Here is a 92035-nt window from a genome sequence, read left to right as displayed (position 1 = left end):
GCAGTGTGCGTGAACAGATGCCGATCAGATCAGCAACAGCCTTGATGGAAGCTCCTGCATTGAGGCCTTCATAGAGAAACTCCATGGCCTTATTTCTCTGCTCTGGCGGAATCAGGACTCCTCTTCTCGCAGCCAAAGCTGATCGAGCTTTTTTGAGAGCAACCGCTTCGCGGAAGCGTTCCGCTACAGCAATGTTGCTGCCTCCGAAAGAGCTTTTTCTTTCTTCTGCAACTCACGTTCCAGGCGCCGGATCTGGCGGGCCTGCTCCTGGTTTTTGCGCTGTAGATCCCTGTGGTCGGTCATGGTCGGTGCGCTGGGACCATTCGCATCCTCTGCCGCCTGGCGCCAGCGGGCAAGCTGCTTGGGATAGAGCCCACGCTCGCGGCAGTAGGCGCCGAGATCGGGGCCATTGAGGCCTGCGGCCTGGATCACAGCGGCCAGCTTGTCCGATGCTCCCCACTGCTCCGGCGGCTTGCTGGTGGCCGGCACCAGCTGGCCCTCTTTCTGCCACTGACTGCGCCAGTTGTAGAGGGTCCGGGCGGTGATGCCGGTGGAGCGAGCGATCTCGGCCACGCTCTCCCGGTTGGGCGGGCTCATGCGATTGCGGATCTCGGCCCGCATGGCCTGGTCATAGATCGGTTTCATGGTCCTCGGTTTGGCCCCCTGGTGGATGGGTCAGACCGAGCGGACTTCTTTCCTGACGCAGGGGGGCGCCAGCACGATCATCTGGCCCAAGCAACAAGAGATCGAAGTCGCTGGGGTCCCCCAAACCTGAGTGGCTGGCGATCACCTGTCGACCCCAAAAATCTGGCAGCGCATCGCGCAGAGCCCCGAAGAAGCCGCCCATGCGACCGGTTTCGAACGGGCGTGCGCCCAGCCTCAACTCCACCGGGTCGAGCTCCACGGCATCGGGGCGCTCCCGGTAGCGGCGGCCATACACGAACGCACCGACCGGACGTCCCTGGCGATCCTTCTTGAGCTTGAACCCCCCGGCCGTGACGAATTCCGTTGCTCCCGGCGGCACCACATAGACGAAGCACTCCTGCTCAGCAGTCATGGTCAGAAGTCGTCATCCATTCGGAGACCACGGGGGGCCCGTTTTGGGCTGCGGACACCCTCCAGCGCCTTGCCCTCCTCATCCCGATCCGGATCAGCCAACTCGGACATCTGATCGAGCAGACCGAGAGCCCAGAGCGCCCCGAGATAGGCAGCCACGGAGGTGCCTGCCTTGCCCTTCTCGACGTCGGACACCGTGTAGCGCGTCACCCCCATGCGTTTGGCCACATCCTCCAGGCGCCAACCACGCCGCAACCTGGCCGTGCGGATGTTGCGACCCAGGCGCTCCAGGCTCTGCTCCAGGGCCGCAGGGGGATGACGCACGATGGAACTGGCTTGGGCCATGGGAGACGCGGGACGAACAAGAAGTTGTCTGAAGGCATCCTAAAGGCATTTTCTGGTGCTTTGCAGCCACACGGTTTGCTCGCAATGGCCCAACCCTGGGACAGCGGCCGGAAGCACGTGCCCGCCCGAGGTCCTCGATCGGCTCCGGAGGGGCACGACCACCCCTGAACGCGAGGGGGCTTCCTTGATGAAGCCACCAAGTGCGACGTCTTGTTCATCACCCTCAAGTAGTCCGAGCGCCTGTTCTCCCCCACCACCCGCTACAACGACTACGCCATCTCTCCGTGAGAGTTCCGCTGGGAGAGCCAGACCCCACGCGGGAAGCCTCATCCACCGGGCAGCGCACCATCCACCACGAGGCGCTGGGGTCGCGGGTGCTGCTGTTTGTGCGGGAACAGCGCCGGCAGGGCACGGTCACCGAGCCGTTTGTTTGCCTGGGGTTTGCGAGGTACGAGAGCCACGAAGGGGAGCGACCGATGGCGATTCGCTGGCGGCTGGAGCGGGAGATTCCGGCGGCTTGGCTGCCGGTCATGGCGTTGGCGGTTTGAAGGAAACCCGGGCCCCGTTAGCCTGACCCCATGGACACGGTTGCCCCGCTGCTGCCCTTGCTGGCCGATCGGCTGGAGCCGCTCAGGCACCTGTGCAACCGCTACGGCGTGGATCGTCTCGAAGTGTTCGGCTCGGCGGCAAAGGGCCTGTTTGACCCTGCCAGCAGTGACCTGGATTTCATCGTGACTATGACGGGCCAAAGGGAACCGGGCTACGCCCGACGCTTCTGTTCCTTCGCCGATGAATTAGAAGTCCTCTTCGGCCGTCCGGTGGATCTCCTCACGGAATCCATGATCCACAATCCCTATTTCCGCAAAGACGTGGACGCCTCACGCCGGCTTCTCCTGGAACTCTGAAATGCGAAGGGAGGCGCTGAAACGCCTGCTTGACGCCTTTGAGGCCATGGAGGCAAAGCGATCGCGGAGCGCACATCCTCCAGCGCTTCGTCATAAGTGTCACCCTGGCCCACAGCCACTCCGTGGATGCCCAAGGGGTATGCCACATACCCATCGGCGTGGCGGGCCGCAGCACCACCACCGCCGCCGCCTCCACCGGGCAGCGCAGCATCCACCCCACCGCGCGAGGCTCGCGGGTGCTGCCGTCCACGTCTCGGATTTCCGCGGACCGAGAGCTGCGTTCTGGGATGGGTTCAGCGGTTCATCGGCTCACGACGAACAGCTGTAGTGGGACACACCTCCGGCGTTGAAGAATTCCCTGGGCTTCAGGCGGTCGTACGTCGCCTTCACCTCCGCTGATGGCTCGTCGTAGGGATGGCTGAACACTTCCTGCAGCTCCTGGATCAGGCTGAAATCACCCTCCGCCGCCTGTTCATAAGCCGGTGCGATCAGCCATTCGCGCCAGGTCACGGCCGGGTTCAACCGTCGCATCGCGGCGGATGTCTCGCCGAGGTCGCCGTTGGCCGTGATCTGATCACGCCAGCGCTTCAGCCAGCGGGTCCATTGCGCATCAAGTTCTTCAGAACTCGGCAGATAGAAGCTCTCCTTCAGAGCTGAGAGTTGCTCGGGGATGTCAGAGAGCCGGCGGAAGAAGATCGTGTAATCCACCTTGGAGAGCACCATCAGCTCCAGCAGCTCGTTCACCAGCGCGGCGTCATAACTGCTCAGGCCGAGCTTCCTGGCCCACATGACCTCAAGCTCCTGCTGCATCGCTTCGGCGAAGCCCTCCCGGATCTGATCCAGCCGCGCCAGGGCCTGCGTGTTCTCTGCGAGCAGCGGCCTGATGGCGGCCCAGAACATCTGGTAGTTGGCTTCGGCCGCCACCGGTTGGTTGAAGAAGCTGAAATGCTCACCGCCGCCGGTCCAGGGCTGAAATCTGGGATCGAACAGTTCGCAGAATCCGAAGGGGCCGTAGTCGAGGGTGTAGCCACCGGCGGCGCAGTTGTCGCTGTTGAAATTGCCCTGGCAGTAGCCCACGCGGATCCAGTGGGCCACCAGGGCGGTGAGCCGTGAGCGGAACAACCGCGCCAGCTCAACCACCTGATCGCTGAACTCCAGACCCGGATCGATCTCCGGCCGGTAGTTCCGCTCGATCAGGTGCATCACGATCATCCGCAGCTCGTTCAGAGCCTCCGGATGCGCACCGCTGCGTACGCGACGGGCGAACAGCTCCAGTTGGCCCACCCGCAGAAACGATGGCGCCACGCGGGTGGTGATCGCCGCCGGGTTGTCCACCAGGATGTCGGGATCGAGGGACCTGGAGTTCGGGGAGTACCAGGGCCTGCGCACCGTTTCGGATCGGGACGCATAAAGCGTCAGGGAGCGTGAGGTGGGAACCCCCAGGGCGTGCATGAACTCCTGCGCCAGAAACTCGCGCACGCTGGAGCGGAGCACGGCGCGTCCATCGGCGCCACGGCAGTACGGCGTCGGACCTCCACCTTTCAGTTGCATCTCCCAGCGCCGGCCGTTGAAGACGCCCTCGAACACGGAAATGGCCCGGCCATCGCCGTAGCCGTTACCGGTGCCGAACGGGCACTGCTGGATGTATTCGGTGCCGTAGATCGAGAGGGCATAACCGGTCGCCCAGCCAACCGGTCGCATCGGCTCCCGCGCCACGGTGATGTCGCCGGAGAACAGACGGCGGAAGTGTTCGTCGTGGGCCAGCTCATCGCTCAGGCCCAGTTCGTTGAAGAGGGTTCTGCTGTGCGCCACGTACTCCGGCGCTGGAATCGGGGTTGGCGTCACCGGCACGTAATGACCGGAGAACACCTGGCGGGGCCGGTGATCGTGGCCATCGCCGGTGGCCTGAGGATCCGCCTGCAGGGAATCCATCAGCGAATAATCAGCCCGTTGGGCAAACTCTGCGAACGTGGTTGTCGCCGTTGTGATCGGCGCTGCTGTCGGCACTGCTGATGGGACTGTTGTCGGCACGGGTCTCTCGGGTGTGGCGCGGCCTGGGCATGGCCCTGACGTTGAGGTCCTCATCCTGGCGAGCCTGCCGCCATCGGTGGCACGGCGGTTGAGGATGGGTTCGAGCTTGAACTCTGCCGGCGCCGGGCGGGAGATTCCGGCGGCCTGGATGCCGGGCTGTGGCTTGGCCTGGCAGCGGGGTTCTGGGCTGATCAAGGCTCCAGCATGGACATCGGTCTCAGGCAGCCCAGAGATCATGGGCGCCGATGGGCGTGGCCCGTCGTTTCAGGGCCGTGGCCTGAATGGCGTAGTGCTCGCAAATGCCTGGACCCTGGGGATAGAGAACCGGTCCCTGCCGGGCCAGGGTCTGCAGGAGCCGCGGGGTGGCGTTCCGGTGCAGGCTGCCTTCCGCTCCGCGCAACAGTTCGGCCCAGGTGATGAACGACATGGCCAGCGTGTCGTTCTCACTGAGGGCGTCGATGTGCTCGGCAACCTGGGGCGGAGGATTCTTGCTCAGGTAGATGAGGATGTTGGTGTGGAGGAGGTGGATCACAACGCCTCGCGCTCCTGCACCGGCAGCTTTTCGGCCTGCTGCTGCTCCAGAGCCTCCACGACCTCGGCATCAAAGCCGCTGAGTGCCTGAAGCAGGGCCTGGCTGTTGCCGTTCATGAACACGCGGCTTGGCAGCGCTTCCACAGGACCAGCCCCGACGTGTGTACGGGGGTGTCTCCGATCTGCTGGAGCGACGGCGTTCTGCTTTCCGCGCGATGACGCACCCAGCCACACAATTCGCTCGTGATGGGGTTGGCATGACCGCGGGGTTGGCGGTTGAGCGGTGAGATCTGGATCGTCACCGCCCAGCTGCGGGAAGCCGCTCGAAGGCGCCGAACTTGCCGATCACCTGGCCACTGGCGTCGTAGGTCACCACCTCCAGGGCGCTGGAGCCATCCAGTGGCATCGCCAGCTGGATCACCGCATCCCCCGTGCTGCAGGGTCCGGGCCTGAGCGTGAGCCGGGCCACTCCGAACACCAGATCCGTCGGCTGGCTGGGCGGCACCAACTGATCGGGATAGCGGCCATTGCGGCCCCAGGGGAGGTTCTCCACGCTGTAGTCGCTGTCGCAGATGCCGTTGGCCTTGTTACCCCAACGGATCCGGTTCGGCTCCACCGTGAGCACATCGATCACCGCCCGGCCGGCCGTGCTTTGCCCCTGCCAGCGGCCCAGGAAGAAATTGTCGCCCTCCCAGCCCTTCGGTTTGGGGGTCGCCGCCGGGGCCGTGGGCCACACCACCTGCAGCGTGTACTGCCCCTCCCGCTGGAAGCGGAGACCCGTGCCGGTGGCTCGGCGCTGGTAGGTGCGGCCCTGTTCGGCGCTGGGGAAGCTGAAGGCCCAGGATCCGAAGCGCACGTTCACATTGCCCTGCCGCTGGCTGAACGTGCACGGCCCCTCCTCCACCGGCACGGTGTGATCGTGACGGCTGAGGATGCAGGTGGCCTCCGTGCTGTCGGCCTGCGCCGGTGGCGCGGCGACAGCAGCGGCGAGCAACAGGGCCAGCGGCAGCAGACGCACCGGGCAGATCCGCTCAGCCCCAACTCTCGACATCCCCGCCGGCCTCGTCAGACCCCAGTCAACGACGGCCAGCGCCAGGCGCCCCGCTCCAGGGTGGTCTGACCCTCCACCACCGTGGCCCCCAGCTCCCGTTGCAGCACCACATGACGGCAGAGCTCCGACGCGGCAAGCTCCTGGATCAGCTGTGGCGCATGGGCGATCACCCACACCTGGGTGCGCTGCGCCGCTGCCTCGATCAGCCGCGCCAGCGGTGCCAGCAGGTCGGGGTGGAGGCTGGCCTCCGGTTCGTTGAGCACCAGCAGCGGCGGCAGCCGGGGGCTGAAGAGCGACGCGGTGAGCAGCAGGTAGCGCAGCGTGCCGTCCGACAGTTCGGCGGCCTCCAGCGGACGCAGCAGGCCCGGCTGATGGAAGCGCAGCCGGAACAGTCCCGCCTCGGTGCCCACACTGAGATGGCAACCCGGGAAGGCATCGGCGACCGCCTGCTGCAGGCCGCTGCCGTCGCCGTTTTCCAGGATCGTCTGCACCGCCGCCGGCAGGTCGCCGCCGTCGCCGGCCAGGGCGAAGCAGCGGGTGCCCACGCGCGGCTGCCGGGCGGGCGCGCCGGCATCGGTGCGGAAGCTGTCGTAGAAGCGCCAGCTGAGGATCTGCTCGCGCAGCACGTGCAGCTCGGGCTGCTCCTGCGGGTCGGCGCCGCTCTGGAACAGGCTGCGGTCGGGGTGCTGCTGGCCGCCGCCGCGGCTGAGCACCGCGCGGGGGTGGAAGCTGGCGCCGGCCCAGATCCATTCCCCCTTCAGGGCCGGATCCAGGGCGAAGGCCGTGTGCCGCTCCTGTGGATAGCCCAGTTCGATCGCATAGGAGAAGGGATCGGCTGAGAAACCCAGCCGCAGGCGCACCGCCTGCTTGCGCGGGCCGCCCTGCACGGGCTGCTCGCCGCGGCGCATCGCCCGGCTCAGGCGTTCCGGTCCTGCCCACAGCGCCGCCGGCAGGCCCCCCTCCCGGGCCAGGGCCCCCACCAGCTCGCCGCGGGCGGCGGCCACGATCAGCCCCAGGGCCCGGTGAAGGTTGCTCTTGCCGCTGCCGTTGGCTCCGCTCACCAGCGTCAGCCGATCCAGCGGCAGCACCACGTTCTGCAGGGAGCGATAGCCGCTCACGGCGAGCTGGCCGATCGTCACTCTCCGTCGCCGAGGAAGATCAGCGACCCGCTGGGCGCCCAGAGCACACGGCCGCTCTGGCCGGGATAGCCCACCCTGCACCAGGTGCCCTGGCTGTTGGAGGTGCACTCGAGTTTGTCGAGCGTTTCGCCCGACACGCCCATGCCGGCAATCGCTGAGCCGTAGTTCGGCTTGGCATAGAGGGTCACGGTGGGCTGGCCGTGGCCGCTGAGCTTCACCTTGCTGTGGGCCTGGTGATTCACCGCCGGGGCGGCCTTGCTGCGCAGGCTCGACACCGAGATCCGGTTGCCATCCCCACCCTGTTCGATCAGCTCGAAGCTGTGGTGGCCGCTCATCAGCCAGAGGCGGCCCTGCTCATCGCGCATCGGGCGCCTGTCGGTGGTGGGAGGGCCGGCCGGTACGAAGCGAAAGATCGCACCACGGCTGAAGGTGATCTCGAAGCCCCCCCTGCCCCAGGGTTTGGTCGTGCAGGTCTGCTGGGTTGTGTTCATCCAGCAGTCCACGCTCTGGTCAGCGGCGACCGGGTTCTGGAGAGCGAGGGCTCCGGCGATGCAGCCGGCGCCGAGGGCAGCGAGGCTGAGGGCGCGACGGAGTGGCATGAGGGGAAAGAACTTGGCTCGGGCATTCTGCGACCGCTGGTGCAGCACACCGTTCTGCATCCAGCCCTGGTCACCACCAACCCAGCGGCTCCCAGCTAGCCAGACAACCCACCGGGCCCCACGCCGCCGTCCTGACCATCCGCAAGCCATGAGCATCGAACTGGCGGAGTGCAGCATCGCCGAGCTCCAGGCCACCTTCGCGCAGGGCTCATGCAGTGCCCTGGAAGTGTGTCAGGACTGTCTCGAGCGCATCGGGGCGATCGATGCCACGGGGACCACGCTGCGCTCGGTGATCGAGATCAATCCCGACGCCGAGGCGATCGCCAGAGCCCTTGATGTGGAGCACCCCGTGCTCGTGAAGGACAGCCTCGACACTGCCGACCGGATGATGACCACCGCCGGCTCCCTGGCCCTGGTGGGGAACATTTCCGGCCGCGATGCCTTCGTGGTGCAGCGGCTGCGGCAGGCGGGTGCCGTGCTGCTCAATGTGCTGGCGGGCCGCGACCCGGACGACCCCGCCACTGAGCCCGCCGACGACCACCGCCCGCCGGACTACCTCGCTTTCCTCGATCCGGCGGCGCTGCAAGGTGCCCGTCAGGGCGTGGCGCGGGAATGCTTCGGGCAGCACGAAGCCACCGATGCGGTGATCGAGCAGGCGCAGGCCAAGAGCGATCCGGGGGAGCAGGCCTGCCGGCAGGTGATGGCGGAGCCCTGCGTGATCGATTCGCTGGTGGGCGATCACATCCTTCCGGGTGGCTGCTCCACGCCGCCGGCTGTGGCGGGCTATCCCCAGATCTCCGTGCCCGCCGGTTCTGTGCACGGCCTGCCCGTGGGGCTGTCGTTCTTCGCCGGCGCCTGGCAGGACAGCAAGCTGCTGGGCTACGCCCATGCCTTCGAGCAGGCCACCCGTAACCGGCGGCCGCCGCGGTTCCTGCCCACCCTGGGGGCCGATCGACCTCAGCCAGGATCCTTGTAGGCCACCACGGCGCTGGAGGGTCCCTCCAGCGGGATCGTCTCGAAGCGGCTGAAGCCGGCATTAGAGCACCACTGGCGGAACTCAGCCGCGGTGAAGTCGAAGGCGTCGCCGAACTCGATCAGCATCATCAGGGACATGAACAGCCCGAAGCTGTTGCGGCGGCGGGCGTCGTCGATGAACGCCTCGATCGCGATCAGCGCGCCCCCTGCCGGCAACGCCTCGAAGGCCCTGCGGATGAGGGTCTGTTTCCGCTCAAGGTTCCAGTCGTGCAGGATCATCCCCATCGTGATCAGCTGCGCCGGCGGCCAGGGATCCACGAAGAAATCGCCGGACACGGCGCGGATCCGCTCCTCCAGGCCGGCTGTAGCGATCCGGCGCTCGGCGATCCGCGTCACGGGGGGCAGATCAAAGCTCACGCAGCGGATGCTGGGGTGCACGGCGGCCACCTCACGGCAGAGCAGCGCATCGGCTCCGCCGATGTCGGTCAGCGTGTCGTAGGAGCTGAAGGGGAACGCCCTCGCCAGGGCCTGGAAGTTGCAGAGCGAGGAGCCGTTCATGGCGTTCATGAAGGCCTCGAGCCGCTCCGGATCGGCGTTCATCGCCTCGAAGAACGGTGTGCCGGCATGCTTCGCCTCGTTCTGTGGCAGGCCGGTGCGCAGGGCTTCGGTGAGGTCGGCCCAGAAGCGGTAGTCGCGCAGCTCCCAGATCTCCGGCAGCCCGCCGATGTACTCCGGCTGGCCGCGATCCAGAAATCTTGCGGTGGCTGGCGTATTGCCGTAGAGCGCCTGGGGCCCGTCGCCCTCGCGGGCCAGCATGTCCACCGACACCAGCAGATCGAGGAAGTCGCGGGCTGGCCGGGGCTGCAGTTCGAAGGCGTCGGCGATCTCTTCGCACGTCATCGGCCCGGCCGCCAGCCGCGTGTGCAGCCCGAGCCCCACGGCCGTGAGCAGCGCCTTGGACACGCCATAACCGCTGGCGATGGCCAGGATGGCCGAGGGGTCAGGTTCGCTCACGGGCACGCAGGGGAGACGCCACACCAGGCCGACCGGATGGCGATCGCATCCCTTCACCGTATCCACGGCGCGCCGGTGCGGCACCCCGCCCAAAGCACTTCCCCGCTCGATGCCGGGTCCACGGCCGTTGCCACGATGCAACCAACCCACCCCCCATCGTGGGCATGAGCGACGCCGCCATCCCCAGGCCCTCGAACCCGTCACTCAGGCTCGCCGTGCCTGCCCTGATGGTGGTGTGCATCGTGGATGTGATGGGCCAGGGGCCGGCCTTCCCGATCTTCGACACGCTGCTCCTCAAGGCCGGCTCAGGTTTCCTGCCGGAGGCAACCTCCCGATCCCCTTGCGGAGCTTCCCGTTGCTGGTGGCATCGCGGGCCATCAACGGCTTCACGTCCGGCACCCAGCCGATCGCCGCGGCAGCGATGATCGATCCGGCTCGCAACGAGGCGGAGAGCACCCGCAACCTCGGCCTGGCCAACGTGGGCGATAGCCGCCGAACTCTTCTCCGGCCATCACCGGTTCCACGGCAAGAATCCTGTCCTTGCCGACCCTGGACACCACCAGCATCCGGAAGCGCTGCACAAGCTCGGGTGTGTTGTAGGTGGCGGGAGTGGAGTCCTTCGTGATCGTGACCTCCGGCATCCGATCCTCGGCAACGCCGGCGGCGATGGCTTCGCCTCTGGCAATGCGGGCAATGCCCTCCAGCAGCTGCTGCCGGATCTCCGGCCGTGAAGCTGCCCACGCTCACCACCGCGGACTCCAGGGGATTGATCTCCCGGCTCACCAGGGTCTGCAGCGCCAGCACCACATCCGGCTTCGGAAAGCGCCGGAAGAGGCCGTCGTCAAGCATCATCCCCGCCCCGCGCCCGAGTTCCTCGGCCGGCTGAGCGATCATCATCAGCGTGCCCGACCAATCACGCCTCACCGAGGCAAGACGGCGCAGCGTGGCCACCCAGGCCGCCATGTGGGTGTCTTGCCCGCAGGCATGCATCACTCCGACAGGCTGGCCGTCCTGGTTGGTGGATCGGATCCGGGAGGCGAACGGCCAGCCAGTGGCCTCGCTGACCGGAAGGGCATCCATGTCGGGGGCGAAGGGTTGAAGGCACGGCTGTGCATGTGCATCCCGTTGCTCGGATCATCGGCCCAGCACCAGCTGCCGGTACTGTCCCAGCGCCTCGCGGTGGTCGGTGTCGGCCCTCAGGCCGATGAAGCCGTCGGGCCGCACCGCCAGCAGGGTGAGGGGGCCGAGGCCCAGCCCGGAACTCTCCTCCAGCCGTATGGACTCCACGGCCTCCACCAGCCGTGAAGCCGCCGTGTCGGCCTCTTTCAGCTGGGCCCGCAGTTCCGCGAGTGCCTCCGGATCGGCCTCGGGGCCGGCGAGCAGCAGCAGCGTGTGGCCGCGCCGGTGGGTGAGCTGGTGCAGATGGGCGGCACCGGCCCCGGGCGGCAGGGCGATCGTGGTGGGCAGCCGCTGTCCGGCGCCGAGGGGTGGTTTCTCGCTGCCGGCGGTGATCGCCGAGCCTGCGTAGTTCACGTTCAGCTCCGCTTCCGCCACCGCCTCCTGCGCGCGGGACGCCGGATCGGCCAGCATCGCGGCGATCACCCGGTCGCGCGCGGCTCGCTCGCCGCTCCTCTCGAGCAGCTGGGCCTGGTCAGCGGCATCGCTGGAGCGGGTGACCTGCTCGGCCACCGGCCTGCGCTCCTGCTCGTAGCTGTCGAGCAGGGCCGGGCCCGCCACACCGTGATGCACCAGGGCCAGCTTCCAGGCCAGGTTGGCGGCATCCTGCAGGCCGCAGTTCAGGCCGTGGCCCTTGGCGGGGGAGCACACGTGGGCGGCATCGCCGGCCACGAACACCGGCCCGGCCCGGAAGACGCTGGCCACGCGGGTGTGGCAGTGGAAGCGGCTGGGGTTCTCCACGTCGTGGAAGCGGGCTGAAGGCAGGTAGCGCCTCAGCGCAGCGGTGGCCTCCGACACCAGATCGCTCTGCTCGGTAGCGGGCCGCATGTACACCCGCCAGCGCTGCCCGGGCAGGGCCGTGAGGATCAGCGGCGAGGTGTCGAGGTAGGCCGCGTTGGCCTCGTAGGTATCGGCCCAGCCCTCCACCACGGCATCGAACACGGCCCAGGCTCGTGGGATGGCATGACCCTCGAAGCCGATGCCGCTCAGCTCGCGGGTGGTGCTGCGCAGGCCGTCACAGCCCACCAGCCAGCGGGCCTCCACGGTCTGTTCCTGCTCGCCGCAGGCGATCGTGGCGGTCACGCCGCCGTCATGGGGCTGGAGGCCCTGCAGCCTGCAGGAGCGCTGCACGCTGCCGCCGTGGCGCTCGAGATGGCCCGTGAGGATTGACTCGGTCACCTCCTCGGAGAGGCCGAGGTTGAAGCCGTAGCGGCTGCCGCTGCCGGCCAGGTCCACCTCCCCCAGCCGGCGGCCTTCGGCATGGATCAGGAGGCGGCGCTGGCGGCAGCCGGCCGCCAGGAAGGCCTCCTCCAGCCCCAGCGCCTCGAACAGCTCCAGCGACAGCGCATGGATCACCGTGGCGCGGTCCCAGTGCAGCGCCTGGGCCCGGGCATCGATCAGCAGGGTGGGCACGCCCCGGCGCTGCAGCTCCGCCGCCAGCAGCAGGCCGGTGGGGCCGGCACCCACCACGAGCACGGAGGTCCGGGGGGGAAGCTGCGACAACATGAATCAGCGGCGATGCGGTTCAGGCCAGCCCTGCAGGCATGTTCGGGGAGGTGCGCAGCACCTCGAACACCTCCGCATAGGTGCCTGAAAAGCTCATCACGCCGCGGTAGCGCGCCAGCCCGAGAAAGGCTTCGTCGTAGTGGGTGGGCTCGATCTGGGACCGGTGGCAGCGCAGGGCGTCCAGCTTCCGCTCCACCGTGGCAGTGATGTCCACCGCCAGCTGATGGCTGCTGAGGGGATGCCACACCTCGTAACCGAGGATCGTGGGCGGCATGTGCGGCTCTCCGCTGGCTTCCTGATACCAGGGCCCCGCGGCGCCGGCCACGGCGGCCATCACCAGCTCGTGGACCACGCGGTGATCCGGGAAGGCGTCGCTGCTGGCATGCACGAACAGGATCTCCGGGCGCACCGCGCGGATCAGATCGATCACGGCGATCTTCTGCTCCCGCGAGTACTGCGTCAGCCCATCGGGCGCGCGCAGGAACTCCACACGCTCGGAACCCAGCACCGCCGCGGCGCGGCGCGCTTCCTGCTCGCGGGTGGCCGCCAGTGTGGCCCGATCGATGGTGCTGCTGCCGGCCTCCCCGGAGGTGACGCACACGTGCACGGCACGCCAGCCCTGCTCGATCAGTTTGCGCACGGTGCCGCCGCAACCGATCTCGATGTCATCGGGGTGAGCGCCGAAGGCGAGAAGGGTGGGCATCGGCTGGTTGGGGGGGAAAACAATCGGTTGCGACGTCTAAGGGAAGGGCAACCCCTGGGCTTCCACGTACACGGCATAGATGGACTGGCCAGCCGTGATGAACAGGCGGTTGCGGCGGCGTCCGCCAAAGCAGAGATTGGAGGCCACCTCCGGCAGGTGGATCCGGCCGATCAGCTCTCCCCCGGGAGAGAACACGGCCACCCCATCGAGGCTGGGATCGGCCCAGCCCGAACTCGCCCACACATTGCCGTCCAGATCGCAGGTGAGGCCGTCGGCCATGGCGGGCCCCATGTCGCAGAACACCCGTCCATCGGCCAGCCGCGACCCGTCGATCACGTCGTACACGAGGATCCGGCGCGGGTGGCCCGGCTTGTGCGAGGCACCCGTATCGGTGATGTACAGCCGGCTGTAGTCCGGCGAGAAGCAGAGCCCGTTGGGTTTCTCGATCGCGTCGGCCACCACGCTCGCCTCACCGGTGTCCTGATCGAGGCGGTAGACGTTGGCGGGCAGCTCGAACGCCGCCCGCCCGCCCTCGTAGTTCACGAGGATTCCATAGCCCGGATCACTGAACCAGATGGGGCCATCGGGGTGCACCACCACGTCGTTGGGGGCGTTCAGCCGCCGGCCCTGGTAGCGGTCGATCAGCACGGTGATGGATCCGTCGTGCTCGGTGCGGGTCACGCGCCGGGTGGCGTGTTCGCAGCTGATCAGCCGGCCCTGGCGGTCGCGGGTGTGGCCGTTGGCGTAGTCCGACGGACTGCGGAAGACACTCACGCTCTCCGTGTCCTCGCACCAGCGCAGCATCCGGTTGTTGGGGATGTCGCTCCAGAGCAGGTAACGGCCATCGCCGAACCACACCGGACCCTCCGTCCAGCGGGCGCCGGTGTGGATCCGCTCCACGGCGGCATTGGGGAGCACGTACCGCTGGAACGCCGGCGCGATCACCTCGATGGCCGGGTCCGGGTAGGGCACCGGGCCGCCCTGCCAGTCTCTGTGCATCGCCGCCGCCATCGCTGCCGTGCGCCTGCTGAGCATGGACGCAGCTCAGGAGGGTTCCCTTTCGTTGTAGCCAGGCGCCGCTGCGAAACTGACCTCTGTGCGCTGAGCCGGGCCCATGGCCGCTGATACCTACATCCTCGGCACCGATGCCCAGGAGCGGGAGCGCCTGCGGCGGCAGCATGAGCTCTGGCTGCCGTCGGCCCGGTCGGCCTGGCATCGCGCCGGACTGAGGGATGGCTGGCGAGTGCTCGACCTGGGGGCCGGCGCGGGCGACTGCAGCCTCGAGCTGGCCCGTGTGGTGGGACCCCGCGGCCGTGTGCTGGCCCTGGAGCAGAGCCCTGCCTATGTGGAGGAGGCGCGAGCCGCCGCCGGGGGGGAGCAGCTGCCCTGGCTCGAGGTGCGCCGGCACGACCTGGCCAGTGACTCCCTGGCCCCCACCGGTTTCGATCTGGCCTGGTGCCGCTGGCTGGCGATGTTTCTGCCGGTGCTGGATCCGCTGCTCGATCTGCTCAGCCGGAGCCTCCGACCCGGTGGCCGGTTCGTGGCCCATGAATACGTGCACTGGGAGACCTTCGCGCTGCATCCCCACGGCGATGCCATCGGCCGCTTCGCCGAGGCCGCCATGGCCAGCTTCCGCGCAGCGGGGGGTGACCCGAACGTGAACCGGCGGCTGCCGGCCCTGCTGGCCGAGCGCGGCTTCTGTATCGATGGGCTCCAGCCGCTGCCGGTGCTCGGCCGCGCCGGCGACCCCTGGGCCCAGTGGCTGGAACGGTTCGTGCGGATCTACGGCAGGGAACTGATCCGTCAGGGCCGCTGGAGCGAGGAGCAGGCCGCCCGGGCGGAGGCTGAGATGAGCGCCGCCCGCTCAGCCCCCGGCAGCTACTGGGTGGGGCCCACGGTGCTGGAAGTCCAGGCCAGCGCGCCGGCGTGAGCGCCTGAACCGGTCACCAGTCCCAGATGCGATTTCCTCGAATCCTGAGCTTCGGCCGCACCGGGGATGAATTGCTGGATGTCTTCGCGCTCCGGCCCGCCTCACTCAAGGGCCTCCGCGTTCTCGATTGCCCCGGAGGCCCCGGCTATGCCCTGACCAGCGGATCACCAGCGACGCCGAACTGTGTGAGGAGTGCAAATGGCTGGCGTTGCTGCCGCTGGAGGCCAAGTTGGTGCTGGCGAAGTGAGCGACGCCTCCGCCACGCTCAGCGTCCCACTGGCCAAGCTCAGACCGCCTTGCTCCCGGCCCGGCAGCGTCTCGGTGTGGGCTGTATTGGTGGGCAGGGGAGAGATCCAAGGCACACCGTTGTCACAGCAGTTGGAAGAACTGGAGGACTGCAGCCCGAACCTGCGGGCAGCGAGCACATCGATGAGTCTCGGCCGTCTGCCCGATGCGCTGGAGCGGACCCCAGAAACCACAGAGCTGGGTGATCCGGTGGACCTGCAGCTGGTCGATCTGTTCGTGCTGGCCCGGTTAACGCTGCAGCGGCAGCGTTGAGCGAGGTTTCACCATGACGATCGCGAAAATAGTCGGCAAAGGACACATTGTATTGATCGACAAAAACACAATAAACTTCGTTCAGTACGGCGTTCTGGAAAACGGCTCCGCCGCGATTTTTTCCGAAAATCTGACAAGAGTGAATGAAATACCCGTTTGCTGATATTCCACTCCAAAAATAGAAAGACGCAGAAGATCAAGCAGGGCTAGATGTTCTGTCTCAGCAGGTTGATCAGTGGCCAATGAAGTGTGAGGCCGCTATGGGTTGAGGTGCGACCCACCAACCCCGACCTGACGCCTCCATGCATAGCCATCCAGTGTTGGCTCCACGCCCAAATGCCCTTCGATCTTGCTCCGAAAGCCCCATTGCACGCAGCCATTGGTCACTTCCACCGCAAGCAGCTGGGCGAAGGCCGTCAGGCCGGGCACCTCGCTCAGGCGTGCCCAGTCGATTTGGGCAGTGGCATCGACATCTGAGGGCGGCAGGGCCATCGCAGTCAGTTGTTCAGATGTTGTTTCTTTCAAGGACTGGATCAGGTTATAAACCATGAGTCAGCCACGGATGATTGAAATCCTGGAGGCAAAGCATGCCTCCGATAACCACAGCCATGACGACAGCCATGACGACAGCCACGGTGAGTGGCCATGCTGCCGGAAGAGCAACTCGGGGTCGTGCCAGAGGTGCCAAAATAGTTCCGCAATCTACGGAGCATCAACAAAGACCGCCAGATCCTGGGGAACGGCTGTCAAAGGGAGAAACGACTAGCCACTCGAAATCCACTCACCATCCGCCGCTGCCCATCTCAGCAGGCAGCCGAATTGTAAACGAACATTCACCCATTCTGACCTCAACACGGCGCTGGAATCCCTGATCTTAGGAGCGCTTCAAGTCACCTACCCAGCAGCGCTGCCCTGGCGTGGTCGATCCGAGGCGAGCGGGCGGAGCTTCCCACGATGGCCACCAACTCTCCGTAACGCATGCGTGCCAGCGCCTTGTTGCCCTGCTCCTCCGCTGCCCGCCCGGCTCCATACAGGCTGTTGAGGCGTCCTGGGCTTCGCGCCAGAACGGCCGCGTAGGCCTGGTAGGCCTCAGCGGGCCTGGCCAGCTCCATCAGCATGTCGCCCAGCAGTTCCTGCGCCGGCAGCACCTCTCCAGGTGTCACCGCATGTTTCTCGGTGGTTGCCTCCAGGGCCGCCGCCGCCTGCATCGCCACCAGGGCCTCCTCCTGATCGCCCTGGCTGAACAACAACCAGGCCAGGGCTGACTGCCGCATGATCGCCACCTGTTTCCCCCAGTACGCCGACGTCTCCTTGGCAGCCACCTCCAGTTGCTCCAGGCGTCGCAGCTCAGCCTCGGCTCGGGCGGTCTGACCACTGCGGGCAGCGCCGAGGGAGCGGCTGAACCGGCTGATCGCCTCCATGGCGGGGAACTTCTGCCAGGGGAAGCGCTCCGGACTCCCCACCGCCACATCGGCCGCCGACTCCCAGCGCTGCTGCTCCAGGGCGATGCGCGCCGGCACCGCCGCCAGGGTGTACCCCGAGGCCAGGTGGGTCTGCAGGGGTTCCTCGAGGCCTTCCATCACCGCAGCCACCTCTGCGGCGGCATCAGGATTGCCCTGCTGGAGGTAGGCATAGGCCAGGTAATCGAGGGCATGCAGGTAGTGCAGCGACACGGCATCCCCGGCCGGATGCTGCAGCGCTGCCTGGGCAGAGCGGCTGTTCATCTCGACCGATTCCTCCCACAACCCCAGCCGGGTGAAGATGTGCGAGGGCATGTGGAGCGCGTGGGGAACGCTGGGGGCAATGCGTCCGTAGTTACGGGCCACCTCCAGGGCCTGATCGGCCAGGGTGGGCAGATCGTGGGCGTGGATGGTGTAGTGGTGCGCCCCGGGGTGGTCGGGAACCTGCTTGAGGACCGGCGCCGCAGTGGCGGAGGCCTGCTTCTGCACCCGATAGCTCTTGTCGCCGGGATCTGCCGTGGCCAGCACGGCCAGCGCCGTGAAGCTGCGGATCTCGGGATCGCCTGGATACCTCTGCAGGGCCTGGTTCCAGCCCTCGGCGAAGGCCTCCAGATTGGGGCGCTCATCGCTGCTGCGGCCCACCGCCCAATAGCGCTGGACCGCTGACACCATGACCCTCTCCCGATCTGTCAGGCCCGGCTGCAGGGCCGCCTTCTCGGCCATGCGGCGGCCCTGCTCGAAGCTCTCCTCACTGGGGGGATCCGACCAGAGCGGGTGGATGTGCGTCATCGACTGCCCCCAGTAGGCCATGGCGCAGTCCGGGTCCTTGTCAGCCACGGCCTCGAACGTGGCGCGGGCGCCCCGATAGGTCATGTGATGCAGCAAGGCAAGGCCGCGCTCAAGTTGAGGCTGCACCGCGGAGGCGCAGGACGTGGGCCACTGCACTGTCCCCAGCTGGCCGCCGTAGGGATCGTTGCCGGCTTCCGCACCGGCGGTCAGGGGCTGAAGCAACCCGCCACACAGCAGGCCACCCAGACAGGTCAGGGACAGTCGGTTCATCACGGTGCTCATGCTGCCCTTCTCTGTAGCCATGGCTGCAACAGAAGGCCGCAGATGCTGCGGATGGCGCCGCTGCCCGCGCTGCAATGGCCTGGTGGAGCCGGTGCAGAAGACGGTGGTGACAGAGCTACGGCTGTCAGGTGTCAATCAGGTTGATGGGAGCTTTGCATCAACAACTTGTTACCCATCTCAATTGACGCCTGGTAACACGGGCTGCTTCTCGTTTTGGGCATCCTGCAGGCTTGGATGCTCGACCGCAGCCAGGCCGGCCATCTCGTTTTCGATCCATTGCGGCCGGTAATCGCGCAGACGCCGCTGCAGGGGCGTTCGCGGTGGGTGGTGCTGGCGATTGATCCAGCCGCTGGTAGCCCACCACCCGGCGCACCAGCATCCCGTTCTTCTGCTCCACCCAGGCCTGGTCGTTGCTCTGGTAGGCCGGGGATCGGGTGCGCACGATTTGGGAGCCCTGCCAGCACCTCAGCCATCGCTGTCGGGGTCAGCGCCTGCCACCGGCGAGCTGCGCCTCGATCGCCGCGACAGTGCAGGCCACCCCGTCTTCGCGGGCTAGGCACTGCTGGAGCTCCCGCGCTCGTTGGCCAAAGCGTGGCTCGCTTGCCAGCGCCCGGATACTCGCGGCCAGGTCCTCGGCGCTGAGATTCTTCCGCCGGTGGGTGGCGGGACTGACGCCGAGCCGCTCAAGCATGCGCCCCCAGGCGGGCTGATCCGCAAAGAACGCCACCACTGTCGAGGGGATGCCGTAGCGCAGGGTGGAGGCTGTTGTGCCGGCACCACCGTGGTGAATGGCGGCCTGCACCCTGGGGAACAGCCAGCTGTGTGGGCACTCCTCCAGCAGAAACACATCGGTTGGCAGGGCGGCGCTGGGCAGCACCCGTCCCCAGCCAGGTGAGAGGAGCAGGCGCACTCCGGCCTGCCGCGCCGCTTCCACCACGACAGACGCCAGCGCCTCGGGGTCGGGGGTGATCATGCTGCCGAACCCGGCGTAGAAGGGGGCAGGGCCGTTCTCCAGAAAGTCGGCCAGATCCTGATCAGGGCTGTAGGGAGTGGACAGGATCGCCCCCTCGGGCGAGCGGGGCTCGAGGAAGCAGAAGCCGGTGAGCGCGGCGCTCGCTTTCCAGTCAGCCGGGCGCGGCAACATCTGGGGGCTGATCAGATGCAGGACCGGCGGATCCACCAGGTGAGCGGGCGGAGTGCGGCGGCTCTGGGCACCGCCCCAGGGGAGGGGCTTCAGCCCCAGACGTTCGCGGCGAAAGGCCTGAATCACCCGGGCGTCCTGACGCCACTTGAGCAGGCTCACCAGTCGGTAGCTGCTGCGATTCAGGCGCCGGCGCAGCCGTCGACGCAGCCCGCCGCCGGTCTCGCTGGTGGGTGATGCGGGGAAGCCCAGGAAGGGGAAATCGCCGGTGGCCATGATCGGCACGGGACTCAGCACCACCAGGCGGCAGCCGGTGGCCTCGGCCAGGTGGTACCCCCAGAGGCAGAGCGGCGAGACCAGCAGCAGATCCGTGCCCTCCATCGCGGGATGGGCCGTCTCCAGCAGTTCGCTCAGCAGTGCATCGGAGATCAGCCGCACGGGCTTGCCCTGCATCAGCTTCAGGCCCTGGTCCGATCGCAGCAGCTTGGTGAAGTCGCCTGGCAGCGGCACGAAGGGCACCGCCTGGGCCTCGGCCACCGCCTGAAAATTGACGCTGCCGATCATGGTCACCTGATGACCGCGGCGCTGGAGTTCCAGCAGGATCGCCAGGTAGGGCTGCAGATCTCCTCGGGACCCCACGGAGATCAACCGGATCCTGGCCATGGTGAGAAACCTGCAGCTGCGTGATGCTGCACGATTTCGCAGTGCGCTGAGGCCAGCCAGCTGATGGTTCAGCCTCCCAGCGGCTTGCCGCCCCGCAAGCTCGTTCTGATCGGGACAGCCGACGAGCAGAAGTGAGCGCAGGTACACACCGACCGGCACAAAAACCGTTCGGTTTGCCCCACTGATTGATCCCCATGGCCAGCGAGCTTGTCGCCAACCGACTTCATTGTCGGCGAACGTACCAGGGCCTGGCAGGACGAACAACCCCGCACCCTCTCCGATTGGCTGGAGCTGCTTGACGCAGCCAGTGCATCGCCTCGGCTCGCAGGGCTTCAGCCTCGCCCAGATCGAGAATCAGATGCTGCGGCAGCACAGCGAAGACCCTCGCATCCACGTCGCGATCGTCTGCGCCTCGCTCGGCGCTCCGCTGCTTCGCGCTGAGGCCTATTCCCCGGAGCGTGTGGAGCAGCAGCTCCAGGACGACCTGATCCGCTTCGTGAACAATCCCGGGAAGATGCGCCTCGATGCGGAAGCCGGCATTCTCCACGGCAGCCGAATCTTCCAGTGGTACAGGGCCGACTTTCTGGCGGCATCCCCCTCGATCGCGGCCTGGATCCTTCCCCATCTGCAGGGCATCAGCGCATGCAACAGGCCGCCACGGCTGGCCTTCCTCCCCTACGACTGGAGCCTCAATCAACGGATGTCCCCGTAGCACCGCTTCAGGCGGCTCGGCGGTACTCCGAGGCCCCAGATAATGCCGATCGCGAGATAGATCAGCACGATGCGCCCCAGGCGCCCCAGGCGCAGACAGAGGTCGCCGGCTTCCATGATCGGCAGGCTCGGGTCGAATCCTCCGCACAACCAGAAATCGCGACGGCGGCAATCGAGGACTCCGCGAATGTGCGCTCGGCCACGCTGACCAGATCATCGGGAGTCAGGGTGTCCGCATGCAGGAAACGGGGCAGATCGCCCGTGGCCTGCCGCGCGCCCCGGTTCATCTGAATGGCCCGGCCCGCAGCGTGCGCGCCGGCGTGGTGGCTTCATTCAGGGCGGGAATGATGATTGAGAGCCGTGCCATGGCCAGCGTCCTGACGCTGCGTCAGGACGTTATGGAGGCCAGCACTCAACAGCAGCGAAGCCAGGGCGATCAGCACGAACTTCACACCCAGGGCCACGGGCAGAGGCACCACAAAGAAGGCGATCACCACGATCAGGGGCTGGTGAAAGAGAACGATCGAAAAGCCCACCCGGTTGCCATAGCGCAGGATCGGATGGCTGCTGGCGCGATAGGGCCGGGCCAGGGCCAGCAGGGCCAGCACCCAGCACCAGCTGTTGAAGCCTCGGAAGGCCTGATGGAGCATGGAGGGCACTGAGTAGGCACGCTCCGGCACCGTGTCGCTGAGGCTGAGCGCCAGCAGCAGCACCATGCTCAGGCCGGCCGTGGCCAGCAGCAGCGCGCGGTTCCGCTCCAGCGCACACCACAGCCCGCTGCGGTTGCAGAAGAGCGCGCCATACACGAAGTACAGCAGATAGAGCACCAGATTGGCCCAGTCGTCGTAGAGGTTCTGAAAGCCTGCCCAGTGGGGGCGCAACAGAGCCTCGCTCAGCATCAGGGGCCCCGCCAGAACGATCAACTCGCCCAGGCCGTGCGTCACCGGACGAGCCCGGATTCCATCACGCCCGCTGGCCTTCCGGCTGAGCCTCACCATCACGGGAAGGCAGGCGATGGAGATCACCAGCAGATAGGCCAGAAACCAGAGATGGGCCCATTCGAAATGACCGGCCGGGCGGATTCCGTCGAAGAAGCGGGGGTAGAACTGCAGGAAAGACCCCTTCACCTGGCCCGCCTGCAGCTCGTGGATGTAAACCTGGGGCGGTACAAGCAGCGGGATTCCGATCAGCAGGGGCACCAGGAGCCGCCGCAGACGTTGACGCAGATAGTCCACCGCGGAGCGTGTCTGCAGCGAATACCAGCTGGCCGCACCGGCCAGAAAGAAGAACAGAGGCATGTGCCACTGGTGCACGAACTCGATGAACACGCTCAGGCCGGCGCTGCTCTGGGCATCGGCGACATAGAAGCGGCCCAGCTCACCCTCGTAGAAGACAGCGGCCGAGTGAAAGGGGATCAGCAGCAGGACAGCCAGCAGCCGCAGCCAATCCAGATCAAGCGAACGGGGTGGATGGATGCCGGCCACCATCAGCTTTCCCCGCCCCGGCTGTGCGCTGGCAGCAACCAGCCCCATCCCGGGCGGTAGGGATGCACCAGCAGGGTGGGCTCTCCCTGCCGGATCAGGCTGCGGCCTTCCAGGGCCCACTGAAACAGGCCACCCTCGAGATTGACGACCCGCGTGAACCCGGCTCGCCGCAGCTCCTCCACCCGTGCGGCGCTGCGCACCCCCACCGAGCAGCAGACGACGATCGGCCTGTCCCTGGCCAGCGCCGCCATCGTTCCCACGCCCACAATCCGGCCACCGGCCCCGATCAGCGCGGCCCCGGGCAGGTGGCTGCACGCGAATTCAGCCGGGCTGCGGGCATCGAGGATCAGCCAGTCGACGCGCTCCTCTCCAGCCAGGATCCGCTGGAGCTGCTCCGCTGTGATCGAGGTGACGGCCGGATGGCGCAGCCGGATCCAGCGCTTCAGGCAGAAGAACACGACACGCCGAACGGCGCCTGCGGGGTTGACCATCAGCGCATCCTTCCACCTCCGGCGACGCCGTGGGCTCACGCACCGATCCGCAGCACCTTCGCCCCGCGCACCGCGCCGGAGCGCAGTTGCTGCAGAGCCGTGTTGGCCTCCGCCAGGGGGAAGGCCTGCACCGTGGGACGGATCCTGGCGACGGCGGCCAGCGCCAGGAACTCCCGCACATCCTCACGCGTCACGTTGGCCACCGATCGGATCTCCTTCTCCATCCACAGGTCGCGGGGATAGTCGAGCCGCAGCAGGGCCGCCTTGTCGGCCTCCTGTTTGCCGATCGCATTGATCACCAGCCGGCCTCCCGGGTGCAGGCACTTCAGCGCGGCCACCACCGGCGTCCAGGCCGGCGTGGTGTCGATCACGGCATGGAGCTTCACGGGCGACTCCGCCTCGGTGGCACCGGCCCAGGCGGCCCCCAGCTCCAGGGCGAAGGCCCGCTCCCGTTCGCTGCGGGCGAACACGAACACCCGCGAGGCCGGGAACCGCTGACGCACCATCGGCAGCACCAGGTGGGCCGACGCACCGAAGCCGGTGAGCCCCAGATCCTGGCCGTCCTTCAGGCCGCTCAGCCGCAGCGACCTGTAGCCGATCGCGCCGGCGCAGAGCATCGGCGCGATCGCCTCCGCCTCCAGATCCCCAGGCAGGGCATGGGCGAAGGCCTCCGGCACGGTCACATAGTCGGCGTAGCCGCCGTTCGCGTCACGGCCCGTGGCCACGAAGGCCCGGCAGAGATTCTCCCGGCCGGAGCGGCAGAAGCCACAGCTGCCGCAGGCCTGGAAGATCCAGGCGATGCCCACCGCATCCCCAGGGCGGAAGAGTCCGCACTCCGGGCCTGTGTCCACCACCCTGCCCACGATCTGATGCCCCGGAATCACGGGAAACCGAGGGGGTGGCGTGCGCCCCTCGATCTCATCGAGTTCGGTGTGGCACACCCCGCAGACCGATACCTTCACCAGCAATTCGCCCGTCCCCGGCACCGGCCGTGGAAGGTCCATCAGCACGAGCGGCGATGGATTGCGCTCCATGTCGCAGCAGTTCTCGAGCACCATCGCCTTCATCTCGCCCCCCCTGCGGCCGGGGATGGACCCGGGCGCGCGTTCGCTTATGTCAGTCTGCCGCTGCCTGTCGTCTTGGGCCCGCATCGGTGATGGCGATCGAGACCGGAATCCCTCCTCAGCCCTGCACCTTCAGGAAGTGCCCCCGGGCGAACCTGGCCATCAAGCTTGGTGCGACCATGGACTCAGTGGTTCATCTGTGCTGATCCTCAGCGCCAACCAGCCAACAAACTGAACGTTCTGCTCGTTTATCCAGAATTTCCAAAAACATTCTGGAGCTATGAAAAGATCCTGGAGCTGGTCAACCGAAAGGCGCTCCTCCCCCGCCTGGGCTGATCACCGTCGCGGCCATTCTGCCTCAGGAATGGAAGTGGGCTGATCCTGTGATCATGTCAGCGATGATCGTCCATAAGGACGACATCTTCAGTGCGAGTTCTGCGACATCATCGTACTCTAGGGCCGCAAGCCCCGCACCAAGACACCGGAACAGCTGATCGCTGAACTGAACCGCCCCTACACCATCGGCTGGCGGGGCGGGGTGTTCAGGGTCGACGACAACTTCATCGGCGGCAAGCGCAACGTCAAGCTGATGCTCGCGCAGCTTCAGCGCTGGCAAGAACAGCATGGTTATCCCTTCCGTCTCGACACGGAAGCCTCCCTGGACCTGGCTGACGATCAGGAGCTCATCGATCAGAGGCTGGCCTGCAACTTCGCCGCCGTGTTCATGGGAATCGAAACGCCCGACACCGACAGCCTCGCGGCTTCGATGGCGAAAAGGCAGGTGCTGGCCAGAGGATCGTGGCCTTCTCAGAAGCAGCAGGCATTCCCACCACCACCTTCGCCATGCTCCAGGCTCTGCCCCATACAGCGCTCTGATGAACGTCGTGCCGACCCGGCCGGCGGAAGACTACGAACCTCACAAGTATCTCGACCGCGTGCCTCGCCACTTCCTCAAACTCGGACCCGCCAGAGTCCGGGGGCTGCTGATCGTCTGCTGGCGCCAGGGAATCAAACGCTCCACCCCTGTGGCCGTCTGGCACCATCTGCTTCACATTCTCTGGGCCAATCCAAAGGTGGCGGAGCAACACCTTGCCGTCTGCGCGCACAACGAGCATTTGATGGAATATCGGGACATCCTGCGCCTGCAGATCGAAAATCAGCTGGCGGCCCACCACCATCAACAGACCCGGAAGCCCGAAGCTGAACTGGTGGCGGCCCCATGAACCCCGCGATCTAGGAGAAGCTGTGGAACAGCTACTGCAGCAATCCGAAGCCGGTCAGGCAGGTGGCCGCCAGGAGGGGAAGGGTGCGGAGGGGCAGATGTTCAATCCTGGAGATACATTCCAAGATGAAGCATGATGAAGGCCCCTTGCCTGATGAACAGCCATGAATGTGCCACGAATCTGAGTGTTTGAAATCCTGGGATTCCGACCTTCGGATTCCCTGCGATCACGCCCCATCCATCGGCCAGATGTTGCCCTGCAGCTGCCGGGTCTGAGGTGGTCAGGCGCCTGCAGACATCCTGACCCAGTCGAACACCCGCCTGAAATCAGTGGGAATCGACAGAAACTGCTGGGATTGCTCCCCATGGCAGTCAGTTCCCGCTAAGGCGAAGGCACGAGCGGAGCCTCCATGAGCTGGCTGGAGCCCACCAATCTGCTGCTGCTCGCCTGCGCCCTGATCTACGGCCTGATCGGGGAATGGGTCGATGGCGGCATCCTGATGGTGTTCGTGGCGGGCATCAGCCTGCTCGATGCCGTCCAGCAGCAGCGCAGCAACCGTGCCCTGGCCGAGCTGGCCCGTCTTTCGGCGCCCCGCGCCCACGTGCGGCGCGATGGCCAGGAGCTCGACCTGCCCGCCGAGCAGGTGCGTGTGGGTGATCGGCTCCGGCTGGAGGAAGGCGATCGGGTGGCGGCCGATGCCGCCATCAGCGAGGCGGTGGGGCTGTGGCTGGATGAGTCCCTGCTCACCGGTGAATCGCTGCCGGTCGACCGCTCCATGCCGGGAGAGCGGGTCCTGGCGGGTTCACTGGTGGCCGGTGGCCGCGGCTGGGCCGAGGTGGAGGCCGTGGCCGATGCCACCGAACTGGGCCGGCTCGGCAGCAGCCTGGCCACGGTGCAGCCGCCACCCACCCGGCTGCAGCGCCAGACCCGTCGCCTCACCGGGCGCCTCACCGTGCTGGCGCTGGGGCTCTGCGCGGCCCTGGCGGTGATCCAGGGAACGCTCAGCGGCGACTGGCCCCAGGCCCTGCTCGCCGCCCTGGCCCTGGCCCTGGCGGTGCTGCCCAACGAGATTCCCGTGGTGCTGGCCCTGTTCCTGGCCCTCGGCGCCCTGCGCCTGGCCCGGATCGGGGTGCTGGCCCGCTGGCCCGCGGCGGTGGAGAGCCTCGGCAGCGCCACCGTGCTTGCCGTCGACAAGACCGGCACGCTCACCGAGAACCGCATGGGGGTGCAGCAACTGCTCACCTGGCCGCAGCTGGAGGGTTGGCAGGCGGGGGAGACCCTGGAGGAACCGGTTCATCAGCTGCTCGAGCTGGCGGTGCTCGCCAGCCGCGGTGATCCGGTGGATGCCATGGAACGGGCGATCCAGCGGCTGGCCGCCGACCATCTCGGCGGCACCGAACACCCGCATCCCGCCTGGCCCCCGGGGCGCAAATCCCCCCTGCAGAGCGACCTGCTGGTGTTCTCCCGCCTCTGGCACGACGGTGACGGGGGCCTGCAGCTGGCCGCCAAGGGGGCGCCCGAGGCGATCGCCGATCTGTGTCACCTCGACGCCGGGCAGACCACCGCCCTGCTGGCCGCCGCCGATGGGCTCGCCGCCAGGGGGCTGCGGGTCCTGGCGGTGGCGCGCGGGCTCGATGGCGTGCCGGTGCACGAGGGTCAGCCGTCCGCAGGCGGCGGCGCTCTGCCGGATCACGTGCACGGCTACCTGTTCGAACCGGTGGGGTTCGTGGCCCTGGCGGATCCGCTGCGCCCGGATGTGCCGGCGGCGATCGCCACGGCGCGGGGTGCGGGCGTTCGTGTGGTGATGATCACCGGTGACAGCCCGGTGACGGCCCGCTCGATCGCCGATCAGGCGGGGCTGCCGCCCGGTCCGGTGCTCTCCGGCCCCGAGCTGGACACCCTCTCAGCTCAGGAACTGGCTGTCACGATCCGCGAGGTGGGGGTCTTTGCCCGGGTGATGCCCCAGCAGAAGCTGCAGCTGGTGCGTGCGCTGCAGGCCGCCGGTGAGGTGGTGGCGATGACCGGCGATGGCGTCAATGACGCCCCGGCCCTCAAGGCCGCCGACATCGGCGTGGCGATGGGCCAACGGGGCACCGCCGTGGCCCGTGAATCCGCCGATCTGGTGCTGCTCGACGACACCTTCAGCGATCTGGTGGCCGCCCTGGAACTGGGCCGGCGAGTCGACGCCAACCTGCACCGGGCGCTGGGCTACACCCTGGCGATCCACCTGCCGATCGCGGCGCTCGGGCTGGTGCCGCTGCTGCTGAGCGGCCAGGCGCTGATCCTGCTGCCGGTGCACATCGCTCTGCTGCACCTGGTGATCGATCCGGCCTGCACGGTGGTGTTCGAGGCGCTTCCCGCCACACCGGGCCTGATGCGGCAGCCACCCCGCCCGCCGGAGTCGCCCCTGTTCGGGCCCGACACCTGGCGCCATTCGCTCAGCCAGGGTGCCGTGGTGATGGTGGCCGCCCTGGTGCTGGTCTTCTGGCCCGAAACCAACGCCGCCACCCACCGCAGCCTGGTGTTCTCGCTGCTGCTGCTCGCCGGCGGTGGGCTGGTGTGGCTGAACGGGGATCCCCGCAGCCCCATCACCGCCGCCGGTGCCGGCATCGGCCTTGGGCTCTGGCTGCTGCTGCTGGCCATTCCCGGGTTGCAGCAGCTGCTCAGCCTCGACCCGCTGCAACCATCCGGGATCCTCACCGTGCTGATCACCACGGCGCTCGCCCTGCTGCTGGCGGGCCTGCTCAACCGCCGACTCGCCTGAAGCCGCCATCGGACTGCACGCGATCGTGCGGTACGCAAGGTGTCGTCGCTCAGGCCGCCAGGAAGCCGAAGTGCTGCGCCAGGAAACCGCGCAGGCCGCTCTGGGCCTGGAGGTCGAGTTCAGCGGACCATTCGGCCTCGGTGATGTCGGCCTCACCCAGGCCCAGACCCTCCACCAGGCGCCGGTAAGCCACCTTCTCGAGGGGGTTGATGCTCGAGGTGTCGCCGGGCCGTCGGCCGACGCGGATGGTCATGTAGGCCAGCTTCAGGGCCAGCTGCCGGTCTTCCTCTGAGCGCAGTCGGGGGATCAGAACGTCGAGCGCCTCGGGTTGCAGGGTGCGATCAGCCAGCACCTCCGCCGCCTCGGCGGGCAGCGGTGCACCCCCATCGGCCACGATGTAGCGCTCCACCAGACGGGCCAGCAGCTCCCTCTCCTCCTCCGAGAACTCTCCATCCGACCAGGCCACACAGCAGAGGATGCGCAGCAGGTCGAGGTTGCCGGCAGACGGGGTGTCGGTGCTGGGCGCCATGAACAGGATCCGGTGGGCATCGCAACAGCCATTGTGACGGCTCGTCCTGATTCCCCTCGGCCTGGATGTCCTCCGGGCCGAACCCCTGACAGGTTCCGTGCGCGTGGCTACAGCAGGAGCAGAAGAGTCCACCCCATGCCTGCCAACACCACCAACGCGCCTGCCAGCCACCAACCCCGCCATGACGGGATGGAGAGTGGGCATCACAGCGATCCCTATCAACAGCGCCACAAACCGTCCCAGCCCAGCACCTGTCCGGATTGCCAGGCCACCTTTCACCAGGGGCGCTGGACCTGGGAAGCCCCGGAGGCCGGTGCCGCCAGCCACCGCTGCCCGGCCTGTGAACGGATCCGGGATGGGGTTCCCGCAGGCGAGCTGCGCCTCTCGGGCCGTTTCCTGACCGAACACGCCGAGGAGGTGATGCAGCTGGTGAGCAACACAGAGGACCACATCCGGCAGGAGCATGCGCTTGAGCGCCTGATCGACAGCAGCGGCGATGCCGCCAGCGGGGAGGTGCTGCTGCGCTTCACCGGCATCCACGCCACCCATGGCCTGGGTGAGGCCCTGGTGCATGCCTTCGGAGGAACGCTGGAAGCGCCCTTTGCTGACGCCGGCTCACCCATGCGCGCCAGCTGGCAGCGGGATTGAGCGATCCCTCAGGGCCTGCGGAACCGTCGCAGCTCCCAGGCCGTGAGCCGCTGCTTGGTGTCGTACGTCAGGCTCACCTGCTGGAAGTGGTCGGCATCGAGGCGGCAGCCCACCTGCAGGGCAAAGGCCCCCTCCGGCAGCTGCTCCGGCAGGGAACAGAGCAGGCCATCAGCGAAGCCGGCGGTGAGGTCGTTGCTGCTGAACTGGCTGCCGTGGAAGGGCTCGCACGGCTGCGGCTCCCCATCCGCGGCGGGCCAGCGGTGGGGCTCCAGGCGCTCCAGCTCGCCGGGCCAGCCCTCCTGCTCCGCCAGCAGGGCCCGCCAGTCGCTGGCCGCAGGGCGGGGTGGGTCGGGCTCAGGGGCCAGGCCGCAGCGGAAGGGAACCACCCCCAGGCTCTGCAGGCGCCAGCCGGGGGGATCGCCCGGGGCTGCTGCCAGAGGCGCGTAGAGCAGCACCAGCATCGAGCGGGAGCGGCCCCGGAACAGGTTCACTTCGTGGCCGAATCGCGGCTGCTGCCCGTCCACCGCGAGGCTCGACTGGCCGGCAGCGCCGCGGAACTGCCAGCACTGTCCGCCGCCGTTGTAGGTGGAGCGCGAGAGGGGCAGCTGGCGGCGGCCGTCCGGAGCGAAGCGCAGACCGCTGCCATCCCACAGACCCGTGTCGGGGTCAGACAAGCTGATGGCGTAGGAGGTGCCCTCGATCTCCGCGCTGGGGCAGGTGAGGTCCAGCACACCGGTGGAGCTGCGCTCATACCAGCGGCGCGTACCACACCAGCGGCCCTCGAAGTTGAGCCTGTTGAGCTCCCACTGGCGGTCGTGGCCGGTCATGACGACTGGAGCGGTGGTGCTGACGTCAGTGTGGTGGCGGCGCCCTAGCTTTTCGCCAGCCAGCTCAGCCTTGATGCGGATCACGATCGTTGGCTGCGGCTATGTGGGCTCCGCCCTGGCGAGCCACTGGCATCAGCAGGCCAGGCACTGGCTGCGGGTCACCACCACCCGCGAGGAGCGCCTGGGGGAGCTGGCCCCCCTGGCCGATGCGGTGCAGCGGCTGGATGCCGCCGACCCCGATCAGCTGCGCCAGGCCCTCGAGACCACCGAGGCGGCGGTGTTCTGCCTGGCACCCGGCGGCAGCCGCCAGGTGGATGCCGCCGGCTATGAGGCCACCTACCTGCGCACGATGGAGGCCGTGGCGGCCGTGGTGCCCCGGCTCCCCGAGCTCCAGCAGCTTGTGTACACCAGCAGCTGCTCGGTCTACGGCGAGGCCACGGGCCTGTTGGAGGAAGACACACACCCCAAGCCCCGGGAGCCCCACGCTCAGATCCTGCGTGACGCCGAAGCTCTGCTGCTCGCCTGCCGCAGCCCCCACCGCCGCGTCGCGATCGCGCGGCTGGGGGCGATCTATGGCCCCGGGCGCGAGCTGGAACCCCGCTTCCGCTCCCTGGCGGGCAGCCGCCGCAAGGGGGATGGGTCGTCCTTGATCAGCTGGATCCACCGCGACGATGTGGTGGCGACCCTGGCCTGGGCGGTGGAGCAGGGCTTCGATGGATTGCTCAACCTGGTGGACGACGAACCCATCAGCGTGCGCGAGCTGATCGACCGCAGCTGCCACGCCGCCGGCCTCGAGCCGGTGATCTGGGATGGCGACAACGAGCGCGTGGCCAACCCAACCGCCGAACGGCGAATCTCGAACCGCCGCCTGCGGGAGCTGGGCCTGAGCCTGCAGCACCCTCGCCTGCCGATCCTCGCGGCCTAATCTTGCCGCGCCCATCTGCCCCGCCAGCGATGCGTTCCGTGCCGCTCCACCTCGAGCCCGGCAGCGACCTGCGCCAGGCGCTGGAGCAGCTGGCCGTGGAACAGAACGCCTCCGGCTTCGTGCTCGGCGTGGTGGGCAACCTGGCCCAGGCCGCCTTCCAGTGCCCCGGCAAGAGCATCCCCACAGTGCTGCGCGGCGAGCTCGAGATCATCACCCTGCAGGGCACCATCGCCCCCGAAGGGGTGCACCTGCACCTGAGCCTCTCCGATGGGGAGTGCCGGGTCTGGGGCGGCCACCTCGAACCCGGCTCCCGGGTGCTCAAGGGCGCCGACCTGCTGGTGGGCCTGCTCGACACGGCGGCGCAGGCCCCGGCTCGCACCACGGCGGCGCCGGAGCCCCGGGTGGCAATCGCCGTGCGCTCCGGTTGCCCCTTCTCCCGGCGGGCCCTGCGCATGCTGCGAACCCTCGGCATTCCCTACCGGCTGATCGAGCCCAGCGCCGATGGCTCCGTGCCCCAGGTCTTCCTCGATGGGCAGCTGATCGGCGGCTACGACGAGCTGGCCCAGCGCCACGGCAGGGGTGAGCTGGAAGCCCTGCGCCAGGGATGAGCGTGCCGCCGGCCGCCGCACTGCAGCTCGGCACCCTGGCGGACTGTGGCCTGGCCATCGCCGGCTACCCCCGCTTCCGCTACGACGCGCGGGGGGGTGGTGGCAGCGCTCAGCTTGGGCCGCCACGCAGCGACGGCCTCCGGCCGCTGAGCTTCCCCCCGGCAGGGCTGCGCATTCCCCCGCTCGACTGGCGCAGCACCCGTGTCCTGGGGCTGCCCCTGCCGCCGGGGCTGAGCATCGCCATCGAGCCGGAGGAACTGGAGGGGATCATCGATCCCGCCAGCGGCTCCCTGGCCCTGAATTTCAGGGCACGCTTCCTCTTTCGCGTGGGGTCTCTCTACCGCGCACCGGCCCTGCTCGTGGCCACCCAGCTGGTCACCGGAGAGGTCAGCAGCCGGCGGCACCAGCGCTGGGGCCAGCGGCTGAGCGCCGATGGCATGGCCCTGCTGGTGGGGGTGGCCACGATTCAGCCCAGCGGCGAGGCCTGGCTGGATCGGTTCCTGGGATTGCCCGATGAGGCCCTGGCGCTGCTGCGGTGCCGCTTCACTCCGGAAGCCGGGGTCGGGTTCCCGTGGGCACCACCTGCAGACCGATCGGCGCCAGGGCAATGAGTGCCAGCTTGACGTGCTGGATCCCGAAGGGGATGCCGATGATCGTCACGAAGCAGGCCAGGGCGGAGCTGAGGTGGCCGATCGCCAGCCACCAGCCCGCCAGCAGAAACCAGATCACGTTGCCCACCAGGCCCAGGGGGCCGGTACCGAAATCGTTGCGGCCGGTGAGCTCGCGGCGGCTGATCGCCTCCTGGCCGAACGGCCAGAAGGAGAAGTTGCCGATCACGAAGCAGGCCCGCGCCCAGGGGAGGCCCACGATCGTGATCGCGGCCACCAGGCCGGCCAGCCACCAGCCCAGGCCCATCACGAGGCCACCGAGCACGAACCAGAGGACGTTAAGAACGAAGCGGAGCATCCCTCCAGCTTGGCGTAGATCCGAAAATTGGCAGGCACGTCTCTGGCCAGTCAGCCCTGCCAGCTCGGTTCAGCCTCACCAGAACCACAGCAAAAGCGGGGCAGTTCATTACCAGCCTCAGGGGTCATCGGCTAGAGTCTGTAAATCTCCTTAATAAAAAGCAGCAAACCCAGATGTACACGCTTGAGAAGGCCACCCAGATCTTCCCCGACACGCTCTCGGCGGACGTGGTCCCCGCGATCACGGCCCGCTACAAGCTGCTCAGCGCCGAAGACCAGCTGGCGCTGATCTGGTACGCCTACCTCGAGATGGGCAAAACCATCACGATCGCCGCCCCCGGCGCCGCCCGCATGCAGTTCGCCGAGGGGGTGCTCAGCCAGATCAAAGGCATGAGTTTTGCCCAGCAGAGCCAGGTGATGTGCGATCTGGCCAACAGCACCGACACAGCCATCGGCCGCACCTACTCCGGATGGTCGGTGAACATCAAGCTCGGCTTCTGGTATCAGCTCGGCGAGTGGATGGCCGCCGGAATCGTGGCTCCGATCCCCCAGGGCTACCAGCTCTCCGCCAACGCCGCCTCCGTGCTCAGCTCGCTCAAGAGCGTGGAGCAGGGCCAGCAGATCACCCTGCTGCGCAACTTCGTGGTCGACATGGGCTACGACCCCGCCAAGGGCGAGGCGCAGCGCGTCAGTGAGCCCGTGGTGGCTCCCACCCCAGAGTCCCAGCGTCAGAAGGTGTCGATCGCCGGAATCGACAACACCACGGTGAGCGCCTACATGGATCAGCTCAACGCCAATGATTTCGACAACCTGATTGAGCTGTTCCTGCCGGATGGGGCCCTGCAACCTCCCTTCCAGAAGCCGATCGTGGGCAAGGAATCCATCCTGCGTTTCTTCCGCGAAGACTGCCAGAACCTCAAGCTTCTTCCCGAATCCGGTGTTGCCGAACCCGCCGACGGCGAATTCACCCAGATCAAGGTCACCGGCAAGGTGCAGACACCCTGGTTCGGAGCCGGCGTGGGCATGAACGTGGCCTGGCGCTTCCTGCTCAATCCCGAAGGAAAGATCTACTTCGTGGCCATCGACCTGCTGGCCTCCCCCGCCGAGCTTCTCAAGTTCGCCCCTTGACCCTCGCTACAGCCACGGCCCCTGCCTCCTCCGGCAAGGGCCTTGCGCTGGCGGCACTGATCCTGCTGGCCTGGATCGTGAGTCTGGCGGTGTTGCTGCCGGCTGATTCAGGCCATCTGCCCCTGCCCCTGCTGCTGCTCGCGGTTCTTCTCCGCTCAGTACTGCACACCGGGCTGTTCATCGTCGGGCACGACGCCATGCACGGCCTGCTCCTCCCGGGCCGGCCCCGGGCCAACCACGGCCTGGGTCAGCTGGCGCTCGGGCTCTACGCCGGTCTTCCCTACCGGGCGTGCCGCGCCAACCATCTGCGCCACCACCGTGCCCCGGGCAGCGCGAGTGACCCCGACCACCATCCCCAGCATGGTCCTGGAATCCTGCGTTGGTACGTTCACTTCATGGCCGGCTATCTGGGAGTCGCCCAGATGCTCCTGCTGCTGACAGGCTGGACCCTGCTGGCTCTGATCACGGCACAGTTCAGTCACGGGGCACTGCAGAACGTGCTGCTGTTCTGCACCCTTCCGCTGTTGATCAGCTCCCTGCAGCTGTTCGTCTTCGGCACCTATCTGCCCCACCGGGAACGGCCCGGCGAGACCAACAGCCACCAGGCCCGCAGCCTTGAGCTGCCGGTGTGGCTTTCTCTGTTGGCTTGTTTTCACTTCGGCTATCACTGGGAACACCACGAGTTCCCCACCAAAGCCTGGTTTCAGTTGCCCGGCATGCGGCGCCTTCGCTTCTCGGCCCGGCGGCAATCCCTGCGGCTCGCGCACGAAGCCCTGCCGCGATAAACTCCTGTATCAAAGACGACATCATGGCTGACCCGGCACTGATCACCTGGACGGACGAAGAGCAGGCCATCGCTGAACAGGCGTTCAGTTGTGCCTATGGCCGTGCCGTTCAGTCGGTGATCAGCACCGTGCGCCGCGAGGCCGATTCGATCACATCAGCGCAGGCCCTCTGGCAACTGCACGATTATCTCAGCACCCAGCGCCATGTGATGGAAGGACGCTTCGATTTCCGTCTCGACGGCATCCTGTTCGTGTTCGCCAGCCTGGTCAAGGAGGATCTGCTCCGGCTCGACGAACTCAACGGCCTCGACGGCGACAAGCTGGCCAAGATCAAGGCGATGTCGCGGTTCTAGCCCTGTCGCTCCATCGGCCAGACTGAGCAATCCTTTCGAGGCCTCCGCCCCCCATGGTCGTCAGCGGGTCTGCAGCCTCCCCAGCGGCCGCCAGCGTGGCGGGCTCCAGCTCCTTCCCCCTGGCGGCCATCACCGGCCACGGCACCCTCAAGCTGGCCCTGCTGCTGGCGGCGGTGGATCCCGGCCTCGGCGGTGTGGTGATCGCCGGGGGGCGCGGCACAGGCAAATCAGTGCTGGCCCGGGGGCTGCATGCCCTGCTGCCGCCGATCGACGTGCTCGCCCTCGGTGACGCCTGCCGCCGCCTCAACGTCGATCCCCAGCGGCCGGACGACTGGGACGCCACCATTCGCAGCCGCATCACCCAGCTGGGCGGTGATCCCACCGGATCCGACCCCACGGCGCTGCTGCCCACCGCGGTGATCCCCGCCCCCTTCATCCAGGTGCCTCTCGGTGTCACCGAAGACCGCCTGGTGGGTTCGGTGGATGTGGCCGCCTCCCTGGCCGCCGGGGCACCCGTCTTCCAGCCCGGTCTGCTGGCCGAAGCCCACCGGGGCGTGCTCTATGTCGATGAGCTCAACCTGCTCGATGACGGCATCACCAACCTGCTGCTGGCGGCGGTGGGGAGCGGCGAAAACCGGATCGAGCGCGAGGGGCTCAGCCTCTCCCACCCCTGCCGCTGCCTGCTGATCGCCACCTACAACCCGGAGGAGGGGGCGATACGCGACCACCTGCTGGATCGCTTCGCCATCGCGCTCTCGGCCAACCAGGTGCTGGGGGTGGAGCAGCGGGTGGCCATCACCAGCTCCGCCCTCGACCACGGCGCCTCCAGCGCATCCTTCCGCGCCCGCTGGCAGGAGGAGAGCGACGCCCTGGCCACCCAGCTGCTGCTGGCCCGTCAGTGGCTGCCCGATGTCACGATCACCCGTGAGCAGATCACCTACCTGGTCAACGAGGCCCTCCGGGGCGGGGTGGAAGGCCACCGCTCCGAGCTCTACGCCGTGCGGGTGGCGCGGGCCCATGCGGCCCTGAGCGGCCGTGACAGCGTCGACGCCGACGACCTGCAGGTGGCGGTGCGGCTGGTGATCGCGCCGAGGGCCCTGCAGCTGCCCCCGCCCGATCCGCAGCAGCCCATGGAGCCGCCGCCGCCCCCTCCCCAGGGGGAGCAGCCGCCCGAGCCCGACACCCCTGACGAGCAGGAGCCCCCGGAGCAGGACCCGCCCGACCAGGAGGAGGCCGACGACGATCCCGAGGACGACAGCCCCGAGGACCAGGCGCCGCCCCAGGTGCCCGAGGAGTTTCTGCTCGACCCCGAGGCGATCGCCATCGATCCCGATCTGCTGCTCTTCGCCGCCGCCAGGTCGCGCAGCGGCGGCAGCGGCAAGCGCTCGGTGGTGCTCTCCGACTCCCGCGGCCGCTACGTCAAGCCGATGCTGCCCCGCGGACCCGTGCGCCGCATCGCCGTGGATGCCACCCTGCGGGCCGCCGCTCCCTACCAGAAGGCCCGCCGCGCCCGCGAGCCCCACCGCGCCGTGATCGTGGAGGAGGGGGACCTGCGCGCCAAGCAGCTGCAGCGCAAGGCCGGCTCCCTGGTCATCTTCCTGGTGGATGCCAGCGGCTCGATGGCTCTCAACCGCATGCAGAGCGCCAAGGGGGCCGTGATCCGCCTGCTCACCGAGGCCTACGAGAACCGCGACGAAGTCGCCCTGATCCCCTTCCGCGGCGAGCAGGCCGAGGTGCTGCTGCCTCCCACCCGCTCGATCACCGCCGCGCGCCGCCGGCTGGAGCAGATGCCCTGCGGCGGTGGCTCACCCCTGGCCCATGGCCTGACCCAGGCGGCCCGGGTGGCCGCCAACGCCCTGGCCACCGGTGATCTCGGCCAGGTGGTGGTGGTGGCGATCACCGATGGCCGCGGCAACGTGCCCCTCTCCCGCTCCCTCGGCCAGCCGGAGCTCGAGGGCGAGGAGCCCGTCGACCTCAAGGAGGAGGTGAAACAGGTGGCCGGCCGTTACCAGGCCCTGGGCATCAAACTGCTGGTGATCGACACCGAGCGCAAATTCATCGGCAGCGGCATGGGCAAGGACCTGGCCCAGGCGGCCGGTGGCAGGTACGTGCAGCTGCCCAAGGCCAGCGATCAGGCCATCGCCGCCATCGCCCTCGACGCCCTCAATGGGGCTTAGAGGCCCTTGATCGTCTGGGGCTGGGGCGCCGCCTTCTTCTGGCTCTCCTTCTTCTGGGCTTTCTTCTGGGCCTCCTTCTCGGCCTTCTCCCTGGCCAGCCCGGTCTGGGCCGGGTAGAGCTCATCAAAGAGCTGGCCCAGGCCGATCGCCACGCTGCGCACGCCGTCCATGAACTCCGCGTCGGCGGTGAGCTTGTTCACATCACCGCCCACGGCATCGATGCGGGCGGTGAGCCGCTCCGCATTGCCCACGGTGGTCTTGAGCTGGGCCAGGGTCTTGGGGTTGTCGAGCGAGGCGGTGACGTTGCGCACGTGGCGGCTCGCCGCCACCGCCTCGGCCGTGGCCGTGTTGAGGTTGGCCAGGATCGGATCGGCCTTGCCCACCGAGCGCTTCAGCTCAGCCACCAGAACCTGAGCCCGCTTGAGGAACAGGGTGGCCTCCTTGGAGGTGGCATCGAAGCTGCGGGTGGTGCGGGCCATCTCCGCCACGATCTGCTCCTCATCCACCTGGGCCAGCAGGCGCTGCATCAGCTCGGTCACGCTGTTGAGGCTGGCCGCGGTGACGCCCTTGAGCTCACTGCCCGCGCAGACCATCACTGTGTTGTCGCAGTCCCTGGCCCGGGGCAGTGGGGCATTCTCCGGCAGGGGGTTGCCGGTGCTGATCAGGGCCACCTGGGCGTCGCCGCCCAGCAGGGAACCGGTCTGCACCTGGGCCGTGGTGGGGCGTGACAGCTGCAGGGTGGGATCGCTGATCTCCAGCTCGGCCAGCACCGCCGAGGAGGTGGTCTTGATCCTGCGCACGCTGCCCACCTGCACGCCGCGGAAGATCACCGCCGATCGGTCGGCCAGGCCAGCGGCATCGGCGAAGCTCACCGTCAGGGTCCAGTTGTTCTGGCTGAGGGAGATTCCCCGCAGCCAGATCCAGAAACCGGCTCCCCCCACCACGGCAGCAAGCAGCGAAAATCCAACGATGGCTTCTCGCACGCTGCGACGCATGGGGCTCTAAATCTCCGCCGGTTGCATCGGTCCGCTCAGGCTACCGGTTCGAAACTGAACCACGTAGGGATTGTCGGTGCGGCTGAAATCCTGCACGGGACCGTGCCACTGCAGCTTGCCTTCGTAGAGCATCGCCACCTGCTCCGCCGAGCGCACGATGGTGCTCATCACGTGGCTGACCACCACCGAGCAGCCCGCCGCCAGGCGGGTGCTGGTGACGATCAGGTCCTCGATGCGGGTGCAGGCCACCGGATCCAGTCCCGCCGTGGGTTCATCGAACAGCAGGATCGGATGCAGCCCGGCCGGTTGGGCGGGGTCCTCGATCAGGGCCCGCGCAAAGCTCACCCGTTTCTGCATGCCGCCGCTGAGCTCCCCCGGGAGGCGTTCCTCAATCCCGAAGAGGCCCACGGCCTCCAGGGCCCGATGAACCCGCTCGCGGATTTCGGCCTCCGGCAGCTTGCTGTGGCGGTAGAGCAGGAAGCCCACGTTCTCGCGCACGGTCAGCGAGCCCAGCAGGGCAGGGTTCTGAAACACCAGGCGCACATCCGGCGGCCGGCGCTGGTCCAGCCGCAGGTAGCGCTGAGGGGCGCCATGCACCCTCAGCTCTCCCGTCGTGGGCAGCAGCAACCCGGCCAGGATGCGCAGCACCGTTGATTTGCCCGTGCCCGAGGGTCCCACCACCGCCAGACGCTCCCCCCGACGCAGGTTGAGGCTGAGGCCATCGAGCACCGTGTTGGCCCCCCAGCGCATGCCCACGCCATCGAGCTCAAGCACCGGCCCGTCGGGGTCGCTCTGGAGGGCTCGGTTCATCCTGGCGTTTCCTCCGTACAGTTCATGGTGCTCTGTGCTGTGGCATAACGCCCCATCGGCTTGACCTCCCAGCGCCCCACCCAGCCCCGCCGCCGCCCCCGCCGGCAGGTCCGCCGTCCCGGTTGGATGGGTCGTGGCGACCTCCGCCAGCAGGACCTCGTCAGCCGCTCGAAGCGGGCGGTGCGCTGGCTGCAACCAGGGCTGGTGGTGAAGCGCTGGGTGCTCACATCGGGCCTCGGGCTGGTGCTGGCGCTGCTGGGCGCCGCCATCCTCGCGGATCTCACGCCCATCTACTGGATGCTCGAGTCGCTCACCTGGCTGATCACCAACGTGGCGCGGGTGCTGCCGCGGGGCTTCACCGGGCCGCTGGTGCTGATCGCCGGTGCGGCACTGGTGATCTGGGGCCAGAGCCGCAGCTTCGGCTCGATCCAGCAGGCCCTGGCCCCCGAGAAGGACACGGTGCTGGTGGATGCCCTGCTGGCCCAGCGGCGGCTCAACCGCGGCCCCAACGTCGTGGCGATCGGCGGCGGCACCGGCCTCTCCACCCTGCTCAGCGGCCTCAAGCGCTACAGCAGCAACATCACGGCCATCGTCACCGTCGCCGATGACGGCGGCAGCAGTGGTGTGCTCCGCCGCGAACTGGGGGTGCAGCCGCCGGGCGACATCCGCAACTGCCTGGCCGCTCTGGCCCGGGAGGAACCGCTGCTCACCCGCCTGTTCCAGTACCGCTTCAAGGCAGGCAACGGCCTGGAGGGCCACAGCTTCGGCAACCTGTTCATCTCCGCGCTCACCGCCATCACCGGCAGCCTGGAATCGGCGATCACCGCCAGCAGCCGGGTGCTGGCGGTGCAGGGCCAGGTGGTTCCCGCCACCACTGCCGATGTGCGCCTCTGGGCTGAGCTGGCGAGCGGCGAGCGCATCGAGGGTGAATCGAAGATCGGCCACTCACCCAGTCCGATCGTGCGCCTGGGCTGCATCCCCGAGCGGCCTCCGGCCCTGCCCCGGGCGATCGAGGCCATCGCCAACGCCGAGCTGATCATCCTCGGGCCCGGCAGCCTCTACACCTCCCTGCTGCCCAACCTGCTGGTGCCGGAGCTGGTGCAGGCGATCATCCAGTCCAAGGCGCCGAAGCTCTACATCTGCAACCTGATGACCCAGCCCGGCGAAACCGACCGGCTGGATGTGACCGGTCACCTGCGGGCGATCGAAGCCCAGCTGGCCAGCCTCGGCGTGAACCAGCGTCTGTTCCCGGCAGTGCTCGCCCAGGAACCGCTGCGGGACCTTTCTCTGCTCGAGCACTACCGCGCCAGGGGCGCCGAGCCCGTGCTCTGTGATCAACGGCAGCTGCGCGCGGCCGGCTACGACGTGATGCTGGCGCCGCTGCAGGGCTCCAGGCCGAGCCCCACCCTTCGCCACGACTCACGCAGCCTGGCCCATGCCGTGATGCGCTTCTACCGCAAGCACAAGGGCCACAAGCCCGGCAGCGATCTCGACTGGCTGGCCAGCCGGGCTCAGTAGGCGTCCTGCATCTCGTAGAAATCGGGCTGGACGTAATCCTTGCGCAGGGGGTAACCCTTCCAGTCTTCCGGCATCAGCAGCCGCTTGGGATGGGGATGGCCCTCGTAGCGGATGCCGAACATGTCGAAGGTTTCCCGCTCCTGCCAGTCGGCCCCTCGGAACAGGCCATAAAGGGTGGGGATGGTGAGGTCGCCGGTCCGCTCCAGGAACACCTTCAGGCGCACCTCCTGGGGGGCCTCAGCGGAGGAGCCCTGCTCGAGAGCCGCCGCCAGCTTCACCAGGTGGTAGAAGCTCACCAGCCGGCCGCCCGGGCCCTCGTCGTAACCGCCCTGGCACTGCAGGTAGTCGAAACCCCAGGCCTTGAGGGCCGCGGCCACCACCGGCAGGAACATCGGCTCCACCCCGATGATCTCCACGCCCAGGTGGTCGGCCGGCAGGGGCTGGTGGTCGAAGCCCTGCTCGCTCAGCCACTGGCTGACGGCGCCGATCGGGGCGGAGCTGAGCTCGGTGCTGGGATCAGGCATCGCTGGAGGAGCGGGTGGCTTCGAGGGCTTCGGGTTCAGGGCTGGCCAGGGGCAGCCCGGCCCCGGCGGCAAAGGCGGCCTGCTGGGTGTCGGCCTTCAGGTAGGCGCCGGTGACGATCGGCTCCACCGCCTTCATGGCGTGCTCGATCGTGAGGTAGCGGTGTGTGGGTTGCATCTGCCCCCGCTCAGCGAAGGACTCGTTGCCCACTTTCTTGCGAAGCTTGATCACCGCATCGAAGATGGCCTCAGGACGCGGCGGGCAGCCGGGGATGTAGAGGTCCACCGGGATCAGCTTGTCGACACCGCGGACGGCCGTGGTGGAGTCGGCGGAGAACATGCCGCCGGTGATCGTGCAGGCGCCCATGGCGATCACGTACTTCGGCTCGGGCATCTGCTCGTAGAGCCGCACCAGGGCAGGAGCCATCTTCATCGTCACGGTGCCGGCCGTGATCAGCAGATCCGCCTGGCGCGGGCTGGAGCGGGGCACCAGGCCGAAGCGGTCGAAGTCGAAGCGGGAGCCGATCAGCGCCGCGAACTCGATGAAGCAGCAGGCCGTGCCGTAGAGCAGAGGCCAGAGACTGCTGAGCCGGGCCCAGTTGTGCAGGTCATCGAGGCTGGTGAGAATCACGTTCTCGGAGAGGTCCGAGGTGACCGTGGGCGCACCCACCGGGTTGCACGTGGCGGCACGCAGGTCGCGCAGGGCCTCGATCGAGGGGGCTTCGCTGGTTCCGGGGCTTGACGGGGTGAGGGTCATCGGTCGGCTGGTCGGGATTCCGGGTGGCGGGGGATCAGCTCCACTCGAGGGCGCCCTTGCGCCAGGCGTAGGCGAGGGCCACCACGAGGATCGAGATGAAGATGAGGGCTTCGATGAAGGCCAGCAGGCCCAGGCGATGGAACGCCACGGCCCAGGGATAGAGGAAAACGGTCTCGACGTCGAAGATGACGAAGACCAGGGCGAACATGTAATAACGGATGTTGAACTGGATCCAGGCACCGCCGATCGGCTCCATCCCCGATTCGTAGGTGAGGCGGCGTTCGCCATCACGCGACCTGGGGGCCACAAGTTTGTTGGTGACCAGAGCCAGCACAGGAACGGCCGCTGCGATCAGCAGAAAGCCCAGAAAGGCGTCGTAGCCGGGAAGCACGAACATGAAAGGGCCCAACCTGGGGCGCAGTCTGGCATCCGTGGGCAGGGATCGCCTGGATAGAGTCCGATCTGACGGCAGTGGGGCCAGCGCCATGGTCAACGGGCACGACGGCGACGAGGAACGAGCTCCGGAGCAGACAAGCGATCCCGACACCCACCGCTTCGAGTGCCGAAGCTGCGGCTTCGTCTACGACCCCGAGGAGGGCATCCGCAAACTGGCGATCGCCCCCGGCACCCCGTTCGGCTCACTGGATCCGATCGGCTTCCGCTGCCCGGTCTGCCGCAGCCGCGCGGGCGCCTTCCGCGACATCGGACCGCGCAACAAGCCCAGCGGCTTCGAGGAAAACCTCAACTTCGGCCTCGGCGTGAACAAGCTCACCCCCGGCCAGAAGAACGTGCTGATCTTCGGGGGCTTCGCCCTGGCGTTCGCCTTCTTCCTCTCTCTCTATTCCCTGCGCTGAGTCCTGTGAAACGCCTGTTTTCCTCCTTGCTCGGCCTGGTGCTGGCCGTCGGTCTGGTCTTCAGCCTCGGCGGCTGCGTCACCACCGGCCTGCCCGTGGCCGCCAGCAGCCCCTGGCAGCCCGTGGCCCTCGACACCCGCTCCAACCCCCTCGACCTGGCCTTCACCGACGACAGCCACGGCTTCCTGGTGGGCAGCAACCGCCTGATCCTCGAAACCGACGATGGAGGAGCCAGCTGGGAGGCCCGTGCCCTCGCCCTGCCTGAGGACGAGAACTTCCGCCTGCTCAGCATCGACTTCTCCGGAGAGGAGGGCTGGATCGCCGGCCAGCCTGGCCTGCTGCTGCACAGCACCGATGGGGGCCAGAACTGGGAGCGCCTGCTGCTCGACACCAAGCTGCCCGGAGACCCCTACCTGATCACGGCCCTGGCCCGGGGCAAGGCCGAGCTGGCCACCACCGTGGGCGCCATCTACCGCACCAGTGATGGCGGCGGCAGCTGGCAGGCCGAGGTGAGCGATGCCGCCGGCGCCGTGCGCGACCTGCGACGCGCCCCCGACGGCCGTTACGTGAGTGTCTCGAGCCTGGGCAATTTCTTCGCCACCTGGGCGCCGGGGCAGGCCACCTGGGAGCCCCACCAGCGCATCAGCAGCCAACGGCTGCAGAGCATGGGCTTCCAGCCCGACGGCAACCTCTGGATGGTCACCCGCGGCGCCCAGCTGCGCTTCAACCCCGACGCCGCCGATGTGGAGGCCTGGAGCAAGCCGGTGATCCCGATCACCAATGGCTACGGCTACCTCGACATGGCCTGGGACCCCAACGGCGCCATCTGGGCCGGCGGCGGCAGCGGCACCCTGCTGGTGAGCCAGGACGGCGGCTCCAGCTGGGAGCGCGACCCCATGGGGGGCTCCCAGCCCACCAACTTCACCCGGATCGTCTTCGAGGGCAACGGCAAGGGCTTCCTGCTGGGCGAGCGGGGCAACCTGCTGCGCTGGGTGGGCTGACTGCATCCCTCTGTAACCAACAGGGGGATGCGCTCGCTCCGGCGAACCGCCAAGGCCTAGGATCTCTGAGCTGAATTGCCCGCTGCTATGGCTGCCGGCTCCACCGGAGAACGTCCGTTCTTCGAGATTATTACGAGCATCCGTTACTGGGTGATCCACGCCGTCACCTTGCCGGCGATCTTTCTGGCGGGCTTTCTGTTCGTCTCCACCGGCCTGGCTTACGACGCCTTCGGCACGCCTCGCCCCGATGCCTACTTCCAGGCCCAGGAAGCCAAGGCACCGGTGGTGAGCCAGCGCTACGAAGGCAAGAGCCAGCTCGATCTGCGCTTGCAATAAGCCATGACCCAGTCACCGAGCACCACGCCCCGCAACTATCCGATCTTCACGGTCCGCTGGTTGTCCTTGCATGCGCTGGGGATCCCCACGGTCTTTTTCCTGGGTGCCTTGGCGGCCATGCAGTTCGTCCGTCGCTGAATTCCGCCATGCAGCGCAATCCCAACCCGAACAATCTTCCGGTCGAGCTCAACCGCACGAGCCTTTATCTGGGCCTCCTGCTGGTGTTCGTCACCGGAGTGCTTTTCTCCAGCTACTTCTTCAACTGATCGGGAGATCCAGCCATGAGCGGCAAGAAAATGACCATGCCCGACGGTCGGCTTCCCGACCGTCTTCCCGATGGCCGCCCAGCGGTGGCCTGGCGCAGCCGCTGGACCGAAGGGGTGCTGCCCCTCTGGCTGGTGGCCACCGCCGGCGGCATCGCCGTGATCTTCGTGGTGGGCCTGTTCTTCTACGGCTCCTACGTGGGCGTTGGTTCGGCCTGATCTTCAGCTCAGCGTTCCTCTGATGCCAGGGCCCCGACGGGGCCCTTTTTTGATGGGGATCCGTTGAACCAGAGGGGTGGCCTGGCCCCTGCGCTCAGACGCCGTGGTACTCGCGATACCAGCGGGCAAAATGGCCGATGCCCACCTCCAGCGGTGTGTGGGGCGCAAATCCGATCCAGGCCTCCAGGGCCGAGGTGTCGGCGGCGGTGGCGGCCACATCGCCGGGCTGCATCGGCTCGAACTGGGGGATGGCCTTCACACCGAGCGCGTCTTCGAGCACCTCGATGAAACGCAGCAGGGGGGTGGGCTGGCTGTTGCCGATGTTGAACAGCCGGTGGGGAGCCGCCGCCGTGGCCGGATTCGGCTCCAGTGGATCGAAATCCGGATCAGGGGTCGCCGGCTTGTCGAGGCAGCGGATCACTCCCTCCACGATGTCGTCGATGTAGGTGAAATCACGCTGCATGCGACCGTGGTTGAACACCCGGATCGGCTCACCGGCGAGGATCGCTTTGGCGAACAGCATCGGGGCCATATCCGGACGACCCCAGGGGCCATAGACGGTGAAGAAGCGCAGACCCGTGGCCGGCAGCCCGTAGAGGTGACTGTAGGTGTGGGCCATCAGTTCATTGGCCTTCTTGGTGGCCGCATAAAGGCTCACCGGATGATTCACCGGATGCTGCTCCGAAAAAGGCATGAGCCTGTTGCCGCCGTACACCGAGCTGCTGGAGGCATACACCAGGTGCTCCACACCGTGATGGCGGCAACCCTCGAGGATGTTCCCGAAGCCCACCAGGTTGCTCTGGATGTAGGCCGCCGGGTTCTCGAGCGAGTAGCGGACGCCGGCCTGGGCGGCGAGGTGGATCACGGCGCGGGGGCGGCTTTCGGCAAAGAGGGTTGAGATTGCATCGCCACTGTCCACATCAAGGTGGTGGAAGCTGAAATGTCCCTGGCTTGATCTGGCAACGATCTCGATCCGCTCCAGCCGAGCCTGCTTGAGGGCCGGGTCGTAATAGGGATTGAGGTTGTCAAGACCCACCACACGCTCACCGCGTTCCAGAAGCTTCTGACACACGGCGGCACCGATGAAGCCTGGAGCCCCGGTGACGACAACAGCACGATCCATCTTCAGACTGACCCCGTTTGGTACTGGCCGAGATGGTGATAAGGCCTTGCGGCGCTCATTCCTGGCTGATTTGTCTCCCCAAAGCGCAGGTGAGAACTCACCAGGGGCTTGTGGGCAACCCATCTCGAAAGGTGATCGTTCATCAGCGACTTCACGCCCAGAGCTTCAGCGACATCGCCGTCTTCGATGAGCATGGCGTTCAAGAGATTGACCACTGCAAACAATGCCACTGCCAGGCATGGGTGATGATCTGCTCCAGATCGGGGAACCTTGGGGTCCAACCAAGCTCCTGCCGGGCCTTTGAAGCACTGGCCACCAAAACAGGAGGATCACCAGGGCGCCGAAGGGAAGCAGTAGCCTCCAGATGCCGCGGGATGATCTGTCGAGCCTGATCGATGACCTGCTGAACGGAATAGCCCGAGCCATTGCCAAGATTGTAGATTCTCGGCAGCCACGATGGACTTGACTCAGACCCAAGAATCTGCTTCAGGCCAAGAACGTGGGCATCCGCCAGATCGCAAACGTGGATGTAATCGCGGATGCAGGTGCCATCCGGAGTGGGGTAGTCGTTGCCATACACCTCAACACCTGAGCGCAGCCCGGCCATCGCCGCCAGCACCAGGGGAATCAGATGGGTTTCCGGCGTGTGATCCTCCCCCAGATCACCGGCAGGATCAGCACCGGCGGCATTGAAGTAGCGGAAGATCACACTGCGCAACCCATAGGCGGCGCCGAAATCCTTGAGCAACTGCTCCACCATCCACTTGCTGCGTCCGTAGGGGTTGATCGGCAGCTGGGGGGCGTCTTCGGTGATCGGAACGGTGTCCGGTATCCCGTAAGTGGCACAGCTGGAGGAGAACACGATCGGGATCGCGGGCCCCGTGCCTGTCCGTACCGGCTCCACCAGGGATTCCAGGAGCGCGAGGGAATCGGCCAGGTTGTTGCGGTAATACTTGGCTGGGTCCTGGACGGATTCACCCACGTAGGCATAGGCCGCAAAGTGCAGCACCGCATGCACGGGCTCACCTCCGCAGGCGGGATGGCAGCCGCTCAGCACCTGCTCCAGCAGGGCCCGATCACCCACCTGCCCCACCACCAGCGGCACAGTCAGCACCTCCTCAACGAGGCGACGGTGTCCATGGACCAGATTGTCGAGGACGACCAGCCTGAAACCGGCCTGCTGCAGGGCACGGACGGTGTGGCTGCCGATGTAGCCCGCACCACCGGTGACGAGCAGGGTCAACGGCCTTGCTCCAGGCAGTTGCGGAAGTAAGCGATGGTGGGACCCAGTCCCTCCTCCAGTGAAACCGTGGGTTCCCAGCCCAGCTCACGCCTGGCCAGATCGATCACCGGCTGGCGTTGCAGAGGATCATCCTGAGGCAGTGGCAGGTAGGTGAGGGAGAGACCGGGGTCGATCCGCTCCAGCACCAGCTCCGCCAGCTGCCGGATCGTGAATTCGCCGGGATTGCCGATGTTGATCGGTCCGGTGTGGTTGCCGTTCATCAGCCGGATGAGCCCCTCTACCAGATCGTCCACATAGCAGAAGCTGCGGGTCTGGCTTCCATCCCCATAGAGGGTCAACGGCTGGCCCCGCAAGGCCTGCACGATGAAGTTGCTCACAACCCGGCCGTCGTCCGGGAACATGCGTGGGCCATAGGTGTTGAAGATCCTGGCCACACGGATCTCCGTGCCGTGCATGCGCATGTAATCGAAGCAGAGGGCTTCGGCAATGCGCTTCCCTTCGTCGTAGCAGGAGCGGATTCCGATCGGATTGACGCTGCCGCGGTAACTCTCCGGCTGGGGATGCACCTCGGGATCGCCGTACACCTCGCTGGTGCTCGCCAGCAGCAGCCGCGCTCCGACCCGACTGGCCAGGCCAAGCATGTTGTAAGTGCCAAGAAAGCTGGTCTTGGCCGTCTTGATCGGATTCGACTGGTAATGCCTGGGTGAAGCCGGACAAGCCAGATGCCAGATCCGATCCACCTCGAGCCGGATCGGTTCAGTGACGTCGTGGCGGATCAGCTCAAAGCGGGGATGGCCGATCCAGCGGGCCACATTGGCTTTGCTGCCGGTGTAATAGTTGTCAAGGCAGATCACCTCCTCCCCGGCCTCCATCAGCCTGTCGACGAGGGTGGAGCCCACGAAGCCGGCACCGCCGGTGACAAGATTGCGCAGGGAGGATGGATCCATGGGTTCAGCCTTCCCCTACAAGCCAGACCCTAAGCCCGGCCGCCCGGGCGGCTTCAGCATCAGTCACCCCGCGCACATCGAACAACCAGGCGGGTCGACGCATGCACGCGACGATCGCAGTCCAGTCGAGTTCAGCGAACTGGTGCCATTCCGTGAGCACGATCACCGCATCGGCACCCTCCACGGCATCCAGCACGCCGGCGGCAGGCTGCCAGCTTCCTTCATCAGCCAGGCCCAGCCGGGAAGCGGCGGCCTCACGGCCCAGGTCCGCGGCCACCTGATCGGGTCCCACCTTCGGGTCATGAATCGCCAGGTGAGCCCCCTCTTCCAACAAGTCACGGCAGATACCAATGGCCGGAGATTCACGGGTGTCGTTGGTATCGGCCTTGAAGGCGAACCCCAGCACCGCCAGGCGCTTGCCGCTCACTGTGCCGAACAGCCGACTCACCACCAGCCTGGCGATGCGCTGCTGCTGCCAGCTGTTGAGATCCACCACCTGCTCCCAGTACTGGGCGGCCTGCTCCAGGCCGTAGTGCCGGCAGAGATACACCAGGTTGAGGATATCCTTACGAAAGCAACTGCCACCGAAACCTGGGCCAGCGGAGAGGAACCTCGGCCCCAGACGCGAATCGGCCCCGATGGCCCGAGCCACTTCCTTCACATCAGCACCCGTTGCCTCACAGAGGGCACCAATGGCATTGATCGAGGAGATGCGCTGGGCCAGAAAGGCATTGGCCGTGAGCTTGGAGAGCTCACTGCTCCAGAGGTTGGTGCGCAGAATTCGCTCAGGGCTGACCCACTTGGAGTAGATCTCCACCAGGGCATCAATCGCATTCGCATCATCCCCGCCGATGAGCACACGATCGGGATCCTCGAGATCGGAGATGGCAGTTCCTTCTGCCAGAAACTCAGGGTTGGAGAGCACAGAGAATGTCTTGCTTTCTGCTTCGGAACCGTCCTGAGAAGCTAAAAGAATGGACTGAATGGTTTCAGCCGTGCGCACAGGAAGGGTACTTTTCTCCACCACGATCGTGTGGCCCATGGCCTGGGCAGCCACCTGGCGGGCGGAGGCCTCGATCCAACGCAGATCGGAGGCCTGCCCGGCCCCGAGACCGCGCCTCTTGGTGGGGGTGTTCACCGAAAGAAAGACCATATCGGCCGCCGCAATCGCTCCGTCCACCTCGGTGGTGAAGTGAAGATTGCGGCCTCGGCAGCGAGCCACAACATCTGCAAGGCCTGGCTCATAGACAGGAAGCTTGCTCAGATCGGCATCGTTCCAGGCAGCGATCCGCTCGGCATTGAGATCAACCAGGGTGACCTGAATGTGGGGGCAGCGGTCGGCCATCACCGCCATGGTGGGCCCGCCCACATAACCGGCGCCGATGCAGCAAATGGTCCGGACAGTCATCACAGAGCTGGATGAGGCAAGGGACGGGGGTCCGTAGAGCATCTCATGGTGATTGAAGCGTCAGGCGTCGGAGCAGCTCCTCCGCTCCCAGGCGCTCTTCGGCCGGATCGCCTCGACGGCGCAGGTCCTTGAGCACCACAAGCCCCTCCTCGGCCTCCCCCTCGCCGATCACCACGGCCCAGGGGGCTCCGGAGCGATCGGCACGCTTGAGCTGCTTGCCGAAGGCGGCACCGGTGAGATCGAGCTCCACCATGCGGCCGGCCTGACGCAGCTGGCGGGAGAGCACCAGGGCCTGGCGTTCAGCCTGCTCGCCTCGGCTGACCAGGTACACATCAGGGGATCGTGTGGGGAGGGTGAATCCGCCGGCGGACTGGGCCTGGGCCAGCAGCAGCACCAGCCGCTCGAGGCCGATCGCCCAGCCGATCGCCGCCGTGGGCGCACCGCCCAGTTGCTCGATCAGGCCGTCGTAGCGACCGCCGCCGCAGACGGTGGCCTGGGCCCCGAGCTGGCTGCTGGTGATCTCGAAGGCGGTGTGGGTGTAGTAGTCGAGGCCGCGCACGAGGCGGGGATTGAGCTGGTAAGGAATGTCCAGCGCGTTGAGGCAACGGCGCACAGCCTCGAAACGCTCGCGGCTGGCGTCGCTCAGGCTGTCGATCAGCAGCGGAGCCTCAGCCAGCACCGCCTGGGTGTCGGGGTTCTTGCTGTCGAGAACGCGTAGGGGATTGGTGCTGATCCGCTCCTGGGAGTCCCCGTCGAGCAGATCGCGCCGCTCCTGCAGCCAGCTCACCAGGGTGGTGCGGTAGGCGGCGCGGTCAGCAGGATCGCCGAGGGAATTGAGCTCCAGCGCCAGGCCCCCGACCCCCAGCTCACGAAGCAGATCCCAGGCGATCGCGATCGCCTCGGCGTCGCTGCGGGGGTCGGCGAAGCCGAGCAGCTCGATCCCCACCTGATGAAACTGGCGCTGCCGGCCGGCCTGGGGGCGCTCGTAGCGGAACATCGGGCCCGTGTACCAGAGCCGCTGGGCCCCCTGGCCGAGAAGGCCATGCTGCAGGGCGGCGCGCACCACCGACGCGGTGCCCTCGGGACGCAGGGTGCAGCTGCGCTCGCCCCGATCGAGGAAGGTGTACATCTCCTTGCCCACCACATCGGTGGCTTCACCGATGCCGCGGGCGAACAGCTCGGTGACCTCCAGCAGGGGTGTGCGGATCTCCCGCAGGGCAGCGCACTCGAACTGGCTGCGGACCGTGGCTTCGATCCGCTGCCACAGGGGCATCTGCTCCGGGAGCAGATCCACCATGCCCCGAAGGCTCTGCAGCTTCTCCACGCCCGCGTTGCTCACTCGCTCACAGTTTGCGGGATCGCTGGAGCCGGCCTTCAGCGCAGCCCCAGCCATTTGTGGGTCTGCAGGCTGAGGCGCCAACCGCCGTGACGGCGCACGTGGTTCACCGCCAGCTCCTGCCCCAGCTCGCTTCCGGCAGCGGGCTGCAGCAACAGCACCGGCGGCGGCAGCGGCGACTCCCGGCGCAGGGCCAAAGCGGCTGAGGCCATGGCCTCAGCGAAGGCCAGATCAGCCCTCTCGTGGATCACCACCTTCAGCTCATGGCAGGCGGCCAGAAGCTCGGCAGTGGCCGGCCGGTGGCGCTTGGGCGAGAGGGTGATCCACTCGAAGCGGCCGGAGAGCGGGTCGACGCCGCTGGTTTCCAGGTGCAGGGGGAGCTGGGGAGCTGCCTGGCCCAGGGCCTCACACAAACCATCGAGGTTTTGGTGCAGAGGTTCACCTCCGGTGATCACCACGAAAGCGGCACCGGCAGCAGCAGCAGCCGCGGTGTCCACCGCCAGATCCTGGAAGTGACGGTGGGGATGGGCGGCCGCCGGCCAGGAGTGCTTGGTGTCACACCAGCTGCAGCCCACCGAGCAGCCGGCCAGCCGGATGAAGAAGGCGCTGCGGCCAGCGTGCACTCCCTCACCCTGAAGGGAGTGGAAGGTTTCCACCACCGGGAGTCCGGCTGGGGGCACGGCCACGGCGCAAACGAAACTCACCCTAGGAAGCGAAGACCGGACGCTCAGCGGCAGAACGAAAGGCTTCGATCCCCGCACGGGCGCCCCGTTCGCCTCAACCCCCGCTGCAGGCATCGGCCTGGAGGAGCTCCAGGACAAGCCCCGCCAAGCGCCACCAGAGCGATTCCAGCTTTGCCGCTGGATGTGTCGCAGCGGAACAACGGCAGCCCTGCTCCATCCACTGTCACCCCATTGCTGGCGGGTGGCGCAGACCCTGATGTGCCGCCACGGAGCCCCTGACGGATGTAATCAGCCACTAGCTCCTAGAGCGTGCGGCCCTGCTGCAGGGCCCGTTGCTTGACCTGGTGCACGAGATGATCCGGCAGATCCAAGGTCGTTTTCATCAGACCTGCTTGCCGGCTCACCAGCTTACTGGGTATCCAGCAAATGCATCCGCCCAGTGTCCCTTGAACTCAACGGGAGGCAGCGCGCAGGCGAGCACCCGCTCCATCCAGGCGGTTGCTCAGGCCCGCACGGGCACATCATCGGGAACGGCTTTGGCCTGCTGCTCCTGGCCGTTGGCGCTGAACTCGCCCCGCTGCCCCTGAGCAGCCTCGATCAACCCGCGGAACAGTGGATGGGGCTTGCCGGGCCTGGAGAGGAATTCCGGGTGGTACTGGCAGGCCGCGAAGAAGGGGTGATCCTCCCGCTCGATCAGCTCCACCAACCGCCCGTCGGGAGAGGTGCCGCTGATCGTGTAGCCCCCCGCCTGAAAGAGGTTGCGGTAGGCGTTGTTGAACTCATAGCGGTGGCGGTGACGCTCGTAGACCACCTCCTCGCCGTACAGGCGAGCAGCGATGGTTCCCGCAGCGAGGCGACAGGGGTAGACCCCGAGGCGCATCGTGCCGCCCAGGTCGATCACATCCTGCTGTTCGGGCAGCAGGTGAATCACGGGGTGGAGGCTGTCGGCATCCAGCTCGGCGCTGGTGGCGCCCGCCAGGCCGGCCAGGTTACGGGCCCACTCGATCACGGCGCACTGCATGCCCAGGCAGAGCCCCAGGAAGGGCACCCGCTCCTCGCGGGCCCAGCGGATCGCCGCCACCTTGCCATCCACGCCCCGATGCCCGAAACCGCCCGGCACCACCACGGCATCCATGCCGCGCAGCAGCGCTTCAGCCCCCTGGGTCTCGATCTGCTCGGCGGAGATCCAGTGCAGATCCAGCGAGGCATCCCGGTCGATGCAGGCATGGCGCAGGGCCTCCACCACCGAGAGGTAGGCGTCGTTGAGCTGCACGTACTTGCCCACCAGGGCCACCTTCACCGCCGCGCCGGGATTGCGCAGCCTCTGCACCAGGGCCTCCCAGCGCTCCATGTCGCTGTCGCGATCCTCCAGGCCGAACACCTGCAGCACCTGACGGCAGAGTCCTTCCTCTTCCAGCGCGATCGGCACCGCATAGATGCTGTCAGCGTCGCGGGCGGGAATCACCGCCTCGCGGCGGACGCCGCAGAAGCCCCCGATCTTGGCCTTGAGCTCCTCGCTGATCGGCCGGTCGCAGCGGCAGACCAGCAGATCGGGCTGGATGCCGATCGAGCGCAGCTCCTTGACCGAGTGCTGGGTGGGCTTGGTCTTGATCTCGCCGGAGGTGCCGATGTAAGGGAGCAGGGTGACGTGGACGTAGGCCAGGTCGCAGCGGCCCACGTCGCCGCGGAACTCGCGGATGGCCTCCAGGAAGGGCAGGGACTCGATATCCCCCACCGTGCCGCCGATCTCGGTGATCACCACATCGACGCCGCTGTCGGAGGCCACCCGGTGGATGCGCTCGCGGATCTCACCGGTGATGTGGGGAATCACCTGCACCGTGCCGCCGTTGTAATCGCCGCGGCGTTCCTTGTTGATCACCGCCTGGTAGATCGAGCCGGTGGTCACGCTGTTCAGGCGCGACATGGCGGTGTCGGTGAATCGCTCGTAATGGCCCAGGTCGAGATCCGTCTCGGCGCCGTCCTGGGTGACGAACACCTCGCCGTGCTGGTACGGGCTCATCGTGCCCGGGTCCACGTTGAGGTAGGGATCGAGCTTGAGGATCGAAACGCTGTAGCCCCTTGATTTGAGCAGCCGCCCGAGGCTCGCCGCCACGATCCCCTTGCCGATGCTCGACACCACCCCCCCGGTCACGAAGACGAATTTCGCCATGGGCGGAGGGCGGACATCGGCGGACACATCAATCTATCCAGCCCGCCCGATCAGGCATCCAGCAGGCTGCGCAGCATCCAGGCGGTTTTCTCGTGGATCTGCAACCGCTGGGTGAGCAGGTCGGCGGTGGGCTCGTCTCCGGCCTCCGCCACCAGGGGGAAGAGGCTGCGGGCGGTGCGGGCCACGGCCTCATGGCCCATCACCAGCTCACGCACCATCTCAAGGGCCGGGGGCTGACCCTGGGTTTCGGAAATCGAGGAGAGGGCGGCGAAACGGCCGCCGCCGAAGGGGGCCGGACAGCCCAGGGCCCGGATTCGCTCGGCGATCACGTCGAGGGCCGTCCAGAGCTCGGTGTACTGCTCCATGAACATCAGGTGCAGCGTGTTGAACATCGGACCGGTCACGTTCCAGTGGAAGCCGTGGGTCTTGCCGTAGAGCACGTAGCTGTCGGCCAGGACCCGGCCCAGACCTGCCGCGATCTGCTCGCGCTGGTCATCGGAGATGCCGATGTCGATCGGAGGGGCGGTGACGGCAGAGGAGTTGCTCACGGAAAACAAAGCGGAGTGATTCCGGTTTAGCCCAATGCCGCGGCAGGCGTCCAGGGGGGGCTTTCCGTATGGCGTGTGCAGGAGCGCCTCAGCCGTCGAGGCTGAGCAGGTAGTCGTGCACGCGGCAACGCCGGCCCGGCTGGCGCAGCTTGTGCAGGGCCGTGGTTTCAATCTGACGCACCCGCTCCCGGGACAGCTGCATCCCCTCGCCGATCTGGGCCAGGGTGCGGGGGTTGTCGTCACTGAGGCCATAGCGCAGGCGGATCACCTCCGCTTCCCGCTGGCTGAGCTCATCGAGCAGGGCATCGAGGTCGCTGTGCAGCTGCTGCCGGGTCAGCCGCTGTTCCGGGGTGTCGGTGGTGGCCTCCAGCAGGTCCCCGAGGGACGTGTCGTGGTCACGACCCACCCTGGTGTCCAGGGAGACCGAGCGGGGCACGCGCAGCAGGGTGAGCCGCACCGCCTCCTCGCTCCACTGCAAAGCCTCGGCCAGCTCGGCGAGGGAGGCGGTGCGGCCGTGGTCAGCGGCGAACTGACGCTGGGCCTTCTTGATCCGGTTCAGCTTCTCGGTGACATGCACCGGCAGGCGGATCGTGCGGCTCTGGGTGGCGATCGCCCGGGTGACCCCCTGGCGGATCCACCAGTAGGCATAGGTGCTGAAGCGGAAGCCGCGGGTGGGGTCGTACTTCTCGACAGCACGCTCGAGGCCCAGGGTGCCCTCCTGGACCAGGTCGAGCAGTTCCATGCCCCGCTTCTGATACTTCTTGGCCACCGCCACCACCAGACGCAGATTGGCCTGGATCATGCGGTCGCGGGCACGGCGGCCCCGCAGCAGCCGTTGCTGAAGGTCGCTGAGGCTGAGCTGCAGGCAAGCGGCCCAGGCTGCGTGACCCTCCTGCAGGAGGCGCCGCAACTCGGGCAGGGGCTGGCCACAGGCCTCGGCCCACTGGGCGTGGGAGGGCTGATGGGTGAGGCGGGTGGCCAGCTGTTGCCGCACCACCTCCAGCTCGATCATGGCCTGCAGGATCGGCTGGTCGGCCGCCTTCTCCCGCCGCTGCTCCAGCAGCAGCTCACGGGCCTGCACCTGGCGGGCCAGCAGCAGTTCCTCCTCCTGGCTGAGCACATCGACCCGGCCGATGTCCTGCAGGTAGAGCCGCACCAGATCGGCACTGGCGCGGCCCGGCAGGCGGGGACGGCCCCGGAGGCCCCGGGTGGAGGCCCTGCCAGCGTCGGGGACGGCATCGAGATCGATCGCCACCTCCGGTTCGGGGTTGCCTTGAAGCGCTGCTGTTGACCCTGGGGACACGAACCATGGACTGACGTGCCTTCACCTTCGTGTTGCCGCTGAAAAGCAGCGCGAAACAGAAGGTTTCTCTTCAGAATCAGTCGGGTCTCGCTGCGTTCATTCAGGCTCCACCCAGGTGCTGGCCACGTGCAGATCCTGCAGTTGCTGGGGAGCCACGCCGGCAGGGGCCTGGGTGAGCAGGCAGCGGGCCTGCTGGGTCTTGGGGAAGGCGATCGTGTCGCGGATCGACTCTTCGCCGGCCAGCAGCATCACCATCCGATCGAGCCCGAAGGCCAGACCGCCGTGGGGAGGGGCGCCCAGGTCGAGGGCCTCGATCAGGAAGCCGAACTGGCGCTCGGCCTCCTCCAGGGGCAGACCGATGGTCTGCAGCACCTGGCGCTGCAGGGCCGAATCGTGGATGCGCAGCGAACCGCCCCCCAGTTCCAGGCCGTTGAGCACCAGGTCGTAGGCCTGGGCGCGGGCCGCGGGCAGGGTGGTGGCCCAGGCGGCGGGATCGTTGCCGAGGTCGGCGGCGTTGGGAGCGCAGAAGGGGTGATGCAGCGCCTCGAGGCGGTTCTCCTCGGCGTTGAACTCGAACATCGGGAAATCCACCACCCAGAGGAAGTTCCAGATGTCGTTCTCCCGGTCGGGCGGAACCATCCCCAGCTCCCGGGCCAGGTACTGGCGCACCCGGTCGAGGGCCTTGTTCACCGTGGCGGTGTCGCCGGCGCCGAACAGCAGCAGGGTGCCGGGCGCCGCGCCGGTGCGCTCCAGCAGCTCGGCTTTGGTGGCGGCGCTGAGGTTGTCCTTGATGGCGCCGATCGTGTCGATCTCGCCGCCCTCACGCACACGGATGAAGGCCAGCCCCCCGGCCCCTGCCGCCTGGGCCTCGCTGAACACATCACCACCGGGCTTGATGCGCACGTTGGACAGGGCCTCATTGCCTCCGGGCACGGCGATGCACTTCACCGAACCGCCGGCGGCCACGGCCCCGGAGAACACCTTGAAACCCATGCCGGCCACCAGGTCGCTCACGTTGGTGAGCTCCAGGCCGTAGCGCGTGTCGGGCCGGTCGGTGCCGTAGCGGTCCATCGCCTCGTGCCAGCTGAGGCGGGGGAAGGGCCGGGGCAGCTCCACCCCTCGGGCGGCCTTCCAGATCGCGGCGATCAGCGCTTCGTTGAGTTCCAGGATCTCCTCCTGGCCCATGAAGCTCATCTCGATGTCGAGCTGGGTGAATTCCGGCTGACGGTCGGCCCGCAGATCCTCGTCGCGGAAGCAGCGCGCCACCTGGTAATAGCGCTCCAGGCCGCCCACCATCAGCAGCTGCTTGAACAGCTGGGGCGACTGGGGCAGGGCGAACCACTCGCCGCCGCACACCCGCGAAGGCACCAGATAGTCGCGGGCGCCCTCGGGGGTGGAGCGGGTGAGCACGGGGGTTTCCACCTCGATGAAGCCCTGGTCTTCGAGGAAGCGGCGGGCCGCCTGGATCGTGCGGGCGCGCAGGCGCAGGTTGCCGTTCATGCGCTCGCGGCGCAGATCCAGGTAGCGGTGACGCAGCCGCAGCTCCTCGCGGGTGTTCTCCTCGTCGTGCACCGACACGGGGAAGGGCAGGTTGCCCTTGACGCTGTTCAGCACCGTGATGGCGCTGGCCAGCACCTCCAGGCCGCCGGTGGCCAGTTTCGTGTTGATCGATTCCGCTGGCCTGGCCCGCACCCGCCCAGCCACCTGGATCACGGTCTCGTTGCGCAGGTGCTCGGCCACGGCAAAGGCCTCGGACCCCAGATCGGGGTCCACCGTCACCTGCACCGTGCCGCTGCGGTCGCGCAGGTCGATGAAGATCACCCCGCCGTGGTCACGGCTGCGGTCGACCCAGCCGCAGAGCTGCACCTCCTCTCCGGTGGCGTCCTGACGCAGGTCGCCGCACCCGTGGCTGCGCATGCTGTGAATCCCTGAGCAATCGGCGATTTTCCCACCCAGCCGGGCCAGGCCCGGCAGCACCCGTCAGGCCCGCCTGTAGAAGGGACGCTTCACCACCATGGCGGGCTCCGCCTTGCCGCGGATCTCCACCGCCAGTTCGGTGCCGGGGCGGGTGGAATCAGCCGGCACATAGGCCAGGGCGATCGCCTCCCCCAGGGTGGGCGACCAGGTGCCACTGGTGACCTCACCCACCACCTGGCCCTGGCGCAGCACCGGATAGCCGTGCCGGGCGATCGCGCGGCCCTGGAGCTTCAGACCCACCAGACGCCGGCTCACCCCTTCGGCGCTCTGGCGCTCCAGCACCTCCCTCCCGATGAAGGACGCCGGCATCTCCAGGTGCACCAGCCAGCCCAGGGCAGCCTCCAGGGGTGTGGTGCTGCTGTCCATGTCGCTGCCGTAGAGGTGCATGGCCGCCTCCAGGCGCAGGGTGTCGCGGGCACCGAGGCCGCAGGGGACCACCCCCTCCGCCAGCAGCTGAGCCCAGAGGGCGCAACCGGCAGCTCGATCCAGCAGCAGTTCCACGCCGTCTTCGCCGGTGTAACCCGTGCGGGCCACGAAGGCGGAGGCGCCGGCGGCTTCAGCGGCGGCGCTGCCGGCCAGCGTGAACGTGCGGTGAGCGAAACGGGGAAGGCCGCTCAGGTCGACGGCGGCCAGGGCCTCCAGCCGGCCGATGGCCTCGGGGCCCTGGAGGGCCAGCAACACACCATCGGCCTTGCGGTCGCTGATCACCAGGCCCGCCGGCTCCAGGTTTTGGCGCAGCCAGGCGGTATCGGCCTCGGCGCAGCCGGCGTTGATGATCAGCAGAAGCTCGTCGCGTGCGCCATCGGTGTCCTCCGGCCGCCCCCGGTCGTAGACGATCAGGTCGTCCCGGATGCCGCCGGCTTCGTTGAGCAGCACGGTGTAGGTGGCCTCGCCGGGACCGATCCGGAACAGGTCACTGGGCACCAGGGCCTGCAGGGCGTCCTTGGCGCCGTCGCCGCGCAGCCGCAGCACACCCATGTGGGAGATGTCGAAGACCCCACAGCGCTCGCGCACGGCCCTGTGCTCCTGAACCAGGCCCTGGAACTGGACGGGCATCTCCCAGCCTTCGAAGGGCACCATCCGGGCGCCGGCGGCGCGGCAGGCCCCGTTGAGGGGGGTTCGCTTCAGGGATTCCGCCATGGGCTGCGCTGTCGCGAGTGCTGGCGGGGATCCTATGGAGGCTCACCGGCAGGGAGCCCTCCGGGCAATCCCGAAGACTTCCAGCAGGTTCGGGTTTTCCCCTGGCCTGATAAGGAGAAGGTCATTACCTTGGGTGCCCTGAATGGGTCGTGCCCATGGGCCAGCGCCCGAACTGTCGCAGCTGCAACCACTGCCAGGCGCCCGAAGCCTCGATCAGTGGCTCCGAGCAGAGCTGGTGCCAGATGCGACGGCTGGCGATCCATCCTGAACTGGCCAGCGATCTCTGGTGTCACCACTGGACCCCACGGCCACCCCGGCTGCCGAGCGTGGACCCGAGGGTGCTGGCCATGCCCCTGCCGGCCAACCGTCAGCTCGCCCTCACCGAGTTGCTCGCGGCTGTCAGCTGAGCGGATCCAGACCCGCCACGGAACAGACCTCGGGACACATCCGGCCGCACTCTGTGTGATCAAGACTGCCTGCAAAAGCGTGCCTCCGGCGCCATGCTGGTAGGTCAAACCCCTGTTGGAGGTGAATGATTGGTTGCAACTGCACCCGCAACGCCGGTTGAACTGATGGCCTCGCAGGTGGACGGTGAAACCCTCACCCTGCCCACCGGCTCCCATGTGTTTCACCACGGAGATCTCACCAGTGCGATCTACGGGGTGCGCAAGGGCATCGTCGAACTGATCGACACCTCGAGAAATCGCCTTTGCTACCGCCACGGCGAGCTGTTCAGCTACGAAGACATCGCCTGGCGGGGTGGATTCTTCCGCAACGAGGCCATCGCCCGCACCCCGGTGGAGCTGGTCAAACTGGAGCGTCTGAACTTCCTCAACCTTCTCCACAACCACCCCACCCTGGCGGTGGTGCTGATCGGTCAACAGCACGAGAGGCTGCGGGAGCAACGGGCCAGCGGCTCCTACTCCTACTGAGCCTGACCCAGCAGCAGCAGCAGACTGCGGGTCACCTTCGCCGCCAGCACGGCGCTCACGCCGCTGGGATCCAGCCCGGGCGCCAGTTCCACCACATCGGCTGCCACCAGGTGATGGTGGCGCAGTTCCTCCAGCAGCCCTGCGAAGTGGCCCCAGTGGTAGCCCCCGGGCTCGGGGGTGCCGGTGCCGGGCAGCACGGCGGGATCGAACCAGTCGAGGTCAACGGTGAGGTAGAGCGGCCGGCCCCGCAGCGGGCTGAGGGCCGCCACCAGCTCAGCCTGGAGCCGCTCCGGCTCCAGCGAAAGACCGGGGCCCTGCCCCACCAGCCGGCCACTGCGACGCAGCTCCTCGAACTCCTCGCGGGTGCCGCTGCGGATCGCCACCTGCAGCAGGTCGGCGGAGGGAAGCACCTCCAGGCAGCGGCGCATCGCACAGGCATGGCTGTGGCGGGCCCCCAGCCAGTTCTGGCGCAGATCGGCGTGGGCATCGAGCTGCACCAGGGCCAGCTCGGGGTACCGGGCGGCCACGGCGGCAACCGCACCACTGCTGATCGAGTGCTCTCCGCCGAGCATCAGCGGCCGCAGCCCCAGCTCAAGCACCGCCCGGGTGGCCTCGCCCACGGCGGCCACCACCGGCTCCGGCGCCCCGAAGGGAATGGCCACGGCCCCCAGATCCACGAAAGCCAGGTCTTCGAGGTCGAGATCCAGCTGCGGGTCATAGGTTTCAAGCCCATTGCTCACCTCCCGGATCGCCGCCGGCCCGAAGCGGGCCCCCGGTCTGAACGAGGTGGTGCCGTCGTAGGGCACCCCGAAGAGGCCCACCCGGCAACCGTCGGGATCACGCCTTGAACCCATGTAGATGGCTCCGTCGCGCTCGAACAGGTCGGAGTCAATCAGATCCGGAGGCACAGGGACAGGCATCAGCTCAGGCCTGGTGGAGGGCCAGGGCCCGCTCAATGCCGGCCGGGATGGCCTGGAAGGCGCCCCGCTGCCAGCGGGGCGACCAGATCTCACAGCCGGCGGCCACCGCCGCGGCCCGCTCGGCCATGGGCTCCAGGTAGCGGGGGCCATCCGTGGCGGCAAAGGTCCAGCTCCACCAGCCGCTGGGGTACATCGGCACCCAGCCATAGAGCGGATCGGCATGGCCGAACACCTCCCTCAGCAGCCGCACGGTGGCCAGGTGCACGTCGCGGAAGGCTTCCGGGGATTCACTCTGGGTGGCGAAGACCCCGCCAGGGCGCAGGATGCGGCGGCACTGCCGGAAGAAGGCTCGGTTGAACAGGCCTTCGGCGGGGCCCGCGGGGTCGGAGCCATCCACGATCACCACGTCGTAGCTGGCGTCGTCGGCCTCAGAGGCCCAGGCGATGCCATCACCGACGGTGAGCTGAAAGCGGGGATCATCCCAGCAGCCCGCGCCCAGGGAAGGCAGATAGCGCTGGGCGCACTCCACCACCAGCCCATCGATCTCCACCAGATCGAGGTGGCGCACGCCGGGATGGCGCAGGCACTCCCGCGCCGTGCCGCCGTCGCCGCCGCCGATCACCAGCACCCGCTCGAGGCCGGCGGCGGAGCTGAGGGCCGGATGCACCAGCGGCTCGTGGTAGTGGCGCTCCTGACGTTCGGCCGTCATCCAGCAGCCATCGAGCAGCAGTCCCTTGCCGTAGCGCCGGCTGTCGATGATGGTGATCTCCTGGTAAGGGCTGCTCTGCTCCAGCAGCACCTCAGCCTCAAGGCCGTAGCGCACACCCTCGTGGATCTCATCAACCCAGCCATTGATCGATTTCACGGCCGCTGACTCCTCGAGCCGCCCTAGCTAAGCCTCCAGTGGAGCACCCTGTCACCCAGGCGTCCCCTTGCCCACCCCACCCATGAGCGCGAGTCGATGAGCCTGAGCCGCCGGGAGTGGTTGCAACGGGCGGGCCTGGCGGCCGGGGCCCTGGCCCTGCCGGCCCTGGGTCCGGCCCGGGCGGAGGCCACAGGCCTCTCGCCTGAACTGGAACGCAGCCTCACGGCCTGCTCCCCCCATGACGATCCCCTCGGCAGCCTGCTGCGGCGCAATGCCCGGTTCAGCCGCGCCTGGCAGGCCGCCGCCACTGCCGGCAGCGCCCAGGAGCGCACCACGCTGATGAACGCCATCTGGCAGCGCAGCTGTCAGCTGGACCCCAGCGCCATGGCCAGTGGTCAGAGGCCGTGGGCGGCCCTGCTCAGCTGTGCCGATTCCCGCGTGTCGCCGGAGTGGATCTTCGTGTCGGGCGCCGGTGAGCTGTTCGATGTGCGCTGCGCCGGCAACACCGCGTTCGACGACGGCGTGGCCTCGCTGGAGTACGCGGTGGCGGAGCTGGAGGTGCCGCTGATCCTGGTGATGGGCCACAGCGGTTGTGGCGCTGTGACCGCCGCCCTCGCCGAGGCACCGCTCACTCCATTGCTGGAGCACCTGGTGACGCCGATCCGGGCGGCGCTGCAACCGGGCGACGACCTCAGCCTGGCGATCAGCCACAACGCGTCGCATTCCGCCCAGGAGCTGAGCCGGCGCAGCCCCCTGCTGCGGGAAGCGGTGGGCGCGGGTCGGCTGCGCATCCAGCCCGCCTGCTTCGACATCGCCAGCGGCGCGGTGACGCTGCTGTGACCCACCCAGGGGCGATCAATGCCTGACCTGCCCCTGGGCGAGCGGCTGGTGATCCCGGCGGCCGAGCTGGGCTGGCGCTTCTCCCGCTCCTCCGGGCCAGGGGGCCAGGGGGTGAACACCACCGATTCACGCGCGGAGCTGGTGTTCGACCTGGCGGCCACCACGGCGCTGCCGCCCCTGCTCAAGGCCCGGGCCCTGCGGCGGCTCGAGGGACGCCTGCTGGAGGGCGCCGTGGTGATCACCGCGTCGGAGCACCGCTCCCAGTGGCAGAACCGCCAGGCGGCCCTGCGGCGGCTGGCGGAGCTGCTGCGCTCCGCCATCGAACCACCACCACCGCCCCGCCGGCGCACCAAGCCCACGCGGGGGTCGGTGGAGCGGAGGCTGAGCGCCAAGAAGCAACGCGGCGCCATCAAGGGCCAGCGCCGCTCGCGGCCACCCCACCCCGACGACTGAGCCACAGAAACAGACCGTTCAGGCCGAGTCGTCCTGGCTTCGGGCCTCCGCACGGATCTGGGCCTTGGCCTGCTGCCAGAGCCCCTCCAGCTCGCGAATGCTCTGTCCCTGGAGGTTCCCCCCCAGGGCCGCTTCGACGCGGGAGAAGCGATCGAGGAAGCGCCGGTTGGTGCCCGCCAGGCCGGCCTCCGGATCGAGGCCGCACCAGCGGGCCACGTTCACCAGGGTGAAGAGCACATCCCCCAGCTCCTCCTGGGCGTGGGCCTTGTCGCCGCTGGCCACGGCCTGCTTGAGCTCATCGAGCTCCTCGTGCACCTTCTCCCAGACCCCTTCGATCGTGTCCCACTCGAAGCCGGCGGCGGCGGCCTTGCGGGAGATGGTCATGGCTCCGGCCAGGGCGGGCTGCCCCCGCACCTTGCCGGCCAGGCGATCACTGAGGGGGCTGCTGGACGAATCGCGCTGACCGCCGGCGCTGGCTTCGCCGGCCTTGATGGCCTCCCAGCTGACCTTCACCGCGGCGCTGTCACCGGCCAGCCCCCGGTTGGCGGCGGTGTCGGGCGCCGCAAACACATGCGGATGGCGCCGCACCAGCTTGTCGTGAAGGCCACGGCTGATCGCGGTGAGATCGAAGCGGCCCGCCTCGCTGGCGATCTGGGCGTGCAACAGCACCTGCAACAGCAGATCACCCAGTTCCTCCGCCAGATGCCGGTCGTCGCCATGGCGAATGGCGTCGGCCACCTCATGGGCCTCCTCCAGCACGAAGGGCACCAGGGAGGCATGGGTCTGCTCGAGGTCCCAGGGACAACCGGCTTCCGGATCACGCAGCTGCGCCACCACGGCGATCAGCCCGGCGAGGGCCTCCAGGGCGGGACCCAGGGCGGCGGGATCGAGGCGGGAATCGGGGCCGGTCACGGGCCGATGAGCCACAGGTCCACCGTCCTAACGCCGCTTCCGCTTCCGACGCAGCAACCGGGGCATGCGCGGCAGGGGGTCGCCGTCCTGGAGCAGATGCAGCCAGCTGCTGGCCTCGACCCCCACCAGCGCCGCCAGCAGCAGGGGCCGCTGCTGACCCCAGAGCCCCCGCCCCGCCTCCAGCAGCCGCCCTGGGCCCGGCGCTCCCAGGGGCGACAGCAGTGCACTCAGCGCCAGCACCAGCGCTGCCAGGTAAGTCAGGCGCAGCGCCGAGCCGAGCAGGGGGCTGTGGGAGAGCAGGGAGCGATGGCGCAGCCCGCGGCGGTAAGGCCACCAGAGCAGGGCGAGCGGGCCCCAGCGCCGACTGGGGTTGGAGCGGGTGTCGAGGTCGGGGGAGAGCCAGAGGCCACCGGCCAGGAAGCCAGCGGCTGCGCTGGCCACCCCCGCCAGCCCCAGCCACGGCCACCACAGCAACCCGAAGGGCAGGCTCAACAGCCAGGTGGCACGGTCATGGCTGCGGCCACTGGCCATGGCTGGAGCGGGCTGCTGATGTGGAGGCAGAATGCCTCCACGCGCGATTAGCTCAGCGGTAGAGCGCCTGCCTTACAAGCAGGATGTCGCTGGTTCGAACCCGGCATCGCGCATCCGAACACAGGGGGCAGGCCACCGCGGCGGGGCGTAGGCAGTGGAATGGAGGCTTTCACCACCATCGCCATGGATGACGCCAGCCTGCGGGCCCTGTTCACCAAGCCGTACGGCACCCCTGCCCCGGGGGAGGAGCAGTGGCGCGCCCTCTATGCCGAAGACGTTCATTTTCAGGACCCCACCCAGGAGCGCCATGGGCTTGCGGCCTACATCCAGGCCCAGGAGGACCTGGTGAAACGCTGCGATGATGTGTACCTGATGCCGGGGGCGATTGCGATCGAGGGCAGGACCGCCTTCATTGAGTGGGAGATGGGGCTGAAGATCAAGGGCATCGAGTTCATCTACCCCGGCACGACCCGATTGCTGATCAACGACGCGGGCAAGATCGTCGACCATCGTGACTACTTCGATTTCGTGGGACCGACTTTTTCCCCGGTTCCTGTCGTGGGAGGCTTCGTGCGCTGGCTGTACAAGCGTTTCGTGGGCTGATCCATCGGCCTGATCACCCCTCCCTTTGAGGCGCACAGTTGTCAATGAACGATCAGGTTCATTGCCGAATCCAGGTGTCCGCCAGGGCGAGATCAGCGCCCTCGAAGAAACGGGTTTCGGCATCGACGAATCTGGAGACCAGCTTTTCCGCCAGGGCCTGCCAGGCTTTATTTCCCACCACCGCCACCCGCCGGATCGCCCGACGATGGTCGCGCACGAGTGCCAGGTGGCGCCCCAGGGCACCGAGGCCAGCCCAGCCATCGAACTGGCGCAGATCCAGCAGCAGCCTGACACCATCGATCCCCTGAATCTCAGCATCGATGTCGGCTTCGATCCGTTCATAAACACTGGCCTCGATCGTGCCGATGAGCTGGACCCGGATCACATCGCCCTGCCGCTCCAGATGCATCGTGCCCAGCGACTCCGCCAACCAGCGGCGGGCATCCTCCAGTTCCGCATCGGCGAACACCCGCACCGGGCAGGGCATCACCAGGCTGAAGGCCGCCACGGCCGTGCGCACCCAGGCCACATCCGACACCAGCGCCAGTCGCTCGAAACCATCCCAGTGCCGCAAAGCCTCTCGGCCGTCAGCCCAGGCGGCGCCCAGGTCATAGCCCCCGAAGGCGGGCCCCAGATGCGCGAGCAGCTTGAGGCGATCGTGCTGTTCAAGGGCACGATCCAAAGCCGGTGTGAGCACGTGGTCATAATCGTTGGCGGTGATCTGGCCCTGGAAGGAAAAACCGAGGGTTCCGTCCGGCAGCCCGCTCATGCATTCGATCATGGAATTATCCTCCGAGGTGGCCTACCAGAACCGTAGCCATCGGGCCGAAGTGCGGCCTCCGCAACTGCTCCCTCTTCACTGAATGGGCGCCCACGGGCGATGGCCATCACTCACCTGGCGCTGGCCTGCCTGACGGGCTGACGATTCGAGCCGACGATGCAGGCAACCCTCAGGCCGGCGATGAGCTCATCCTTGCTCCAACTCCCAGTCACGCAGAGCCTCCACACTCAGCTGCGCCAGCTGCTGCCAGGCGCCATCGATCGTCAGCACATGCCCGCTTCCTTCAAGCCAGCAGAAACGGCAGCGCTCAGGATTCAGGCAGCGCTGCAGCATCGCCACGGACTTGGCCGGTTGCACCACACGATCCTGATGGCTCATCAGGACCAGCGCCGGCAGCTGCAGGCCTTTCCGCCTGAGTTGGCTTCGGACCTGCGAGATCAGGTGCAGCACCTGCAGGCTGGTGGCTACCGGGTAGCGCTCATACCCCCAGAACTCCTCGACTGCTGAGGGGTCCACAAAATCATCCGGATCCTTGGGCAACTCGCGCACAAGCAGACGCAGCAACGGAGCCAGCCATCGGCGCCGATCCCGGATGGCGATCGGTGGGGAGTAAAGCAACAGTCCCACCAGATCTGGATCCTGCATCCCCGCCTGCAAGGCCAGGATTGAACCGAGTGAGAGGCCTCCCACGACCACCCGCTCACCACGCTGACGGAGTCGGGCGATTGCATGCACCACCTGTTCACTCCAGTCGCTCGCCTGCACAGGCTGGAGATCCTTCAGGCAGGTGCCATGGCCCGCCAGCAGCGGTACTTCCACGCTGTACCCCTGGCGATGCAACCAGGTGGCCAGAGGCCTCATCTCCGCGGCCGAGCCCGTGAAGCCATGCAGCAAGAGAACAGCGGTTCCTCGATTGCCCGCCAGTGACAGGGGATGAGGGTCAGCGCGATGGGTGGGTTGAGACAAATCGGGAGAAGCAGCGGCTATGGACTGTCTCCCCAGGAACGTTCAACCATGGTCGGGCGTGCCGGCGCGGGAGTAGCCCGTCACAGCTCGATCACAGACGGATCAGCCATGGCCTGGATCGCACAGCGCCAGGCCAGATCGGGAAGGCTGGTGACCATCATCAACAGGGCTCCCACCGCGATGCCCACCGTGCCGTTCTGGAAGCCGCTTTCGATCGCAACGGAGCTCACCAGGCTGGCCGGAAGGCGAAGGATCTGGGCCACGGCTGTCCCGATCCCCAGCAGCACAGGCAGCGTGATGGTGGTGATCAGACTGGCCAGTGCTGTGAAGGAGATGGACAGAGCTACATCACCCCGCGCAGAAGGGTCTGGAGCTCATCCTCCCGTCTGGTCGCTGAGCTCGCCATGGATCGGTGCCTTCCGCTCGCCCACCCGGCAGGAGGGACCCTCACGTCCGGCGCAGAGGGTGTCGAGATCGGGGCGACCGGTGATCCGCAGCCGCAGGCGGGACCAGATCCCGTAGATCACCCGGGCCAGGGGGCCGAGCAAGGGCCAGTCGATGGGGGCGTAGATCCATCCCAGCCCCACCTGGCGGTAGGCCTCCTGGAACACCGCCAGATCGCGCAGCACACGGCCATCGGCCGTGATCCCGTGCACACGGCCCATCGCCTGGCGGTAGCTGATCCCCTGGAAGGCCGAAGGGTCATAGCCCGGAGCATCGATGTCGACGAAGCGAATCGCTCCGTGGCCGTCGTCACGACGGCTGAGGAGCGCCACTTCACGCCTGCAGAGTGGGCAGGCCCCGTCGTAGAGAAGAGTGAGCTCTGGTGGGATCATCGATTGACCCTAAGGCTGAATCTTGCCTGGAGCGGCTGGATCGGAGGCCGACCCAAGGCCGGATGACCGCCCATGCCATCGAAGAATTTTTTGCTCGGATCTAGGCCATGACGATGCACGAATCTGACCTGACCCCGAAGGCCTGGGATCAGCGTTACCTGCAGGGTCGTGATGGCTGGGAACTCGGCAAGGCCGCTCCTCCGCTTGCGCACTTTCTTCACGACCATCCTTTGGCCCCCCAGCCGCCGGGCCGGGTGCTGGTGCCGGGCTGTGGCCGCGGCCATGAAGCACGATTGCTGAATTCCCTTGGCTTCACGGTGATCGGGATCGACATCAGCGCCGAGGCCCTGCGGGAAGCCAGACGGCTGGATCAGCCCGACGCCTCGTGCCAGTGGTTGCAGGTTGATCTGCTCGACCCGCCGGCACTGGAAGAGGCCGGATTGGGCCAGGACAGCGTGATCGGCGCGGTGGAACACACCTGCTTCTGCGCCATCGACCCGGCCCTGCGGACTGCCTATGCCCAGAGCATGGGCCGGATGGTGGCGCCAGGTGGATGGTTGCTGGGCCTGTTCTGGTGCCACTCGCGCAGCGGTGGCCCACCGTTCGGATGCCAGCCTGAACAGGTGGCCCGCTGGCTCCAGGGTGCCGGGTTCGAGGCCGAGGTGTGGGGCCCCGCCCATCACGGGCTGCCCAGCCGCGATAACGAATGGCTGGGACTCTGGCGCCGGAAGAGCTGAGGCCGGAGGCGAAGGAGCTGACGCCCTCGATTGAAGGCGTCAGCTCCCAGAGAAGTCATGGGTGCTGGGAGAATCCTGCTGCGGCAAGGCAAGGCCTGCTTCAGGACCCCGACCATCACTCCTCTTCGTCGTCACCCCCGACAGGAACGAGACGGATCTGCTTGCGGCCGAGCTTGATCTGGAACTCGTCACCGGGCTTGAGGTCGATCAGGGCGGTGTAGGCCTTGCCGATCAGCAGGTTGCCGTTGAACTGAACCTTGGTGACGTAGCTGAGCTTGCGGCCACTCTTGCCGGCACCGGAGCCACCGCCGACGCCGAGGCTGACGCCCTTGGCCTCCAGCAGCGCTTCGTAGAAGGCCGTGAAATTGAGCCGCTCGCTGCCGTCTTTCTTGGAACTCACATAGCCGCAGCTGCGCACCAGGTCGGATTTGGAGGCATCACCCATCTCCTTCACCTTGGCGAGAAGGTCTGGTCCGGTGAGCATGGCGTTCGTGTCTTGGAACGCTCCAATCATAGCAATCAAACAGATGCTTTGACCAGAAAACAGCCCTCAGTTCCACCCAACAACCCAGACCAAGTGATGACCGAATGCAAGCCAGAAGGCGCTTGACGTAAAGCCACATGATCGGGATGGTGTTGGCCTGGAGCCGCCTCACCACCCCAACAGAACTTCAGGCCATGCCGTCTCTACCACCAGCGCGGCATCGTCTGGAACGGCATCACCAGCCCCTGATCTGAGCACAACGAATCAGCCAGGATGTCAGTGACAGCGCATCCCAGAGCTCGGACGGTGGTCGCCATGCCTGCTTTCACGATCCAGCCGATGAGCGAGGCGCATCTGCCGCTGGTGACGGAATGGGCCCGGCAGGAAGGGTTCTGCCCAGGTGTTGGGGATGCCGGGGTGTATCGCCACACCGATGCCGGCGGCCTCTGGCTGGGATGCCTTGGCGAGGAGCCGGTGGGATGTGTCGCCGGCATTCGTTACGACCAGCGCTATGGATTCATCGGCCTGTTCCTTGTGCGGCCGGCCTTCCGTGGACGGGGTTATGGCGTGGCGCTCTGGCGCCACGCCCTCGCGCACCTTGAAGGGGTGGCCTGCATCGGCCTGGAAGCGGCCCCTGAGAGGCTGATCGACTACAGCCGCTGGGGATTCGTGGCGGCCTACGACACCCTGCGCTGGCGATTGCCAGCCGCCAGCCGCAGCCGCTGCAGCGGGGCTGTCCTGCCGAGGGGCTACGCCGTGGTGGGCAGAGCAGAACTGGCCGCAGACGCGGGGGCCCACGACCTGGTGCTCGCCTACGACGCCCGCCACGAGGCCACACCGCGCCCCCATTTCCTGGGGGAATGGCTGGGGCAGAGCAACGGCACCGTGGAGCTCGTGCGCGATGACCTGGGCTGTTGCCGTGGCTTCGGGCGGATCCGTCCCTGCCTGCTGAGCGATGGTGCGGGCGCCCTGGGCTGGCGGCTGGGCCCGTTGCTGGCCGATGCCCCGGTCCTGGCTGGCGCCCTGCTCGATCGCCTCTGCTCCGAGCGGACGGGCCCCCTGATGATCGATGCTCCCGAAGCGAATCCCAGAGCCCATCGACTGCTTCAGGAGCGGGGCTTCCAGATCGTCGGGCGCACCGTGCGCATGTACCGGGGCAGACCTCCTGCCCTGCCGCAGCAGGACATCTACGGACTGGCCTGCCTGGAGCTGGGCTGACGAGACCCCTGGGTACCCTTGGCCAGCGACGCTTGCGATGGTGGAGTGGATCCGACGCGAACTGCTCGCCTCGATGCCCCTGGCCGTGGTGATTGCCGCGGCGATGGGGATGGGTCTGATTCACCTGCTGGTGGACCTGCTGAACCAGCGCGCCGCCCTGAGTCTTGAGGCCTTGATGGTGGCCCTGCTCAACGTCGTGGCTCCCCTGGCGGTCAGCCTGATCTGGATCAGCTGTTGCGCCCCCCAGCGGGTTGGGCAGGCGGCGCGTCATCCGCAGGGCGGATCCCGCGGGGAGATGGTCGCGGCGATGGCGACCGCAGCAGCCTGCGCCACCCTGCTGCTCCCCTACTTCATCGGGGCAGCGATGCTGGCTGGAGCCCTGGCCACCTCGGTGCCGGATCCTCTGCGACAGCTGGTCCCCCTGCTGGGGTTGCTCACTCCGCCAGCCATGGCCAGGGTGACCCTGCATGGGGCCGTGCTTGCGGCCGCAAGCGCCTTGATCTGCTTCCGTCAGGGTCGACGTTGCCGCCATCGCTCGGATGACCTGCCCCGCTGCATCGCCTCCGCCACGGTGGAGGCCGTCCTTGTGATCCTCAGCCTGGAGGCGTTGGTCGCCATCCTCGTGCCACCCAACATCCCTCCGATCGGATGAACGAACGCCCACCGGATCAACCATCCATGCAGACCGGCCGTCGGATGCAACTGGGTCTCAGCGAAGGGCTCAGCTGGGCGGTGCTGCTCGGCGCCCTGGTCCTCGGCACCTGGATCGTGGCGGGGGCCCTGCGGCAGCAGGCCTGGCTGAGCTCCAGCTTTGCGCTGCGCTTCCGCACCGGGAACGCCACGGGCATCTGGCCGGGGATTCATGTGACCATCTCCGGCTACCGGATCGGCGAGGTTGAAAAGGTGCGGCTGGGATCGGATGGCAACGTGTCGGTCGACATGCGCATCGCCGAGCGCTACCGCTCGCTGGTCGGCCCCAACAGCAGGGCTTCGATCTATCAGGAAGGCTTGATCGGCAGCAGCCTGATCGCCCTGAGCGCCGATCCCTCCGGAAACGGTCAATCCCGGCCGAGAACCGATCGCCTGATCCCCTTCGACGAGTCACCGGATCTGGCCAAGCTGCTGGTGCAACTGGGGGAGACCCGCCTGGTGCTGAACCGTGCCCTGCAGGGCACCGTCGAGATCGCGGAGCGGGATCTTCCTGGAGCGATCGCCGGCTTCAAAGGCACCCTTGGGGATGTGAGCCGGCTCAGCCAGCGGGTGGAGCAGGAATCCGGCACGACCGCCGCCACCGCCCGCAAGACCCTGCAGGTGTTCGAGCGCACGGGCGAGCGCCTGGAGAGCACCAGCGCCGAAGCCCAGGAGGCCACCGAGGCCGCCATCCGCCTGATCCGTGACACCCAGCCTGAAGTGCTCGGCACCCTCAAGGAGATCAGGACCCTGGCCGAACGGGCCAATCACCTGCTGGGGGTTCCCACTCCGGAAGAACGCTCCAGCCCAGCGCCATCCCCCACGCCATGAGCGCCTTTCGCCCCCGGCGCGCCCGATCGAGCCGACTACGCCCCGTGCGCCTGCTCAAGCTCGACGGCGTTTACCGCGCCGACAACATCGACAGCCTGATCAGCCGCTGGAGGGAGCCGTACAGGCTGATGCTCTCGGTGCCATGGCCGGCCTTCCTGCTGCTGATCGCCATGGCCTACCTGGGCACGAACGTGCTCTTCGCCCTGCTCTACCTGCTCGATCCCCGCGGCATCGGTGGTCTGCCCGAAGGGCAGGTGGCGGGCTTCAGCGACGCCTTTTTCTTCAGCGTCCAGACCCTGGGCTCGATCGGCTACGGCGTGCTCCATCCTGTTTCGCCGGTGGTGAACGGACTGGTCACCCTCCAGGCCTTCCTGAGCCTGGTGTTCACCGCCGTGACCACCGGCCTGGTGTTCGCCCGCTTCTCCCGCAGCAGGGCCGAGATCCGCTTCAGCCAGGTGGCCACGGTGCAGCCCTGGGATGGGATGCCCTGCCTCACGTTCCGCATCGCCAACGTGCATCACAACAACCTGGTGAGCGCCAAGGTGCAGGCCTACCTGGCCATCGATGAACGCAGCACCGAGGGCGAGACGATGCGCCGCCTGCATCGGCTGGAGCTGGTGCGCGGCCAGGCTTTCCTGTTCCAGCTGATGTGGACCGTGATGCACCCGATCGGGCCGGAGAGTCCACTGCATGGGCTGGGGCAGGCCCAGTTGCGGGAGGCCCACGGGGAGGTGCTGGTGGCCTTCGAGGGCATTGACGAGACGGTCCGCAGCCCGGTGTACAAACGGACCACCTACGGCACCAGCCAGATCCGCTTCGACGAAACGTTCGTGGATATCGTCAGAGATGATCGCAGCGAGTTCCGCTGTCTTGATTTCAGCCACTTCAACGACACCCGCCAACGCTGAGCCGGGGGTCATTCAACTGATCTACGACGGCGGCTGTCCTTTCTGCAGCAGCTTTGCCGCCATGGGAGAACTGCGCGGCGGCCTGCCCCAGCTGCGCATCATCGATGGCCGCGCCGACCATGGTCTCCGGCGGCAACTGAAGCGCCAGGGTTTCGATCTGGCCACGGGGGCGGTGCTGATCGAGGGGGACCACTGCTGGCACGGGGCTCAGGCGGTGCAGCGACTCTGCTCTCTGTTGAAGCCCAGCTCCGCCTTGCTGGGGCTGCTCAAGGCCGTGTTCGGCGAGGAGCGCCGCAGCCGCAGGCTCTACCCCCTGCTGCTGGCCGCCCGCCGCGGCGCCCTGGCGCTGCGGGGCCTGCCCCTCGATCCCGATGGCGCTGCCGGGCGTAGCCTCTGAGGCCAGCGATCGCGGCGCCATGAGCTATCTGCGCGAGATCATGGTCCGGCTGCGGGAGCGCTCCGGAGGCGGCGAATCCGGCCACACGCCGCCCACCGTTCCCTACGCCCCCCTGAGCGAGCGGGTGCTCGAGGGGCACCTCCAGAGCTACCGGGAGCACCTGCGGGCCTGCAGCGACGCCATGCTCCGCTACGAGTGGGCCTGGCTCGCTGACCATCTCGCCACCCTCCAGCTCTCGAGCGGCCAGGGGGCGATGCAGAAGGTGCTGGGGGGGCCGCAACGGGTGGCCGATCTGCTGGGGGAAACCCGCTCCTTCCAGGCTGAGCTGCGCCAGGAACTCGACCGACGGGACCTCGAGCCCGGCACCCGCACGGCACCGGTGGCCGCGCAGGAGCACGCCTGGGAACTGAGCAACCCGGCCATCCGCCTGGAGTGGGGCATCGAGCCGGCCGATCCCCTCCCGGGCTGAGCGGAGGCTTCAGGTCAGCGCCCGATGCCCGAGCTCGTCTTCGTTTACGGGAGCCTGAAGCGGGGGGGACCCAACCACCACTGGTTGAGGGGGGGGCGCTTCCTCGGGCGACGGCGTCTGCACGGTGCCCGGCTGCACGACCTGGGCCCGTACCCGATGGCGGTGGCCGCCCCCGCTGAGCCGAAACCGGAAGCGGCGGCCCTGATCCATGGGGAGCTGTTCGCGCTGGAGGCCAGCGGCCTGGCTCGGCTCGATCAGCTCGAAGACGTCCCCCGCGAGTACCTCCGCCAGCGCTGGCGCCTGAGCGACGGGAGCCGGGCCTGGGTGTACCTGGGCCGCCGGGAGCAGGTGCTCGGCCTGCCGCTGGTGCCCTTCGGAGACTGGGGCAGCACGCCGGTGTTCAGCTACGGCTCCAACCTCTGCCCGACCCAGCTGGGGCGCCGCTGTCCCGGCTGGGACGGCAGCGGACTGGTGGCGCGGCTGGAGGGGTGGCGCTGGCGGATCAACAAGCGGCGGCTGGGCCGCCCCCCGGGGGAGGGGGCCGCAGGCCTCGAGCCTGAACCCGGCGCCCACTGCTGGGGGGTGGTGCAGCACCACAGCCCGGGAGATCGGGCCACGCTTGATCGCTGCGAAGGCGTGGCGATCGGTCATTACCAGCACCAGCGGGTCCTGGTCACCACCAGCGCAGGCGAGCACCTCGAGGCCCTCACCTACGTGCCCACACCCGCCTGGAGCGCCACGGGGCTGAGGGCCGGGGGCGACTACGCCCGGACCATCCTGCGCGGAGCTCGCCACTGGAACCTGCCGGACCTCTGGCTGGACGAACTGGAGTCGGTGTTGCGCTAGGCCGCGCTGCGCTAAGCCGTGTTACGCCAGGCCAGCCGGCGGCCGCTGCCGGCCTCGAAGCACAGTTCCCGCTTCGGCAGCCAGCCCACGCGAGCACTCTCGGCCACCTCCAGCCGGGCGGGGCAGACCATCCGCCAGCGGCCGTGGGGCGTGTCCAGCTGCAACAGCTGGCTGGCACCCTGCCATTCGCGCACCAGCACCCTGGCCTCCAGGCCCCCCTCCTCCACCAGCTCCAGGTGCTCCGGGCGAATCGCCCTGATGCGTCCGGCCTCAGCAGGCAGCACGTTGATGCGGGGGCGACCGATGAAGCCCGCCACGAACAGGTTGGCTGGCTCCTGGTAAAGCTGGCGAGGGGTGCCGATCTGCTGCAGACGTCCCTCGTGCAGCACGGCGATGCGGTCGGCCAGCCCCATGGCCTCCTGCTGATCGTGGGTCACGTAGACCACCGGCTGGGGGCCGCCGCAGAGCAGCAGGCGCAGCTCTGCGCGCAGATCCTCCCGCAACTGGGCATCGAGGTTGCTCATCGGCTCATCCAGCAGGTAGATCCGCGGTTGGCGCACCAGGGCGCGGGCCAGGGCCACCCGCTGCCGCTGGCCTCCGGAGAGCTCCGCAGGACGGCGCCGGCGCTGGGCCGTGAGCTGAAGCAGCTCCAGCACCGAGCTGATCTGCTGCTGGACCCGGTCGCGGGGCAGACCGCGCAGCTCCATCCCCAGCGAGAGGTTTCGCTCGACGCTGAGGTGTGGATAGAGGGCATAGCTCTGGAACACCATCCCCACCTCCCTGCGGCTGGGTGGCTGCTCCGTGATGTCGACACCATCGAGGTGGATGCTGCCGGCACTGGGACGATCCAACCCGGCGATCAGGCGCAGGATGGTGGTCTTGCCGCAGCCGCTGGGGCCCAGCAGGGCCAGGCATTCCCCCGGCGCGACGCCGAGGTTGAGGTTGTCGAGCACAAGGTTGTTGCCGACCCTTCGCTCGAGACCCTCGAGCACGAGGCCCTGGGGCCGCTGGTCGCCGCTCATTTGACGGCCCCCTGGGTGAGACCCGCCACGATCGGCTTCTGGAAGATCACCACCAGGGCGAGCAGCGGCAGGCTGCCGAGCACGGTGGCCGCCGCGAAGGCGCCATAGGGAACGGTGTACACGGAGGATCCGGCGATACGGGCAATGGCGATGGGCAGGGTGAGCAGCTCCTGGCGGCTGATCCAGGTGAGGGCGATCGGGTACTCGTTCCAGCTGAACAGGAACACCAGCAACCCTGTGCTGGCGCTGGCGGGGGCGATCAGGGGCAGCAGCACCCAGCGCAGTCGCTGCCAGGTGTTGAGGCCCTCCAGCCGGGCCGACTCCTCCAGTTCAGGAGGCAGATCCCGGAAGGCCGCCCCCAGCAGCAGCACCGCCAGGGGCAGCGAGAGACCGGCATAGGGCAGGCTCAGAGCCAGCAGATGGTTGGCCAGTCCGAAGCGCCGGGCCACCTCCAGCAGGGCCAGGAACAGCAGCACGTAGGGGAACACGGCGGCGGCGAGCAGCACACCGCTGATCACCGCCCTGGTCCCGGCCGGCTGGCGCTGGAGTCCGTAGGCACAGGGGATGGCCAGCGATAGGGTCAGAGCCGTGCTGGCCAGGCCCACCACCGTGCTGTTGAGCAGAAAGCGCCAGAAGGGGGGGTCACCGGTGAGGATCTGGCGGTAGTTCTCCAGGGTCCAGCCCGCCAGGCCAGGCTGGGGGGTCACCAGGGCAGCCCCCGTGCGCAGGGAGGTGTACAGCTGCCAGACCAACGGCAACAGGCTCCAGAGGAGCACGAGCAGCACGGCCAGCCGTCGGAAGCGCATCAGGCTCTCCCCCCCGCCAGCCAGCGCCGGCCCAGCAGCAGGGCGGTGGTGAGGCCCAGCAGCAGCAGGAACATGCCCAGCATCACGGTGGCGCTGTAGCCGAAATCAAGGAAACGCATCGCCGTGAGATAGGAGTAAAGCGCCAGGGTCTCGGTGCTGCCGGCCGGGCCACCACCGGTGAGAATCTGGACCAGATCGAAGACCCCCAGGGCCTGGGCCAGGCGGAACAACACAGCCAGAAAGGCATAGGGCAGCAGCAGGGGCAGGGTGATCCGCCGCAGGGCCTGCCAGGGGCTGCCGCCGTCGAGGGCAAACGCCTCATAGAGATCCGAGGGGATGGTCTGCAACCCTGCCAGCAGCAGCAGGGCCACAAAGGGCGTGGTCTTCCAGACATCCGCCAGCACCACCACGAACCAGGTGCTGGCAGGGCTGCTCAGAAAAGGCAGAGCCGGCTGGCCCAGCGCCTGCACCAGGGCATTGATCGGACCGTAGGGATCGTTGAAGATCCAGCGCCAGCCCAGGGCCATCACGGCGGTGGGCAGGGCCCAGGGCAGCAGAGTGATGGTGCGTACGGCCGTGCGGCCGCGCCAGCGCTGATGCAGCAGCAGGGCCAGGGCCAGCCCCAGCAGCAGCTCCAGCGCCACCGACAGCCCTGCGAAGCGCAGGGTCTGAACGGTGTTCTGCCAGAAGCGCTCGTCCTCGATCAGACGCAACCAGTTGGCGCCGCCGTTGGGCACCGGCTGCAGGCCGGTGATCACCGAGTCGGCGTGGAAGCTGAGCCAGCCGTAACGCAGCAGCGGCACAGCGAAGACCAGCGCCAGCAGCAGCAGGGCGGGCAGCGTGAGCAGGAGGTTCATGGCGTCGCCTCCACGGCGCTGGTTCCCACACCGCTGGCCCGCAACACCTGGTTGCTGAGCCTCTGGGCCCGCTCCATGGCCGCGGGGGCCTGACGCTCGCCGGTGATCACCTCGCTGAGCTGCCGCTGCAGGATGTCGCTGAGCTGGGCGTAGAGCGGGCTGAGCGGACGCAGCACGGTGTGATCAAGGGCCCGGCGCAACTCCGGCAGCACCGGGTTCGCCGCCACCAGCTCCGGATCCTCGAACAGGGCCGAGAGGGTGGGGGTGTAGCCCAGACGCCTGGCCAGGTCCTTCTGAACCTCCGGCGACGTGAGAGCCGCAATCACCAGCGCGGCCTCGCGGGGATGAGGGCTCTGGCTCACCAGGGAGAATCCCCAGCTGCCCTGGGTGGCGGCTGTGGCGCCCTCGGACGTGGCCACCATGGTGGTGACGCCCACCTTTCCTCTGACCTTGCTGCCGGGTTTCTGCAGCTCGGCCCAGGCATAGGGCCAGTTGCGCATCAGGGCGACATCCCCGGCCTCGAAGCTCTGCAGCGCCTCCGGTTCGGCGAAATTCGCCACCGCCCGGGGCGTGATGCCCCGATCGATCAGCTGGCGCAGCCAGGAGGCCGCGGCCACCCCACCCGGGTTTCCCAGCTCCACCCGATCGCCTGAGTCCGTGAGCCACTGCCCGCCGAAGGCCCGCAGCACCTCGAGAAACACACAGCTCAGTCCCTCATACTGACGGCCCTGCCACACGTAGCCCCAGCGCACGCGCCCTGAGCGCTGCAACCGGCTGGCCGTGGCCATCAGCTCATCGGGAGTGCGCGGTGGCGCCGCCATCAGATCGGTGCGCCAGTAGAGCAGCCCCATGTCGGCCACCAGGGGGATGCGCCAGAGGTGACCGTCGAAGCGGTTGCCCTCCTGGGCGCCCGGCACCACCCCTGCGAGGGCGTCCTCCCCCAGCAGGGGCTCCAGGGGCGCCAGCCAGCCGGCGGCGGCGTACTTCGGCGTCCAGGTGACATCCATCAGCAGCAGGTCGTAGGGGCTGTCCCCCAGCAGCAGACTGCTGATCGCCAGATCGGAGATGGATTCGGTCTCGAAGGGGCCCCTGTTCACCCTCAGTTCGATGTCCGGGTGGGTCCGGTTGAACGTGGCCACGATCGGCTCGGTGGCCTGAGCGAACGGCGCCGGCATCAACGCGGTGACGATCACGGGCTGCCGCCGTTGCGCCCACAGCGCCCCGCCGGCGATCAACCCAACCAGCAGCAGAGCCAGGACCGCGTACCGCAGGGTGCTGCGCAGCCCCATGCCCGTCCTCCACCAACATCCTGGTAGCCGGGGAGCTCTCGGCACCTCGGCGGTTGGGTTCTGCCTTCTCAGGCCGAACTCGCGCTCACCTTACCGAGAGCCCGCCAGCAGGGCCTTCACTCACTTCCACCCTCGCCTGCGCTCGATAGAGTGAAGTTCCAAAGCCCGGGCAACACCGGTGCAGGACTGACCGCCATGGCCCACACCACCCTGGAACCGCGCCAGCAGGCCCTGGTGCTCTCCCTGCGTCAACGGATGGCCGAAGCCCGAGCCTGCGGGGATGCCGACGCCCGCCATGCTCTGTTCCGCGAGGCGGTCTACCTCGGCATCCAGCCCAACCTTCTGGAACCTGAGCAGACCACGGCAGCACCTGAGCACACCAGCGGCCGCTGAATCCTCTTCAAGCACAACCGCATGGGAGGGTCCATGCAGACTCTGATCCTGCACAGCCTCTGGGGATTCCAGGGGGGACTGCAGGAGGCGATCCGCCAGTCACGCCACAGCGGCTTCGAAGGTGTGGAGGCGAACCTCGACCATCCAGCCCTGGCAGGCGCTGATCCCGGCACGGTGATGGCTGAATTCACAGCCGCCGAGCTCAGCCTGATCGTGGAGCTGGTCACGGGCAACGGTTACGTGCCCGATCTCGCCATCACAGCCGCAGAGCATCTGGATCAACTGGCCGGCCAACTGGAGCGCACTCGCCGACTCGAGCCGCTGCTGATCACGGTGATCACCGGCAGCGACAGCTGGAGCTGGGCGGAGCAACAGTGGTTCTGGGATCGGGCGCTGGAGCTAGCCGCCGCGGCCCAGGCGCCGGTGACGTTCGAAACCCACCGTTCGCGCAGCCTGGCGACCCCCTGGCGCATTCAGGACTGGATCAGCCGCTACCCGGACCTGCGGCTCACCGCCGACCTCAGCCACTGGTGCGTGGCCTGCGAGCGACTGATGACCCCGGATCTGGCGCCGATCCAGGCGATGGCTGAGCGGGTGGACCACATCCACGCCCGGGTGGGGCATGCCCAGGGGCCCCAGGTGGGCCACCCGTTCGCACCCGAACACGCCGAGCCCCTGGCGGCCCACCGGGCCTGCTGGCAGCTGTTTCTCGATCGTGCCCGAGAGCGCGGCATGGAGCACATCACGCTCACCCCGGAATTCGGCCCCGACGGCTACCTGCCCACCCTTCCCTTCACGAACCAGCCCGTGGCCGATCTGCTGCAGATCAACACGGCCATGGCCGCCTGGCTCAGGCAGGAGCTGGTGGCGGCGGCTCCAGCTCCATGATCCGCGCATAGAGCGCCTGGTGGTGCAGGATCCGCCGCTCCAGCCGGTGGGCCGGGCCGGGCGTCAGGCCGCTGGCATAGCCCCGCTGGGCCGACTCCACCAGGGCCCGGTCCTCCTCGAGAAACGCGCGGAGCTCCTCGATCCAGCGCTGCCCGTAGGGCCGCTGCGACGGATCCCCCAACAGCCACACCTGCAGGCGGCAGCGGCCCTGAGCGAGGGGAGGAAAACTGATCAGGGCCAGGCGGCCGTCCGGCCAGGCGAGCAGATGGATCCAGGGCGGAGCCCCGAAGGTGAGGAACTCCGTCGCCGCAGCTGTGGCGGTAGCTCTGGCTGGCTCGCTCCGACCCGGGCTGGAAACCGGCGTGGCCAGCAGGTTGGCGTTCTCAGCGAAGCGATGGCGGTAGAGACGCACCGGCCCCTGCTGGCGGTGCAGGGTGGTGGGGTGCGCGATGGCCACGTGGTAGTCGTCGAGGGTGTTGTCGTGAGCGATCTTCCAGTTGCAGGCCAGCTCGCTCTCCAGGCTGGCCAGCAGCACCCGAGGCCGCTCCAGAGACCCGCCCAGCTCCTGCTCCACCAGATCCAGCTGCTGCTCCAGCGGCAGAGGATCGGGCCCGATCGCCACCCAGAGCATCGAGCCGCGCACGGCAGAGGCCAGAGCGATCAGGGGCCAGTCGTGGCGTGAGAAGGCTCCCGTGAACTCCCCCTCCCGGGCCGCGGCCCGCAGTCGGCCGTCCAGGTCGTAGGTCCAGCCGTGGTATGGGCAGACCAGGCGGCGGCAGGTCTGGGCGGCCGCCGCCGGGGGAAGCAGAGCCACCCCACGGTGGGGGCAGCGGTTGATGAAGGCCCGCGGCGGACCGCCGGGGGGATGGCAGAGCAGCAGGGGCAGATCCAGCAGCTCCAGGGCCAGCGCCGAGCCCTCCGGCAGGCTGGCCAGGGGGGCCACCGGATGCCAGAACCGGGGCGCGTAGAGCTGCCGCTCCCGTCCAGCCACCGCTGTCGAGCGGTAGAGCTCGGCCTCCAGGAACGGACGCCGGCTGAACGGAGTCCCGGAATCGGCCATGGCGCCAGCCTCAGATGGCGGCAGCATCCAGGTTGCGCAGGGTGGTGACCAGCTCTTCGCGCAGTTCCAGGAACGGCGGTGACACCCTGAGGTGGGCCAGGTTGGAGCGATCCAGGTCCGCCTCCACCGTCCGCACGATCCGCCCGGGCCTCGGCGCCATGATGTGCACCCGCTGGGCCAGCAGCAGGGCCTCCTCGAGGTCGTGGGTGATCAGCAGAGCGGTGATCCCCGAGCGCTGCCAGAGCTGGTAGAGGAACTCCTGCATCGTTTCGCGGATCTGCAGGTCGAGGGCCCCGAAGGGTTCATCCAGCAGCACCACCTTGGGATCAGCGGCCAGGGCGCGGGCAATCGCCACCCTCTGCTGCATGCCTCCGGAGAGTTCCTTGGGCAGACGTCGGGCGGCATCCTGAAGGCCGACCACCTCCAGGAAGTAGGCGGTGCGCTCCCGCACCAGGGCCCTGGGCAACCCCTGCAGCGACATGCCGAAGGCCACGTTCTGGGCCGCCGTCATCCAGGGGTAGAGGCTGTACTTCTGGAAGACCATGCCCCGGTCGGAGCCGGGCCCATCCACCGACTTGCCATCCAGGGCAATCACCCCGGCGCTGGGGCGTTCGAGACCGGCGATCAGGCGCATCACCGTGGACTTGCCCGAGCCGGAGCTGCCCACCAGGGCCACGAATTCACCGGACTTGATTGAAAAGCTGATGTCGTCGAGCACCAACTTGGCGTGACGGCCATCACCGAAGGTTTTGCTGACGCCGTTGACGGATAGGTGCATCTCAGCTGGCCCAGCGACAACTGCGGCGCAGCAAAGCGCGGAAGCCCAGATCAATCAGCAGGCCGATCAGGCCGATCACGATCAAACCGACGAAGATCTCATCGGTACGCAGGAAGCGCTGGGCAAGGCTGATGCGCTTGCCCAACCCCTCATTGGCGGCCACCAGCTCCGCCACGATCACCAGATTCCAGGCTGAGGCCATGTTGATGCGGTAGGCATCGATCACCTGGGGAGCGATGTACGGGGCCACCACGCGGGTGAGAATCGGCAGCCCACGCCCCCCGAGCGTGAGGGCTGTTTCCAGCAACTCCTGGGGGACGAATTTGACCGCATCCATGATCATCAGCGTGTTGAAGAAAAAGGTGCCGATGAAGATCAGCAGCACCTTGGGCAACTCCCCCAGGCCGAAGTAGATGATCAGCAGGGGAATGAAGGCCGGGGCTGGCATGTAGCGGATCAGGCCCAGCAGGGGCTCCAGCAGGCGGCAGATCAGCGGGTTGCTGCCCATGGCGATCCCCAGGGGCAGGGCCAGGGCCGCCGAGAGGGCGAAGCCGAGGAACACCCGCTGAATGCTGGCGATCGCGTCAGTGACCAGGATTCCCCCATGGAACTGGTCGGCGGCCGCCTGCCAGACCGCCGGAGGGCTGGGCAGAAAGAGAGGATCGACCGTGCCGCTGAGGCTGATCAATGACCAGATCAGCAGCACCGAGGCGATCCCGACCGGGCCGAGCACCCAGGGATTACGCAGGGCCCCGGCCAGGGAGGAGGAGGAACGCATGGTGGGGGCTCAGGGGGCTGCGTCGACGAAGCGGGAGTCAAAGAGCTTGGTGAGATCCGGCGGTGTCTCGGCCAGCCCCACCTCCTGAAGGAAGTTGCTGATCTCCCCGGCGGCAAAGGGCAGCGAAGCCATGGTGGTGCCCGGCTTGAGCGCCTCACGGTTCTGCTTGAGCGTGAAGATCGTGGTGCCGGCGTCGTAGTCCTTGTATTCGGCCTCGCTCACCCCAGCGCGGGCCGCCAGGATCGTGAGGCTGGGGCCCGGGTTCGACTTGATCTCCTTGAGGGTGGCGAACCAGGCATTCACCACCTTCTGCAGCTGCTCGGGATTCTTCTCCACGAACTCCGTGCGGCAGACCAGGTGATCACTGATCGCGCCGGGGAAGTCCTTGGAGGAGAACAGGGTGGTGCTGCCGGTCCGCTTGAGCGCCTGGGTGGTGAAGGGGGCGAACACACCGACGGCATCCACCTTCTCGGCCACGAACGCCGCTGCAGCTGCGCCTGTCTCCAGGGGCACGAACTTGATGTCGTCGGGCGTGAGGCCCGCCTTCTCAAGACCCAGCAGCAGCAGATAGTGATCAACGGTGCCTTCCTCAGCGGCCACCGTGCGGCCCTTGAGCTGGGGCACATCCGTGATGTCCTCGGCGGCAATGATCTGGTCATTGCCGGTGGAGTTGTCGTTGGTGAGCACCACGCGCAGGTCGGCGCCCCCTGCGATCGAACTGATCGTGTCGTTGAGGGTCTGGCTGTTGCAATCAAGCTGCCCGGCATTGAGGGCGTTGATCGAATCCAGGTAGCCATCGAACCACTGCAGGGTCACGGGCACGCCGGCGGCCTCGAACAACCCCTTCTCCTCGGTGACCTTCCAGGGAATCCAACCCGGCCAGGCGCTGTAGCCGATCCGCACTGGAGACGCCTCCGTCTGCTGTGGGCTCTGGCAGCTGGCGAGCAGGCTCCCAGCGAGCAGCGCCAGCAGACCGAAACTGAGCAGACGGTGCGGCCTGCGCAGGGAGAGCGTCTGCTGGTGCGGGCGGGAAGCGGAGCTCGACGAGGAGACGGTGGAGGCGGGGTCAGGGCGCTGATTGGAGGTCATCGGTTGATCGGCAAAGAAAAGCGGCAAAGCAGCAAAGCGCGGGAGAAGACCGTTTGGTGGTGGCTCAGAGGAACTCGAGGTAACGCGTCAGCTCCCACTCCGACACGCAGCCGTGATAGTCGGCCCATTCGGCACGTTTGTAGGCGATGAACGCCTCGGCCATGGCATCACCGAACACCGAGCGGGAGAGCGGATCGGCGGCAAAGGCCTCGATCGCCTCTCCGAGGGTTCTCGGCAGAACCCTCAGCCCCCGCTCGGCTCGCTGCTCGGCGCTGAGCCGGTAGGCGTTGACGAGATTGGGGTCGCCTGGATCAAGTTCCTCCCGGATCCCTTCCAGGCCGGCCGAGAGGATCATCGCCGCGCTGAGATAGGGGTTGCAGGCACTGTCGGCCGCACGGCACTCCACCCGGTCGGCAGCAGATGGAATCCGCAGCATGTTGGTGCGGTTGTTGTTGCCGTGGCAGATGAACACAGGCGCCCAGGTGAAGCCACTCATCGAGCCCTGGGCCACCAGGCGCTTGTAGCTGTTCACCGTGGGGGCGATCACGGCGCAGATCGCCGGCGCATGGCGCAGGATGCCGGCAATGAAGTGCTCCGCCAGGCGGGAGATGGTGCCCGGCCGGGCACCCGTGAACAGGTTGCGGCCGGTGGCAGGATCCGCCAGCGACATGTTGAGGTGGGCTCCGCTTCCAGTGCGATCACTGAAGGGCTTGGGCATGAAACTGGCGATCAACCCATGGCGGTGGGTGATTTCCTTGAGCATCAACCGGAAGAAGGTGAGGCGATCCGCCATGGTGAGAGCCTCCGCATAGGCGAAGTCGGTCTCGAACTGGCCATTGCCATCTTCATGGTCGAAGGAATACACCCCCCAGCCCAGATCATTCATCGCCTGGACCAGCTCATCGAGCCAGGGCAGATTGTCGAGCAGGCCGGCGAGGTCGTAGCAGGGTTTCTCAAGGTTGTCGCGGGCGCTGGCCGGCTTGAGAACGCCGTCGTCACCACGGCGCAGCACGAAGAATTCAGTCTCGATGCCGAGGTTGAAGCGGAATCCCATCCGGCCCGCCTCGGCGAGGGAGCGGATCAGGATGTTGCGGCTGCAGGCCTCGAAGGGCTCCCCATGCAGCTGGAGGCTGCTGGCCATCCAGACCACGTCGCGGCGCCAGGGCAGCACGGTGGCTGTGGCCAGATCGGGGATGGCGGCCACCTCGTCGTCGCTGACATCCTGGGGCACGCCATCAAGGGCGGCCCCGGTGAACAGCTCGGAGCCAAGCAGCATCGCCTCGAAATGATCGAGCGGCACCGCCTTGGCCTTGCTGGTGCCGTGCAGATCCACGAAGCTGGCCAGGGCATAGCGCACCCCCTGGCTGTCCAGGTCGAGCTTGCGCTGCCGGACGCTCATCCCACCTCCGCCAGCACGGCCCGGCGGTTGTGCTCCCGGGTGGTGGAGAGCAACCACTGGTGCCAGGCCTCAAGCCCAGCGCCGCTGGTGGCCGACACCTGAAAGACCACGGCTTCAGGGTTGACGGCGCGGATGTGTTCCTCGATCCGCTCCACCGCCACGGGCAGATGCGGGAGCAGATCCACCTTGGTGATCAGCACGCAATCGGCCTCACGGAACATCACCGGATACTTGAGCGGCTTGTCGTCGCCCTCGGTGACGCTCAGCAGGGCCACTTTGAGATGTTCGCCCACCTCGAATTCAGCCGGACAGACCAGGTTGCCGACGTTCTCCACCCAGAGCAGGTCGAGCGTGGCCGGATTGAGCTGGGCCTGGAGCTGACGCAGACCACCGCTCACCATCGCGGCATCGAGGTGGCAGGCCCGGCCGGTGGTGATCGGCACCACCGGCACACCCACCGCCGCGAGGCGCTGGGCATCGAGCTGGGTGGTCATGTCGCCCTCCAGCACAGCCATCTCCAGCTGGGGAGCCAGCGCCGTGATCGTGACCTCCAGCAGGGAGGTCTTGCCGGCACCGGGACTGCTCATCACGTTGAGGCAGAGCAGATTCCAGGCGCCGAAGTGCTCGCGGTTGTGCTCGGCCTGGTGCTGATTGGCAGCCATCAGGTTGAGGCCGAGCGTGTCCTGAAGAGGCATGTGCATGGGATCAGCGCGAGGGAAGGGCGGCGGAAGCGGAGGCCTGAGCCGGCAGGCTGTAGTCGACGGTGCGGATGCGCAGCTCACGTCCGCTGACGATCTCCTCCATGGGCCGATCGCAGCAGGGGGAGCGGTAGGCCTGCTCCGGATCAGGGGCGTAAACGGTTGAGCAGGCCAGGCAGCGGGCGCGCAGAGGCACGGTGTCGATCTGGAGGGTCGCGCCGTCGAGCCAGGTGCCCTGCACGGCGGCGGCGAAGGTGAATCGCAATGCCTCCGGTTCCACGCAGGTGAAGTCGCCCACCTGCAGATGCACGGCCTCAACCACGGGGGTATGGGGTTCATGCCCTTGCTTCCACTCCTGCAGGGAGAGCAGCAGGCATTTGGTCATGTCGACCTCATGCATGGCTCACCTCCAGGCCTGATCGACGGCCATGTTGCAGGCCTCATGCAACCAGGCGGGCTTCCCCTTGCGGGGCAGCTGGCCGCTCACCACCAGGTGGGCCATGGTGTCGCAGATCACCCGGGTGGCCATCAGCGAAGTCATGTCGCTGATGTCGTAGGGCGGCGACACCTCCACCACCTCCAGGCCACAGACCGGCACGTTGCGCACGATCAGCTCCAGCAGCTTCAGCGCCTCCCGGGGCAGCAGGCCCCCGGGCTCGGGCCAGCCTGTGCCGGGCACGAAGCCGGCGTCGATGCAGTCGATGTCGAAGGAGATGTAGACGCAGTCGGTGCCATCGGTGGCGCGCTCGATCGCGAACTGGGCCGCCGCCTCCAGGCCCATGTCGCAGATGTCGGTCACGGTGAGCACATTGGTGCCCCGCTCCCGGCAGACCTTCACCCCCTCGCGCGGCACCTGCCAGCCGCCGATCCCCAGCTGCACCAGGTTCGGTGCGGGTGCATTGGCCATGTTGGTGGCATGGAACCAGGGACAGGTGTGCATGCGCTCGTCGAGGTCGATCTCCTGGGTGTCGACGTGGCGATCGAAGTGGATGATCCCCACCTTCTTGTCGCCCAGGTGGCGGCAGACGCCACGCACGGTGGGGAAGCCGATCGAATGATCGCCACCGAGGATGATCGGGAAAGCTCCACTGGCGAACACATGCGCCACGCCCTTGGAGATCTGATCGAAACTCTTCTCGTTGTTGGCGGGAATCGTGAAGATGTCGCCGACGTCGCAGAGCTTGATCGACTCGCGCAGGTCCACCCCCATCTCGTAGTTGTAGGGGGTGTAGAGGGCGGAAATGCGGCGGATGCCCTGGGGCCCGAAGCGGGTACCGGGGCGGTAGGTGGTGCCGGAATCGTGGGGCACCCCCAGGATCGCCACATCAAACTCGCCGACGCGGTTCACGTCTTCGATGTAGGGCGCCTTCATGAAGGTGTTGATGCCCGCGTAATGGGGCAACTCCCCGCGCGAGAAGGTGGAGATGCGCCGATCGACGATGCTCTCGGCGGCCTCCAGGCCATAGCGCAGCCCCTGATCCACCTCCTGCTGCCAGCCGGTGAGGGGGAGGCGGCCCTCCTTCTCGAGGGCTTCGGAGCCCTGACGGCCAGCAGGTGTGGCCTGGGCAGGCCGGTCAAAGGCCCCTTCTGGGCCTGGTGATGCTGTCATGGCACAACACGGAGGTGGGGGTTGCGGTCTCCCGGGCTTTTATCCCTCCGTGCAACCGGGTGACCCCGGTGAGCTTCTCTCGGACCAGACGCTGCAACCGGCTCGCCAAGGCGAACTGATGCCAACCGGAACCCTAGAAACTGCTTCCGCCATCAAACCATCACCCCGACGCCGCGGCGGCGATGTGGCCACCGCTACCGGGGAGTGGACCGGCGATCAAGGCGGGTGATCAGGCCATAGCGGCAGGCCAGCCGGCAGGTCTGCCCGGGGGCCAGCTCCAGCCGCCGCTCACCGCTGAGCAGGGCACCCCGAGGTGCCGTCCAGGGCTCCAGGCAGACCATCGACCGGGGAGGATCGCTCCAGACCACCGCCAGGTCGAAGGGGGCCTCGGCCTGGAGCTCCAGCGCCACCCCCGCCTGACGGTCCAGCAAGCGCACCGGACCACCGGGCTCTGCCAGCAGGTCAATGCCCTGCTCCAGCTGCTCCAGCAGCGGGGCAGTGGCGGCGGGCGCCATGGTGCCGTGATCGAAGCAGTCGTCCGGCAGCCCCTCCAGCGCCGCCGCCGCCAGGGAGGACACGGCGAAGTAAGGATGCAAGCCAAGGGCAAATGGCAGCGGCACCGGCCCGGGGTTGTGCACCAGCACGGCGATCGCCAAGGCCCCAGGCTCTGGGCGCAGCTCCAGCTGCAGCCGGAAGGAGAAGGGGAACATCGCCTGAGTGGCGGCGCTGTCGGCAAGGGTCAGGCCAACGCCCTCACCGCCTTTCAGCTCCTCCAGCTCCCAGGCCAGATCGCGGGCGAAGCCGTGCTGCCTGAGGGTGAAGCAGCCCTGGGGCAGCGGCAGCAGATCGCCCGGCAGGTTGCCGCAGATCGGAAACAGCACCGGCATGCCGCCTCGCACGGAGAGGGCCGGATCAGCGAAGCGGGCCTCATCGAGGTAGAGCAGCTCGCGCCCGTTGCAGCGCCAGCCACTGAGCAAGCCGCCCCGCTCCGGCACCAGCCGCAGGAGATCACCGCCGGCAGCAGCACTGAATTCCCAGTGCGGGTAGGGCGTGGTGCGGTGGGTCAGGGGCATGGGGGATCAGGCCTCAGGCAAAGTCGAGAGCCACTCCAGCAGGGCGGCGTTCACCTGCTCGGGCACTTCATCGTGGGGGCAGTGGCCCGCGTCGAGCACCACTTCGGTGGTGGCGGCCGGAGCGTGCCTCTGGAAGGCGGCGCGTCGTCCGGCGGCGTTGATCCAGGGATCGCGGATGCCCCAGAGCAACAGCAGGGGAGAGCGGAGCTGGGAGAAGAGCTGATCGAGGGGCTGACCGCGGGGAATGTCGAAGACAGTGCGGAACACCCCGAAGGCCCCCGGGTCCAGCGACGGCCGCCGGATCGCCTCCACCAGCTCGTCGTTCACGTTGGTGCGATCGATGTAGACCTGGTTCAGGGTTCGCCGGATCGTGGCGGGGCGCCGCAGGTTCTCGAACAGCAGCCGCTGCAGCACCGGGCTGCGCAACAGGGCGCCGCCGATCGTTCGCTTGGCAATGGCGCCCCAGCCCTTCGGGTCGGCCTGCTCATCGCTGAAGGGGCCGGCGGCATTGATCAGCACCACACCGGCCGCCTCGCGGCCCAGGGCCACCCCCGCCGCCAGGGCCGCGAATCCACCGAGGGAGTTGCCCACCAGCACCGTCGGTCGCCCGATCCTCTCGCGCACGTAGGCCACGAGCTGATCACGCCACAGCCCCCCTCCATAGGGCAGACCCTCCGGCTTGGCACTGCGACCGAAGCCCAGCAGGTCGATGGCGTGCACCTCATGGCGCTCGCCCAGCACTGGAATGTTGTAGCGCCAGTGGTCGGTGGAGGCCCCGAAACCATGCACCAGCAGCAGAGCAGGCCCCTCGGGCTTCGGCGGTCGGCTGGCCAGGGCATGGACCCCATCACCGCCATGGGTCCAGGGCTCGAGGCGGGGGCCGATCAACGCAGGAGTGTCGTGGTCGTCGATGCTAGGGATCACTTCGGGGGGTTCGCTCCGTGCTCGACTGGTCCAGCCTGCTGCCGGGAACGGCCCTGTGGGCACTGGCGTTGTATCTGCCGCTCTCGGTACCGCTCACCCGGCTGGAGGAGGCCCTCGCCATGGGGCCGCTTCCGGAAGGGCTGCGACAGATCATGCTGGTGTTGAGCAGCGTGCTGCTGGCCTTCGCTGTGGGGGGAATCACCCAGCTGGGGCTGAGCTGGGCTCTGAGCCCCAGCTGGGCCGCCAGCCTGGGACTGATGGCGGTGCTGGCCGGGGCCTTCTGGAGCCTGGCCTCGCGCCGCGATCAGAGCTGAGTGGCACCAACAGGCCCTGGAGGCAAGGCTCCGAGGCTCAGGCAGGCTGTTCAGCCAGTTTCTCTTCGCGACTGAGCACCACCCGCAGCAGGATCGGTGAAAGAAAGGTGGTGCCGATCACCATCAGCAGGATCGCAGCCTCCAGCGACGGGGTGAGCAGGCCGGCCTGGGTGCCCAGACCCAGGAAAATCAGGCCGACTTCACCGCGGGGCATCATGCCCAGACCCACCACCAGGCGATTGGTCTTCTCTTTACTGAAGTAGGTCCAGCCGGAGGCCACCTTGCCGATGATGGCCACCACCAGCAGAAAGGCGGCCATCACAAGGCCGGGGCGGTTGGCCGGATCCATCGGGTTGAGCACCGTGAGATCCATGCTGGTGCCGATCAGCACGAAGAAGATGGTGGCGAACAACGACACCAGCGGCTTCACGGTTTCCTGAATCGCATGGGTGTGGCGGGAGCCACTCAGGATCAGACCGGCGGCAAAGGCTCCCAGTGCCGCCTCCAGGCCGATGGCCTGGGCGGCGAAGCAGCTGAGGCAGAGCACCACGAAGGAGGCCACCACCACTTCCCCGGGTGCTTTGAGCAGATCAAGCAGCCAGTCGAAGGCGGGGGCAGCGGTGCGACTGAGGAACAGCGAAAGGGCCACGAACATGGCCGCGGCGACCAGCAGCTTGAGGATCGGGCCGATTTCCAGGGCCCCGCCGCCGGCCACGGCCACCACCACCGCCAGGATCACGATGCCAAGGATGTCATCGAGCACGGCGGCCCCGATCACCGTCTGGCCTTCGCGGGTCTTGAGATATTTGAGCTCGCCGAAGACGCTGGCGGTGATGCCGATGCTGGTGGCGGTCATCGCCGCGCCGGCAAAGATCGCCGGAATCAGCGGCACGTGGAAGAAATAGAGAAGTCCGAAGGTGCCCAGGGCAAAGGGCAGGGCCACCCCGGTGCAGGCCACGGTGGTGGCCTGAGCTCCCACCGCCACCAGCTCATCGAGCTCGCTCTCCAGGCCCGTGAGGAAAAGCAGCGCGAACAGACCCAGGGTGGCCACCGCCTGGAGGTTGGGGAACGTCTCGACGTAGATCGACTGGACCGTCTCCGCCGGCAAGGACGAGAGAGAGGCAACGGTGGAGGTGAACCAGTTGCTGAGCTCCGCCCCGGTGTCGGGGGGAAGGATCAGATGCAGACCAGAGAGTCCGATCAGCACCCCCGCCACCAGCTCACCGAGGATCGTGGGGAGCTGCAGCCGCACCATCAGCTCGGCCAGGGTGCGAGCGGCCAGGAAAATCAACAGGAAACGGCCCACCCCGATCAGGGTTTCGGCCACCTCCGCGTTGTGGTTGCCGATTTCGAGCAGCAGGGTCGGGAAGGTCATGCAGGCCGGGGATGCGGCACTTCAATGAAGTTGGCCGCGACGTTAGACGGGATCGACAACGCTGATGGGAATCCGTCCAGACCGATCTCCAGCCACCATCAGTGAATTCACACCGAACGGCCGCCGGAGCAACCCGCTCCGGACTGGGCCACACTGGTCCTGCGCACGGATCGGACCGGCATCGCATTTCAGAGCCGACCGCTGTTCAGCTTCGCCGCTCCACCCCCTTCGTACCGCCGCCATGACCGACGCTTCGCCCAGCCAGCTGAGGCTGCCCACCCCGGGGTGCTTTGCCGACCCTGATCGCAGCGGCCTCACGGCCGATGGCGTCTTCGACGGCATGACCGAGCACCTCTTCTACACGCTCGGCAAGCTCGCCCCCACCGCCAGCCACCACGACCTCTACGTGGCCCTGAGCTACGCGGTGCGCGACAGGCTGATGACCCGCTACCTGGCTGGGATCGAGGCAATTTCGGCCACCCCCACCCGCGTGGTGGCGTACCTCTCGGCAGAATTCCTGATCGGACCTCAGCTGGGCAACAACCTGCTGATGCTCGGCATCCAGGATGAAGCCAGCGAAGCCCTCCGCCGCTTCGGGATCGATTCGCTCGAGGAGATTCTCGAGGTGGAAGAGGAACCGGGCCTGGGCAACGGCGGCCTCGGGCGCCTGGCGGCCTGCTACCTCGAATCCCTCGCCAGCCTGGAGATTCCCGCCACCGGTTACGGCATCCGCTACGAATTCGGGATCTTCGACCAGCTGATCCGCGATGGCTGGCAGGTGGAGATCACCGACAAATGGCTCAAGAGCGGCTGGCCCTGGGAGCTGCCGCGCCCCGACCAGGCCTGCTTCGTGGGCTTCGGCGGCCGCACCGAGAGCTACCGCGACAGCGAAGGCGATTACCGGGTGCGCTGGATTCCGTCTGAGCACGCCATCGGCGTTCCCCACGACGTGCCGGTGCTCGGCTATCGGGTGAACACCTGCGATCGCCTGCGGCTCTGGCAGGCGGAAGCCTCCGAAAGCTTCGATTTCTACGCCTTCAACATCGGCGATTACTACGGAGCCGTGGAGGAGAAGGTGGGCTCCGAAACCCTCTCCAAAGTGCTGTACCCCAACGACGGCACCGATGAGGGCCGGCGCCTGCGGCTCAAGCAGCAGCACTTCTTCGTGAGCTGCTCCCTGCAGGACATGCTGCGCAGTCTGGAACTGCGGGATCTGCCGATCAGCGACTTCCCCGACCATTGGTCGGTGCAGCTGAACGACACGCATCCGGCCATCGCCGTGGCCGAACTGATGCGGCTGCTGATCGACCACAAGCATCTGAGCTGGGATGCCGCCTGGGACATCACCACCCGCTCGCTGGCCTACACCAACCACACCCTGCTGCCCGAAGCCCTGGAGAAATGGGGGCTGGATCTGTTCGGCTCACTCCTGCCGCGGCACCTGGAACTGATCTTCGAGATCAACCGCCGCTTCCTGCAGTCGGTGCGCCTGAAGTATCCGGGCAACGACGCGATGCTGCGCAGTGTCTCGATCATCGACGAGAACAATGGCAAGGCGGTTCGGATGGCCCACCTGGCCACCGTGGCGTCTCACCATGTCAATGGCGTGGCCGCCCTGCACAGCGAGCTGGTGCGCACTCAGCTCTTCCCCGAATTCGCGGCCCTCTGGCCCGAGAAGTTCACCAACGTCACCAACGGCGTCACCCCCAGGCGTTGGATCGCCCTCGCCAATCCGCTCCTGCGCGACCTGCTCGATGAAGTGATCGGCCAGGACTGGGTGTGCAACCTCGATGACCTGCGCCGATTGGAGGCCTTCCAGAACGACAGCGCTTTCCTGGAGCGCTGGGGAGAGACCAAGCTGGCCGTGAAGCGTCAGCTGGCCCACTACATCCACCGCCAGAACGGCCTTCTGGTGGATCCCTCCTCCCTGTTTGACGTCCAGGTGAAGCGGATTCATGAGTACAAGCGCCAACACCTCAATGCGCTGCAGGTGATCGCCCAGTACCTGCGTATCAAGAACGGGCTCGGCGATGACCTCGCCCCCCGCACCGTGATCTTCGGAGGGAAGGCGGCTCCGGGCTATTACATGGCCAAGCTGATCATCCGCTTCATCAACGGCATCGCCGAGACAGTGAATGCCGACCCCGACATGGACGGCCGCCTGCGGGTGGTGTTCCTGGCCGATTACAACGTGACACTCGGCCAACGGGTGTATCCGGCCTCGGACCTCTCCGAGCAGATCTCCACCGCCGGACTGGAGGCCTCAGGCACGGGCAACATGAAATTCGCCATGAACGGGGCACTCACGATCGGCACCCTCGATGGGGCCAACGTGGAGATCCGCGAGCAGGTGGGCGCCGAGAACTTCTTCCTGTTCGGTCACACCACCGATGGTATTGAGGCCGTGCGCGCGCAGGGGTACCGCCCCTGGGAACTGATCGCAAGCATCCCTGAACTGCCGGAGGTGCTGCAGCTGGTGGAGCAGGGGCACTTCAGCAATGGCGACACCGAACTGTTCAAGCCCCTGCTGGAGAACCTCACCGGCCGCGATCCCTACTACGTGATGGCCGACTTCAGCGACTACATGCGCGCCCAGCAGGCGGTCAGCACGACGTGGGGTGACCGCACCACCTGGAACCGCATGTCGTTGCTCAACACGGCGCGCACGGGATTCTTCAGCAGCGATCGCTCGATTCGCGACTACGCCGAGAGGATCTGGCAGGCAGAACCGTTCCCGGTCACGATCAGCTGCGAGATCGACGAACCGTGAGATCGA

General features: G+C 67.5%; 102 protein-coding genes, 1 tRNA gene, 2 pseudogenes and 1 riboswitch. Of the genes and pseudogenes, 41 read left to right on the top strand and 64 right to left on the bottom strand.

The window, feature by feature from the left end:
* Positions 1 to 183: 183 nt before the first annotated feature.
* Genes FPZ61_RS08645 through FPZ61_RS08635 form a run of 3 tightly spaced genes read right to left on the bottom strand, consistent with a single transcriptional unit; the run spans position 184 to position 1401 of the window.
* Positions 184 to 645, bottom strand: coding sequence for a transposase (locus tag FPZ61_RS08645; protein WP_185474801.1), 462 nt, complete (start codon positions 643 to 645; stop codon positions 184 to 186).
* Entirely contained in the window at positions 629 to 1057 is a 429-nt protein-coding gene (locus FPZ61_RS08640; RefSeq protein ID WP_255441484.1) for a HipA N-terminal domain-containing protein, read from the bottom strand. Before FPZ61_RS08640 ends, FPZ61_RS08645 begins: the two co-directional genes overlap by 17 nt.
* Positions 1058 to 1059: 2 nt before the next feature.
* Positions 1060 to 1401: a helix-turn-helix domain-containing protein gene (locus FPZ61_RS08635; protein WP_185465818.1), complete on the bottom strand. Its 342-nt coding sequence runs from the start codon at positions 1399 to 1401 to the stop codon at positions 1060 to 1062.
* A 204-nt stretch (positions 1402 to 1605) separates the two neighbouring features.
* On the opposite strand from FPZ61_RS08635, the pseudogene FPZ61_RS08630 reads away from it, so the two are divergent.
* Both FPZ61_RS08630 and FPZ61_RS08625 read left to right on the top strand, forming a co-directional pair.
* Positions 1606 to 1949: pseudogene (locus FPZ61_RS08630) on the top strand (DUF3427 domain-containing protein); the annotation flags it as partial.
* A 30-nt stretch (positions 1950 to 1979) separates the two neighbouring features.
* Positions 1980 to 2306, top strand: coding sequence for a nucleotidyltransferase family protein (locus FPZ61_RS08625; RefSeq protein WP_185465816.1), 327 nt, complete (start codon positions 1980 to 1982; stop codon positions 2304 to 2306).
* A 309-nt stretch (positions 2307 to 2615) separates the two neighbouring features.
* On the opposite strand, the gene FPZ61_RS08620 is transcribed toward FPZ61_RS08625, so the two are convergent.
* The 6 genes from FPZ61_RS08620 to FPZ61_RS08595 all read right to left on the bottom strand — a co-directional run bounded on the left by FPZ61_RS08620 (position 2616) and on the right by FPZ61_RS08595 (position 7657).
* Entirely contained in the window at positions 2616 to 4238 is a 1623-nt protein-coding gene (locus tag FPZ61_RS08620) for a YdiU family protein (RefSeq protein WP_255441483.1), read from the bottom strand.
* Positions 4239 to 4554: 316 nt separating this feature from the next.
* Complete coding sequence (locus FPZ61_RS08615; RefSeq protein WP_185465814.1) at positions 4555 to 4869, bottom strand: PIN domain-containing protein; 315 nt, start codon at positions 4867 to 4869, stop codon at positions 4555 to 4557.
* The gene (locus FPZ61_RS08610; RefSeq protein ID WP_185465812.1) at positions 4866 to 5012 is read right to left on the bottom strand and encodes a hypothetical protein; all 147 of its coding nucleotides are present in this window, start codon (positions 5010 to 5012) and stop codon (positions 4866 to 4868) included. Before FPZ61_RS08610 ends, FPZ61_RS08615 begins: the two co-directional genes overlap by 4 nt.
* 154 nt (positions 5013 to 5166) lie before the next feature.
* On the bottom strand, positions 5167 to 5919 hold the full coding sequence (locus tag FPZ61_RS08605; protein ID WP_185465810.1) for a hypothetical protein: 753 nt from the start codon (positions 5917 to 5919) through the stop codon (positions 5167 to 5169).
* A 14-nt stretch (positions 5920 to 5933) separates the two neighbouring features.
* Positions 5934 to 7058: an AAA family ATPase gene (locus FPZ61_RS08600; RefSeq protein ID WP_185465808.1), complete on the bottom strand. Its 1125-nt coding sequence runs from the start codon at positions 7056 to 7058 to the stop codon at positions 5934 to 5936.
* Positions 7055 to 7657: a hypothetical protein gene (locus FPZ61_RS08595; RefSeq protein ID WP_185465806.1), complete on the bottom strand. Its 603-nt coding sequence runs from the start codon at positions 7655 to 7657 to the stop codon at positions 7055 to 7057. The genes FPZ61_RS08600 and FPZ61_RS08595 overlap by 4 nt, the downstream gene beginning before the upstream one ends.
* A gap of 148 nt (positions 7658 to 7805) precedes the next feature.
* Here FPZ61_RS08595 and FPZ61_RS08590 point away from each other — a divergent pair, with 148 nt between their 5' ends.
* A complete protein-coding gene (locus FPZ61_RS08590; RefSeq protein ID WP_221629873.1) occupies positions 7806 to 8633 on the top strand; it encodes an amidase family protein in 828 nt (275 codons plus the stop codon).
* Here FPZ61_RS08590 and FPZ61_RS08585 read toward each other — a convergent pair.
* From FPZ61_RS08585 to FPZ61_RS08565, 5 genes are all read right to left on the bottom strand, one after another.
* A complete protein-coding gene (locus FPZ61_RS08585) occupies positions 8615 to 9730 on the bottom strand; it encodes a methyltransferase (RefSeq protein WP_370594277.1) in 1116 nt (371 codons plus the stop codon). The genes FPZ61_RS08590 and FPZ61_RS08585 overlap by 19 nt on opposite strands.
* 210 nt (positions 9731 to 9940) lie before the next feature.
* A complete protein-coding gene (locus FPZ61_RS08580) occupies positions 9941 to 10726 on the bottom strand; it encodes a M20/M25/M40 family metallo-hydrolase (RefSeq protein WP_221629872.1) in 786 nt (261 codons plus the stop codon).
* A gap of 54 nt (positions 10727 to 10780) precedes the next feature.
* Complete coding sequence (locus tag FPZ61_RS08575) at positions 10781 to 12328, bottom strand: FAD-dependent monooxygenase (RefSeq protein ID WP_185465804.1); 1548 nt, start codon at positions 12326 to 12328, stop codon at positions 10781 to 10783.
* A gap of 19 nt (positions 12329 to 12347) precedes the next feature.
* Positions 12348 to 13031, bottom strand: coding sequence for a PIG-L deacetylase family protein (locus tag FPZ61_RS08570; RefSeq protein WP_185465802.1), 684 nt, complete (start codon positions 13029 to 13031; stop codon positions 12348 to 12350).
* A gap of 36 nt (positions 13032 to 13067) precedes the next feature.
* Positions 13068 to 14066: an SMP-30/gluconolactonase/LRE family protein gene (locus FPZ61_RS08565; RefSeq protein WP_221629871.1), complete on the bottom strand. Its 999-nt coding sequence runs from the start codon at positions 14064 to 14066 to the stop codon at positions 13068 to 13070.
* Between the two features lie 79 nt (positions 14067 to 14145).
* Between FPZ61_RS08565 and FPZ61_RS08560 the strand changes: the two genes are divergently transcribed.
* Positions 14146 to 14961: a methyltransferase domain-containing protein gene (locus FPZ61_RS08560; RefSeq protein ID WP_185465800.1), complete on the top strand. Its 816-nt coding sequence runs from the start codon at positions 14146 to 14148 to the stop codon at positions 14959 to 14961.
* Positions 14962 to 15390: 429 nt separating this feature from the next.
* The gene (locus FPZ61_RS15540) at positions 15391 to 15519 is read left to right on the top strand and encodes a hypothetical protein (protein WP_255441482.1); all 129 of its coding nucleotides are present in this window, start codon (positions 15391 to 15393) and stop codon (positions 15517 to 15519) included.
* A gap of 258 nt (positions 15520 to 15777) precedes the next feature.
* On the opposite strand, the gene FPZ61_RS08555 is transcribed toward FPZ61_RS15540, so the two are convergent.
* From FPZ61_RS08555 to FPZ61_RS08545, 3 genes are all read right to left on the bottom strand, one after another.
* On the bottom strand, positions 15778 to 16068 hold the full coding sequence (locus tag FPZ61_RS08555; RefSeq protein ID WP_185465797.1) for a hypothetical protein: 291 nt from the start codon (positions 16066 to 16068) through the stop codon (positions 15778 to 15780).
* Between the two features lie 341 nt (positions 16069 to 16409).
* A complete protein-coding gene (locus tag FPZ61_RS08550; RefSeq protein WP_255441481.1) occupies positions 16410 to 18050 on the bottom strand; it encodes a hypothetical protein in 1641 nt (546 codons plus the stop codon).
* Between the two features lie 484 nt (positions 18051 to 18534).
* On the bottom strand, positions 18535 to 19854 hold the full coding sequence (locus FPZ61_RS08545; protein ID WP_185474800.1) for a glycosyltransferase: 1320 nt from the start codon (positions 19852 to 19854) through the stop codon (positions 18535 to 18537).
* Between the two features lie 295 nt (positions 19855 to 20149).
* On the opposite strand from FPZ61_RS08545, the gene FPZ61_RS08540 reads away from it, so the two are divergent.
* Positions 20150 to 20566 (top strand): DUF547 domain-containing protein, encoded by a 417-nt coding sequence (locus FPZ61_RS08540; RefSeq protein ID WP_255441480.1) that lies wholly within the window; start codon positions 20150 to 20152, stop codon positions 20564 to 20566.
* Positions 20567 to 20894: 328 nt separating this feature from the next.
* On the opposite strand, the gene FPZ61_RS08535 is transcribed toward FPZ61_RS08540, so the two are convergent.
* From FPZ61_RS08535 to FPZ61_RS08525, 3 genes are read right to left on the bottom strand one after another with little or no spacing between them, the layout of a single operon-like run.
* Entirely contained in the window at positions 20895 to 22097 is a 1203-nt protein-coding gene (locus FPZ61_RS08535; RefSeq protein WP_185465791.1) for an acyltransferase family protein, read from the bottom strand.
* Positions 22052 to 22540, bottom strand: a complete 489-nt coding sequence (locus tag FPZ61_RS08530; RefSeq protein WP_185474799.1) for a rhodanese-like domain-containing protein — start codon at positions 22538 to 22540, stop codon at positions 22052 to 22054. Before FPZ61_RS08530 ends, FPZ61_RS08535 begins: the two co-directional genes overlap by 46 nt.
* A 35-nt stretch (positions 22541 to 22575) precedes the next feature.
* Positions 22576 to 23607, bottom strand: a complete 1032-nt coding sequence (locus FPZ61_RS08525; RefSeq protein WP_185465787.1) for a zinc-dependent alcohol dehydrogenase family protein — start codon at positions 23605 to 23607, stop codon at positions 22576 to 22578.
* Positions 23608 to 23835: 228 nt separating this feature from the next.
* Between FPZ61_RS08525 and FPZ61_RS08520 the strand changes: the two are divergent.
* A pseudogene (locus tag FPZ61_RS08520) lies at positions 23836 to 24827 on the top strand (DUF4070 domain-containing protein).
* Between the two features lie 409 nt (positions 24828 to 25236).
* Entirely contained in the window at positions 25237 to 27591 is a 2355-nt protein-coding gene (locus FPZ61_RS08515) for an HAD-IC family P-type ATPase (RefSeq protein WP_185474798.1), read from the top strand.
* A 49-nt stretch (positions 27592 to 27640) separates the two neighbouring features.
* Here the strand turns inward: FPZ61_RS08515 and FPZ61_RS08510 are convergent, their stop codons facing one another.
* Positions 27641 to 28120 (bottom strand): TerB family tellurite resistance protein, encoded by a 480-nt coding sequence (locus FPZ61_RS08510; RefSeq protein ID WP_185465783.1) that lies wholly within the window; start codon positions 28118 to 28120, stop codon positions 27641 to 27643.
* Between the two features lie 135 nt (positions 28121 to 28255).
* Here FPZ61_RS08510 and FPZ61_RS08505 point away from each other — a divergent pair, with 135 nt between their 5' ends.
* Positions 28256 to 28768 (top strand): BCAM0308 family protein, encoded by a 513-nt coding sequence (locus FPZ61_RS08505; protein ID WP_185465781.1) that lies wholly within the window; start codon positions 28256 to 28258, stop codon positions 28766 to 28768.
* Between the two features lie 8 nt (positions 28769 to 28776).
* On the opposite strand, the gene FPZ61_RS08500 is transcribed toward FPZ61_RS08505, so the two are convergent.
* Positions 28777 to 29595: a hypothetical protein gene (locus FPZ61_RS08500; protein ID WP_185465778.1), complete on the bottom strand. Its 819-nt coding sequence runs from the start codon at positions 29593 to 29595 to the stop codon at positions 28777 to 28779.
* 73 nt (positions 29596 to 29668) lie between these two features.
* Between FPZ61_RS08500 and FPZ61_RS08495 the strand changes: the two genes are divergently transcribed.
* From FPZ61_RS08495 to FPZ61_RS08485, 3 genes are read left to right on the top strand one after another with little or no spacing between them, the layout of a single operon-like run.
* Positions 29669 to 30520, top strand: coding sequence for an NAD-dependent epimerase/dehydratase family protein (locus tag FPZ61_RS08495; protein ID WP_185465776.1), 852 nt, complete (start codon positions 29669 to 29671; stop codon positions 30518 to 30520).
* A gap of 29 nt (positions 30521 to 30549) precedes the next feature.
* Entirely contained in the window at positions 30550 to 31128 is a 579-nt protein-coding gene (locus FPZ61_RS08490; RefSeq protein ID WP_185465774.1) for a PCC domain-containing protein, read from the top strand.
* The gene (locus FPZ61_RS08485) at positions 31125 to 31739 is read left to right on the top strand and encodes a hypothetical protein (RefSeq protein ID WP_185465772.1); all 615 of its coding nucleotides are present in this window, start codon (positions 31125 to 31127) and stop codon (positions 31737 to 31739) included. Before FPZ61_RS08490 ends, FPZ61_RS08485 begins: the two co-directional genes overlap by 4 nt.
* Here the strand turns inward: FPZ61_RS08485 and FPZ61_RS08480 are convergent.
* Positions 31672 to 32094, bottom strand: coding sequence for a YccF domain-containing protein (locus FPZ61_RS08480; RefSeq protein WP_185465770.1), 423 nt, complete (start codon positions 32092 to 32094; stop codon positions 31672 to 31674). The two genes, FPZ61_RS08485 and FPZ61_RS08480, sit on opposite strands and share 68 nt — an antisense overlap.
* 173 nt (positions 32095 to 32267) lie before the next feature.
* Between FPZ61_RS08480 and FPZ61_RS08475 the strand changes: the two genes are divergently transcribed.
* From FPZ61_RS08475 to bchD, 4 genes are read left to right on the top strand one after another with little or no spacing between them, the layout of a single operon-like run.
* Positions 32268 to 33221 carry an orange carotenoid-binding protein gene (locus tag FPZ61_RS08475; RefSeq protein WP_185465768.1) on the top strand — a complete coding sequence of 318 codons (954 nt, stop codon included), beginning with the start codon at positions 32268 to 32270 and terminating at the stop codon, positions 33219 to 33221.
* Positions 33218 to 34006, top strand: coding sequence for a fatty acid desaturase (locus FPZ61_RS08470; RefSeq protein ID WP_185465766.1), 789 nt, complete (start codon positions 33218 to 33220; stop codon positions 34004 to 34006). Before FPZ61_RS08475 ends, FPZ61_RS08470 begins: the two co-directional genes overlap by 4 nt.
* A gap of 23 nt (positions 34007 to 34029) precedes the next feature.
* Positions 34030 to 34359, top strand: coding sequence for a hypothetical protein (locus FPZ61_RS08465; RefSeq protein ID WP_185465763.1), 330 nt, complete (start codon positions 34030 to 34032; stop codon positions 34357 to 34359).
* Positions 34360 to 34412: 53 nt separating this feature from the next.
* Positions 34413 to 36536 (top strand): magnesium chelatase ATPase subunit D, encoded by a 2124-nt coding sequence (gene bchD / locus FPZ61_RS08460; RefSeq protein WP_185465761.1) that lies wholly within the window; start codon positions 34413 to 34415, stop codon positions 36534 to 36536.
* On the opposite strand, the gene FPZ61_RS08455 is transcribed toward bchD, so the two are convergent.
* Positions 36533 to 37531 carry an MlaD family protein gene (locus FPZ61_RS08455; protein WP_185465760.1) on the bottom strand — a complete coding sequence of 333 codons (999 nt, stop codon included), beginning with the start codon at positions 37529 to 37531 and terminating at the stop codon, positions 36533 to 36535. The genes bchD and FPZ61_RS08455 overlap by 4 nt on opposite strands.
* Positions 37532 to 37537: 6 nt before the next feature.
* Positions 37538 to 38341, bottom strand: coding sequence for an ABC transporter ATP-binding protein (locus FPZ61_RS08450; protein WP_255441478.1), 804 nt, complete (start codon positions 38339 to 38341; stop codon positions 37538 to 37540).
* Between the two features lie 126 nt (positions 38342 to 38467).
* Here FPZ61_RS08450 and yvcK point away from each other — a divergent pair, with 126 nt between their 5' ends.
* Complete coding sequence (gene yvcK, locus FPZ61_RS08445; RefSeq protein WP_185465848.1) at positions 38468 to 39859, top strand: gluconeogenesis factor YvcK family protein; 1392 nt, start codon at positions 38468 to 38470, stop codon at positions 39857 to 39859.
* On the opposite strand, the gene FPZ61_RS08440 is transcribed toward yvcK, so the two are convergent.
* Genes FPZ61_RS08440 through FPZ61_RS08430 form a run of 3 tightly spaced genes read right to left on the bottom strand, consistent with a single transcriptional unit; the run spans position 39853 to position 41534 of the window.
* Positions 39853 to 40422 carry an NAD(P)H-quinone oxidoreductase subunit J gene (locus FPZ61_RS08440; protein WP_185465846.1) on the bottom strand — a complete coding sequence of 190 codons (570 nt, stop codon included), beginning with the start codon at positions 40420 to 40422 and terminating at the stop codon, positions 39853 to 39855. The two genes, yvcK and FPZ61_RS08440, sit on opposite strands and share 7 nt — an antisense overlap.
* Positions 40376 to 41137: an NADH dehydrogenase subunit K gene (locus FPZ61_RS08435; RefSeq protein WP_185465759.1), complete on the bottom strand. Its 762-nt coding sequence runs from the start codon at positions 41135 to 41137 to the stop codon at positions 40376 to 40378. Before FPZ61_RS08435 ends, FPZ61_RS08440 begins: the two co-directional genes overlap by 47 nt.
* 34 nt (positions 41138 to 41171) lie before the next feature.
* A complete protein-coding gene (locus tag FPZ61_RS08430) occupies positions 41172 to 41534 on the bottom strand; it encodes an NAD(P)H-quinone oxidoreductase subunit 3 (RefSeq protein ID WP_185465757.1) in 363 nt (120 codons plus the stop codon).
* Positions 41535 to 41622: 88 nt separating this feature from the next.
* Here FPZ61_RS08430 and FPZ61_RS08425 point away from each other — a divergent pair, with 88 nt between their 5' ends.
* The 6 genes from FPZ61_RS08425 to FPZ61_RS08400 all read left to right on the top strand — a co-directional run bounded on the left by FPZ61_RS08425 (position 41623) and on the right by FPZ61_RS08400 (position 43810).
* The gene (locus FPZ61_RS08425) at positions 41623 to 41991 is read left to right on the top strand and encodes a rubredoxin (RefSeq protein ID WP_255441490.1); all 369 of its coding nucleotides are present in this window, start codon (positions 41623 to 41625) and stop codon (positions 41989 to 41991) included.
* 5 nt (positions 41992 to 41996) lie between these two features.
* Positions 41997 to 42992, top strand: coding sequence for a photosynthesis system II assembly factor Ycf48 (locus FPZ61_RS08420; RefSeq protein WP_185465754.1), 996 nt, complete (start codon positions 41997 to 41999; stop codon positions 42990 to 42992).
* Between the two features lie 87 nt (positions 42993 to 43079).
* The gene (gene psbE, locus FPZ61_RS08415) at positions 43080 to 43328 is read left to right on the top strand and encodes a cytochrome b559 subunit alpha (protein ID WP_094556243.1); all 249 of its coding nucleotides are present in this window, start codon (positions 43080 to 43082) and stop codon (positions 43326 to 43328) included.
* Between the two features lie 3 nt (positions 43329 to 43331).
* Entirely contained in the window at positions 43332 to 43466 is a 135-nt protein-coding gene (gene psbF / locus FPZ61_RS08410; RefSeq protein WP_006173009.1) for a cytochrome b559 subunit beta, read from the top strand.
* An 8-nt stretch (positions 43467 to 43474) separates the two neighbouring features.
* Positions 43475 to 43594, top strand: coding sequence for a photosystem II reaction center protein L (locus FPZ61_RS08405; protein WP_048017332.1), 120 nt, complete (start codon positions 43475 to 43477; stop codon positions 43592 to 43594).
* 15 nt (positions 43595 to 43609) lie between these two features.
* Positions 43610 to 43810 carry a photosystem II reaction center protein J gene (locus FPZ61_RS08400; protein WP_185465752.1) on the top strand — a complete coding sequence of 67 codons (201 nt, stop codon included), beginning with the start codon at positions 43610 to 43612 and terminating at the stop codon, positions 43808 to 43810.
* Positions 43811 to 43904: 94 nt separating this feature from the next.
* Here the strand turns inward: FPZ61_RS08400 and FPZ61_RS08395 are convergent, their stop codons facing one another.
* From FPZ61_RS08395 to gcvT, 12 genes are all read right to left on the bottom strand, one after another.
* Entirely contained in the window at positions 43905 to 44933 is a 1029-nt protein-coding gene (locus FPZ61_RS08395) for an NAD-dependent epimerase (protein WP_185465750.1), read from the bottom strand.
* Between the two features lie 2 nt (positions 44934 to 44935).
* Positions 44936 to 45127, bottom strand: a complete 192-nt coding sequence (locus FPZ61_RS08390; protein ID WP_185474797.1) for a hypothetical protein — start codon at positions 45125 to 45127, stop codon at positions 44936 to 44938.
* Between the two features lie 5 nt (positions 45128 to 45132).
* A complete protein-coding gene (galE, locus tag FPZ61_RS08385; RefSeq protein ID WP_185465746.1) occupies positions 45133 to 46176 on the bottom strand; it encodes a UDP-glucose 4-epimerase GalE in 1044 nt (347 codons plus the stop codon).
* Positions 46173 to 47123 (bottom strand): UDP-glucuronic acid decarboxylase family protein, encoded by a 951-nt coding sequence (locus tag FPZ61_RS08380; protein WP_185465744.1) that lies wholly within the window; start codon positions 47121 to 47123, stop codon positions 46173 to 46175. Before FPZ61_RS08380 ends, galE begins: the two co-directional genes overlap by 4 nt.
* 4 nt (positions 47124 to 47127) lie before the next feature.
* Positions 47128 to 48531, bottom strand: a complete 1404-nt coding sequence (locus FPZ61_RS08375) for a nucleotide sugar dehydrogenase (protein ID WP_185465742.1) — start codon at positions 48529 to 48531, stop codon at positions 47128 to 47130.
* A 43-nt stretch (positions 48532 to 48574) separates the two neighbouring features.
* Positions 48575 to 49855: a histidine--tRNA ligase gene (gene hisS / locus FPZ61_RS08370; RefSeq protein WP_185465844.1), complete on the bottom strand. Its 1281-nt coding sequence runs from the start codon at positions 49853 to 49855 to the stop codon at positions 48575 to 48577.
* Between the two features lie 50 nt (positions 49856 to 49905).
* Positions 49906 to 50553, bottom strand: coding sequence for a 7-carboxy-7-deazaguanine synthase QueE (locus FPZ61_RS08365; protein ID WP_370593401.1), 648 nt, complete (start codon positions 50551 to 50553; stop codon positions 49906 to 49908).
* A gap of 499 nt (positions 50554 to 51052) precedes the next feature.
* A complete protein-coding gene (locus tag FPZ61_RS08360) occupies positions 51053 to 52720 on the bottom strand; it encodes a CTP synthase (protein ID WP_185465738.1) in 1668 nt (555 codons plus the stop codon).
* 50 nt (positions 52721 to 52770) lie between these two features.
* Complete coding sequence (locus FPZ61_RS08355) at positions 52771 to 53268, bottom strand: Dps family protein (protein ID WP_185465736.1); 498 nt, start codon at positions 53266 to 53268, stop codon at positions 52771 to 52773.
* Between the two features lie 88 nt (positions 53269 to 53356).
* Complete coding sequence (locus tag FPZ61_RS08350; RefSeq protein WP_221629880.1) at positions 53357 to 54451, bottom strand: RNA polymerase sigma factor, RpoD/SigA family; 1095 nt, start codon at positions 54449 to 54451, stop codon at positions 53357 to 53359.
* Between the two features lie 216 nt (positions 54452 to 54667).
* Positions 54668 to 56488, bottom strand: a complete 1821-nt coding sequence (aspS, locus tag FPZ61_RS08345; RefSeq protein WP_185465734.1) for an aspartate--tRNA ligase — start codon at positions 56486 to 56488, stop codon at positions 54668 to 54670.
* A 63-nt stretch (positions 56489 to 56551) separates the two neighbouring features.
* A complete protein-coding gene (gcvT, locus tag FPZ61_RS08340; protein ID WP_185465732.1) occupies positions 56552 to 57688 on the bottom strand; it encodes a glycine cleavage system aminomethyltransferase GcvT in 1137 nt (378 codons plus the stop codon).
* 155 nt (positions 57689 to 57843) lie between these two features.
* Between gcvT and FPZ61_RS08335 the strand changes: the two genes are divergently transcribed.
* Together FPZ61_RS08335 and FPZ61_RS08330 are read left to right on the top strand one after the other, a co-directional pair.
* Positions 57844 to 58095, top strand: coding sequence for a hypothetical protein (locus tag FPZ61_RS08335; RefSeq protein WP_185465730.1), 252 nt, complete (start codon positions 57844 to 57846; stop codon positions 58093 to 58095).
* Between the two features lie 165 nt (positions 58096 to 58260).
* Entirely contained in the window at positions 58261 to 58620 is a 360-nt protein-coding gene (locus FPZ61_RS08330; protein WP_185465728.1) for a cyclic nucleotide-binding domain-containing protein, read from the top strand.
* Here the strand turns inward: FPZ61_RS08330 and speB (FPZ61_RS08325) are convergent.
* Both speB (FPZ61_RS08325) and speE read right to left on the bottom strand, forming a co-directional pair.
* Positions 58614 to 59540, bottom strand: a complete 927-nt coding sequence (gene speB / locus FPZ61_RS08325) for an agmatinase (protein ID WP_185465726.1) — start codon at positions 59538 to 59540, stop codon at positions 58614 to 58616. The genes FPZ61_RS08330 and speB (FPZ61_RS08325) overlap by 7 nt on opposite strands.
* 4 nt (positions 59541 to 59544) lie before the next feature.
* Entirely contained in the window at positions 59545 to 60405 is an 861-nt protein-coding gene (gene speE, locus FPZ61_RS08320) for a polyamine aminopropyltransferase (RefSeq protein WP_185465724.1), read from the bottom strand.
* 96 nt (positions 60406 to 60501) lie between these two features.
* Between speE and FPZ61_RS08315 the strand changes: the two genes are divergently transcribed.
* Both FPZ61_RS08315 and arfB read left to right on the top strand, forming a co-directional pair.
* On the top strand, positions 60502 to 61245 hold the full coding sequence (locus FPZ61_RS08315; RefSeq protein ID WP_185465722.1) for a carbonic anhydrase: 744 nt from the start codon (positions 60502 to 60504) through the stop codon (positions 61243 to 61245).
* Positions 61246 to 61263: 18 nt separating this feature from the next.
* Positions 61264 to 61698: an alternative ribosome rescue aminoacyl-tRNA hydrolase ArfB gene (gene arfB / locus FPZ61_RS08310; RefSeq protein ID WP_185465720.1), complete on the top strand. Its 435-nt coding sequence runs from the start codon at positions 61264 to 61266 to the stop codon at positions 61696 to 61698.
* Positions 61699 to 61716: 18 nt separating this feature from the next.
* Here arfB and mazG read toward each other — a convergent pair whose 3' ends face one another.
* Together mazG and FPZ61_RS08300 are read right to left on the bottom strand one after the other, a co-directional pair.
* Entirely contained in the window at positions 61717 to 62574 is an 858-nt protein-coding gene (mazG, locus tag FPZ61_RS08305) for a nucleoside triphosphate pyrophosphohydrolase (RefSeq protein WP_185465839.1), read from the bottom strand.
* Positions 62575 to 62637: 63 nt separating this feature from the next.
* Complete coding sequence (locus tag FPZ61_RS08300) at positions 62638 to 63141, bottom strand: metal-binding protein (RefSeq protein ID WP_185465718.1); 504 nt, start codon at positions 63139 to 63141, stop codon at positions 62638 to 62640.
* Between the two features lie 41 nt (positions 63142 to 63182).
* Here FPZ61_RS08300 and FPZ61_RS08295 point away from each other — a divergent pair.
* Positions 63183 to 63254, top strand: a tRNA-Val gene (locus FPZ61_RS08295).
* Between the two features lie 70 nt (positions 63255 to 63324).
* Positions 63325 to 63744, top strand: a complete 420-nt coding sequence (locus FPZ61_RS08290; RefSeq protein WP_185465716.1) for a nuclear transport factor 2 family protein — start codon at positions 63325 to 63327, stop codon at positions 63742 to 63744.
* A 58-nt stretch (positions 63745 to 63802) separates the two neighbouring features.
* Here FPZ61_RS08290 and FPZ61_RS08285 read toward each other — a convergent pair whose 3' ends face one another.
* From FPZ61_RS08285 to FPZ61_RS08270, 4 genes are all read right to left on the bottom strand, one after another.
* Positions 63803 to 64513, bottom strand: a complete 711-nt coding sequence (locus FPZ61_RS08285) for an STAS/SEC14 domain-containing protein (protein WP_185465714.1) — start codon at positions 64511 to 64513, stop codon at positions 63803 to 63805.
* A gap of 198 nt (positions 64514 to 64711) precedes the next feature.
* Positions 64712 to 65419 carry a carboxylesterase gene (locus tag FPZ61_RS08280; RefSeq protein WP_255441488.1) on the bottom strand — a complete coding sequence of 236 codons (708 nt, stop codon included), beginning with the start codon at positions 65417 to 65419 and terminating at the stop codon, positions 64712 to 64714.
* Between the two features lie 152 nt (positions 65420 to 65571).
* The gene (locus FPZ61_RS08275; RefSeq protein ID WP_185465710.1) at positions 65572 to 65754 is read right to left on the bottom strand and encodes a hypothetical protein; all 183 of its coding nucleotides are present in this window, start codon (positions 65752 to 65754) and stop codon (positions 65572 to 65574) included.
* Positions 65755 to 65865: 111 nt separating this feature from the next.
* Positions 65866 to 66327, bottom strand: coding sequence for a thiol-disulfide oxidoreductase DCC family protein (locus FPZ61_RS08270; RefSeq protein WP_185465708.1), 462 nt, complete (start codon positions 66325 to 66327; stop codon positions 65866 to 65868).
* A gap of 113 nt (positions 66328 to 66440) precedes the next feature.
* On the opposite strand from FPZ61_RS08270, the gene FPZ61_RS08265 reads away from it, so the two are divergent.
* Positions 66441 to 67064 (top strand): methyltransferase domain-containing protein, encoded by a 624-nt coding sequence (locus FPZ61_RS08265; protein ID WP_255441477.1) that lies wholly within the window; start codon positions 66441 to 66443, stop codon positions 67062 to 67064.
* Between the two features lie 115 nt (positions 67065 to 67179).
* Here FPZ61_RS08265 and FPZ61_RS08260 read toward each other — a convergent pair whose 3' ends face one another.
* Positions 67180 to 67548 carry an AbrB family transcriptional regulator gene (locus tag FPZ61_RS08260; protein WP_185465704.1) on the bottom strand — a complete coding sequence of 123 codons (369 nt, stop codon included), beginning with the start codon at positions 67546 to 67548 and terminating at the stop codon, positions 67180 to 67182.
* 315 nt (positions 67549 to 67863) lie between these two features.
* On the opposite strand from FPZ61_RS08260, the gene FPZ61_RS08255 reads away from it, so the two are divergent.
* Genes FPZ61_RS08255 through FPZ61_RS08225 form a run of 7 tightly spaced genes read left to right on the top strand, consistent with a single transcriptional unit; the run spans position 67864 to position 72907 of the window.
* Positions 67864 to 68766 (top strand): GNAT family N-acetyltransferase, encoded by a 903-nt coding sequence (locus FPZ61_RS08255; protein ID WP_255441476.1) that lies wholly within the window; start codon positions 67864 to 67866, stop codon positions 68764 to 68766.
* A gap of 40 nt (positions 68767 to 68806) precedes the next feature.
* A complete protein-coding gene (locus FPZ61_RS08250) occupies positions 68807 to 69418 on the top strand; it encodes a hypothetical protein (protein WP_185474796.1) in 612 nt (203 codons plus the stop codon).
* A gap of 44 nt (positions 69419 to 69462) precedes the next feature.
* Positions 69463 to 70287 (top strand): MlaD family protein, encoded by an 825-nt coding sequence (locus FPZ61_RS08245; RefSeq protein ID WP_185474795.1) that lies wholly within the window; start codon positions 69463 to 69465, stop codon positions 70285 to 70287.
* Positions 70284 to 71195 (top strand): ion channel, encoded by a 912-nt coding sequence (locus tag FPZ61_RS08240; protein WP_185465696.1) that lies wholly within the window; start codon positions 70284 to 70286, stop codon positions 71193 to 71195. Before FPZ61_RS08245 ends, FPZ61_RS08240 begins: the two co-directional genes overlap by 4 nt.
* Positions 71158 to 71592: a DCC1-like thiol-disulfide oxidoreductase family protein gene (locus FPZ61_RS08235; protein ID WP_255441475.1), complete on the top strand. Its 435-nt coding sequence runs from the start codon at positions 71158 to 71160 to the stop codon at positions 71590 to 71592. Before FPZ61_RS08240 ends, FPZ61_RS08235 begins: the two co-directional genes overlap by 38 nt.
* The gene (locus tag FPZ61_RS08230) at positions 71567 to 72061 is read left to right on the top strand and encodes a hypothetical protein (protein WP_185465692.1); all 495 of its coding nucleotides are present in this window, start codon (positions 71567 to 71569) and stop codon (positions 72059 to 72061) included. The genes FPZ61_RS08235 and FPZ61_RS08230 overlap by 26 nt, the downstream gene beginning before the upstream one ends.
* A gap of 24 nt (positions 72062 to 72085) precedes the next feature.
* On the top strand, positions 72086 to 72907 hold the full coding sequence (locus tag FPZ61_RS08225; RefSeq protein WP_185465690.1) for a gamma-glutamylcyclotransferase: 822 nt from the start codon (positions 72086 to 72088) through the stop codon (positions 72905 to 72907).
* 11 nt (positions 72908 to 72918) lie between these two features.
* On the opposite strand, the gene FPZ61_RS08220 is transcribed toward FPZ61_RS08225, so the two are convergent.
* From FPZ61_RS08220 to FPZ61_RS08205, 4 genes are read right to left on the bottom strand one after another with little or no spacing between them, the layout of a single operon-like run.
* Complete coding sequence (locus FPZ61_RS08220; protein ID WP_185465688.1) at positions 72919 to 73929, bottom strand: ABC transporter ATP-binding protein; 1011 nt, start codon at positions 73927 to 73929, stop codon at positions 72919 to 72921.
* Complete coding sequence (locus FPZ61_RS08215) at positions 73926 to 74735, bottom strand: carbohydrate ABC transporter permease (RefSeq protein ID WP_185465686.1); 810 nt, start codon at positions 74733 to 74735, stop codon at positions 73926 to 73928. Before FPZ61_RS08215 ends, FPZ61_RS08220 begins: the two co-directional genes overlap by 4 nt.
* Complete coding sequence (locus tag FPZ61_RS08210) at positions 74735 to 75592, bottom strand: carbohydrate ABC transporter permease (protein ID WP_185465684.1); 858 nt, start codon at positions 75590 to 75592, stop codon at positions 74735 to 74737. Before FPZ61_RS08210 ends, FPZ61_RS08215 begins: the two co-directional genes overlap by 1 nt.
* Entirely contained in the window at positions 75589 to 76881 is a 1293-nt protein-coding gene (locus FPZ61_RS08205) for an ABC transporter substrate-binding protein (protein WP_185465682.1), read from the bottom strand. The genes FPZ61_RS08210 and FPZ61_RS08205 overlap by 4 nt, the downstream gene beginning before the upstream one ends.
* 150 nt (positions 76882 to 77031) lie before the next feature.
* Between FPZ61_RS08205 and FPZ61_RS08200 the strand changes: the two genes are divergently transcribed.
* Together FPZ61_RS08200 and FPZ61_RS08195 are read left to right on the top strand one after the other, a co-directional pair.
* A complete protein-coding gene (locus tag FPZ61_RS08200; protein WP_370594276.1) occupies positions 77032 to 77274 on the top strand; it encodes a hypothetical protein in 243 nt (80 codons plus the stop codon).
* A 33-nt stretch (positions 77275 to 77307) separates the two neighbouring features.
* Complete coding sequence (locus FPZ61_RS08195) at positions 77308 to 78162, top strand: sugar phosphate isomerase/epimerase (RefSeq protein ID WP_255441474.1); 855 nt, start codon at positions 77308 to 77310, stop codon at positions 78160 to 78162.
* Here the strand turns inward: FPZ61_RS08195 and FPZ61_RS08190 are convergent.
* The 10 genes from FPZ61_RS08190 to FPZ61_RS08145 form a co-directional block, all read right to left on the bottom strand.
* Positions 78125 to 79222, bottom strand: a complete 1098-nt coding sequence (locus FPZ61_RS08190; RefSeq protein ID WP_185465676.1) for an aromatic ring-hydroxylating dioxygenase subunit alpha — start codon at positions 79220 to 79222, stop codon at positions 78125 to 78127. The genes FPZ61_RS08195 and FPZ61_RS08190 overlap by 38 nt on opposite strands.
* 10 nt (positions 79223 to 79232) lie before the next feature.
* A complete protein-coding gene (locus tag FPZ61_RS08185) occupies positions 79233 to 80000 on the bottom strand; it encodes an ABC transporter ATP-binding protein (RefSeq protein ID WP_185465674.1) in 768 nt (255 codons plus the stop codon).
* Position 80001: 1 nt separating this feature from the next.
* A complete protein-coding gene (locus FPZ61_RS08180; RefSeq protein ID WP_185465672.1) occupies positions 80002 to 80778 on the bottom strand; it encodes an ABC transporter permease in 777 nt (258 codons plus the stop codon).
* A gap of 9 nt (positions 80779 to 80787) precedes the next feature.
* Positions 80788 to 81867 (bottom strand): ABC transporter substrate-binding protein, encoded by a 1080-nt coding sequence (locus FPZ61_RS08175; protein ID WP_185465670.1) that lies wholly within the window; start codon positions 81865 to 81867, stop codon positions 80788 to 80790.
* Between the two features lie 64 nt (positions 81868 to 81931).
* Entirely contained in the window at positions 81932 to 83266 is a 1335-nt protein-coding gene (gene glnT / locus FPZ61_RS08170; protein ID WP_185465668.1) for a type III glutamate--ammonia ligase, read from the bottom strand.
* On the bottom strand, positions 83263 to 83967 hold the full coding sequence (gene hypB / locus FPZ61_RS08165; protein ID WP_185465666.1) for a hydrogenase nickel incorporation protein HypB: 705 nt from the start codon (positions 83965 to 83967) through the stop codon (positions 83263 to 83265). The genes glnT and hypB overlap by 4 nt, the downstream gene beginning before the upstream one ends.
* A 4-nt stretch (positions 83968 to 83971) precedes the next feature.
* Positions 83972 to 84364 (bottom strand): hydrogenase maturation nickel metallochaperone HypA, encoded by a 393-nt coding sequence (locus tag FPZ61_RS08160; RefSeq protein WP_185465664.1) that lies wholly within the window; start codon positions 84362 to 84364, stop codon positions 83972 to 83974.
* 3 nt (positions 84365 to 84367) lie between these two features.
* A complete protein-coding gene (gene speB, locus FPZ61_RS08155) occupies positions 84368 to 85573 on the bottom strand; it encodes an agmatinase (protein WP_185465662.1) in 1206 nt (401 codons plus the stop codon).
* 26 nt (positions 85574 to 85599) lie between these two features.
* A riboswitch (guanidine-I (ykkC/yxkD leader) is annotated at positions 85600 to 85721 on the bottom strand.
* 46 nt (positions 85722 to 85767) lie between these two features.
* On the bottom strand, positions 85768 to 86646 hold the full coding sequence (locus FPZ61_RS08150) for a galactose mutarotase (protein WP_185465660.1): 879 nt from the start codon (positions 86644 to 86646) through the stop codon (positions 85768 to 85770).
* A 6-nt stretch (positions 86647 to 86652) separates the two neighbouring features.
* Positions 86653 to 87534: an alpha/beta fold hydrolase gene (locus FPZ61_RS08145; RefSeq protein ID WP_185465837.1), complete on the bottom strand. Its 882-nt coding sequence runs from the start codon at positions 87532 to 87534 to the stop codon at positions 86653 to 86655.
* A 53-nt stretch (positions 87535 to 87587) separates the two neighbouring features.
* Here FPZ61_RS08145 and FPZ61_RS08140 point away from each other — a divergent pair, with 53 nt between their 5' ends.
* Positions 87588 to 87884, top strand: a complete 297-nt coding sequence (locus FPZ61_RS08140; RefSeq protein WP_185465658.1) for a hypothetical protein — start codon at positions 87588 to 87590, stop codon at positions 87882 to 87884.
* 37 nt (positions 87885 to 87921) lie between these two features.
* Here the strand turns inward: FPZ61_RS08140 and FPZ61_RS08135 are convergent, their stop codons facing one another.
* Positions 87922 to 89259: a cation:proton antiporter gene (locus FPZ61_RS08135; protein WP_185465656.1), complete on the bottom strand. Its 1338-nt coding sequence runs from the start codon at positions 89257 to 89259 to the stop codon at positions 87922 to 87924.
* Between the two features lie 241 nt (positions 89260 to 89500).
* Between FPZ61_RS08135 and FPZ61_RS08130 the strand changes: the two genes are divergently transcribed.
* Positions 89501 to 92029, top strand: a complete 2529-nt coding sequence (locus FPZ61_RS08130) for a glycogen/starch/alpha-glucan phosphorylase (RefSeq protein WP_185465654.1) — start codon at positions 89501 to 89503, stop codon at positions 92027 to 92029.
* Positions 92030 to 92035 lie beyond the last annotated feature (6 nt).

Source organism: Synechococcus sp. BSA11S (assembly GCF_014224355.1).
Taxonomy (GTDB): domain Bacteria; phylum Cyanobacteriota; class Cyanobacteriia; order PCC-6307; family Cyanobiaceae; genus Regnicoccus_A.
Note: the sequence above shows the minus strand (reverse complement) of the source record. Positions and strands in the feature narration are given on the sequence as shown.

Bases quoted from the DNA above. Each gene is read 5' to 3' on its own strand.
- FPZ61_RS08240 (WP_185465696.1), top strand. From the start codon at position 70,284: ATGAGCGCCTTTCGCCCCCGGCGCGCCCGATCGAGCCGACTACGCCCC.
- FPZ61_RS08210 (WP_185465684.1), bottom strand. From the start codon at position 75,592: ATGAACCTCCTGCTCACGCTGCCCGCCCTGCTGCTGCTGGCGCTGGTC.
- FPZ61_RS08545 (WP_185474800.1), bottom strand. From the start codon at position 19,854: ATGGCCAGGATCCGGTTGATCTCCGTGGGGTCCCGAGGAGATCTGCAG.
- FPZ61_RS08180 (WP_185465672.1), bottom strand. From the start codon at position 80,778: ATGCGTTCCTCCTCCTCCCTGGCCGGGGCCCTGCGTAATCCCTGGGTG.
- yvcK (WP_185465848.1), top strand. From the start codon at position 38,468: ATGGGTCGTGGCGACCTCCGCCAGCAGGACCTCGTCAGCCGCTCGAAG.
- FPZ61_RS08255 (WP_255441476.1), top strand. From the start codon at position 67,864: ATGCCTGCTTTCACGATCCAGCCGATGAGCGAGGCGCATCTGCCGCTG.
- FPZ61_RS08390 (WP_185474797.1), bottom strand. From the start codon at position 45,127: ATGCTCATCGAAGACGGCGATGTCGCTGAAGCTCTGGGCGTGAAGTCG.
- psbE (WP_094556243.1), top strand. From the start codon at position 43,080: ATGGCTGCCGGCTCCACCGGAGAACGTCCGTTCTTCGAGATTATTACG.
- FPZ61_RS08560 (WP_185465800.1), top strand. From the start codon at position 14,146: ATGGCCGCTGATACCTACATCCTCGGCACCGATGCCCAGGAGCGGGAG.
- FPZ61_RS08450 (WP_255441478.1), bottom strand. From the start codon at position 38,341: ATGAACCGAGCCCTCCAGAGCGACCCCGACGGGCCGGTGCTTGAGCTC.
- FPZ61_RS08245 (WP_185474795.1), top strand. From the start codon at position 69,463: ATGCAACTGGGTCTCAGCGAAGGGCTCAGCTGGGCGGTGCTGCTCGGC.
- FPZ61_RS08270 (WP_185465708.1), bottom strand. From the start codon at position 66,327: ATGATCCCACCAGAGCTCACTCTTCTCTACGACGGGGCCTGCCCACTC.
- FPZ61_RS08480 (WP_185465770.1), bottom strand. From the start codon at position 32,094: ATGCTCCGCTTCGTTCTTAACGTCCTCTGGTTCGTGCTCGGTGGCCTC.
- FPZ61_RS08265 (WP_255441477.1), top strand. From the start codon at position 66,441: ATGCACGAATCTGACCTGACCCCGAAGGCCTGGGATCAGCGTTACCTG.
- FPZ61_RS08215 (WP_185465686.1), bottom strand. From the start codon at position 74,735: ATGCGCTTCCGACGGCTGGCCGTGCTGCTCGTGCTCCTCTGGAGCCTG.
- FPZ61_RS08220 (WP_185465688.1), bottom strand. From the start codon at position 73,929: ATGAGCGGCGACCAGCGGCCCCAGGGCCTCGTGCTCGAGGGTCTCGAG.
- FPZ61_RS08260 (WP_185465704.1), bottom strand. From the start codon at position 67,548: ATGCTCACCGGACCAGACCTTCTCGCCAAGGTGAAGGAGATGGGTGAT.
- FPZ61_RS08620 (WP_255441483.1), bottom strand. From the start codon at position 4,238: ATGGATTCCCTGCAGGCGGATCCTCAGGCCACCGGCGATGGCCACGAT.
- FPZ61_RS08380 (WP_185465744.1), bottom strand. From the start codon at position 47,123: ATGGATCCATCCTCCCTGCGCAATCTTGTCACCGGCGGTGCCGGCTTC.
- FPZ61_RS08195 (WP_255441474.1), top strand. From the start codon at position 77,308: ATGCAGACTCTGATCCTGCACAGCCTCTGGGGATTCCAGGGGGGACTG.
- arfB (WP_185465720.1), top strand. From the start codon at position 61,264: ATGCCTGACCTGCCCCTGGGCGAGCGGCTGGTGATCCCGGCGGCCGAG.
- FPZ61_RS08575 (WP_185465804.1), bottom strand. From the start codon at position 12,328: ATGTTGTCGCAGCTTCCCCCCCGGACCTCCGTGCTCGTGGTGGGTGCC.
- FPZ61_RS08130 (WP_185465654.1), top strand. From the start codon at position 89,501: ATGACCGACGCTTCGCCCAGCCAGCTGAGGCTGCCCACCCCGGGGTGC.
- FPZ61_RS08360 (WP_185465738.1), bottom strand. From the start codon at position 52,720: ATGGCGAAATTCGTCTTCGTGACCGGGGGGGTGGTGTCGAGCATCGGC.
- FPZ61_RS08565 (WP_221629871.1), bottom strand. From the start codon at position 14,066: ATGCTCAGCAGGCGCACGGCAGCGATGGCGGCGGCGATGCACAGAGAC.
- speB (WP_185465726.1), bottom strand. From the start codon at position 59,540: ATGCCTGTCCCTGTGCCTCCGGATCTGATTGACTCCGACCTGTTCGAG.
- FPZ61_RS08425 (WP_255441490.1), top strand. From the start codon at position 41,623: ATGGTCAACGGGCACGACGGCGACGAGGAACGAGCTCCGGAGCAGACA.
- FPZ61_RS08500 (WP_185465778.1), bottom strand. From the start codon at position 29,595: ATGACCGGCCACGACCGCCAGTGGGAGCTCAACAGGCTCAACTTCGAG.
- FPZ61_RS08405 (WP_048017332.1), top strand. From the start codon at position 43,475: ATGCAGCGCAATCCCAACCCGAACAATCTTCCGGTCGAGCTCAACCGC.
- FPZ61_RS08595 (WP_185465806.1), bottom strand. From the start codon at position 7,657: ATGCCACTCCGTCGCGCCCTCAGCCTCGCTGCCCTCGGCGCCGGCTGC.
- FPZ61_RS08510 (WP_185465783.1), bottom strand. From the start codon at position 28,120: ATGGCGCCCAGCACCGACACCCCGTCTGCCGGCAACCTCGACCTGCTG.
- FPZ61_RS08205 (WP_185465682.1), bottom strand. From the start codon at position 76,881: ATGGGGCTGCGCAGCACCCTGCGGTACGCGGTCCTGGCTCTGCTGCTG.
- FPZ61_RS08435 (WP_185465759.1), bottom strand. From the start codon at position 41,137: ATGACCCTCACCCCGTCAAGCCCCGGAACCAGCGAAGCCCCCTCGATC.
- FPZ61_RS08395 (WP_185465750.1), bottom strand. From the start codon at position 44,933: ATGGATCGTGCTGTTGTCGTCACCGGGGCTCCAGGCTTCATCGGTGCC.
- psbF (WP_006173009.1), top strand. From the start codon at position 43,332: ATGACCCAGTCACCGAGCACCACGCCCCGCAACTATCCGATCTTCACG.
- FPZ61_RS08185 (WP_185465674.1), bottom strand. From the start codon at position 80,000: ATGCACCTATCCGTCAACGGCGTCAGCAAAACCTTCGGTGATGGCCGT.
- FPZ61_RS08285 (WP_185465714.1), bottom strand. From the start codon at position 64,513: ATGAGCGGGCTGCCGGACGGAACCCTCGGTTTTTCCTTCCAGGGCCAG.
- FPZ61_RS08335 (WP_185465730.1), top strand. From the start codon at position 57,844: ATGGGCCAGCGCCCGAACTGTCGCAGCTGCAACCACTGCCAGGCGCCC.
- FPZ61_RS08635 (WP_185465818.1), bottom strand. From the start codon at position 1,401: ATGGCCCAAGCCAGTTCCATCGTGCGTCATCCCCCTGCGGCCCTGGAG.
- FPZ61_RS08645 (WP_185474801.1), bottom strand. From the start codon at position 645: ATGAAACCGATCTATGACCAGGCCATGCGGGCCGAGATCCGCAATCGC.
- FPZ61_RS08225 (WP_185465690.1), top strand. From the start codon at position 72,086: ATGCCCGAGCTCGTCTTCGTTTACGGGAGCCTGAAGCGGGGGGGACCC.
- FPZ61_RS08430 (WP_185465757.1), bottom strand. From the start codon at position 41,534: ATGTTCGTGCTTCCCGGCTACGACGCCTTTCTGGGCTTTCTGCTGATC.
- FPZ61_RS08175 (WP_185465670.1), bottom strand. From the start codon at position 81,867: ATGACCTCCAATCAGCGCCCTGACCCCGCCTCCACCGTCTCCTCGTCG.
- FPZ61_RS08135 (WP_185465656.1), bottom strand. From the start codon at position 89,259: ATGACCTTCCCGACCCTGCTGCTCGAAATCGGCAACCACAACGCGGAG.
- FPZ61_RS08190 (WP_185465676.1), bottom strand. From the start codon at position 79,222: ATGGCCGATTCCGGGACTCCGTTCAGCCGGCGTCCGTTCCTGGAGGCC.
- aspS (WP_185465734.1), bottom strand. From the start codon at position 56,488: ATGCGCAGCCACGGGTGCGGCGACCTGCGTCAGGACGCCACCGGAGAG.
- FPZ61_RS08490 (WP_185465774.1), top strand. From the start codon at position 30,550: ATGCGTTCCGTGCCGCTCCACCTCGAGCCCGGCAGCGACCTGCGCCAG.
- FPZ61_RS08580 (WP_221629872.1), bottom strand. From the start codon at position 10,726: ATGGATGCCCTTCCGGTCAGCGAGGCCACTGGCTGGCCGTTCGCCTCC.
- FPZ61_RS08570 (WP_185465802.1), bottom strand. From the start codon at position 13,031: ATGCCCACCCTTCTCGCCTTCGGCGCTCACCCCGATGACATCGAGATC.
- FPZ61_RS08375 (WP_185465742.1), bottom strand. From the start codon at position 48,531: ATGACTGTCCGGACCATTTGCTGCATCGGCGCCGGTTATGTGGGCGGG.
- FPZ61_RS08640 (WP_255441484.1), bottom strand. From the start codon at position 1,057: ATGACTGCTGAGCAGGAGTGCTTCGTCTATGTGGTGCCGCCGGGAGCA.
- FPZ61_RS15540 (WP_255441482.1), top strand. From the start codon at position 15,391: ATGAGTCTCGGCCGTCTGCCCGATGCGCTGGAGCGGACCCCAGAAACC.
- FPZ61_RS08525 (WP_185465787.1), bottom strand. From the start codon at position 23,607: ATGAAGGCGATGGTGCTCGAGAACTGCTGCGACATGGAGCGCAATCCA.
- FPZ61_RS08495 (WP_185465776.1), top strand. From the start codon at position 29,669: ATGCGGATCACGATCGTTGGCTGCGGCTATGTGGGCTCCGCCCTGGCG.
- FPZ61_RS08485 (WP_185465772.1), top strand. From the start codon at position 31,125: ATGAGCGTGCCGCCGGCCGCCGCACTGCAGCTCGGCACCCTGGCGGAC.
- FPZ61_RS08315 (WP_185465722.1), top strand. From the start codon at position 60,502: ATGAGCCTGAGCCGCCGGGAGTGGTTGCAACGGGCGGGCCTGGCGGCC.
- FPZ61_RS08455 (WP_185465760.1), bottom strand. From the start codon at position 37,531: ATGCGTCGCAGCGTGCGAGAAGCCATCGTTGGATTTTCGCTGCTTGCT.
- FPZ61_RS08290 (WP_185465716.1), top strand. From the start codon at position 63,325: ATGGATGACGCCAGCCTGCGGGCCCTGTTCACCAAGCCGTACGGCACC.
- FPZ61_RS08550 (WP_255441481.1), bottom strand. From the start codon at position 18,050: ATGAGCACCGTGATGAACCGACTGTCCCTGACCTGTCTGGGTGGCCTG.
- FPZ61_RS08555 (WP_185465797.1), bottom strand. From the start codon at position 16,068: ATGGTTTATAACCTGATCCAGTCCTTGAAAGAAACAACATCTGAACAA.
- FPZ61_RS08505 (WP_185465781.1), top strand. From the start codon at position 28,256: ATGCCTGCCAACACCACCAACGCGCCTGCCAGCCACCAACCCCGCCAT.
- FPZ61_RS08300 (WP_185465718.1), bottom strand. From the start codon at position 63,141: ATGGCCAGTGGCCGCAGCCATGACCGTGCCACCTGGCTGTTGAGCCTG.
- FPZ61_RS08230 (WP_185465692.1), top strand. From the start codon at position 71,567: ATGGCGCTGCCGGGCGTAGCCTCTGAGGCCAGCGATCGCGGCGCCATG.
- gcvT (WP_185465732.1), bottom strand. From the start codon at position 57,688: ATGGCGGAATCCCTGAAGCGAACCCCCCTCAACGGGGCCTGCCGCGCC.
- FPZ61_RS08465 (WP_185465763.1), top strand. From the start codon at position 34,030: ATGGCTGACCCGGCACTGATCACCTGGACGGACGAAGAGCAGGCCATC.
- FPZ61_RS08160 (WP_185465664.1), bottom strand. From the start codon at position 84,364: ATGCATGAGGTCGACATGACCAAATGCCTGCTGCTCTCCCTGCAGGAG.
- FPZ61_RS08590 (WP_221629873.1), top strand. From the start codon at position 7,806: ATGAGCATCGAACTGGCGGAGTGCAGCATCGCCGAGCTCCAGGCCACC.
- hypB (WP_185465666.1), bottom strand. From the start codon at position 83,967: ATGCACATGCCTCTTCAGGACACGCTCGGCCTCAACCTGATGGCTGCC.
- glnT (WP_185465668.1), bottom strand. From the start codon at position 83,266: ATGAGCGTCCGGCAGCGCAAGCTCGACCTGGACAGCCAGGGGGTGCGC.
- FPZ61_RS08535 (WP_185465791.1), bottom strand. From the start codon at position 22,097: ATGGGGCTGGTTGCTGCCAGCGCACAGCCGGGGCGGGGAAAGCTGATG.
- FPZ61_RS08400 (WP_185465752.1), top strand. From the start codon at position 43,610: ATGAGCGGCAAGAAAATGACCATGCCCGACGGTCGGCTTCCCGACCGT.
- FPZ61_RS08330 (WP_185465728.1), top strand. From the start codon at position 58,261: ATGGCCTCGCAGGTGGACGGTGAAACCCTCACCCTGCCCACCGGCTCC.
- FPZ61_RS08150 (WP_185465660.1), bottom strand. From the start codon at position 86,646: ATGCCCCTGACCCACCGCACCACGCCCTACCCGCACTGGGAATTCAGT.
- speB (WP_185465662.1), bottom strand. From the start codon at position 85,573: ATGACAGCATCACCAGGCCCAGAAGGGGCCTTTGACCGGCCTGCCCAG.
- FPZ61_RS08515 (WP_185474798.1), top strand. From the start codon at position 25,237: ATGAGCTGGCTGGAGCCCACCAATCTGCTGCTGCTCGCCTGCGCCCTG.
- bchD (WP_185465761.1), top strand. From the start codon at position 34,413: ATGGTCGTCAGCGGGTCTGCAGCCTCCCCAGCGGCCGCCAGCGTGGCG.
- FPZ61_RS08625 (WP_185465816.1), top strand. From the start codon at position 1,980: ATGGACACGGTTGCCCCGCTGCTGCCCTTGCTGGCCGATCGGCTGGAG.
- FPZ61_RS08605 (WP_185465810.1), bottom strand. From the start codon at position 5,919: ATGTCGAGAGTTGGGGCTGAGCGGATCTGCCCGGTGCGTCTGCTGCCG.
- FPZ61_RS08475 (WP_185465768.1), top strand. From the start codon at position 32,268: ATGTACACGCTTGAGAAGGCCACCCAGATCTTCCCCGACACGCTCTCG.
- FPZ61_RS08530 (WP_185474799.1), bottom strand. From the start codon at position 22,540: ATGGTCAACCCCGCAGGCGCCGTTCGGCGTGTCGTGTTCTTCTGCCTG.